The following is a 115,343-nucleotide window of genomic DNA, read 5'->3' as shown; positions in this document are numbered from 1 at the left end:
GGCGCGGCCCCACTAGGCTCATGTCGCCCACGAAGACATTCAGCAGTTGCGGCAGTTCGTCGAGCGAATATTTCCGGAGGTAGCGGCCCAGGGTGGTGATGCGCGGATCGTTTCTGAGCTTCTGCGCCTTGTCCCATTCGATCCGTGCCGCGGCGTTGCCGCTCAGATATTCCTGGAGCCGCTGCTCGGCATTCGGAACCATCGTCCGCAGCTTCCACAGCTTGAATACCTTGCCGTCCTTGCCCAATCGTTCCTGGCGATAAAAGGCGGATCCCCCATCGAGCCGGATCAGAAGCGCCAATATGCCGACGATGGTGAGCACGAAGGGCGCGAGCGCAATCGTGACGGCAACATCCAGGCCGCGTTTCGCTGCCAGATAGGACTGTTTTGGTCGGGCCCTCCGATTGGATGACAGGGCGTCAACCGAAAGGTGGGGGGAATACGATCTGGAGTAATTTTCCAGCATCAATACCTCCAAGGGAGAGGGTGAGAGCGCCGGAAGAAAGTCAATCTCGTCATATCGGCGTGGGTAGGTTGCCAAATTGATCGAGGTGTTATTTGACCCTTCCAAGATTTGACTCATGGAAGAACTCGGTTCGTCTTCCATTTCATGAAAGAATTATGAGAATTGTATTTGGAACGGCAATAAGCCCACCTTAGCTATTTCATCCTAGACTGTACGGGCTAGGTGACGGAAATCGCCTGTCGGGGTCACGCTCGAACCAATCGCGCAGCTGGAAATGCGGCGCTGAGCAGCACCAAACCGGGGAGAGCATCGCCCAGACCCGAAGGAGAACGTGGTCGGACGCCGAAACGGCGATATGCCAACGGCCCGGATGGCGAGACACCTGGGCGAGGTAGGGGCATCCACGCGACCTCGGTCGCCGGCGTCCGAGCCGCTTGGCTTTCGCGCGGACCAGGCAGCGGGGCGCTCCAGGCCGTCGTTCCTATCGACCGCCGATGCCCCTGCCGGATGCATTCCGCTCCCGCAGGGGTCGCCATCAGGGGATTCCGCCGGCGGGCCCTCATGTCGGGTTCCTGTCTCGGAACGGATACGGTGTTCTGTGAAAGGGAAAGCCCCAGCGGCGATGATATCGGCGCGCAAGTGGCCCCCAGCAGGTCAAGCGGTCACTCGGTGCGGCACCTGCCGCGGCATCGGATAACTGTCCGCAAAAGCCTAAAGCGCGTTGCGATCTTTCAGTTTCGCTTTCCGCGCTTCAGGTGTTTGTTCTTGCGCATGTCTCCCGGAACCGGTTCCCACCTTCGGGAAACATGTTTCAGTACTCGCCTGAGCTCGATGGCACGCTGCGTTCTTGGAAATAGCGGAACCGGGCCGCGGCTTCGGTGCGGTTGTGAGCGCCGAGCTTGCTGATGATGTTGTGGAGGTGGATCTTCACGGTATGCTCGGAGAGGCGGAACTCGGCGGCGATGGTCTTGTTCTGAAGACCGCGAGAGACCATTTCCAGAATCTGCATCTCACGTGCGGTCAGTTCCGTGATGTCGTTCTCGCGCCCGTGCGGCAACCGGGTGCGCGGTCCTATCGGCAGGCTGTGTCTTTCGGCGAAAGCGCGAAGCATGCGCGGCGGATAGTACTCCCCCCCGCACAGCATCAAACGGATGACGGCAAGCCATGCGTCGAGACCCAGATTCATCGGCAACACACCACGGATCACGCGCGAGGCGAGAACCTCGTTTATCGAGGAGACGGGCTTGTGATCGTCGACCTCGATCAGCGCTGCGATCGCCTGGGGGTGCTGGCGCGACAGCGCCGCGGAGGCCTCTTCGACGGCCTTCATAAGCTGGGCGTCGACGAGGATCAGCGCCACCGGATGGGCAAAGGCGGTGCAGGCGGCGTCGACGCGGCTCACCCGTTCCACGTCGCACCACGGGAATTCCAGTCGCAGCGCGTGCAGCAGCCGTTCTGAAATCGAGCCGGGAGTGGTGGCCGTGAGGATCACCCGGCGCGGTTCGGCGCGCGCTTCGGGGTCGTGTCCGTTGGCGACGAGGCCGTCCTGTTCGTCCTTGTACGCGGGCGGCGTCATGTTCATCACCTGTCGTTTCCCTCGGTCCGTTCGTTCCTCGCTCGACGGACGCCCGTTTTCGGCATCCACAGCAGGAACATAGCGCCGCGAGGCCGCGACGCGCGACCGGGCCATAGGGTTGAGTTGTGGGCGTAGGTCCGGCGGTCGTGATCATGGCCTCAATGGTCGTTCCTCATCCGAAGGAACTAGACCGAAAGTCCGACCACCTTCGATCGGCTTGCGTGGCCACCGCCGCGCGCTCTCCCGGAGAGGCATGAGGCAAAAATGCCCGCCTGGCGGCATGATGGCGGGGCGACGGTGCTCCCCCGAATGAGCCCGGCCTTCACCCTCCTCAGCAATTTTGATGAAGCCCGTGCGGGGGCCTTCCACTTTCCAAGATTGGTGGAAATCCGCAGATTGCGGCTTCGGAACCGGGACTGACCGGCCTTCCCAGCCGGGCTTTTCACGAGGCAAGCGTTCGACGTCAGGCGCGACAGCAAGATGCGTGGATCATCGATAGAAGTTGCAGTGGCAACCCGCACACGGATGGCGGCCGGCATTCTTGCCCTTGCCGCTTCCGTGTTGGCGTTCCCCACATCGGCAGACACGCTGGTCCCCCAGACAAAACTGCGCGTCGGCGTGATTCAGTGGATGCCGACGAAGGGCATGTATGAGCGCTGGGACGCCCTCGGCGGCGATTTCGTCGTCTCGCAGGACGGAACGGTGGTGATGCCCGTCATCGGCCCGGTCTCCATTGGAGATCTCGACACGGTCGGGCTGGCGGCGGAGATCGCCAAGCGTCTGCAGGAGAAGCTGGCGCTGGTCGACAGGCCCGACACCACCGTGGAGATACTTGACTATCCGCCGGTCTATGTCGTCGGCGACGTGACCAAGCCCGGCGAGTACCGCTACCGCGAGGGTATGACGGTGCTGCAGGCTCTGGCGCTGAGTGGCGGCCGGTCGCGGGTGCGTGTGCGGGCCTTCGAAGATGAAGCCCGGCTGGTCAGCGAACTCCAGTCGATCGAAACGGGCATTTTGCGCAGCACTGCCAGGATCGCTCGGCTGGAAGCCGAAAAGCAGGGTGCCCGCGGGATAAGCTTTCCGGCGGCCGCCGCCGACGATCAGTCGGCCCAGCAGATCTTCGCGCAGGAAAGGGTCATCTTCACCACCCGCGCCAATGAACTCGAGCGGCAGACCGGGTCGCTCGCCGATCTGCGCGAGTTGCTCAGCACCGAAATCGACGTGCTTCAGGAGAAGATCAAGGCTGCCGACGCCAGCATCCGGTCGGCCGAGACCGAACTCGCCAACGTGACAGGGCTCGTGGAGAAGGGGATCGCGGTCGCCTCGCGCAAGTCGGACCTGGAGCGCGCGCTCTCCTCAGACCGCATGGACCGGCTGGATCAGATCACCGCCGTGATGCGGGCCAGGCAGGCGATCTCCGAGGCAACGCGCAACGAGGACGGCTTGCGCGACCGCAAGCAGACGGAGGTTGCCGCCGAACTCCAGGCGGAGCAGGCGTCACTGGCGGAGTTGAAGCGCAGACGCGAGCTGTCGCAGAAGCTGCTGCTCGACAGGCTGGGCTCGCAGCAGGGCGCGGGCGCGCAGGAGGCGCAGCCGACCTTCACGATAATCCGCAGGCAGAACGGCTTGCCGGTCGAAATCGCTGCATCGAGCGCGACGGATGTCGCGCCCGGCGACGTGGTCTCCGTGGCCGGCCGGCAAGCGCCCGAGGCGAGCGGCCCTGCCGCGACGGCCGAGTTCTCGGCGACGGACACGTCTTCCGAGGAGCTCGGCCAGTGACGCTCCCGCGTCCATGGCAGGCTCCTCCCCACAACCACGCGCGAATGCAGATAGGAGAACCATGAAGGGGATCATCCTCGCCGGCGGCAGCGGCACGCGCCTCTATCCGCTCACCATCGCTGTGTCGAAGCAGATCCTGCCGATCTACGACAAGCCGATGATCTATTATCCGCTGAGCGTGCTGATGCTGTCGGGCATCCGCGAGATCCTCGTCATCTCCACGCCCCGCGACCTGCCGTGCTTCCAGAGCCTCTTGGGCGACGGCAGCGACTTCGGGCTCGACTTCTCCTATGCCGAGCAGCCCCAGCCCAACGGCCTGGCCGAGGCCTTCATCATTGGACGCGACTTCATCGGCTCGGGCAGCGTCGCCATGGTGCTCGGCGACAACATCTTTTTCGGGCATGGCCTGCCGCAGCTATGCCAGGCCGCCGCGGCGCGGCGGGAGGGCGCGACGGTCTTCGCCTATCATGTCGAGGATCCGGAACGCTACGGCGTCGTCAGTTTCGACAAGGTCACCGGCAAGGCGACCGGCATCGAGGAAAAGCCGCTCAAGCCCAAATCCAGCTGGGCGGTGACCGGGCTCTATTTCTACGACAACAGCGTGGTCGATATCGCCTCCTCGATCGCGCCGTCGGCGCGCGGCGAACTCGAGATTACCGCCGTCAACAACGCCTATCTCATGCGCAATGCGCTGAATGTGTGCCGGCTCGGGCGCGGCTACGCCTGGCTCGACACGGGAACATGCGACAGCCTCTACGACGCCTCATCCTTCGTCCGCACCGTCGAGCGCCGCCAGGGCGTCCAGATCGCCTGTCCGGAAGAGATCGCGCTCGACATGGGCTGGCTCGATGCCGAGCAGGTGCTGAAACGGGCGAGCCAGCTCGGCAAGACCCCTTATGCCGCCTATCTCAACCGCCTCGTCGGCGAACTGCCCGAGCCCGGCGCCAGGGCGGCGGCTGCGCCGACCGGCCGACGTGGGGAACGCGTCGTTGTCTGAAGGAGCGGCGGGCGATGAACATCCTGGTTACCGGCGGTGCCGGCTTCATCGGATCGGCACTCTGCCGCCATCTCGCAGCTGACCCGCACCATCGCGTCGTCAATGTCGACAAGCTCACCTATGCCGGCAACCTCGCTTCGCTGCGTGCCGTCGCCAACCGGCCCAACTACCGCTTCGTCCGCGCCGACATTGCGGACAAGCCCGTTCTGCACGACCTGATGCGCGAGGAGAAGATCACACGCATCATACATCTCGCGGCGGAGAGCCACGTCGACCGCTCGATCGACGGCCCTTCCGCCTTCATGGAGACCAATGTCCTGGGCACGTTCCAATTGCTCGAGGCGGCTCTCGCCCACTGGCGGGGCCTTTCCGGGCCGGACGCCGCCGGCTTCCGCTTCCACCACGTCTCCACCGACGAGGTGTTCGGCGATCTCCCCTTCGACACGAGCCTCTTCACCGAGGATACGCCCTATGCGCCGTCTTCACCCTATTCGGCCTCCAAGGCCGCATCCGATCACCTGGTCCGGGCATGGCATCACACCTACGGCCTGCCGGTGACCTTGTCGAACTGCTCGAACAACTACGGTCCCTTCCACTTCCCCGAGAAGCTGATCCCGCTCACGATCCTGAACGCGCTCGGTGAAATGCCGCTGCCGGTCTACGGCAAAGGCGATAACGTACGCGACTGGCTCTTCGTCGACGATCATGTCCGCGCCCTGGCGCTGGTCGTTGAGAAGGGCGATACCGGCCGGAGCTACAATATCGGCGGCAATGCGGAGCGTACCAACCTCGCCGTCGTCGAGACGATCTGCGAGATTCTCGACCGCAAGGCGCCCCGGCGCGGCGGCGCGCCGTACCGCGATCTCATCACCTTCGTCGCCGATCGACCGGGTCATGACCGCCGTTATGCGATGGATGCCTCCAGGCTGGAGCGAGAACTAGGCTGGCGTCCGCAGGAAAGCTTCGAGACGGGCCTGGCGCGTACAGTCGACTGGTATCTCGAGAACCAGTGGTGGTGGGAGCCGATCCGCGCCGGAACGTATGCTGGAGAGCGTCTCGGCCAGATGGCGTCGGCACGATGACGGCCGTGCTTGATGGCCGTTCTGCTGAACTGCAGGACAACATGGACGAGAATTCCGAAGCGGCCGGCGCGAAGGCCGCCGATTCCTACATGCAGATCCTGAAGTCCACGATCGTGATGGGAGGCTCTTCGGTCGTCAACGTCGCCTTTTCGGTGATTCGCAACAAGGCTGTGGCAGTGATGCTCGGTCCTGACGGCGTCGGACTGATGGGCCTCTACAACACGATTACCGACACCGTGCAGACCCTCGCCGGCATGGGGGTGCAGGCGAGCGGCGTACGACAGGTCGCCGAGGCTGTGGGATCCGGCGACGCCGACCGGATTGGCCGAATGGTCACGGTGTTGCGGCGCGTTTCGCTCGTCCTGGGCATCGTCGGCATGGGCTTGCTCGCGGCATTCTCACTGCCGATCGCGCAGTTCACCTTCGGCGATCACACCCATGCCGTCGCATTGGCGCTGTTGTCCGTGTCCGTCTTCCTGCGGCTCGTCTCGGGTGGCCAGACAGCTTTGATCCATGGCCTGAGACGCATTTCCGACCTTGCGTGGATAAGCATGCTCGGTGCCTTCGCCAGCACTGTCATCTGCATCCCCTTGATCTACTTCTTCCGGGAAGAAGGGATCGTGCCCTCTTTAATCGGCATCGCCATCGCGACGCTGGCGACATCGTGGTGGTACAGCCGCAAGATCCAGATTCCTGCGGCGGAAGCATCGTTGAAGGAAATGGGGCAGGAGACAGGCGCACTGCTGAAGCTCGGTTTTGCCTTCATGGCCAGCGCCTTCCTCACCGTCGCGGCGGCCTATGCTATCCGCATCATCATCCTGCGGTTGGGCGGCATCGAAGCAGCCGGCCTCTACCAGGCCGCGTGGGCGCTGGGGGGGCTATACGCCGGCTTCATCCTCCAGGCGATGGGTACCGACTTCTACCCGCGACTCACCGCCGTGTCGTCGATTGACAGCGAATGCAATCGGCTCGTCAATGAACAGGCTCAGATCAGCATATTGCTCGCCGGCCCCGGATTGATCGCCACGCTGACCTTGGCGCCGGTCCTGATGACGGTGTTCTATTCGTCCGAGTTCCAGGCCGCGGTCGAACTCCTGCGCTGGATTTGCCTTGGGATGATGCTCCGCATCGTGTCCTGGCCGATGGGCTTCATCATCCTGGCCAAGGGAGCCCAGAAGATTCTCTTCTGGACCGAGGTTGCGGCAACGGTGGTGCACGTCGGCCTCGCCTGGCTGCTGGTCGAGCTGTTCGGCCTAGCCGGCGCCGGTGCCGCCTTTACCGGGCTCTATGTCTGGCACGCTATGCTGACCTATGTCATAGTCCGCCGCCTCAGCGGTTTCCGCTGGAGCGGCGCGAACCTCACCATCGGGCTTGTCTTCCTGGCGGCGGCCATGGCGGTGTTTCTCGCCTGTCTGGTCCTTTCGCTGCCGGAGGCAATCGCGGTCGGCCTGCTGGCTTCCTTGGCGTCCGGACTGTGGTCGCTGCGAAGACTGCTGAAGCTGATCCCGCGCGAGCGGCTTCCCTTCGGTCGCCTCATCCCGCGATGGATTTGAGGCGGCAATCTCCCCCGGTCGATCGCAAGCTTTCGCAGCACCGATTCCAGTGCGCTTCGAACCTTGGTATTGCATTGGCCTGAAATCAAACGAGGGCGTTGGTCGCCGGCGCGAGTACCCAACGGTGTGACGTGATGCAGTCGGGACAGACGCTCGAGCAAAATAAATAGGCGGTGGTATCGATCACACATCGACACCACCGTTCAGGAGAGATGCAACTCAGGCGTTCGCGGCGATTGCCCTGCGTTGGCCGAGTACGTCGTGCAGGGCGTCCACGACGGACATCTGCTCATCCGACGTCATTTGTGCATAGAGGGGCAGGATGATCGAGCCGTTCTGGGCCGCGACGCTCCCATCGAGGCTGGAAGCGCGGCGGAAGCTGCCCGGCGCCGCATAAGCCTGTTCGAGATGGATGTTCATGATGCCGCGCCGTGTGGAGATTCCCCTGTCGAGCAGTGCCTGCATCACGCCGCGCTGGTCGACCGATGCGGGGAGCTTCACGCAATAACTTTGCCAATTGCTTCGTGCCCATTCGGGCTCCACGGGTGTCTTCAGTCCCGGAATGTCACCGAGATGCTGATCGTATTGCTGCGCAAGCCACCGCCGCTTCGCCACGATATCAGGCAACCGGCCGAGTTGTTCGCGTCCGATCGCGGCCTGGAGGTCGGTCATGCGATAGTTATAGCCTAGTTCCGGATAGGTCTCGTAGATGACCTGCTGCGAGCCGTGGCGAACCGTGTCGCTGATGCTCATTCCATGCTGCCGCCACAGCCGGAACTGATGATCGAAGTCCGGATTGGCCGTGGTCAGCATGCCGCCGTCGCCGGTCGTGATCACCTTGCGGGGGTGAAACGAGAAACAGGCGATGTCGGCACGCGGCGCTCCGATCTTTTGCCAGGTGCCGTCGACGCTGATTTCGCTGCCGATGGCACAGGCGGCATCCTCGATGACGGGCAGGCCGTGGACGGCGGCAATCTCCATGATACGCCCGAGATCGCAGGGCATGCCGAGCTGATGCACGCACAGAATCGCCCGCGTCGAATTGGTGACGGCTGAAGCGACCAGACCGGGATCGACGTTGTAGCCGTCGGGCTCGATGTCGACGAACACCGGCACCGCACCGCAATAGCGGATGGCATTGGCCGTCGCGATAAAGGTATGGCTGACGGTCACGACTTCGTCGCCGGGACCGACGCCGAGCGCCTTGAGAGCCAGGTGCAGGGCCGTGGTGCAGTTGGAGACGGCGCAGGCATGGCCTGCGCCGACGAAGCCTGCGAACTCTTTCTCGAAGGCTGCGACCTCGGGACCCTGGGTGACCCAGCCCGACATGACGACGCGCCGCGCCGCTTCGACTTCCCGTTCGTCGAGAAGCGGCTTGGCGACCGGGACGGAACGACCGGCGCTCGTCATTCTGCAGCCACGCGCGTTGCAAGGCTTTCCTGCCGCCACCAGGCGACCAGGTCGCGCAGGCCTTCGTCGAGGCCGACCTTGGCTTCGAAGCCGATCATTTCCCTGGCCTTTGTCGTATCGGCCAGCCTGCGCGTCACGCTGTTGACCTTGCGGGCCGGAGCATGGGTCGGCTCCAGGGAAGATCCCATTATGCGGAGCAAACGGTCGGCCAGCTCGCGCAAGCTGGTCTCGGTGCCGCTTGCAACGTTGAACACCTCGTCGGTGACATGGCTCTTCGCCGCCAGCACGTTGGCCCGTGCTATGTCGTGGACGTGGACGAAATCCATCGTCTGGGAGCCGTCGCCATGGATGATCGGCGGCTCGCCCGAGGCGATACGCTCCATCCATCGGATCAACACTTCCGTGTAGACGCCGTGGACGTCCATGCGCGGCCCGTAGACGTTGAAGTAGCGCAACGCGACGTAGTTCAGGCCGTACATCTCCGCGAAGGATCTGAGCAAGCCCTCGTTGAACGTCTTGGCCGCGCCATAGATCGTCCGGTTGTTGTAGGGGTGATGCGCCTCGGTCGTCGGGAAGCTCTCGGCGAGGCCGAGCACCGAAGCGGACGAGGCCGCGACTACCTTCGAAACGCCGGCCTTCGCGGCCGCCTCGAGCACGTTGAAGGTGCCGCCGGCCAGCACGTCGAAGGCCAGGCGGGGTTCCTCGGCGCATTGGGTGATGCGGATCGCGGCCTGGTGAAAGACGATGTCGACGCCGTCCATGACCTTGGCGAGCAGGGCTTCGTCGCGGATATCGCCTTCGATGATCTTCAACCGAAAGCGGGAAGCGGCCTGCCGCAGGTTCTCAGGCGAGCCCCGGACGAAATTGTCGAGCACAAGCAGTTCGCGCGGCTGTTCGAGCGCGACGAGATCGGCGATATGCGAGCCGATGAGGCCTGCTCCGCCGGTGATGAGGATGCGCTTATTCTTCATGCGTGTCTCCATTGCCGGATGCGGCTGACGGTTCCTCACCGGTTCGCCAGCGTACGAACCTGGCTGGAACTCCGGCGACGATCGCGAAGGGCGGAACATCGGTCGTCACCACCGCACCCGCGCCGACGATGGCCCCTTTGCCGATGTCGACGCCGGGCAGGATCGTGGCGTTCGTGCCGATGTCGGCCCATGCGCCGATGCGCACGGGTCGGATCTCGAGGTCGGTGCGGACGATGGGGATGTCGACCGGAATGCCGTTGTGGACCGATCCGAGCAGCTTGGCTCCCGGCCCCCAGCCGACATATTCCCCGATCTCCAGGGCGCGTGCGTCGAAATAGGACTGCGGCCCGATCCAGACATTGTCGCCGATCACACAAGTGCCGTCATATCTGCCCTGGATGAAGGCTTGCGAGCCGACGAACACGCCGCCACCGATCTCGAAGGTTTCGGGATGCCTGAAGCCGACACCGCTGCCGACCTGCAGGCCGGGCCCGCAGCGCATGGCGAGCCCCCGCCAGATCGCCCGTCGCATCAGGGCGTCGAGCATTCCCTCGCCGTTGACGAAGCGGCCATAAAGCTCGATCAGGCCGCCGGTTCCATAGGAAGCCTTCAGGGTTTCCGATAGCCCTGTCTCGAAATCCGGATCGGGAGGAACCTCCCGCTGGCCATGGACCGCCGGCACAACGCGAACGGCGCGGGGCGTGTCAGCAGACATAGATTTCCTGTTCCACCGCGGCCACGACCTGCTCGACCTGCCTCGCCGTCATTTCGGGATAGATCGGCAGCGACAGGACCTCCCGGGCCGCAGCCTCTGAAATCGGGAAGTCGCCCGGCTTGTGGCCGAGATCGAGATGGGCTTCCTGCAGATGCACCGGGATCGGATAATGAAGGCCGGTATGGATGCCTTCGGCCGCCAGGGCTTTCTGAAGCCCATCGCGGTCGTGGGTCCGGATCGCGTAGACGTGGTAGACGTGGCGCCGCCCGTCGGCCTCGACCGGTGTCCTGATGCGCGTCGCGCCGCTCAGCAGGTCCGAATAGTGGCGCGCATGCCGCCGGCGCGCCTCGGTCCAGTTTTCCAGATGGCGAAGCTTGACCCGCAGCACCGCCCCCTGAATGCCGTCCATACGGTAATTGAAGCCCTTGAGGGCGTGGTGGTAACGCTGCTCCTGGCCCCAGTCGCGCAGCATGCGGATGGTTTTCATCTGCTCGTCGTCATTGGTGACGGCGATGCCGCCTTCGCCGCAGGCACCGAGATTCTTGCCCGGGTAGAAGCTGAAGCAGCCGGAGAGCCCGATTCCGCCGGCGCGCTGACCGAAATACTCGGCGCCATGGGCCTGGCAGGCGTCCTCGATCACCGGCACGCCATGCCGTTCCGCGATTGCCATGATCGCATCCATGTCGGCCATCTGGCCGTAGAGATGCACCGGCAGGATCGCCTTGGTGCGCGGCGTGACCGCCGCCTCGAGCTTCGCCGGATCCATGGTCAGCGTGATGGGATCCACATCCACGAAGACCGGGCGGGCACCGGCATAGCAGATCGCCGAAACCGTCGCGACAAAGGTGAAGGGCACCGTGACGACCTCGTCGCCGGGCCCGATACCGGCGGCAAGCAGCGCCAGATGAAGTGCGCTTGTGCCGGTATTCACCGCGATCGCATGCTTCGCGCCGCAATAGTCGGCGAATTCGCGCTCGAACGCCGCGACCTCCTCGCCGAGCACATATTGCGTAGACGCCAAGACGCCGAGCACTGCCTTGTCGAGCTCTTCCTTGATACCGGCATATTGCGCCTTCAGGTCGAGGAAGGGGATCATGCCACGCGCCTCACGTCTTCGAGCTCGATCATCCGCCCGCGCTGGGCGAGCGATTGGGTGGCGGCTTCGAGAATGCGCACGACCCGCAGTCCGGCGCGGCCGTCGGCGATGGGTGTCTCGGCCTTCTCGATACATTGCACGAATTCGCGGATCTCGGTGCCCAGCGCCTCGGTGACCGCGAGGTGTGGCGCCCACATGTCGCCCGACCGGTAGCCGACGAGAGCCTGATAGGCGTTGCCGCCATTCGCGCCGGGATCGCCTTTGACCGTTATGCCCTTGTCGTAGACCTTGATCTTCTCGCTCGGTTCGAGATCGTCATAGACGATCATCCTGCGGCTGCCGCCGACCAGCGTGCGCCTGACCTTGACCGGCGCCAGCCAGTTCACGTGGACATGGGCGATCAGGTTGTTGTCGAACAGGAGGTTCAGATAGGCGATGTTGGCGGGCTCGCCGGCCACGTGGCTCATGCCCGTCGCGGAGACGGCAACCGGCTTGGCCGGCAGCACATAGTCCATGATCGACAGGTCGTGGACCGCGAGGTCCCAGATGACATTCACGTCGTGCTGGAACAGGCCGAGATTCACGCGGACGGAGTCGTAGTAATAGACGTCGCCGAGGCTGTCCTCGACAATCTCGCGCATCTTGCGGACCGCCTCCGTGTGGATGAACGTATGGTCCACCGCCAGCACCAGCTTGCGGCGGGCGGCTTCCTCGACGAGCCGTTGCGCCTCTTCGGTGGAGGAAGCGATGGGCTTCTCGACGAAGACGTGCTTGCCGGCCATCAGGGCGCTCATTGCGAGGCGGAAATGCGTCGAGACCGGCGTTGCGATGGCGACCGCCGCGACCTCGGGATCACGCAGCACGTCCTCGAAATCGTCCGTGAGCTTGACGGTGGGGTAGCTCCTGGAGACGGGCGTCAGGCGCTCCCTGTTCAGGTCGCATACCGTCACCAGCCGCACGCCGGCCGCGCTGGCAAAATTCCGCACGAGGTTGGGACCCCAGTACCCATAGCCGACGACGGCGACACCGATCATCTTCATTCTCCCGGAAGTGCATGCTCGACGGGCATGTGATTGAGCTTGCCCACCAGCGCGGCCGGAACGCCGGCGACGATGGCATGGGCGGGAACATCCTTGGTGACGACGGCGCCGGCACCGACCAGCGCGCCTTCGCCGATCGTCACGCCGGGGAGGATCGTGGCATTGCTGCCGATCGAGGCGTGCCGGCGCACCCGCGTGGGGACGACGCTCCAGTCGCCGTCCGTCATAAGCCTGCCGTCGGGCATGACGGCGCGCGGGTAGAGATCGTTGGTGAACATCACGCCGTGGCCGATGAAGACGCCGTCCTCGATCGTCACGCCCTCACAGATGAAGGAATGGCTGGAGATCTTGCAGTCGCGCCCGATCACGGCATTCTTCTGCACCTCGACGAAGGTGCCGATGCGCGTGCCGCCGCCGATGGAGCAGCCGTAGAGATTGACGAGGTCGGGATGGTGGATCACAACGCCTTCGTCCAAAACCACGTTGGAAGAGATCATTCGCCCCGCTTTCCTGTCTGCGGCATCGCCCCCGATGCCGCCTGATACGGATTGTCCTCCCGCAGCCGAAGCTGGGGGAAGAAACCTGCTTCATCCGGCCCTGGAACCGCACGACGACGCGCGATTGCATCGATTTCGCGATCCAAGGAGATTGCTTTTCAGGCCCGGAGTAAATTGTGGAAAACGTGGTAGGAGGCTGCCCGAAAGGGGTATTCCGGTCGATCTGCCGCTGAACGATCTCAGGCGCGAATAAGCTCAACGGCAGCAGAAAGACTGCAAGGACTCGTTCGTGGATCAGGAAATGTCTTCCCGCTTGAAGTTGTTTGACGGTGTTGCGGTTCGGAAATTTCGATTGTAGCGCACTGCCCATTCGGGAAAGGTGGTTCTCTCGGCGCCAATACATTGCAGAAAACTGCGGAGCCGCTCCGGGTGAAAGAAGATTGCGAGCCCACGGCATCCGGCCCCGCGGCCGCCTCACCCCCCGTCTATTTCCTTTGCGTGAAACTGGTGGCGAAGTCGCCCACCTCCGTGTTTCCCGGATAGATCGGATCGGTCAGGTCAAACGAGGTGTATCCGTAGTGGCCCTTGCCGGTGAGGTTGTTCGTTGTGCACACCGTCGTGTCATTGATCGGACCATCGCCTTTACGTCCATCGAAATAGATCGTGTGCCCGCCCCCAGAAAGACGGTTGCTGTCGATGGTGATGAGCCACGTCGGTGCTTCAGGCTTCCCAAAGGAACGCCTGCTTATGTCCTGTTCCAGCGCCCGCTGAGACGCGAAGCGTCCGCTCCGAAGGCCAGGCTCAACATGACCCCCGATCTGTACAACCTGACGATCACGACGCCGAAGAGGGCGAGCGCGCGGGAACGCAGACCCTCGAGCCGGTTCGAGAAGCCGATCCGCACGACTTCCGCGACGGGAGAGGCGGCGACGGCGGCGCTGCGCAGCACCCAGCGCGGCCACCAGCCCGGCTTCGACCGGATCTTGGCGAAGTCATGCGCCGTATGCCGATCCCATTTCTGGGCGAGCTCGGCGAGGTTCTGGCGGGCTGGATGATACACGATCATGTCGGGACGATAGTGGGTGCGATAGCCAAGCCGCAGCGCACGCTGGCCCCAGTCGCGGTCTTCGGCGATGTCGATCCCGCCGAAGGGACCGATCGCCGCGAAGATCTTCGCGCGCACCGCCAGATTGCCGGTGCCGGTGAAACCCTGCCTGGCGATGTATTCCTTCATCCGATAAGCGAAGACGCTTTCATAGGCCTCGAGCAGCGTCAGCCGCCGCGGGTCGCGGCAGGCGATGCGCACGTCGCCGCCCAGGATGGCGACGTCCGCATCCTGGGCGAAGCTGCGTTCGATGGCGGCGAGCCAGCCTTCGTGGGCGCTGCAGTCGGCGTCGATGAAGGCCAGTATGTCCCCCGATGCATGCGAGACGCCGAGATTGCGCGCCGGTCCCGGCCCGGGGATCGGCTGCGACAGGAGCGTGGTGCCGGGACAGGCGGCGCAGACCTGGCGTGGAAGCTCCTTCGAGCCGTTGTCCACCACGATGAGCTCGACCGGTCGGTCGAGCTCACGCTGGCTTGAAAGTGACGCAAGGCACCGGCCCAGGGCTTCCGGCTGGTCAAGATGCGGGATAATGACGCTGATCATTGACGTTCAGTCTCGGGCGGAACAGGTTCTGATACGCGTCGAGATAGTGCCGCGCCTCCACCGGCCACTGGAACTCGCGCTCGGCGATCGCGCGTCCCGATTGCCCCATGCGCTTCCGCCGTTCGGGATCGTCGACCAGTGCCACGATCCCGTCCGCCAGTGCCCGCGGCGAGTGCTCCGACACCACCAGCGCCGCGTTTCTCGCCTCTCGCGCCGCCTGGCGCAAGTTGAATTGAACGAAGGGCAGGCCCAGCATCATATATTCGAAGACCTTGTTCATCGACAGCTTGTCGTTGAATTCGTTCGGCGGGTCGGGGATAACGCCGACGTTGAGCGCCGACAAATGCGACAAAAGCGTAGGGCCGCTGAGATAGCCGGTGAAGTGCAGCGACTGGTTGAGGTCCAGCGCCGAAGCGGTCGCCCTCAGCCGGTCGAGTTCGGGACCGTCGCCGATGATGAGGCAATTGATGTCTCGCCGCCGCCGCACATGCACGATCTCGGCCATGGCGCGCACCAGCATATCGACGCCATCCTGGGCGCCCATGATGCCGATATAGCCGATGAGGTGCCTGCCTGGCACGACCAGCGACTGCTCTGCCTCGGTCAGCCTGAATTTGCCGGCCTCGGGATAGCTCTTGACCACCACGACGCGGTCTGGATCCATGCCGCCGCGGCTCACCGCGATGTCGCGGAAGGTCTCGTTGGTGGCGATGCTGGCATCGGCCACCCGGAACGTCAGCCGTTCGAAGAAGCACAGCAGCCGGTAGAAGAGATCCTTGCGGCCGAACTTGGTGACATAGAGCTCAGGCCCGAGGTCGTGATGGTCGAAGACGAAATAGGTGTCGAACATAGCCTTGTGGACCAGCGCGACCAGGAACATCAGGTCGGGCGGGTTGCAGGCCTGGATGACGTCGATGGGCCGGCGCCGCCTGACCCGGAATGACAGCCGCAGCTGATGCATCAGCGCCGCGCCGTATTCGCGCATATAGCCGGCTGCCGATTCTGCTTCCTTCAGCGGATGCCGGTAGATGTGGATGCCGCCGATTACCTCATAAGTCTTGTCGAAGCCCTTGCCTGTCGGACAGATGACCGAAACCTCGTAACCGGCGTCGTTCAGCGCCTGGGCTTCCTGCCAGACCCTTCGATCAAAAGGAACGGGCAGGTTTTCGACCAGGATCAGGATATGGTGCTTTTTGGAAATGGTCGCCTCCCATGTCTGGCAACATCGGGCAGTGGCAAGACCATACGGGTCGCCGTCCGTAACTCTCCAGTCGGCAAAGCGGATAGGCGGTTGCACCTTTTGTTGAGGTACCCATGGCCGCGGGCCGGGGATAAACGATTTAACTGGAATTTTCCGGCGCAGGGGCGCGCCTTGGAGAGCCGTGCGTCCAGTTGGACGCAGAAAGGTCGCTCCAAGGCTTGGAAGCGATGCATCGTGCCTTCCGAAAGTCTAATCCGATTTTCGGACCGATGCGGACGGGCGGCAGCGGGGAACGGGCAGACAGTGTCAAACCCTGGTTCGAAAATGGGCGATCGGCGCATCGAGATACGCCCGATCACCGACGCGGATGTCGCCCGCGTCGCGCAATTCCTTCATGACGAGCTGAACGGCCGGATTGCGGCATCGACATGGGCTGCGGCGATGCTGCCGTCCTGGCCCGCGGCGGCCCCCAACCACGGCTTCATGCTGGTCGACTGCGATCGTGTGCTTGGTGCCTATCTGGCGTTCTATTCGCAGCGTCAGGTCGACGGACAGGTCGAGAAGTTCTGCAATCTCGCCGCATGGTGCGTGGCCGAGGATCATCGGGCCCACGGTCTGCGCCTGCTCAGGGCGATCCTGGCGCAGGACGGCTACACCTTCACCGACCTGTCGCCGAGCGGGAACGTGGTGCCGCTCAATGCCCGGCTGAACTTCCAGCATCTCGACACCGAGACGGCGCTGGTCGCCAACCTGCCTTGGCCCGGCTGGGCGACGGGGACGCGCATCGTGGTCGAGCCGGCGCTGATCGAAGCCAGCCTCAGCGGGCGCGATCTCGAAATCTATCGCGACCATGCCCATGCGCCGGCGGCGCATCATCTGGTCGTCCAGCGTGGGGGTCGGTCCTGCTACGTGATGTTCCGACGGGACCGGCGCAAGAAGCTCCCGCTCTTCGCCTCGATCCTCCATGTCGGCGATCCCGAACTGTTCCGGAAGACGGCCCGCAGCGTCTACGGCCATCTCCTCGCCCGCCATGGAATACTGGCGACGCTTGCCGAAAAGCGTGTCGTCGGGTACCGGCCGCGCTTTTCGATACCGATCGCCTCGCCGCGTCCCAAGATGTTCCGAAGCGGCCGATTGCGGGCCAGCCAGGTGGACTACCTCTACAGCGAACTCACCTGTGTCCCGTGGTAACGACGAATAGGTTTGGCATGAAACCCGCCGTCAAGATCAACCTTTCCCATCTGCCGCGGCTGGCGGCGCAACTGCACGGAGCGGCGCCCGCGCTCACCTTCAAGGACAAGACCTGCAGCTATGACGAACTCTGGCGCCGGATCTGCGGCTATGCGGCCGGCCTCGCCGCGATCGGCCTCGACCGCGGCGACCGGGTGGCCGTATTGCTCGACAAGCGCATCGAGACGGTGGTGGCGATCTTCGGCACCGCGGCGGCCGGCGGCGTGGTGGTGCCGGTGAATCCGCTGCTGAGGCCCCAGCAGGTCGCCTATATCCTCGCCGATTGCAATGTCCGCGTGCTGGTGACCTCCTCCGATCGGCTCGCGCAGCTCGAGGAGCATGCCGACGCCATGGCCGCGCTCGACCATGTGATCATCGTGGACGACAGGTTGAACGGCAACGGTCGGGCCCATGTCGGCTTCGAGCTGCATCGCTGGGCGCTGACCTTTGCCGACGGGGACGCGCCGCCGCCGTCCTTCGTCGGGATCGACTGCGACATGGCGGCTATTCTCTATACGTCGGGCAGTACCGGCAAGCCCAAGGGCGTGGTGCTCAGCCATCGCAATCTCATCGTCGGCGCCGAGAGCGTCAGCCACTATCTCGGCAACAGCCCCGACGACACGATCCTGTCGGTATTGCCCTTGAGCTTCGACGCCGGGCTCAGCCAACTGACCACGGCCTTCAACGCCGGCGCCCATGTCGTGCTGATGAACTACCTGCTGCCGGCCGATGTCGTCAGGCTCTGCGAGCGGCATCGAGTGACCGGCATCACCGGCGTCCCGCCCTTCTGGATCCAGGTGGCTGCTCTCGACTGGCCGCCCGAAGTCGCGGCGCGCCTGCGTTACTTCGCCAACACCGGCGGGCGCATGCCCAGGGCTACGCTCGACAGGTTGCGCGGCATCTTCACGAAGGCTTCGCCCTATCTGATGTATGGCCTGACCGAGGCATTTCGTTCGACCTATCTCGATCCGGCCGAGGTCGATCGTCGTCCGGATTCGATCGGCAAGGCCATCCCCAACGCCGAGATCCTGGTCATGCGGCCGGACGGAACCCTCTGCGACCCGGGCGAACAGGGCGAACTCGTGCACCGCGGCCCGCTGGTGGCGATGGGATATTGGAACGACCCCGCGCGAACGGCGGAGCGTTTCCGGCCGATGCCGGGAACCGGGGCGGGTTGGCGCGCGCCCGAAATCGCCGTCTTCTCCGGCGACACGGTTGTCGCCGACGAGGAAGGGTTTCTGTTCTTCGTCGGGCGCCGCGACGAGATGATCAAGACCTCCGGCTACAGGGTGAGTCCGACGGAAATCGAGGAGGTCGCCTACGCCACCGGCATGGTGCGCGACGCTGTCGCGCTCGGCGTCGAGGATCCGGCGCTCGGTCAGCGGATCGTGCTGATCGCGAGCGCTCTTGGCGAGACCCTCGACACGACGGCTCTGCTGGCGGCGTTCAGGCGCCAGCTGCCGCAATATATGGTGCCGTCCTCGGTGATCGAGATGGCAGCCATTCCGACGACGCCGAACGGTAAGTTCGATCGTGTCCTACTCAGGGAGCGCCTCGTTTCATGACCTCGCACCCGACCAAGGCGCTGTTCGACGTCGCCGGAGATCATCTGGCCGTGGGCGGCATCCCGCTCCATCGCCTGGCCGAGCGTGTCGGAAGCACGCCCTTTTTCGCCTATGACCGGAGCCTGATTGCGGCGCGTGTCGCCTACCTTCGCTCCGTCCTGCCGGCCGGAATCCGGCTCAGCTATGCGGTGAAGGCCAATCCGATGCCGGCCGTGGTGCAGCATCTGACGGGACTGGTGGACGCTTGCGACGTCGCCTCGGCACAGGAGATGAAGACGGCGCTCGACGCCGGAATGCCTGCCGCCCAGGTAAGCTTCGCCGGCCCCGGCAAGACAAGCGCCGAACTCAGCCAGGCCGTCGCGGCCGGCGTGACCATCGAGATGGAATCGCCGAACGAGGCGGCCCGGCTGGTCGAGATCGGCAACCGGCTCGGCATCCGGCCGCGTGTGGCCTTGCGGGTCAATCCGGATTTCCAGGTCAAGGGATCGGGCATGCGCATGGGCGGCGGCCCCCAGCAGTTCGGCATCGATGCCGAGGCAGTGCCGTCGCTGCTGCGCGACCTCGCCGCTGCCGATCTCGATTTCCTAGGCTTCCACGTCTTCGCCGGCTCGCAGAACCTGCATGCCGACATATTGTGCGAGGCGCTCGCCAAAAACGTTCAGTTGCTGCTCGAACTGGCGGCCTCGTGTCCGTGGCCCGTGCGCTACCTCAATCTCGGTGGCGGCTTCGGCATTCCTTACTTCGAGAAGGATTCCCCGCTCGATCTCAGCGCCGTCGGCAAGACACTTGGCGAGTTGATGGAGCGTTCGATCCGGCCCAACCTTCCCGAAGCCCGCGTGGCTATCGAGCTCGGCCGCTATCTGGTCGGCGAGGCCGGGGTCTATGTGACCCGGATCGTCGACCGCAAGGTCTCGCGTGGACGGATCTATCTTGTGGTCGATGGCGGCCTGCACCACCAGCTGGCGGCCTCCGGCAATTTCGGTCAGGTCATCCGTCGCAACTATCCGATCGCCGTCGCGAGCCGGATGCGGGAGACAGAGCTCGAGACGGTCTCGGTCGTCGGCTGCCTGTGCACGCCGCTCGATTTGCTCGGCGACAACGTCGCCCTCCCGCGGGCCGGGATCGGCGATCTCGTCGTCGTATTCCAGGCCGGGGCCTACGGCCTGACGGCAAGTCCGACTGCTTTTCTGGGCCATCCGGCCCCGGTGGAGGTCCTCGTCTAGGCGGCATCGGCCAGTCTTTCAACTTGGTGGAGCGTGTCATGGAAATGGCTGCAACGACACTCAATGACGTGCGGGACGTTCTCGTCCAGACACTCGGCATCGACGATCCCGGCAGGATCGCCGACGCCTCCACGCCGCTGTTCGGGAATATTCCAGAACTAGATTCGCTCGCGGTGGTCACCCTCGCAATGGCTTTGGAGACGCGGTTCGGTTTTCAGATCGACGATACCGACTTTTCGGCAGAGATCTTCGAAACCATGGGTTCGTTGGCGGGATATGTCGACCGCAACCGCCGCCAGTGAGCGGCCAGTCGATTGGCTGGCGCGCGTCGTGGCTGAAAGGCTTAGGACGAGGCCGATCCCTCAACCCTTGGTCTATGGCCTCGGCCCCAAGGTCGGGATCGATTCCGGCGATGCGTGCTGGCTAGACTTCGTGACGCGCGCTCCGACGATGCGACAGTGGCCGACGACGCGCACGACCATCTCGAAGCGGGAGGCTCGATGACCGAGACACTTTGGGAACGCCGCAACCGACAACGGCAAGGCAGCGACCAGGCAGGATGTCGTCTTGCCGTGGTGATCGTCACCTTCAACAGCGCAAGAGTGCTGCCGCCTCTGCTCGATTCCCTGCCGGCCGGGATGAACGGTGTCGATGATTTCGAAGTGGTGGTGGTGGACAACGATTCCCGCGACGGATCCGCGGAATTGGCGGCCGATCATCCCATCAGGCCGAAGGTGGTGCGGATGGGCCGCAACGCGGGATATGCGGCGGCCATCAATGCCGCCGCATCGATCGTCGACGCAGACCGCGATCTGCTCGTCCTCAATCCCGACCTGCGTCTCTATCCGGGGGCCGCCCAGCCGCTCGTCGAATGCGCCCTGATGCCGTCGGTCGGCATCGCCGTGCCGCGGAATTTCAGGGAGGACGGGACCACCGATCCGACGCTTAGGCGCGAGCCTTCGATGCTCACGGCATGGGCCGAAGCCGTTCTGGGCGGTTCGCTCGCCGGCCGGCTCGGCTGGGGCGAAATCATCGATGAGCCGCAGCGTTACGATTGCCGCGGGTCCGTCGAATGGGCGACCGGGTCGGCCTTGCTCGTATCGGCGCGCGCGCGGCGCATGGTCGGGGAATGGGACGAGAGCTTCTTCCTCTACAGCGAAGAGGTGGACTATCAGCGGCGGGTGCGCGAGGCCGGTTTCGACATCGTCTACGAGCCGCGTGCGCAGGTCATGCACGCCGGCGGCGAGAGCGGCACCAATCCGCGACTCTTCGCACTGATGACGGCCAACAGGATACGTTACTTCCGCAGGCATCATGGCCTGATGGAGACCGCGCTGTTCCGCCTGGGCATCGCCTTCGGACAAGCGGCCCGGGCCTGGCGAGGCGCCACGCACCGCGCGGGCCTGCGCTGCGCACTGGCGCCGCTCAGGTCCGCCCAGGAGTTCATGACGAGACAGTCGGGCTGAAGATGACGGCCGGGATCAAGCTGAGGGTTCTGAACTTCCATGGCATCGGTACGCCCGGCCGCCCCCTCGATCCGGGCGAGGGCGATTACTGGATCAGCGCCGACCGCTTCCGCAGCGTGCTCGACCGCATCGCCGACCATCCCCAGCGGGACTGTCTGTCGCTCACCTTCGACGACGGGAACCTTTCGGACCTGTCGATCGCGGCGCCCGAACTCGAGCGACGTGGGCTCGGCGCGCGCTTCTTCGTGCTCACCGGCCGCATCGGCAGATCAGGCTCACTCGGCCGCGGCGACATCGGGTCCTTGATCGACGGCGGCATGTGCATCGGCAGCCATGGCGTCGCTCATCGCGACTGGGCGGGCGTGTCGCATGGCGAACTGCAGGAGGAACTCAACCAGTCAAAAGCCGTGCTGGAGGACATTTGCGGCGAGCCGGTCCGCTCCGCCGCGATACCGTTCGGGCGCTACAATGCCGGCGTGCTCGCGGCATTGCGGGCCGCCGGCTATAAGGAAGCCTATTCGAGCGATGGCGGCGTGATGGACACTACCGCCTTCGTGCGGCCGAGGACCTCCATTCGACGCGACACGACCGACGAGAAGGTCGACCGGATCCTGGCGGGGCATCTGGCACCCGCGCGGTTGCTGCGCCGAACCGTCGCCATGTCGGTGAAGAGGTGGTTCTAGGGGGTGGCCCCGGCGGGCAATCTCGGCGAGCGGCATGAACCGGTCTCGGGAAGAATCCGATGTCCAACCAAAAAGATAGAGTAACGACATGACCGCCAACTGCAGGCAATCGATGGACACGCCGGCAAATGTGGTCGCCGCCGCAGACGCGGCTCTTGCCTCCGGGCAAGAGGTGGTCTCGCCCCGGGACGGGCTCGAGACTGGAGACGCCGAGATGACCCGGATGGAAGCCGAGATCGAGGCGTTCTGGAAGCGCATCCTTTTGGCCGGCCAGTTTGCATCGGACCCGCTGCCACAGGCGGATTTCGCCTTCCCCGACGCGAGCAATACCGGTGTGCCGGCGGGAACGGTTCTTGCTCCCTATGACGGGCCGTTCAGGATCGAGGCAAACGACGTCATGATCGAGAACAAGGAGATCCGACAATCCATCCGTGTCCTCGGATCGAACTTCGTCATGAAGAACTGTAGGCTGATCTACAACGACTACTTCGGTGTGGACCTCGAAGGCGCGACCAGCCCGACCATCCAGGATTGCACCCTGATCGGCCCGGGCAATCGCGGTAGAAGTAGCGCACCGATCCTCGGTTCGGGGACGTTCCTGCGTAACGACATATCCGGCGCGGAGAACGGTATTGTCCTGCAGGCCGGCAAGTCCGTGGTAAAGGGAAACTACATCCATGATCTCGAAAGCGGCGTCGGCGACGAGGGTCATTACGACGGCATTTCCGTCCAGGGCGCCCAGAACGACGTGTTGATCGAGGATAATACGATCGTCGGTCGCGACACTTCCGACATCTTCATCAAGAACGATTTCGGCGACATCAACAATGTCCGCGTGAATCACAACCTTCTGGTCGGTACGCCGGGATTTGCCTTGTATGTCGATGGGCGCGGCCCGAAGGGCGTCATCACCAATGTCTCGGTGACCAATAACCGGGTGAAGCGGGGCGGCTACGGGTTCTTCTCCGTCGACGCCGCCGCTCCGACCTTTTCCGGTAATGTCGATGCCGATACCGGCAAGGCCATTTCCGTCAGGGCGGGGTAATCCGCGATCTTTCGCGCACCCGCGCGGCCGACAGAAAGTGCAGGGAACCTCAATGACGAAACGGAAGCGCGGCGTCATGGGCCACTATCTGCTGTTGGCGCCGGTCGTCGCGACGTTGCTCGTCGTGACGACCTGGACATTGGCCGGGCAGGCGAAGGGCTTTTCCGCCGCGCCCAATGCCGGAGCCGTACGGCGGGTGGCGGACGCAGTGGCTGTGTGGCAGGTCTCGCACCTCGACGACCTGAGCTATGTGACACGCTTGCCCGAGCATGCAGAATTCAGCCGCGGCTGGGTTCAGGCGTCACTCTATATCGGGTTGGAGCGTTGGGCGCGGGTCGCTCGCTCTGATGCTTTGTCCGCCAAGGTCCTGGCTTGGGCCGAGGCCAACGACTTTCGCCTTGGCGACCGCCTGATGCATGCCGACGACCATGCCGTGGCGCAGGTCTATCTGGCGCTCCGGCGGGACGGGCTCGCAGGGGATGAGGCGTTGACGAGCGTGCGCGCCTATTTCGACGCAATCCTGGCGGCGCCGCCCACGGTGGCGCTCGATTTCGTGCCCACCTATCCCGACGCCGCTTGCACGGCGCGCTGGTGCTGGAGCGACGCGCTTTTCATGGGGCCGCCGGCGTGGGCACAACTCAGCGCGGTGACGGGCGATCCGCGTTACCGCGACTATGCCGACCGGGAATTCCGCGCCGCCGCCGATTATCTGTTCGACAAGGACGCCGGGCTGTTCTTCCGCGACAGTCGTTTTTTCGGGCAGCACGGCCAATTCGGCGAGAAATTGTTCTGGAGCCGCGGCAATGGCTGGGCCTATGCCGGCATCCTGCACATGCTCGACGCCCTTCCTCGCGATGACAGCGCGCGAATCTTCTATCAGAGGCTTTTCATGCGCATGTCGGCGGCATTGCTGCGCGCGCAGGCGAAGGATGGCTTCTGGAGGTCGTCGATGTTGGCGCTCCGCAGTCAACCGGAGGCGAGTGGCACTGCCTTCGTCGTCTATGGCATGCAACGCGGCGTGGCTCTTGGCCTGCTCGACGGCCAAACATACAGGCCTGCCATCCTGCGTGCCTGGTCGGCGCTTGTCGGCGCAGTGTCACCGGAAGGGCGCCTTGGCCGTGTGCAGCAGATCGGCGATGCACCCGACGAGGTGCGCCCGGAAAGCACCCAGCTCTACGGCGCCGGCGGCTTCTTGCTGGCTGCTTCGGCAATCTATGAAGACGCGATGACGCGGCGATGAGCGGGGCGGAGACCAACAATTCGTCGCCCTTGTGGTCGTCGAGCAACAGTGCCCGCCGGCGAGACTTGGGCTGGCACGATGCGAGCAAACCTGAAGACAGGCGACTTCGCTGATCACCGCAAAGCCTCCTTTGCGCGTCCGATGCGCGGCGCTCCCACTAAGCTAGCGCGGTAGCACCCGCGCTGGAATTCCTACGGCGGTGGCACCGGTCGGAACGTCGGCCAGGACAACAGCGTTGGCGCCGATGACCGCCCGTGCGCCTATCTCGACGGCGCCGAGCACGCGGCACCCGGCCCCGAAGAACGCGCGATCACCAACCACTGGCCAGCGCAACAACTCGCGCCGTCCGAAGGTGACGCTGCCCATCAGCGACACGTTCGTGCCCATGGATTCCACGACGATCACGCAGCCGACCGGATGTGCGATATACAGCCCGCCACCGATTTTCGTACCGGGCACGAGCTCAAGGCCGTACAGCCTTAGCAGACGCCGTTGCAGGATACCGGGCAACACCTTCACCTTCCGGCGATGCATCAGTGTTGCCAGCCGGAACCAAGCCATCGCCCGCAAGGACGGATGGCGGTAGAGCAGCTTGGCGATCACGAGCGGAGATACTTCGCTGCGATCGGCGACCTCTTCGGGACGGAGCCAGCGACAGGCATCCATCGTCAGCAGATCCATGGCGCCCGCGAGGGTGCCGTCGTCCGGATCGGAAAGCTCGATGTGCCTTCTCAGTTCGTTGCGCACGTTGTGGTCCATTGGGCTCATCGTTTGCTACCGGCCTCCCGAAACGATAACAGCCGGTCTGACAAGAAGCAGGTACGGTGGTGCTATTCAAAACCTCACATGAGGTTTGCGGTTTGCCGTTGACGCCGCCCCGGATCGACACCATGTCGCTTCACCGGATATCACGTTTCCCTCGTTTGACTGGCCACGCGACCATGGCGAGATGGTCGAGTTGCGCCGTGCCGGTTCGACGAGAGTCGACGCCGCATGCTTGAATCCGTTTCATCCAACGGGGCCTTTTCACCGGACTCGACAGTCAGCATCCAGACACCAGCGCCCAGGAGAAACAGGAGCCAAACGTAGGTAGCGCCCCAAAAATGAGCGGTGGTGCCAACAATAAAATATGTGGCCATGCAGATAAGATACGCTAACTTGTCGTTTCCCAGCTTCTTATCGAGACCTTTATTGAACGCAATCGGCAAGACGATTGCAAGGCACGATACGACCAGAAGAACGAGGGCCGGGATGCCGTGCCGCACGGCGGTGACGAGCCAGAAATTGTCGATGCTGTCGGGCGCCATCCATTTCGGCCGCGCCCAATCTCCAAATCCGATCCCGTACAGCGGGTGGTTGAGCACTGAGGCAGAACCGTACTGCCATATCCAGATTCGGAACCAGCCCGTCTGCTGATCGAAGGTGAAGTGAGAGATATAGAATTGAACCGGCGTCTGGTTGGACCCGAACTCGATGACCAGATATGCCGCGAACGCCAGGCCCCACAAGATCTTCCATCTGATGTCGTATTGCCTGAGCAGCCAATTCCAGGCCATCAACGCGCCTTGAACAACCAATCCCGCGATCGGTGCGGACGACAGGGACAGGATTGCTGTAATCGCCACCAAGCCTGCCAGAAATTTTCGCGACAAGGCACTGCGTCCCGGATCGGAAATGAGGTACGTCAACGTGAAAGTGCTTGCACAGAAGAGGCCGAAGGCGATCGAATGCGGGAAAGGGCCCTGCACGCGCCAGAAGCCCAGTCGGGGGGTCATCATCGTGACTTCGACGGTGGGGAATATTGCGCCCAATACCGACAGCAGTGGCTTGTTTCCGGTCAGAAATTCGTAGACCGCAAAGGGAAGCAGCAGGATTACGAGCTTCGTGGACAGAGCGATCACGTTGTGGAAATCTTCGGCATCGCGTATGTAACAGCGTGCCAGAAGATAGGCGCCCATCGTCTCGATGAAGAATATCCCGGCGGACTGGGTTCCGGATGCGGCACCGTGTGCCATGATCAGGGTGAGCGCGACCCAGCCGGAATATAACAGCAGACCGATGTCGGCTGCCCTGATCCGTCCGGCCCTGCCGCTCACCCACATGACCAGGCACGGCAAGAGCGTGGCTAACAGAATAAAGCGGTAGAAGGACAGGTTCAACTGCCCCAGGGGTATTATCCAGGGAATGACCAGTCCGATCAGGAACAAGGAGACGGGCCAAGGTAGACGCTTTTTCGCCGGCTGCTCCTTGGCAATGTCGACACGATCCTGCGAGACGGCGGATCTGGCCCTAACCCCGTCCAGGGGGCGCAGTGATCCGGCGATGGGCCGCACGTCACGAGGCGCCGGCAAGACGCTTTTTCAGACGCCGGACGCTTCGCATCACCAGGGGAGGCGCAAGTTCGGTCGCCGCTTCCGAGAACCTGACCCGCCAATCCACATGATCGGAAGTGCCGGGACGGACCCGGAACTGAGTCGTGGCGTCGCGCTTGGTCTCATCCCAGGTCGCAGTGTAGTAGTAGAGTGCGATCGACCTCCGAGGCACCCGGTCGGGATGGTTGATTGGCTGAGGATTGCCGTGCATGCTTTCCAGGGTGGTATTGAACATGACGCATCTGTTGAAACTGGGCACGACGGACCGGACGCATCTGGTCATACCTTGATCCCACAGCTCAAATGATCCGCCATATTCGGCGCGCCAGTCTTTGTTGAGATAAATCAGAACATTGACACGCCGTTCAAGGTTCATCGGCTTGTGGTGGTTGAAGTCGGCATGTATCGACAGGTGGCCACCTTGGGACACGCGGTGAAGGCCCGCGCCGGCAAAATATGGATCGGGGACAAGCCCTTTGATGCCGGTTACGTTCTCGACGATTCGAATGAATGGACGTGAGTTGAAAGAATAAAAAAGCTGCCTGATGGAAGGATGGAGCCTATCAGGATTGAAACTTTCTTTCAGGCGCTCTTGGTTCCTGTCAAATTTCTCCTCCGCGTTGTCCGACCCGGCGGGGAACTCCCTGAGGCAAACGTCAAGAATATCCGGAGGCAGGAAATCATCGATGATAATGTGCGGATAGGGGGCCCCATTCTGGAAAGTCTCGTGGAGTTCACAACCCTTTTCCCTATCGATGTCATAGGGAATGAAGCCGTTCTTCTCGTCCATTTCGTGCAGATAGACCACTGTGACCTCCGGTTGAGCGGATCTCGATTTTCACCGAGCATGCATTCTACATGGGGGATTTTGGCACGGGCAACCGAGCCGAGATCAGCTTATGTAGCAGCCGGCTTTACCCATTTGGGTGCAAACTGAACTATCCCTTCGGCAAGTTGGGCGCTCGTTCCTACAACTGAGGAGCGATGCCGCCGCAGCGCGGCGTATTGTTGCGGCGTCTTGCTTCGACTGCTGGAAGTGCAGGGTGATGCGGATGGAGCGACCATTGACCGAATTGCCAGCTATGCAGAGATTGCTCGATCGCGTGGAGTGGCGGTCGAGTGGGGGCGAGGATTGCCGGGCAAAGCTCAGCTCGCGTGCCGAGTGGGTGCACCTTGTGAATGGCCTTGACGCGGTGGCAACGGATCAGTTGGCGGGTTTCCGAGCGATGACAGCATCAATTCTCAATGCGGCGCGTCTTCAATTCGGCCGCCGCAGCCGTCAGGTCAGCGGTATTCTGGCGACCGACGGGTATAGAGGAATCGTAGATCGTGTAAGGTCCAAGGCGTCGGACTGGGTGAGACCCCGCAACGGGATCCTGGAGGTCTTCCCCGATGACGTGATGGCGGCCGATCTCAGCCAACCCTTTCGGGCCGAGGTCCCCAAGATTGCCCCGGGCGGGCCGATATCGGTCAACTGGGTGACGCATCCCGCGGGCCCCGGATCAGGTGGACACGCAACATGTTATCGGATCGTGAAGTATCTCGATCGTATGGGATACAAGAACAAAGTCTATTTTTATGACGCCTGTCGCGCGGATTTGAAATATTACGAGGGAATTGCCCGTGAGCACTACGGCCTTACCTGCCCGATTGCCGATGTCCGCCAAGGGATGGCGGATGCGCATGCGGTCGTGGCCACCGGTTGGCCAACTGCCTATGCGGTGTTCAACGCACGCTGCACCGGAAAGCGCTTCTATTTCGTGCAGGACTACGAGCCGTATTTCGATCCCGTAGGCACACAGAGCGTTCTTGCAGAGAACACTTATCGAATGGGCTTTCATGCCATCACGGCTGGTCGGTGGCTGGCGCAGAAGCTGTCAGGGGAGTTTGGGATGGATGCCGACCACTTTCCATTCGGATGCGACACCTCCCGCTATAGTCGGAACCCGGCGTCGAGGCGAGCGGGGATCGCATTCTATTCCCGGACGGGAACTCCGAGGCGCGGGACCGAACTGGGGCTCTTGGCTCTGGAAATATTCGCGAAGCGGAACCCCGAAATCGAGTTGCATCTCTACGGGGAGAAGCTGGGAGACCTACCGTTCAAGTTCGTGAACCACGGATTGGTGAAGCCAGCCGAACTCAACGAAATCTACAACCGGTGCTTTGCCGGACTGAGCCTTTCCTTGACAAACGTGTCGCTCGTTCCTTGCGAGATGCTTGCCGCGGGGTGCATTCCGGTCGTCAACGACGCCGAACACAACCGCATCGTGCTGGAGAGCCCCCATGTCCGCTACGCTGCCACGACGCCCCATGCGCTGGCAGCTGCCCTGGAAGCCGTGGTCAGGATGCCTGACTTCGAGGCACTGTCCGGGCAGGCGGCCGAGAGTGTCCTTTCAAGATCGTGGGATGACGCCGGAGCGGCGGTGGACGCTGCGTTCCGCCGCGCCCTGAAAATATAAGGTCTGATGGGGATCAACCATGGATCTTTTCAGCCGTGCATCCGTAAAGTCTACAAAGGGACGGATCAAGAGGGCCCGGGCGCTTGATCGGGTCCCTCGCCTCAGTGTCGTCATCCCGTGCTACAACTATGGCCACTATCTACGGCAGTGCGTCGAGAGCGTAACACGAAACCAGCTGGGCATCGACATCGAGGTTGTTATCGTCGATGACAAGTCCACTGACGACAGCCTCGACGTCGCCCTGTCGATCCAGAGCCAAGACAAGCGCGTGCGCGTGATACGGCACGAGCAAAACAAAGGGCACATCGCGACCTATAACGACGGTCTCGAGGCGGTGACCGGAGAGTTCGTGCTGCTCTTGTCAGCCGACGATCTGGTAACGCCGGGCGCACTTACCCGCGCCGCCGAACTTCTGGCCGCGGAGCCGTCGGTGGGGCTGGTCTACGGAAACGGCATCCACTTCAGCGGTGACTTGCCTCCAAGTCGCAGCGGCGGAAAGGGATGGATCATCTGGTCGGGCGTCGATTGGCTGCGTGACCGTTGCCGGGAAGGATACAATGTCGTGGCCTCGCCAGAGGTTGTCATGCGGACCTCGGTGCTGCGGGCGATCGGTGGCTATCGCCCCGATCTCCCTCATGCCGGCGACTTCGAAATGTGGTTACGCACTTCTGCCGTCTCGGACATCGGTTTCCTGATTGGCGTGGATCAAGCCTACTACCGCAGCCACGCGGTCAACATGAACCGGCGGGAATTCAGTTCAGGCACCGCCCGGGGCCAATTTGTAGACCTGAAGCAGCGCTGGCAGTCTTTCGAAGTGGTCTTCGCCGGCGTCGGCAGTAACCTGGACGGCGGCCTTCTGCAGACCGCGCGTCGAACCATGGCGCGACAGGCACTGGAGCGCGTCAACTATGCGTATGCGAGGGGATTTCGGGATTTCCCCACCGAGGAGTTCGAGGCTCTTGCACGTGAGATCCAGGTCGATGTGAGGGATACGAAAGCGGGCCGGGCACTCGCAAGGCGAAAACGGCTCGGGATGACGTCGCTGCCGCTGCATCCGCTGTGGGCGCCATCGGCGATTGCATGGCGCATCGAGGATTTGATCCGGCGCTGGCGATGCCGCAGGATCGGCATTTGACCTTCGAAGGGGCAGTGCGCGGACAATTGAATGTTGTGGTTCTCTTTTGTGCGGGCGGGGATTCCCGCGAGTTTGGGAGGTTTCTACAAATCGGCGTGATTGATGCATCGGCCATCCGTCCACCAGCACACCGTTCTCCGGCACTCAGGCGAGGCTCGGCACCCCACGGCGAACCGCCACCTGCGCAGGCCGCCGCATCGGTAGATTGCTGGGGACCGGTACCACTGTCGCTCCCGCCGATTTTCAACCCATTGCCGAGGCCGTGGGGTGTTCCCGACCAGTTGCATGGCGAAGCTGGATCGTTGTTGGGATAGAGCAATCCTATTCTGGTCATGTCGCATGGCTTCCGGCCGAGGGAATGGAGAGCCGAAGCCGCTTGGCTGAGCCTGACGGCCTAGCGTCCGGCACAACTTGCGGCGAGTTGCCGCCAAGCCGCCGGCAAGAGCGGCTTCTCGGTCAGGATCTTCCATGCACATCGACGGGCGATGTCGTAGCGGCCGGCTTCCCGTGCGGTCCTGATACGATGAAGGAGGAAGTTGCCGTCGAGGCCCGATCCTGAGAGGGACGGAAGCCCTCTTTGGTCGCGCAGCATCCAGTTGCTCAGCCTTATGTCCTCCTCCGAGATGACCAACGTTGTCGGGGCTATTCTCCTTGGATGATGCCGGGTCTTTTCCGCCAGGCGATAGATCTCGTCGAGCTGGCGCTTCCATGCCGGCCCCATGTTCTGCTGCCGTATGCGTGCCGCCAGGGCATGTCCTTCTGCGGCGCGTCGATCAGCGTCCGCGATGAGCGCGACGGCCTGCTCGATGTAGCCCTGCTCGTTCACCGGGCTGGACACGACCTCTTTGATGGCATCGTCATCTGTGACGAGGAGCCGGCAGGGGGAATCGTAGGCGCGGACAACCGGCAGACTGAACAATGTGGACTCGAGCAGGGCCGTCGACGAACCGAACGGGAACGACTCGAGATAGATGTCTGCGGCGGCCCGCCAGGCGCTGGGATCGTCCAGCGGGCCCACGAAGTGAATGCGCTCATGTGGGTCGGCTCCGAGGCCGGGGCGTATGTCCTCGCGACGCGCTCCCACGAGGTAGAGATGGGCGCGGGGATCGCGGTCCAGGATCCGGCCGGCCGTGGCGACGAAGTTCTGTCCGCCCGACGGCAGGAATTTCATGGCGCGCGCTATGCTCAGGAGCGCCACCTGATTGTCGGGAATGCCGAGGATCTCTCGGGCCTTCTCCCGCGACAGGTGTCTCTCGGATTCAGCCAGCGGCACCGGCAGCAGGGCTTCGACCGGGACTTGTCGTCTCCGGTCGGCGGCCGACTGCCGCAGGTTTATGGTGAAGTCCGCAACCGAACTGCCCAGCCAGAACAGGAAGTCGGCATGGTTGAGCACGGCAACCGGAGGCAGGTCGTCAAGAGCGAAGGCAACCGTCGGCACGACGTCGCTGCTGTCGTGATGCAGTATCACGAGGTCGGCATGCTCTCTTGCCAGTTGCCGCAGCCGGAGCGACTTCTCGATGAGACCGGCTTCCTCGGGCAGGAACTCCAGATGGCCTCCATTCTCCGAAACGGCATCGATGAAGCTGGCCGGAACGTCCCGCCCGCCCTGGGAACTGACGACCACGGTATGGCAAGAGTCCGGATCGTATTTGATCCAGTTCTGGAGCATGCGCGTATGTCCGCCGATCCGAGCCAGATGGGAGGCGAACTGAAGGACCCTGCGTCGCCCTGACGGCTTGGCGCTCGAGAACGGGGCAGGTCTTCGATCCATGAGCGAGGCGCCGATATGCAGCGCCAGGTTCTCGATCGAGCCGTCCGCGAAGCGGCCGGTATGGAAGCCGGCTGCGAAACGCGCTGCGTCGGCGACCCGGGCCAGTGTCGTCCCGGCGTCCAGCGAGACCGCTGCGACCTGCGCCTCCCTGACCAGCCAACGGTACCCTTCGTCATTGTTGAGCAGGTATCGGGCCTCGCCTGAAATGCGATCCCGATCCGGACCCCGTCGTCCGGTCCGTGCGAGGTCAGCATGTTCGGTCTTCATTCTCCCACCCGGCGTTTCGACGTTAGAAAGTGCTCGGCCATAGGGGTGGAACGTTAAAGGGGTTCGTCCTACGAGTGATTATCGTCAAAGGTTGAAATGGCTACCTATTCCGATGATGTCGAGCCCCGCTTGGGCGCCTGATGATGAGGGCGAAAAGAAGAAGGCCGGCGCGCATGCGCCGGCCTTCCATTGTTTTGCCGAGAGCCCTCCACGCCGTCCGACATGGAGACGCCAACTGCTCGCGTCAGATCACCACGAAGTCGGCAGCCGTCAGGTTGAGACTCGGACTGAGCGTCGCAAAGTGCACCGAGCCGCCCGCTGCGCTGCCGTTCGAATCGTAGAACAGCTTGCCCGTATCGGTTTCGTAGATGATGTGGTCGTTGGCATCTTGCGCCAGACCAGTGGTGTTCTTGACAAAATAGCCGCTCGACAGCGTGCCCGTCGCGGCCAACGCCTTGAACACCGCATTCTCCAGATGGATGACGTCGTCGACCACGGAGAAGTCGGTGATCCTGTCGACATTCGTCGCGGCGTTGAGAGCGGTGTTGAAGACGAAGGTATCCTTGCCGGCGCCGCCGATCAAGACATCGTTGCCGGCTCCGCCTTTCAGAACGTCGTTGCCGCCCAGGCCATATAGTGTGTCGTTTCCGACTGCGCCATCGAGCAGATTGGCGTTGTCGTTGCCAATGAGCCTGTCGTGGTAGCTCGACCCCTTCAGGTTTCCGATGCTCACCAGCGTATCGCCCTGGGCATGGCCGCCAGCGCCCTTGCCGGTCCTGAGGTCGACCGTCACACCGGCGTTGGAGCCGGAGTAGCTCGCCATATCGCTGCCGTCGCCGCCGTGAAGATAGTCGGCACCGGCTCCACCTACGAGGACATTGTTGCTGGCATTACCGTAGAGCTTGTCGGCAAAGCGCGATCCGACCAGGTTCCAGATGTTCAGAAGGGTGTCTCCTTGGGCGTGGCCACCAGAGCCTTTGCCCGTCAGGAGGCTTACCGTCACCCCCGCATTGGAGTCTGCGTAGCTGGCCGCATCCCCACCGCTACCACCATCGAGATAGTCGGCACCGGCCCCGCCACTGAGAAAGTCAGCGCTGGCTCCACCTTTGAGTACATTGTTGCCGGCATTGCCGTAGAGCTTGTCGGCAAAGTGCGATCCGTTGAGGTTCTCGATGTTGACGAGCGTGTCGCCCTGGGCGTGGCCGCCGGTGCCCCTGCCCGTCGCGAGATTTATGGTGACGCCCGCGTTGGATCCGGAATAGCTCGCTGTGTCTATCCCGTTGCCGCCGTCGAGATAGTCGGCGCCGGCGCCGCCATTCAGCACGTTGTTGCCTGAGTTGCCGTACAGTCTGTCCGCAAGGCCAGACCCCATAAGATTTTCAATACTGACAAGCGTTTCGTCTTGGGCATCGCCGCCCGTACCTTTCCCGGTCAACAGGCTGACGGTAACGCCGGCATTCGAGCCGGCATAGCTTGCTGCGTCGTACCCCGCGCCGCCGTCGAGATGGTCCGCACCGGCGCCGCCACGCAGCGTATCGTTGCCGGCCAGGCCGTAATATTTCTCGCTGCCGCTGTTGGAGATGCCGGTGGCAGGCATGATGTCGTGGCCCGCTGTCCCCATGATCGTCTTGACGGTCGTGCTCCCGTCGCCTGTGCCGCCGGTGCTTCCGCCGCCGACGTCGTAGGGAGACTGTCCTTCCTTGAGGTAGACGTTGCCGGAAATCACGGGCGAGCTGTTGTCGATGGAGAAGTAGTCGTAGTAGCCTTTCTCCATGTAGTTGTTGGTGATCGAGACGCCGGTGATCGGGCCGCCGGAGGCACGGCCGTCGACATAGATCATGATCCCGGGATCGCCGGCGAGATAGTTGTTGTTCACCCTGACGTCCGAGATCGGCCCGAAATCGTTCTTGATGAAGATGTTCGAGGTGTCACGCGCGAACACCGTGTTGCCCTCGACCAGCACGTTGCTTTGACCGCCCTGGATGGCGATGCCGTCATAGTGGGGATCGGAGCCGGGGGCTTGCAGGTCGTGGATGAAGTTGCCCTTGACGATGCCGCCGGATCCGCCGCTGAGGCCGATGCCGTTTTCGAAGCCGTAGATGTTGTTGCCGATGAAGGTTCCGTGGCCCATGATGCCGTAGGAGCCGGCCATCTTGCCCTGGCCGTTGATTTCGCAGTTCTGTACCACGAGCCCGCCGGCACTGCCGTTGGTGTTGATGCCCTGCCAGGAACTGGTCGTGATGCGGCAGTTCTCGATGGTAACGTTGGGCGCCATGACATAGATGTCGCCCTTGATATCGAGGTTCTTGAGCACCGTCCCCGCCTTGGTGACGACGATCGAGCCGGACGGGGTCAGCGTTACTCCAGCGGGCACGCCGGTATTCGACGCGTCTGGGAACTTGCTTGCCATTCTTCTATCCTTTTCGTTTCACGCCCCTGACGGCGCGCGCACTACTTCTGGGTATCGTGGCTAGATCAAATTGATTAAGCCTACGCTACTGTAGTGCCTGCTAATGCATAGGCTCGTGACGTCGCAAATCAACAAAAGTGAAGGAGTGTGACGCTCTTGCAGTCGCAATTCCGCCGCAATGATGCGGGTGGCGCCGAGCACGCTGAAATGATGAAGGAAATGAGATCGGTGAGCGCAAAGTCGCGAGCGCGGCCCTGCCCACCGCGCGATCACAGGGGCGGCTCGTTCACGGCGTCTGCGGGATGTATTGACGCAGCTTCACGCTGTTCCGCGGCTGGACCGGTTGGATGACTCGCCGGCGCACCGCGTCAACGTCAGACATGCCTGGACGACACTATTTGGCGATGCCCGGGGACAGCGACGGCGCCTGGACCTCGGCACGGGCCGACACCGCCGCGCCGTCCAGATTGAGGGGCAGGTTGTGCCGGTCCGCGACCACGTCCCGGATCAGATCGGCGTCGATCGCCGCCAGGTCGTCTGCGAAGGCGTAGACGAGCGCATAGTCACAGATCTGGTTGATGACACGCGGCAGGCCGCGGCTCGCCAGATGGACGAGATCGCATGCGGCTGGGGTGAAGATCTCGCGCTCGGTTCCCGCGATCTTGAGGCGATGGGCGATGTAGCCCCGCACCGCCTCGGCGGAAAGGCCGTGGAGGTGGAACTGCGCCGAAACGCGCTGGGCGAATTGCAGCATCCGCGGCTGCCCGATGATGCGGTTGAGCTCTGGCTGGCCGACGAGGACGATCTGCAGGAGTTCGTCCTTTTCGCCGTTGACGTTGGAGAAGCAGCGGAGCTCCTCGAGCATCCGGGCGGACAGGTTCTGGGCCTCGTCGAAAACGAGGACCGTGTGGCGCCCGGCGGCAAGTTCGTCGCGCAGCAAGGTCTCGAAAAGGGCGAATAGCCGTGCATAGGGCAGCTTGGCGGCTACGTCCCGGCCGAGCGCGGAAAGCACCCAGTGGAGCAGGCCGCCGCGATGGCCGAGGGCGTTGGAGACCAGGCCGATGCGCAGGTCCCGAGGCGCGGCCCGTAGCAACTGGCGGATCAGGGTCGTCTTGCCGGCCCCGATCTCGCCCGTGATCACGGTGATCGGAGCCAAAGTCGCGATGCCGTATTCCAGCATGGCGTAGGCCTTGGTATGGTTGGCTGACCAGAACAGGAAATCCGGGTCGGGCAGCAGGCTGAACGGACGCTCGCGAAGCCCGAAATGACGGGAATAGATCTGGAAGTGGCTCGCCGTCATGAACCCATGACCCCGCCTCTCGGCATCTTGTTTCCGGTCAGTAGCCGTATTTGTCCGGTGTATAGCGGCATTTGTTCAGGACCACGCCGAGCACATTGGTCTTGTCCGCAAGCTTGCGTTCGCAGATGTCGGCCTCCCGTATCGTGGTCATCTCCGCCGCCAGCACCAGAAGCGAGCAGTCGACATTGGGGGCGAAGGCCTGCACGTCGTCGCTGCTCAGCATCGGCGGCATGTCGATGATGACGACATCGGGATCGAGCTTCTGCCTCACGCGTTTCAGCGCCTTGGCTGCATCCGAACTGGCCAGCAGCTCGGCCGAGAAACGCACCGGGCGGTTGTTGGATGCGATTGCGACATTGTCGCTGTAGCGGACGAAGACGTCCTCCACGTCCGCGCGTCCGGCGAGGAAGCTCTCCATCGATGCGGATGTCTTGGCGCCGAGCAGCTTACCGATCTGAGGCCGCCGCAGATCGAGGTCGATCAGGACCGTGCGGCATTCCTTCTGGTTGGCGAGACTGAAGGCAAGGTTGAGGCTCACGACCGATTTGCCGCAGGCCGGCGTCGGCGACGTCACTGCGAGAACCGTCCAGTTGTTCTCCCGCAGGCTCTGCAGCGCAGAAGTGCGAAGCATGTCGAAGGCGACATGGGCGGCGTCGGACCGATAGGCGGTCACGATGCGGTTGTGCGCCAGGAGCTTGGGATCGGCGACGGTCCTCGGCAGGTTTTCCCACGCCACTTCGCTGCCCAGACGCAGACATGACGAGAAGGTCTGTTCCGCCGCCTGATCCGACCCGCGCTGTTCGCGGACCTTCTGCAGTGCTGCCTGTATTCGCTCCATGGTACTCCGTTCCCTGTTGGGCGGCTTCTGGACGGCTAGACGAGATTTGCGAGGTCGATGATGCCGGGCATGGCGTCAGGCGTGAACCCGGCCATCGCCGCGCGAACCACGATCAGCGAGATCACAGTGGAGGCCCCCAGCCCGACGAGGCCGGCGAGACGCCGCCGGAGCCGGCCGGTTCGCAACTCGCCAGGACCGACGATGTAGGGGATCGTCGCGAGCGGCTGGATCTGGAGCGTCTGGGTCAGCTCGATCGGACGCCGTATGGTCTTGTTGAGCAGTTCGAGCAGGACGACGATGCCTAGGCCCAGTCCGATCGCGCCGAGGCCGCCAGCGGCCACAATGCGTTTGCGATTGGGGCTGAGCCGGTATTCCGGCGGCGTCGCCGGCTCCAGGATGGAGAACCGGACGCCTTTCGAGCGCATCTCGATCTCCTGACCGGTCGAGGCCTCGGCCAGCCGCGCCACGGCCGTATTGTATTGCGTCTGGATGTTCTGCCGGTTCCGCTCGAGCGCGGACAGAAGCGTCTCCTTGCCCGGAGTGGCCGCTATCGTCTTTGCGAGTTCTGCGAGATCAGTGGTGATGACAGGCTTCTGCTTGGCGATGTAGCGGAGCCTGTCGTCGATGTCGGCGAGTTGGAAGTCGAGCTCCGACATCGCCAGCTTGCTGCCCGAATTCCCGCTCTCGCTGTTCGCCTGCCGTTCCCGGAGGCTCTCCTGTACGGCGGCGATGCGTTTCCTGAGCGCCTGGATGTTGGGGCTCTCTTCCGAAAAGATCGCCAGCTGGTCCGACAGGGCCCGGTTCAGGTCCTGCAGCATCTGCTGCTCCGGCGTCAGGGGGCCCGATTTCGTGATGATCCCCGTCGTTTCATAGGTGCGAACGAGGTTGTTCCGCCGGCTGCGCAACTCGGCCTCCTCGCGCTCGAGCATCATCAGCCTTTCCTGCTGGGCGGCCTGCTGGCTGCGGCGGAATTCCAGGCTGTCCGGCATCGTGTCCCTGTTCTCGGTCTTGAATTTCAGCAGGTCGGCCTCGACCTTCGTCAGTTCCGTCTTGAGCCGCTCGACCTCGGCCTCGAAGAACTGTGCCGTGTCACCAGCGCGGTCGGCGCGTTGCCGGGCATTCTTGTGCAGGATGAAAGACACGATCTCATTGGCGACATCGGCGGCAAGAACCGGATTCGGCGCATCGAAGGAGATTTCCACGACGGTCACTTCCTGGGCGGGGGGCGATACCTGCTCGTAGCTGGTGCGCGCTCGCATGTCCTTGGCGATGTCGGCATCGGAGAGCCCGGCGACGTCGCTGCCATAGACATTCAGCTTTCGAGCGAGCGCGACCAGATTGTCGGTGGTGTTCGCCTGCTCCTGGACGATCTGCAACTGTTCGAGAGCCGTCGTGGGAACGGTCGACCGGGCCAGTGCCGTGGGGATCTGCGGCGCCTCCACCAGGATCTTGGAGCTGGCGCGGTAGACCTCAGGAAGGAACAGGGAGACGACAGCGGAGGCGACCACGACGACAGCAGCCGTCGCCAGGAAGTAGGGCGCGCGGCGCAGCAGTATCGACAGATAGAAGCGGAGATCCAGGTCACCCATTTTTTGAACGCTACCCGAGTCTTGGCATTTGACCGGTCTTGTCGAGCGCTCATTGTCGGGCGGCGGTCGGCCTCAGGATAGATCATCGATCGGGGGAGGCACGGACTGGGGATTTAAGCCGCCCGCTAGTCCCAATGGATTAGTTGTTGCCACCCATGCTGTAGCGCTCGGGCGCCATGGTCCGGCCGCATTCTGCGTCGTCCGGCGACGCCCTGGACCGGAAATGGTCAGGCCGCTTCGAAATCGCTGTCGATGCGGAAACGCAGGCGTCCTTGCGGGATGATGGCGTGGCCGAGAAGGATCGGCTTGCGCGCCGCGTCGCAGTCGACATAGGTCATCACCAGCACGGGCGCCTCGACCGGAATACCGAGTGCTGCCGCCTCGCGCGGGCGCGGCATGCGGCAGTCGATCCAGGTCGAGGCACGGAAGAACTCGCCGACGCCGTGCCGGGAAAGCGCCTGGGTGAAGCTGCCGCTTTCGGCGAAACTCTGCTCGATGCCGTCGAAGCGCTCGGCGTCGAACATGTGGTATCCATAGGTGGCCAGGTCGGCGCCGGCCGTGCGCACGCTTTCCGTCACCAAGAGTTCCGCGCCGGCGCCGAGGCCCAGCATGCGCGACAGTCGCGCCGTCGAAGGTCGCCGGTAGCTGTCGACCAGCCGGCCGCTCGGCCGGGCGTCGAAGCGCTTCTCCACCTCGCTCCATTTGGCATTGCGATCGAGCCTGTATTCGAAGGGCTCCCCGGCGACGAAGACGCCGCGCCCCTTGTGCGCGGTCACGATGCCGCGCCCGGCAAGCTTGGCAAGGGCCATGCGCACCGTGTGCCGGTTGACGCCATAAAGGCCGACGAGCTCATGCTCGCTGGGCAGCCTGTCGCCGGGTCCGTAGAGCCCGGTCTGAATGTCCACCTCGATGTCCGTCTCGATCTGGCGCCAGACCGCGACGCCGGCGCCGCGCCGAAGTGCGGGTCTCTCGTTCGAGGCCTTGTCCATGCCGCTGCGCCCTCTGTGGATCGTCACAAAACGATCATGTGCCCGTTACGCGTCCGATACACAACTTGTCTAGATGATCTCGACAGGTCAAGACGAAAAACGGAGCCGGGATTTGCTCGACTATGCCGCCAGCCGGATGCTCAGGATGGGCATCACCGTCTTCGCGATCGTGACCGCCGTCTTCTTCGCAACGCGGGTCTCCGGCAACGCCGTCGACTTCATCGCCGGCGAGGGACTGGGCGCCGAGGACCGGCAGCGCATGATCGATTATTTCGGCCTGTCGCAGCCGATCTGGGTCCAGTACGGCCGCTTCCTCTATGCCTTCGTCGACGGCAATTTCGGCATCTCGCTCGTCGAACGCCGGCCGGTGGTGACGATCATGGCCGAGCGCATCATGCCCTCCCTCCAGTTGATCGGCAGCGCGTTGCTGGTGACCTTCCTGGTCGGCATACCCGCCGGCGTGCTGGCCGCGGTCTATCGCAAGTCGTGGATCGGCAGCGGCATCATGACCGTCGCCTTTCTCGGCTACGCCGTGCCGAACTTCATCCTCGCCATCTTCCTGCTGCTGATCTTCTCATTCTGGCTGGGCTGGCTCCCGTCGACCGGCAACGCCACCCTGGCCAACTATGTCATGCCCGTCCTGGCGCTGTCGGCCTTCTACATTGCCGGTCTGACGCGCTTCACCCGCAACGCCATGCTCGACGTGCTGAGCCAGGATTATCTGCGCACCGCGCGGTCGAAGGGGCTGCGTGAGCGCAAGGTCATTTTCAAGCATGCGCTGCGCAACGCCTTGATCACCATATTGTCGGTCGTCGGACTTCAGGTCGCGGCCCTCGTGGCCGCGGGCAATGTCGTGGTCGAGACTGTCTTCGCCTGGCGCGGCATGGGCGAACTGCTCGTCTCGGCCGCGCTCAGCCGCGACTATCCCGTTCTGCAGTTCGGCGTGTTGTGCGTGGCGGTGGTCGTGATCGTCGTCAATCTCGTCGTCGACATCGCCTATGGGCTCGCCGATCCGCGCGTGCGCCTGGCAAAGGTCTGAGAGGCAGCCGGCATGACGGACACCACAGCCGATCGTCCTGTTGCCCGCGCCGGACGGACGCCGCGATACCTCGCGGCGCTCCGGGAATTCTGGTCCGAAGCGGACTGGATCATGCGGCTCTCGCTGCTGCTGGCACTCGCGCTTGTTGTCTGCGCCGTTGCGGCGCCGCTGATCGCCCCGTTCGATCCGAACGCCCAGAGCCTGCTATCTCGGCTGCGTCCGCCGGTCGGCTTCGAACGCGCCCGGCCCGACTACCTGCTCGGCACCGACGAGCTCGGCCGGGATATCCTGTCGCGCTGCCTCTACGGGCTGCGGCTCACCCTCTCCGTCGCCTTTCTCGGCGCGATGATCGGCCTCCTCCTCGGCGGTTCGCTCGGGCTTCTGTCCGGACTGGCCGGCGGTCTCGTCGACGACCTGATCATGGGGCTGGTCGATATCCAGATCGCCGTGCCCTTCACCTTGATAGCGCTTCTTGCCGTGGCGCTGTTCGGCGGCGATCTGCAGGTGCTGATCGTCGTGCTCGGCATCGCCTACTGGGAGCAGTATGCGCGCATCGTGCGTGGTGAGGTGGTCAAGCTGCGCGGCATGCCCTTCATCGAGGCCGCCCTTGCCGCCGGCGCCGGCGATGCCCGGATCGCGCTCCGCCACGTCGTGCCGAACATCGTCTCGCCCGTCGTGGTGATGTTCACGCTCAACTTCTCCAACATCGTGCTCCTGGAATCGACGCTCTCCTTTCTTGGGCTCGGCCTGCGCCCGCCGGCCGCCACGCTCGGCTCGATGGTGGGCATGGGGCGAGACTACATGCCCTCGGCACCCTGGGTCGTCGCCGCGCCGGCACTGCTCATCGTCATGATCACCTTCGTCGTCCAGATGCTGGGAGACTTCCTGCGCGACCGCACCGACGTGCGGCTGCGTGATCGCTGAAACCGGAAGAAGAGGCGGGACGAACCGCCCGGCCAATGAAATCGACAACCCTCGAAAGGAAGCACACATGCTCCGCAAGGCACTGCTCGCCGCCGTCGCCGCGCTTCTGCCCGGAACTGCCGGCGCCATCGAACTCAAGGTCGGCTCGGCCAATATGGCGCCCTATCTCGATCCCGGCCGCGACCATTCCAATGTCGGGTCGCAATTCTACTACAACAGCTTCGACGTGCTCATCGAGCGCGACTACGCCTCGTCCGAACCGAAGTTCAAGCCCGGGCTGGCGCTCTCCTGGCAGCTGGTCGAGCCGACCGTCATGGAGTTCAAACTGCGCGAGGGCGTCACCTTCCACAATGGCGAGGCGATGACGGCCGACGACGTGGTCTTTTCCTTCAACCGCATGTTCCAGTCGAGCTTCCCGCCCTACCAGGTGCGCGCCAAGGACCGGCTCGGAAATTTCGACAAGGCGGAAAAGGTCGACGACTTCACGCTGCGCGTCCATGTCAAGCGGCCGGAGCCTCTGTGGGAGACGCTCATCAACATGCAGCAGCTCATGGTCATCCCCGAGGACTACACCAAGGGCCTGACCGGCGATCCGAAACTCGCCGAGGACAGCGACTATGAAGCCTTCTCGCTCGCTCCGGTCGGCACCGGCCCATACAGGATCGCCGAGTTCATCCCGGGCGAGAGGCTCGTCTGGCAGCGCCACGATGCCTTCTGGGGAGAGCCCGCGCCGCTCGACAAGGTGACTGTGCTGAAGGTGCCCGAAATGGCGAGCCGCATCACCGCGCTGAAAAACAGCGAGGTCGACGTCATCACCAACGTGCCCCCGGACCAGCTCTCCACGATCGAGGCCGACCAGAACCTCAAGGTGGAGGGCATGGTGACGCCGCTCTTTCACGTCCTCATCTTCAACACGCAGAACGAGAAGATGAAGGACCCGAAGTTCCGCCGCGCCCTTTCGCTGGCGGTCGACCGCGACACGCTGAACGAGGCCCTCTGGCTCGGCAAGGCCGTGGTGCCTTCGAGCCACACCTACCCGCAGTTCGGCCCCCTCTATATGCCGGAGCTGAAGACCTTCGAATATGATCCCGAAGAGGCGAAGAAGCTGCTTGCCGAGAGCGGCTACAAGGGCGAAGAGATCCGCTTCGACACTTCGGCGGTCTACTACACCAACGGGCTTCTGGCCGCCCAGGCGATCCAGGAGATGTGGGCCGGCATCGGCGTGAAGCTCGCCATCAATGTCGACGACAAATGGACCGGCAACGACCCGACCATGAATGTGCGCAACTGGTCGAACCCGCTCTATTTCGCCGATCCCTTCGGTTCCTTCGGCGTCATGTGGGCGCCGGGCGGTCCGTCGGAAGGCGAGGGGCGTTTCAAGCCGGATGCCGACTATGCCGCAGCCTGGGAGAAATTCCGTTTCTCCGACAGTCTGGAAGATCGCCGCGCCGCCTATGCCGACCTGATGGAGCGCATCAGAAAGGACCCGCCCTTCCTGGTCCTCTACCAGCCCTATGAATCCTGGGGGCTGCGCAAATCAGTCAACTGGGCGCCGAAGCCGGGGCACATTCCCTACGTGCTCGATTTCCGCGCCGGCTCGATCGATTTCGCCGCCAACTGACCCCGATGCGCGGCCGGACAGCCCTCCGCATCGGCCCGAAAATCGTACACGATTCTCGGAAAGCCCGATGCGTCGATTCAAAGCGCTAGAGCGTCCTTTGCGCGTCCAGATGGACGCGCGGCGCTCTAGGGCTGTCCGGCCGTGCCTTTGCTTCCCGTTACGAGGACACCATGACCGCGCTCAGACTTTGCCTGGTTGCCGACATCCATCACGGCCAGGACAGCTTCACCAAGAAGGGATCGGCCGCGCTCGACCTGCTCGCCGGCTTCACCGCCTTCGCCAATGACGTCCGCCCCGACGCCGTCATCGATCTCGGCGACCGCATCTCGGATGTCGACACGGCCACGGACAGGCTCCTGGAGCGGGAGGTCGCCGAGGTCTTCCGCGCGATCGAGGCGCCGGTCCACCACATCTGCGGCAATCACGACCGCGACCATCTCACCGTGGCGGAAAATGCCGAGATCCTGGGCCAGCCGCTCGTCAACCAGACGATCGACCTCGGCGACTGGACCCTCGTGCTGTGGCGCGCCGATTCCAGGATCCATCGCCCCGGCGGCTTTGTGCTCACCGAGGCCGACCTCCTGTGGCTCGCCGGCGTCGTGCGCCAAGCGACGAAGCCGCTCGCCATCTTCAGCCATGTACCCATTTCCGGCCACTCCCAGGCAGGCAACTACTATTTTGAACGCAATCCCGAAGCCTCCACCTATCCCGGCGGCGCCGAACGTGTGCGCGCCATCCTCGCCACGGCACGGGTCCCGGTCTGCTGCTTTGCCGGCCATGTCCACTGGAACACGCTCACCATGGTCGGCGGCCAGCCGCATTTCACGCTGCAGTCGCTCACCGAGACCTTCACCACCCATCCGGAGCCGGCCGGCGCCTGGGCCCTGCTGGAACTTTCCGACAGGATCGGCTGGACGGTCCATGGCAAGGACAGTTTTCGCGCCGAGCTTTCGGCGGCGGAAACCGCGCGCCGCTGGATCACGCCGCTGCCGCCTTTTCACGAGCATCCCGAGATCCGGCAACGGCTCGTTGCCCAGGCGGCGGAATAGCGTCATGGTCGCCGTGCCGTTGCTCGATGTCCGCAACCTGACGGTCGGCTTCCGCTCGCGCCGGCACAGCCGTCTCGCGGTGCGCGACCTGTCTTTCTCGGTCGCGCCGGGCGAGGTGCTCGCCATCGTAGGCGAGTCCGGTTCCGGCAAGTCGGTGACGGCATTGTCGCTGATGCGGCTGATCGAGCGCGAGGGCGGACGCATCGAGAGCGGTTCGATCCGCTTCCGCCGGCATGGCGACGACGTGATCGACCTCGCGGGCCTCGACGAGCGCCACATGCGGGCGATCCGCGGCAATCTCATGTCGATGGTCTTCCAGGAGCCGATGACCTCGCTCAATCCGGTGCTCACCATCGGCGACCAGCTCATGGAGACGCTGATCGAGCACCGCCGCCTTGGTTTCGGCGAAGCGCGCCGGCTCGCCGTCGGGATGCTGGAACGGGTCCGGATCTCCGACCCCGAGCGTCGCATCGGGCAGTATCCGCACGAGCTGTCGGGCGGCATGCGGCAGCGCGTGATGATTGCGATCGCGCTCGCCTGCGCGCCGAAGCTACTGATCGCCGACGAACCGACGACCGCGCTCGACGTGACCATCCAGGCCGGTATCCTCGACCTGATCCGCACCCTGCGCGAGGACACGGGCACGGCCGTCATCTTCATCACCCATGATATGGGCGTCGTGGCCGAACTCGCCGACCGCGTCGTCGTCATGCGCGACGGCGAGCGGGTCGAGACTGCGCCGACGCGCGAGCTCTTCGCGCGGCCGCAGGCGGCCTATACGAGGGCGCTTCTCGATGCCGTGCCGAGGCTCGGCTCAGGCGCGCCGGTGTATGCCGCGCCTGCCTTGCAGATGGAGGCGGTTGCGCCGCCGCCCGTTCTGGAGGTGGAGAATCTCGTCACGCGTTTTCCCGTGCGCAAGGGGCCTTTCCGGCGGCTGGTCGCCGAGGTTCATGCGGTCGACAACGTCAGCCTGCACCTTGATCGGGGCGAGACGCTCGGACTGGTCGGCGAGTCCGGCTCCGGCAAGTCGACCATCGGCCGGTCGATCCTGAAGCTGGTCGAGCCGACATCCGGTCGTATCGTGGTCGGCGGGCGCGACGTGACCAGGCTCGGCCGCGACGCGATGCGGCCGGTCCGGCGCTCGCTCCAGATGGTCTTCCAGGACCCCTATGCCAGCCTCGATCCGCGCATGTCGATCGCCGACCTCGTCACCGAGCCGTTGGCCATCCACAGCGACATGCGGCGGGCTGAGCGCCGCGAACGCGCCGTGGAACTGCTGCGCCGCGTCGGTCTCGACCCCGACAGCCTCGATCGTTTCCCGCACCAATTCTCAGGCGGCCAGCGCCAGCGGATCTGCATCGCCCGAGCGCTGTCGTCGCGTCCCGACATCATCGTCGCCGACGAGCCCGTTTCGGCCCTCGACGTGTCCGTCCAGGCCCGCGTGATCGAACTCCTGCGCGAACTCCAGCAGGAATACGGCATCGCCTATCTCTTCATCTCCCATGATTTCGCCGTGGTCGAGAGGATGAGCCATCGCGTCGCCGTGCTCGACCAGGGGCGCATCGTCGAGACCGGCCCGACCGGCCTCGTGCTCGCGGACCCGAAGCATGCCTATACGAAGGAACTGGTCGCTGCCGTCCCGGTCGCCGACCCGGCCCGCGGCCGCCGGTTGCTTATGCCGGTCCCCCAACGCAAGAGCCCGGTACGCCCGCTCGGCTGGGAACCGCCGGTGCAACGATACGTCAGCCTTGCCGGCGAGCGCCTCGTGGCCGCGGATTGAACTAAGGGGGGCTGACGGAACCAGCGGGCAGCCGGCGCGAAGCACGACGTTGATGTTCCCGTTGTTCAACCTATATGACGCAGTCGCATGAAACCGATCCGTTTCAAATTTGCCCCTGCCAAGGCTCTGGCCGCGCTGCACTGGATCATTTCCGAGCAACCCGGGATCGACCTGCACCCAATACTGAAGGGTTGCTACTTTGCCGACAAGAGCCATCTGAACGCCTTCGGCCGACCGATCTTCGGTGCAACCTACAAGGCCATGAAATTCGGCCCGGTGCCGCTGGAGATTTACGTGATGCTGAAGAGCGAGCCGCTTTGGCTTGCGGAGTTGGGCATCGAGCAGGTCCCATGGCAGCTCGACGGTTATCACTTACGTCTCACCGGGAACCAGGAGCCGGATATCGGCGCGCTCTCGGAAAGCAACATGGAGCATCTGGGGGCAGCGTTGCGCGCGTCGCGAACGATGACGTTTCAATGAGCGTACCGCTGCCACGCATGGTCCGGATTGGCAACGCGCCAATCTTGGCATCATGCGGTACGAGGACATGATCGACGAGACGGAGTACCGTGACGCCCTCGTCGAAGACCTGCGCGAGACAGCGTACCTGATGCGCATGTGATGGCATGGCCGTCGCCGCGTTGGACGTTAACCGCATTTTTGACCAGACGACGAACCCGCCAAAGCCAAAAATGGTCGTGTGTGTGGAGCCGGCCGAGAGCTGGTTTTCCGAATCAACTCAGGGCCGCGTTTCAGGCCGAACTTCCCGTTGCCGCGAGAACCACATCATCGAGGATTCCTGGGCTATGACAGCTTTGTCGAATGCAACATTCTCGAACTCAGCGAGCACGACATCCGCGACGCCCTGAACAAACGCGGCGGTTTATCGGGCGCGTTCGCGAATCCCACAAAGCAGAGATCGTCCATTGGTCGAGCCGGGCGCCCGACATTACCCATGATGAAAAGATCAAGATCGCCGCTGCCATGCGGTGAGCCTCACTCCGCAGCAACCGCCTTGTCCGCCGAGCGGATCGCCCTCCAGACCTTCTCGGGTGTCGCCGGCATGTCGACATGGCTCACGCCATAGTCACGCAGCGCGTCGCAGATCGCGTTGATCACCGCGGCCGGGCCGGAGATCGCCGAGGCTTCGCCGCAGCCCTTCGCGCCGATCGGGTTGGTGGTGCAGATGGTCTCCATCGCCTCCATCTCGATATCGGGAATGTCGCGTGCCCGCGGCATTGCGTAGTCCATGAAGGAGCCCGTCAGAAGCTGACCGCTTCCAGGCTCGTATTCGCAACTTTCCATCAGCGCCTGGCCGATCGCCTGTGCCGCGCCGCCATGGATCTGGCCGGCAACGATCAGCGGGTTGACGATGCGTCCGAAATCATCGACCGCCAGATAGCGGCAGATCGACGTCATGCCGGTGTCGGGATCGACCTCGACCTCCACGATGTGGCAGCCATAGGGGAAGGTGAAGGCTTCGGGGTCGAAATAGGAAGTCTCGTCGAGACCCGGTTCCAGGCCGGCAGGGTAGTCGACCGGTGCATAGGCACGTTGCGCCACCTCGGCGAACGTCTTGGCGAGATTGGTACCGCTGGCGCGGAAGATGCCGTCGCTCACTTCGATGACGGCCACATCGACGCCGAGCATATGGGCGGCGATCCTCTTCATCTTGGCGACGACCTTGTCGGTGCATATCGCCAGCGCGCTGCCGCCGACCGAGAGAGAACGCGACCCGTAGGTCCCGACGCCATAGGCCATGCGGCCGGTGTCGCCATGGATGATCTCGATCCGGGCGGGGTCGATACCGATCTTCTCCGCGACGATCTGGGCGAAGGCCGTTTCGTGCCCCTGTCCATGCGAATGGCTTCCGGTCAGAACCGTGATGCCGCCCGTCGGGCTGATGCGCACCGTCGCCACTTCATAATAGCCCGCGGTGAAGCCCTGCTCGATCAGCAGCTTGGAGGGTCCCATGCCGCAGGATTCCAGATAGAAGGAGACGCCGAGGCCGCGCAGCAGGCCCTTCTTCGCCGATGCCGCCTTGCGTTCGGTGAAGCCGTCGAGATCGGCCGCTTCGCGTGTCCTGTCGAGCAGGGCCGGCAGGTCGCCGGAGTCATAGGTATGCAGGAACGGCGTCTTGTAGGGGATCGCTTCGGGCGGGATGGCGTTACGACGCCGGATCTCGAACGGATCCTGGCCCAGTTGCCGCGCGGCCTGCTCTACGATCCGCTCCATCACATAGGTCATCTCGGGGCGTCCGGCGCCGCGATAGGCATCGACCGGCGTCGTGTTGGTGAACACGCCCTGGACGTGGATGTAGATGTCGCGCACCGAATAGGGTCCGGGGAAGGGATTGCCGTAGAAGAAGGTCGGGATCGACGGGCCGAAGGTCGAGAGATAGGCGCCGAGATTGGCTGTCGTGTGCACCTTGAGCGCCACGAACGTGCCGTCCGCGTCGAGGCCGAGGCTGACCTTCGTCAAATGGTCGCGCGCATAGGTGTCGACCAGGAATGCCTCCGAGCGCGACGCTTCCCACCGCACCGGCCGGCCCAGGCGCTTTGCAGCCAACAGCACGAGCACCTCTTCGGCATAGTGGTATATCTTCATGCCGAAGCCGCCGCCGACATCGGGCGATATCACGCGGATGCGTTCTTCCGGGATCTTGAGGGTGCTCGCCGAGAGGCAGACGCGGATGGAGTGCGGGTTCTGCGTCGAGGTGTAGAGCGTATATTCGTCCCGCCCGGCGTCGTAGAGACCGAGCGTGTTGCGGGTCTCCATCGGGCTGGCGTTCACGCGGTTCTGTACGAGGTCGAGTTCGACCACATGCTCCGCTCTCGCCATCGCCGCATCGACGGCCGTTTCGTCGCCGAGCCCCCAGTCGAAGCACTGGTTGTCGGACTGTTCGGGCCGCACGCGAGCAGCATCCTCCGCCAACACGCCGACAAGGCTCGTCTGCGACGGCAGCACCCCGTAGACGACCTCGATCGCCTCGGCTGCCGACTGAGCCTCGGCCAGCGTCTCGGCCACGATCGCGGCGACCTGGTCGCCGACATGCAGGACCCGGTCCTTGGCAATGACGGGATGGTGCGGGAAGACCATCGGGGTGCCGTCCCGGTTGGTGACGGGATAGGCGCAGGGCAGGCCGCCGATGTCGGCCTTCTCGATGTCCTCGCCCGTGATGATATCGAGCACGCCGGGCATGTCGCGGGCTGCGCGGATGTCGATCGACACGATCCTCGCATTGGCGTGCGGCGAGCGCAGCACGTAGAGGGCCGCTGCGTCGATGTCGACATCGCCGACATATTGACCCTGGCCGGTGATGAAGCGGCCGTCCTCCTTGCGCCGCAGCGGCTTGCCGATCCAGTTCATGGGCTTGGCCCCTCCAGTCCTGAAAGGTTCAAAGGGAGGGAGGCCGGCGGAGAGGCCGCCCGGCTCTCTCCACCGTGGTTCGGTTCGTCAGCGGTTCCGCAGGCCCTGCCATGCCAGCGGCAGCAGCGCCGCTGCCAGCGCCAGCTTGACGAGATCGCCGAGCAGGAAGGGCGTCAGCCCCCAGGCCAGCACCGGCTTGTCCCAGCCGACGACGGCGCCCAGCCTGAGCAGGCCGGGCACGTAGATGAGCGCGTTGCCGGCGATCATGGCGAGCGCGGTCGTCGAGACTTTCCGGTCCCAGCCGCGCTCGGCGAGGAAACCGCAGGCGGCCGCTGCGGCGAGATAGCCGATGAGATAACCTCCGGTCGGCCCGGCCATATAGGCGAGGCCTATGCCCTTCTCCGGGGTTCCGGCGAAGACAGGCAGGCCGAGCGCGCCTTGCAGGAGATAAAGCCCGACGGTCGCCGTGCCGAGGCGCGGGCCGAAGGCCATGCCGATGACGAGCACCATGAAGGTCTGCATGGTAAGCGGCACCGGATAGAACGGAATCTGGATCTTCGCCGAGGCCCAGAGAGCCAGCGAGCCGCCGAAAGCGAGCAGCACCTGGCGCACTCGGCTGGACTGGCCGCGGAACAAGCGGTCGGCGAGCGTCGGATGGAGGACGGCGGCTGACATTTCGTTTCCCCTTTCGATGGTGTTGGCGCGTCAGCGGTTGCCGACAAGCATGCGGTAGCGGAACTGGTCGAGGATGACGGCGAGGATGAGCAGCGAGCCGAGCAGCACCATCTGCATGTAGGAGCCGATCCTGGCGATGTTCATGCCGTTCTGGACGAGCACGATGAAGAAGGCGCCGAGCACGACATTCTCGACGCGGCCTATGCCGCCGCGCAGCGAGACGCCTGCGATGACGCAGGCGGCGATCGATTCCAGCGCGATCGTGCCGCCGAGATTGGTCTCGCCGGATTCGACGCGCGCCGTCAGCAGCAGGCCGGCCAGAGAGGCGAGCAGCGCGCAGACTGCGTAGGCGAGGAACAGCACCCGCTTGGTGTTCACCCCCGACAGGTTGGCCGCCTTGAGATTGCCTCCCACCGCGTAGATATGCGCGCCGAGCCGCGTACGGTTCATCATCAGCCACATCGCGACGATCGCGGCGACGGCGAACAGCACCGGCACGGGCACGCCCAGGACACGGCCGAAACCGAAGAAGTTGCCGAACGCGTAAGGCAGGCTCGCGACCGGCACGCCGCCGGTCAGGAAGAGCGCGATGCCGGCGCCCACCGACTGCACACCGAGCGTCATGATGAAGGGCGAGACGCCGAACTGGGCGATGCCGATGCCGTTGAGGGCGCCGACGATCAATGCGGCGCCGAAGCCGGCCGCCGCCCCGATCAGGATCACGATCCAGACCAGATCGGGCATGGCGGCGGCGAGCGCCACCATCACGGTCGCGGAGACCACCGAAGTCAGGGCGATCGTGGTACCGACCGACAGGTCGAAGCCGCCGGTGATCAGCACCAGCATCTGGCCGAGCGAAACCAGTACGAGATAGACCGACTGGCGCGCCACATTGGTGAGGTTCTGCACCGACAGGAACTGCGCCGAGACAAGCGAGAAGATGATCAGCGCCGCTGCCAGGAAGAAAGGCAGCACGCCGACGCGCAGGAACAGCGTCTTGACCGCGGCCAGGAGCGGATTGGGCTTCGACACGGGGGCGGCTGTCATGGCCGATGCGGCGGGCTGGCGGGTCATGCCGGGATCCTCGTATCTGCGAAGAAATGTTTCAGGACGACGTCTTCGGTAAGGTCGGCGCCTTCCAGTTCGGCCGAGATGCGGCCTCCGGAGAAGACGAGCAGCCGGTGGGAAAGATTGATCACTTCGGGCAGGTCGGACGAGATCACGACCACAGCCTTGCCGGCTTCGGCGATCTCCTGGATCAGCCGGTAGAGCGCGGCGCGGGTCCCGATGTCGACGCCGACCGTCGGTTCGTCGAAGATGTAGATGCCGCGCTCCTCGCCGAAGCCCTTGCCGAACAGCACCTTCTGCTGGTTGCCCCCCGAAAGGTTGGAGACGGGTCGGCTCATATAGGCCGGGGTCATCCCGACGCGCTCGCCGATACCGTCGGCGAGCCGGCGAGCTTGCCGCGCCGACAGGAAGCCGAACGGGCCGGCCACCTCGGCGCGCCGAAGCAGCGCGAGCCGAAGATTCTCCCGTGCCGTCGCCGCGAGTTGCAGGCCTTCGTTCTTGCGGTCGGGCGGCAAGTAGAAGACGCCGGCCGCCAGCACGTCGCGGGTCGGCCGGCCGGTCATCTCCCTGCCGTTGATCGTCACGCTGCCGGCGGCGACAGGCTGCAGGCCGACCACGCTGCGCCAGACGCGCGACTTGCCGCTGCCGACGAGCCCGGCGACGCCGAGCACCTCGCCGGCTCGCACGTCGATGTCGACGCCGCGGACCCCGGCGGCGTGGAGGCCGCGAATGGCAAGCACCGTGCCGCCGCCGCGCCGCTCGATCCTGGGATAGATCTGGTCCATCGAGCGGCCCGTCATCAGTTCGACCAGCCTGGTTTCGGAGATGCCGTCGGCCGGCACGGTGGCAATCAGCCGGCCGTCGCGCAAGATCGTGATGCGGTCCGCGATCTCGGAGAATTCCTGGATGCGGTGCGAGATGTAGACGATGCCGACACCGTCGGCCTTCGCCTTGCGGATGAAGGAGAACAGCTTGCGTGTCTCCTTCTCGGTCAGCGAAGCGGTCGGCTCGTCGAGGATCAGCACCTTCGCCTTGGCGAGGAAGGCTTTGGCGATTTCGACCATCTGCTGTTCGGCCCGCGACAGGCCCGATACCTGGCGGGTGACGTCGATGTCGAAGCCGAGATCGGCGAAGAGGCGCCGCGCTCCCTCCAGCATGGCGGAGCGGTTGATGAACGGGCCGCGTTTCGGCTCGCGCGCCAGATAGACGTTTTCAAAGACGCTGAGCGTGGGGACGAGCGAGAATTCCTGGAAGACCGTGCCGACCCCGTACCGCGCCGCATCGTGGACCGAACGGAGTTCGACCTCCTCGCCGTTGATGCTCAGCGAGCCGGAACTCGGGCGATAGACGCCGGAGAGAATCGAGATCAGGGTCGACTTGCCCGCGCCGTTCTCGCCGAACAGCACGTGCACTTCGCCGGCGAGAAGCGTGAAATCGACATTGCTGAGTGCCTTGGCACCCGAGAACTCTTTCGAGATCCCGGTCATCGCGACCAGTGGCGCATTCATGACTTTGGTCCCGGCGGATCGTCCGGGCCGGCCGCGGCTGCTGGCCGCCGGCCGGCCTTAGGGTCAGTTCACGTTGAAGACCGGCTTGTAGCCGTCCGGCGGCAGGATGTTGGTCTGCGGCACGCTCCCGACATTCGACGGGTCGACAACGAAGATCTTGGGCCCGACATGCTTGATGTAGTCCTTGCCCTCGAGGATGCGTACCGCCTGGTCGATGGCGATACGGCCCTGGATGACCATGGAGTCGGCCGGCGCCGCCAGGATGAAGCCGCGCTTGATGCCTTCATAGACGCCAGGCGTCATGTAGAAGGCGAGCAGGTCCACCTTGCCTTCCAGGCCGCGCTCGCGGATCAGGCCCTGCGCGGCTTCCGCCGTCACTGCCGTGCCGGCGATGTAGCGGATGTTGGGATGCGCCTGCAATTCGTCCTCGACCAGCTTCAGCTGCACCTCCTTGCCGGTGTCGCCGAATTTCGGCTCCAGAACCTTGACTGCCGAGCCCTTGACGGCGTCCATGAAGCCCTTGTGTGCAGCTTCGACCCAGCCTGCGCCCGCCGGTCCCGGGAACCAGCCGACCTCGACCCCTTCCGAGCCGGTCGGATGCTTCTTGGCGAGATAGGCGCCGGTCTCCGCGCCCATTGTGTAGAAGGACACGAGCGACTTGGCGGAGATGTCGGGCGAAGAGATGCCGTTGATCACGTCGATGACGGGAATGCCCTTCTTCGAGACTTCGCTGACGAGATTGTTGAGGCCATCGAAGGAGATCGCGCCGATCACCACGGCGTTGGCGCCGCTCGCCACGCAGTCCTCGATCTGCGAGATCTGCTTGTTGAGCTCGGTATAGCCGCCGGCTTCGACGAGATTCATCTTCACGCCGAGACGGGCCGCCTCCTCCGCTACGCCGTAATCGACGCCGAGCCAGTAGGCATCCTTCATGTGCGGGAAGGACACGCAGACCTGCCATGGCTTCGAGGCCTTCTCCAGCGGCACATAGGAGACATCGGCGGCCTTGCCGTCGGCCGCGAAGGGCGGCTCGACCTTGGCCGCGTCATATGGGAACCAGTCGGCCCCGTGGGCTGAGCCGGCCATGGCGATCGCCGTCGCGGCGAGCATTGCCCTTGTCAGATGTTTCATAGCATTCCCCTTTCTTCGTTCTGATACGTTGTTCTCGATGCTCGACCGGCCCGCGCCCCTTCGCGCCTGTCAGCCCGCTGTGCTACGCGAGCGCGCCGCGGATGCGCTCGATCAGACCGGCGCGTTCGGCCCGCGCCGCCAATGCCTCCTCCATGCCGACCTTGACGAAGCGCGTCGGCGTGTTGGGTTGAAGCTGGCCGATCAGATCCATGTCGGCGGCGATCACGGTACCCACCATGAAGTAGCCGCCGCCCGACACCGCATCGCGATGGAGCACGATCGGTTCGGTGCCGCCCGGCACCTGGATGGAGCCGTAGGGATAACAGCTGTCGACGATGTTCGACGGATCGGAGCCCGCTCCGAAGGGCTGCTCGCGCTCGACGAACGTCAGCGGCTTGCCGCCCCGGAAACGGTAGCCCATGCGGTCGGCCTCGGGCGCGACCTTCCAGGCGTCGTCGAAAAAGGCAGCCTGCGATTCTTCAGTGATCCGATGCCAGTAGAGGCCGGGCAGTACCCGAAGCTCGGCGGGCATGCCCGGACGGCGGCGCAGTGCTTCCGGCACGGTCCGCCCCGAGCGGACATTGCCGGCCTCGCCGATCGGCAACTCGTCGCCCGCCGCGATGGCGCGGCCCTTGAAGCCGCCGAGCGCGCCGATCGGATAGGTCGAGCGGCTGCCGAGTGCCACGGGCACGTCGATGCCGCCGGAAAACGCGATGTAGATGCGAGCGCCCTGCTGCAGGAAACCGAAGCCGAGCACCTGGCCCGCCTTGACCGGCACTGCCGTCCAGGACGGCTGCTCGGCCCCGTCGAGGGTGATCGGCATCTCGGCGCCGGTCACTGCGATCACGCCGTCGGCGGTGAATTCGAGCTCCGGTCCGATGAACACGGCCTCCAGCCCGGCCGCGCCCTCGTCATTGCCGACCAGCAGGTTCGCCGCCTTGAGCGCAAGGCGGTCCATGGCGCCGCCGAGCGGAATGCCGAGATGGAAGTAGCCGGGCCGCCCGAGATCCTGGACCGTGGTCGACAGGCCTGGATTGATGACTTTAACGGCCATTGAGAGTGCCCTCCAGCCTGGCGTTGTAGCCGTCCGTGTCCTTGTGGAATTCGTTGAGGTCGAAGGTCACCTCCCTGATCAGCGGCTCGAAGCGGCCGGCTGCCACGTCGTCGAGCGTCCGGTCGTAGTCGTCGCGCCCGATCGGCTTGAACTTGACGATGTCTCCGGGGCGGAAGAACACCATGAAGTCCCGGAGGTAGCTGGTCTTCTGCTCGGGATCGAAGATGGGCATCGGGGTGATGCCGAACATCTGGTAGCCGCCGGCGCCGCGCACCGAATAGATGCAGGAGAAGCAGCCGCCATGCCCGATCGTATGTTTCGGCGTGTCGGTGCGGGGCCTCAGGTATTTCGGCACCTGGAGCTGCCGCGGCCGATCGACCATCTGGTACATGAAGGGCAGGCCGGCGACGAAGCCGACCATGGAGACGAACCAGGGCGCGCCGCTGTGGGCGGCGACGAATTCGTCGACGCCGGCAAGCCCGTTGACGCGCGCCGCATATTCGAGATCGGTGGCGGCCGGGTCCTGGTGGCGCTCGCGGAAGCGCATCAGCGTTTCATGCGTCCACGGATCGCGGTAGAAAACCGGGATCTCGATGATGCGGGTGTGGATGACGGGATCGGTCCTCGCCGCCGCTTCCTCGATCGCCTGGACCTCGCGCAGCATGTCGTCCGGCTTGATCCGGTCGGGGTCGAACTTGATCTGGAACGAGGCGTTGGCCGGGCAGATCTCGGCGACCCCGGCGATTGCGGCGTCGCGGATCGCATTGGTCATCGACAGGCTGTTGAAGAAGGCTTCGAGCGACATGCTCTCGTCGCATTCGACGAAGAGGTGCTCGTCGCCTCCGAAACTGTAGCGGTTTTTCATCAAGCCACCTCCTTGTCGCCGCTCCTCGTGGCGAATGCGGTTTCGAGCCAACCTTCGAGAAAGCGTGTGTGGAAGCCCCCGCCCGCGACGTCGGCGTCCGCCGCCAGCGCCACGTGCAGCGGAATGGTCGTCGGGATGCCCTGGATATCGAGCTTCCCCAGCGCCGTGCGCAGCCGGGACAGGCAGTCGGCGCGATCGGCGCCGTGCACGATCAGTTTGCCGAGCAGGGAATCGTAGAAGGGCGGTACCGCATAGCCGCCATAAAGCAGCGTATCGAAGCGGATGCCGTGGCCTTCCGGCACGCTCAGCTTCTCGACGGTGCCCGGCCACGGCATGAAGTCGCGGAACGGGTCCTCGGCATTGATCCGGCATTCGATCGCGTGGCCTGAGATCGCGACATCTTCCTGCCGCACCGACAGCGGCGCGCCGCCGGCGATGCGCAGCATCTCCTGGACGAGGTCGATCCCGGTGACCATCTCGGTGACGGGGTGCTCGACCTGGATGCGCGTGTTGACCTCGATGAAATAGAAGGCGCCCGCGGCCTCGTCATAGAGATATTCGACCGTGCCGGCCCCGCTGTAGCCCACCGCCTTGGCGAGCGCGACCGCGCTGGCGCAGAGCTTGTCGCGCAGCGAAGGTGTCAGGCCGAAGGCCGGCGCCTCTTCCCAGACCTTCTGACGGCGGCGCTGCAGCGAGCATTCACGCTCGAAGCAGTGGACGAAGTTCCTGCCGTCGCCGAGGATCTGCACCTCGACATGGCGTGCCCGCTCGATGACCTTCTCTATATAGAGCCCGCCGTCGCCGAAGGCGGCTGCGGCTTCAGCGGAAGCTTGCGGGAACTGGCGCTCGAATTCCTCCATGTCCGCGACGATTCGGATGCCGCGTCCGCCGCCGCCGGCAGCGGCCTTGATCATGACGGGAAAGCCGATGCGCTCCACGATCGCCCTGGCCTCGCCGGCATCGGCCACCCGGCCGTCGCTGCCCGGCACGGTCGGCACGCCGGCTTCCTTGGCGACCTTGCGCGCCGCGACCTTGTCGCCGAGCAGGCGGATCGCCTCGGCCGTCGGGCCGACGAACACCATGCCGGCCGCGGTCACCGCTTCCGCGAAGTCCGCATTCTCGGACAGGAAGCCGTAGCCAGGATGGACGGCGTCCACCGCCTTGGCCTTTGCTGCGGCAAGCACGGCTTCGACATTGAGGTAGGACTTCCTGGCGGCAGGAGCGCCGATCTCGACGGCCTCGTCGGCCAGCCGCACGGCCAGCGAATCCGCATCGGCCTGGCTGTAGACCTGGACCGTATGCAGGCCGAGCGCCTTGGCCGCCCGGATGATGCGAACGGCGATCTCACCCCTGTTGGCGATGAGGACGGAGCGGATGGTCATGACCCGAGCTCCGCCAGCACCTGGCCGGCCATGACCGCATCACCGTCGTCGACCAGGAACTGAACGCCGTTGCCCGAGACGCCGGCCTTGACCTCGTGGAACGACTTCATCACCTCGACCAGGCCGATCACGTCGGCAGCCGCCACCGCGTCGCCGTCGTTCTTGAACGGCGCGCTGTCGGGCGAGGGCCGGCGGTAGAAGACACCTGGCAGCGGCGATTTGATCTGGACCGGGCTCATTCGGCTATCCCCTTGCATTCGTGATCGGAAGTTCTGACACCGGCGCGATGCGGATGCCGTTCGCGGTCAGCGCGGCGCGCATGGCGGTCGCGATCTCCAGGCTGCCGGGCGTGTCGGAGTGGAAACAGATCGACTCGAATGCGATGTCGATATCGTCACCCTCGACGGTCCGCACCTTGCCCTCGACGCAGGCGCGCACCACCTTGTCGGCGACGGCTTTCGGGTCGAGGCGGCCGACGCGCCGCGTGAACACGATCGAGCCGGAACGGTCGTAGTCGCGGTCGGCGTAGAATTCGCGGATGACAGGCTGACCCGCCTCGGCGGCGATGCGATACGTCGCCGACACGCCCATGCAGAACAGATAAGCGTTGGGCGCCACAACGCGCAGCGTGCCGACGAAGCTGCGCGACATCTCCTCATTCGCGGCAAGCTCCATGTACAGTGCGCCATGCGGCTTCACATGCTGCAGGTTGGAGCCGTAGCGCCTCGTGAATTCACGCAGCGCGCCGATCTGGTAGACGATGTCGTTCACGATCTCGTCATTGGTGCCGCCGATCCTGCGCCGGCCGAAGCCCTGCAAGTCGCGATAGCCGGGATGGGCACCGATACCGACGCCGTACTGGGTAGCGAGCCGCACTGTGGCGTCCATCAGGTTCGGATCGCCCGCATGGAAGCCTGCGGCGATGTTGGCCGAACTGATCAGACCCATCAGCTTGGTGTCCTCGGCGTCGGCGAGACGCCACTGGCCGAAGCCTTCGCCCATGTCGCAATTGATGTCGACGACCGTCAACGGCACGCACAACCTCCTCACCCTGTCGGTTCGACCCCTCGCCCGGACCTTTGTTGTGGGAAGGCTAGCTTCCTTTGGGGTCCTTGGAAAATTCTATTCTTTGAAGGGAAGTTTCTAATTTTCAGATGGCGATAGATCTGAGGCTTGAGCCGGAATCGATTGAGAAATCCGTTCCGGTAGGCTTTGCCGGTGGCTGATATTTCGGCACTGCAGCGATCAGGAAATCATCAGCATTGAATTTTACCATGAAAGCTGCATGTTATTATCAAAAATTCAGAAGGGGAATGCGATGTCGATCAGCCTTCGGCAGATCCGCTATTTCGTTGCCACGGCCGAGCAGGGACAGATCTCCCAGGCGGCCGTCGACCTCGGCATCTCGCAATCGGCGGTCACCACGGCAATCAAGGACCTCGAGCAGATCGTCGGTTTCGACCTCTTCAACCGCTCGGCCCAGGGCATGGAACTGACCGTGGCGGGGCGCCAGTTCCTGTTCCATGCCTATGACATACTGAACAAGGTCAACGAGGCGACCAACCTCCTGCTGCCGGCCAATGATTTCGCGGGCAAGCTCACCGTCGCCGCCACCTACACGGTCATCGGCTACTTCCTGCCCAACCATCTCGGCCGGCTGAAGCGAGCCTGGCCCAATCTCGACATCCAGCTCTTCGAGCTCAATCGCGAGGCGATAGAGGAGGGACTGCTTGCCAATCGTTACGACATTGCGGTCCTGCTCACGTCGAATGTCCTCAATCCCGATCTCTCCACCGAGACATTGCTGTCGTCGCGGCGGCGGCTGTGGGCGGCGGCGCGACACCCGCTCCTGTCGCGTCATGCCGTCGGTCTCAAGGAGATCGCCGAGGAGCCCTACATCATGCTGACCGTGGACGAGGCCGCGCACACATCGCTCAAATACTGGAGCCAGACCGCCTACCGCCCGAACGTGATCCTGCGCACCTCGTCGGTCGAGGCCGTGCGCTCGCTGGTCGCCGACGGGCAAGGCGTCGCGATCCTTTCCGACATGGTGCTTCGGCCCTGGTCGCTGGAGGGCAAGCGCATCGAGACGATCGTGCCGACCGACCCGATCCCGGCCATGGATGTCGGCCTCGCCTGGCGGCGCAACACCCAGTTCACGCCTGCCATGGAAGCGTTCCGCTCCTATTTCCACCAGGCCTTCTCGCTGCCGTTCAATCGGTGACCGGCCGGCAGCCATCTCTCTGGTTTTCGCCCAGATCCAAAGAACCTGGGATCACTTGGCCTCGTGATGTTCGGCCAGATAGCGTGCTGCCAGCGCGATATTCGAGGGGATCGGTCTTACCCCCCTGAATTGCGCGATCAGCCGGCGCGACACATCGAGTTGTGCGGCCATGCCGTCCAGCGTGAGATCGAGTTGATCCATGATCCGTCGGAATTCTGCATTGTCCATTCCGATAGGGGGGAGACGCTCGATCCATTCGGCAGAGAGTTCTATGCCTTCATCCCACTCGAGCGCCGTGCCGTCCTCGTTGACCCGGACGGTCTGAAAAAGGTCGTCGTCTTTGCGCAAGGGAATGAACACGCGATGGCTCAGGATCACGGGAGCGAGATCGACTGTGGCGACCTCACCATTGCGCCATGTCACGTGAACGCGGCGCCTGCCGTCGATTGCCGCTGCGGCGATGCGGGGAAGTGGGCGGCCGACACGGATGACCTGGTCAGCCATTGAGGCGTTTCCACTCATGATTGAGCTCCTCTATATGCGCTTTGGCCCATTCGACCGCGGTGTTGAAATCACGACCGCGGAGTTCGCCGCGGATTATGGCAAGGTCGGCGATGGAGACCAGAGCTTGATACTCGGGCGTCACGACATGGAAATGCGGCGGGTTGTGATCATCGGCAAAGATCTGGATTCTTAAGTTTCCGATTTGCGCGATGGTCGGCAAGTCGACATCCCCTTGTCGCTTGCCTGAATTTAGTGCGCAGTGTGCACCAAATCAATGAAATAGTGCGCGAGGCGCACTATTTCTGCGTTGATCGAGTTGGTCGCGCTTCAGAACTTCCTCAACGAAATGCCACACGACGATGTCCGGCGTCGCGGGCAAGCACGGCGAGGCCCGCAAGCGGGGCCTGTTCGCCGATCGCCTTGACGGCCTCGGGACTGAAATGCCCCCGGCCGGCCATGACGTTCAGGATGCCGATGGCCTCGCCAGCGATCACGATCGGCAGGTTGAGCAACGATCCATAGCCCATCTCGACATATTCGACGAAGTCGGGCAGCCATTGCCTGATCTCCTCGCCGTCATTGGCCACCACTGCTTCCTTCGCCGTGAAAAGCTTGCGAAACCACGCGTCGTCGTGGACGATGTCGGCATCGCCCAACGGATACTGATCGTGGTTGGACGAGTAGAGCCGGATGAGCCGATCGCCCGCGTCGTTCGGCGCCAGCACGGTCAGGAGGTCGAAGCCCGGCTTCTCCTTGAGGCGCTGCGCCAGGAGATCGTAGAGCGCTGCGGGTCCGCTGGCGGCGAGGTCGGCGAGATGTTGTGTCACGACGTCAGCCCACCAGTGTCAGCCTGCGTTCATAGCCGGTCAGCGACACAGCACCTTCCGCCGTGATCAGGACATCGTCCTCGATACGCACGCCCACGTCTCCGTCGCGATAGAGACCGGGCTCGATGGTGATCACCATGCCGGGCTCGAGCTGCTGCATGTTGCCGACCATCACGTGGGGCGCCTCGTGAACATCCAGTCCGAGGCCATGGCCGGTCTTATGCACGATCAGGTCGGCGAAGCCCGCAGCGCGCATCCGTGCCGCCACGGCCCTATCCAGCGCATCGAGCGTCACGCTGGGCGCCGCGGTCTGGCGGCCGACCTCGTTCGCCGCGCGGACGGCCTCGTAGATGTCGGCATGCTCCGGCGAAACATGTTCGACGAAGACGGTGCGGGTGATGTCGGCGGCGTAGCCTCCCCAGGCCGCGCCGTAATCGATCAGCAGCGCGTCGCCCGGCCTGAGCTTGCGATCCGCCTGCGGCGTGCCGTGCGGATCGGCGGCCGCCGCGCCGGCGAGAACGATCGGCTCGAAGGCCGGACCGTCGGCGCCATGCTCCAGCATCGCCATCACCAGCGTCTGGCGAACTTCCGCTTCGCTCTGTCCGGCGCGGACCTTGGCGAGCGTATCGGCGAGCGCCTTCTCGCTGATGGCGATCGCCTGGTGCATCGCCTCGATCTCGGCGGTGTCCTTGCGCAGCCGCATGCGGGCCACCGCAGCTTGGGCGTCGATCACCGTGCCGTCGCCGAATGCCTTGCTGATCGCCTCGCTTTCGAAGACGCGCATGCGCTGGCCTTCCACGCCGATCCGCTTCGGCGCGATCTGGCCGGCAAGTTGCCGGAAGGCGTCGTCGTAACCGTCCGAATCCTGCCAGAACACCGTGTCGACGTCGGGCGCCATCGCCTGCCAGCGTGAGCGCTCGAGAACGGGAATGACGGCATGTTTCGCCCCGTCGGCCTTCACGAACAGCACGGTGGGGCGCTCCATCAGATGGAAATGGACGCCGGTCAGGAAATAGAAATTGGCGCCGGGAACGATCGCCGCGGCGTCTAGTCCCTCGGCGTTCATCGCCTCGATAAGCCGGCCGAGCCGGGTTTCGATCACTGTCCTGTCGATCATTGTGCCTGCTTCCAATTGCTGTCCAGGGAGAACTTCAATCCGACCTTGGGTTCCAGCGAACGCTGCACGACCCGTAGCTCGGAAAGCACGTGCTTGCCCATCAGCGCATCGGCCTGCTCGGGCTCACCCCGCTCGATCGCCTCGACGATCGCGGCGTGCTCGGCAAGGCAGGTCTCGCGTTCTGCCGTGCCGAAGATCGGGTAGAAGTGAAGGCGATGCATGCGTCGGCCGTAGTCGAGCGAAAGCCGGTAGAATTTCCCAAGGAACTCGTTGCCGCTGGCTACCGAGATTGCCCGATGAAAGGCCAGATCGGCGGCATCGATGGCGTCGATGTCGGTCCCGGCGACAGCCTCGGCATAACCTTCCTGGCGTTTCCGGATCCCGGCGAGCGCGGCGTCTGTCCGCATCTCGGCCGCCAGGCGGACGATCGCCCGCGACAGGAGCATCAGCGTGTCCATATATTCATGGGCATTACTCATCGTGTGCGGCGTCACGATGGCGCTGCGGCTCGGCAGGAACGTCACCAGGTCTTCGCGCTGCAGCATCAGCAGCGCCTCGCGGATCGGCGTCCGCGACAGGCCGTAGCGCTCGGCGAGTGCTACTTCGTCGAGCGCGCTGCCGGGCCGGATCTTCAGCGAAAGTATGTCCTCGCGCATGTCCTCATAGACGGCGGTCGAGCCGCGCTCGCGCCGTCGTCCCATCGCTTCCTCGCCGTTCCCCGCCTGTGTTCTGGTGCCGGCGCGTCGGCCGCGCCGGCCTGTCGGCTTGTCCAAGGTCGTCTCCCCATTCATGGCGCTCCGAGGGCGCTCTTGTCGCGACAGGCTTAGGCGGGGCCGCAAGAAATCACAATTGCCGCCACTCAAAAAATACCTGTTGCATAAACTTTGTATTATGGATTACGGTCAATCGTCCAGAGGGAAAGGCCGATAAATGTCGGCAGGGATCGAACAGGGAGGTTCTCATGCATCGTAAGGTGAAGCTTTTGCTCGCCTCCGTGGCGCTGGCGCTCGGAGGTTTTTCGGGAGCCTCGGCGCTGGCCGAGGACTTCAAGGTCGCGTTCTTCGCCTCCTCGGCGCAGAACGGCTTCAACCAGGCCGTCTATGAAGGCGTCGTCGCCAAGGCCAAGGAAATGGGCGTCGAGACATCGATCTATGACGGTCAGTTCGATGCCGCGCTTCAGTACAGCCAGATCGAGGACGTGCTCGCCGGCAACCAGTTCGACGGATTCGTGGTGGTGCCCAACGACACCGTCGGCATCGCGGGCGCGGTCGAGCAGGTCGGCGCCGCGGGCAAGCCGCTGGTGACGGCGTTGTTCCCGATCGGTCCGGATCTGGCGAGGCTCGAGCCGCAGGTTCCGGGCGTCACCGCGACCGTCGCGAGCCCGCCTGCCGAGGGCGCCAAGGTGCAGGCCGAGGACGTGGTGAAGTTCTGCGAGGGCAAGGATCCCTGCAACGTCGTGATCATCATCGGGCAGAAGATCTACCCCTTCGACAATCTGCGGCAGGAGGCCTACCTGTCGGTGCTCGGCGCCCATCCCAACATCAAGGTGGTGGCGTCAGGCGAGGGCAACTACGATCCCGACAAGTCGCTGACCGTCATGCAGGACATCCTGCAGGCCAACAAGGATATCGATGTCGTCCTGTCCAATGCGGACCAGCACCTGGTCGGCGTCGAGATCGCGTTGCGCAATGCCGGCTATGATGTTTCTGGTCTCTATCTTTCCGGCGGCGGCGCGTCTTCGATCGCGGTCGAGGCGATCCGCGAAGGCCGCTGGGATGCCACGCTCGCCTACTTTCCGGTCACCATGGGCAAGCTCGCCCTCGAGGCGGTGGTCAAGAAGCTGAAGGGCGAGGACGTATCCGTCGCCGTCGACATGGACAAGGTCGGCCCGCTGCCGGCCCTTGTCACCAAGGCCGTGCTCGACCAGCACCCCGACTTCAAGGGCGAGTGGGCGCAGTAGGGCCCGATGCCCGACGGGAGGCGGCGTTGCTGCCTCCCCAACAAGCTTCAACAACAATCCGGAGTCTTGCCGTGAAGGGTTATCGCGTATCCGCGGACATTGGCGGAACGTTCACCGATCTTGTCTTTCAGGATGCCGAGACCGGGCGCTGCGACGCGTACAAGGTTCTCTCGACGCCCAGGAACCCCGCCCTTGCGGTGATCGATGGGTTGGACAAGGCGTTGCCGCGGGGCGCCGGCGTCGCCTTCTTCGTCCACGGCACGACGGTCGGGCTCAACGCCGTGCTCACCCGGCGCGGCGCCAGGGTCGCGCTGCTCACCACGAAGAACTATCGCGACGTCTACACCATCCAGGGCAACGACCGCGGCGAGATCTTCTCCATCCATTGGCGCAAGCCGAAGCCGTTGGCCACGATCCCCGACACATTCACGGTGAATGAAAGGGTGAGCGCGAAGGGCGCCATCGAGATTCCGCTCGATGTCGCCGAACTCGATCATCTGGTCGCGGCGGTCAAGGAGCGAGGCTACGAGGCGATCGCCATCTGCTTCCTGTTCGCCTTCAAGAACCCTGCCCATGAACTGGCGGCCGAGGACTATCTGCGACAGCGCCTGCCCGGTATCTCGATCACGCTGTCGCACCGCGTCTCGCCGGAATGGCGGGAATATGCGCGCACCTCGACCACCGTCATGGACGCCTACGCCGCGCCCGTCGTGCGGCGCTATCTCGACACGCTGGTCGCCCAGCTCTCGGGCAGGCTGCCGGAAGGCGGTCAGCTTCATGTGATGGAATCGAATGGCGGCGCCATGACCGCTTCCGCCGCCTCCGAGATACCGCTGCAGACGCTCCTGTCCGGGCCGGTGGGCGGCACGATCGGCGGGCGCACGCTCTCCGAGATGACGGGGCGGCCCAACCTGATCTGCGTCGACATGGGCGGCACCTCCTTCGACGCCAGCCTGATCATCGACGGCAAGCCGTCGACCTCCAACGAGGCCGAACTCGAAGGCCTGCCGATCCAGATGTCCGTGGTCGACATCCATGTGATCGGCGCGGGCGGCGGTTCGATCGCCTGGGAGGAGGCCGGCGCCGTTCGCGTCGGCCCGCAGTCGGCGGGCTCGCTGCCCGGGCCGGCCTGCTATGGCCGCGGCGGCACCGAGCCGACAGTTTCGGATGCCAATCTGGTGCTCGGCCGCCTGGATTCGGCGAACTTCGCCGGCGGCACGATGACGCTCGACGTCGCCAGGGCGCGCGAGGCGGTCGCCCGTCTCGGCGATCGCTTCGGCCTTTCGACCGAAGCGATGGCGCAGGGCATCATCGACATCATCAACGCCAAGATGGCCGATGCCATCCGCACCATCACCATCCGCCGGGGCATCGATCCGCGCGATTTCGCGCTGGTCGCCTATGGCGGCGCCGGCCCCGCCCAGGCCGTCGCGCTCGCCGAGCAACTCGACATCGGTGAGGTCATCGTGCCGGTCATGCCCGGCGCCTTCTCCGCTTGGGGCATGCTGCAGACCGACGTCCGCCACGACTTCAAGATGACCTATTACGGCTACTGGGATCAGGTCGATCCGACCGACCTCGAGCTGCGATTTGCCGGACTTGAGGGCGATGGCCGCGACTATCTGCGCAGGGAGGGGCTGAAGGACGAGGACATCTCCTTCGAACGGCTCGCCGATTTCCGCTATCATGGCCAGGAGTATGTGCTGACCATCCCGATCCCTGAAGGTGCGATCGACATGGCTGCAGTGCGTCGCTCCTTCGACGAGGCCTATGACAGGCAATATGGCCACTCGAGCCCCGACTATCGTGTCGAGGTCGCCAATCTTCGTGTCGCCGCCCTCGGCCGCCTGAAGCGGCCTGCAATCGCCGACCCGCTGGTCTCGTCGGAGGGACCAGCGCGCAGCCGCAAGGTCTATTTCGGCGGCAGGGAGCACGACACGGCGATCGTCGAGCGATCGGGAATTCCGACCGGCGGCGTTGTCGCCGGTCCGGCCATCATCGAGGAGGCGACCGCCACGACCTTGGTTCCGGACAACTGGCAGGCCGAGGTGATCGCCGGCGGCCACATGACGCTGAAGCGCAAGGAGGCTTGACCATGGCGACCGCTGCCGCCGATCCGATCACGACCGAAGTCGTCCGCAACTTCGTGATCTCCTGCGCCCAGGACATGAACGCCGCGCTTTGGCGTTCCGCCTTCTCGGCCATCATCTATGAGGGCCGCGACAGCGCCGTCGCCCTGCTCGACGACAAAGGCAACATGCTCGGCCAGTCGACGGGCGTGCCGCTCTTCGTCGGCGCCATCGACGCCTGCGTGAAGCTGGTGCTGGAGCGCTATCGTGAGGACATGCATCCCGGCGACATCTTCGTCCTCAACGATTCCTATCTGCAGGGCACGCATCTTCACGACGTCACGGCAATTGGCCCACTCTTCCACAAGGGCGAGTTGGTCGGCTTCGGCGCCGCGCGCGCCCATTGGCAGGACATCGGCGCCATCGACCCCGGCTCGACCATGGGGTCGACCTCGATCTATCACGAGGGCATCCGGCTCGGACCGACGCGCATCGTCTCCAAATTCAAGCCGATCCCGGAATGGTTCGATCTGCTCACCCGCAATACGCGGCTGAAGGAGATGACTCTTGGCGATCTCAACGCCCAGATCACCGCGATCCGCACCGGCGAGCGCAGGCTCGGCCAGGTTCTCGACCGCATCGGCCCGGATGTCTACCGCGCGGCCTGCGCCAACATCTTCGAGCAGGCCCGGCTTCTCGACCGCCAGGCGATCGCGGCGCTGAAGGACGGCACCTATTCCCGCGAGGGCTGGCTCGACAATGACGGCGTCGGCAGCGAGCCGGTGAAGGTGGCGCTGACCCTCACTATCGACGGCGAGCGCATGATCATCGATCTCGAGGGGTCGTCGGGGCCGGTCGAGGGCTCGATCAACTGCGGCGCGGTGCAGACGGTGTCCATGCTGCGTCTTGCCTACAAGACCATGATCAATCCCGAACGCGCCATCACCGGCGGCTCCTTCTCGACCATGGAGGTGAGGATCCCCGACAACTGCCTGTTCAACGCCAGGGAGCCGGCGGCCTGCGAATGGTATTTCACCGGGCTCGGACTGCTGGCCGACCTCATGATCTCCTGCCTTAGCCAGTCGATGCCCGAGAAGGCGACCGCTGCCCACTACGGCGATTCCATGGTGGCCGCCTTCTTCGACATGGATCCGGACAAGGGCCAGTGGATCTCGGTCGAGCCGACCGCCGGCGGCTGGGGCGGCACGGTCGGCTCCGACGGCGAGAGCGCGCTGATCAATCTTTGCAACGGCGGCTTCCGCAACATCCCGGCCGAGGTTTACGAGACCAAGTTCCCGGTGCGTGTCGAGGAGTTCTCGCTTCGCCGCGATTCCGGCGGCGTCGGCCGCTGGCGCGGCGGCTGCGGCGTGGTGCGCAGCTACCGGCTGCTCGACGATTGTTACGGAGCGCTGTGGTTCGAGCGGTCGAAGACGCCCGGCTGGGGCCTTGCCGGCGGCAGCGACGGCGCGGGTCCGTCGAACGAGATCGTCTATCCCGACGGCAGGACCGAGACGCCGCTCAAGATGCGGGCTCGTCGTTTCCCCAAGGGCACGCTGTTCGTGACCCGCACGGGCGGCGGCGGCGGCTACGGCAATCCCAAGGCGCGTCCGGTCGAGGAAGTGCGCCTCGACGTGGTCAGCGGGCTCGTCTCCGCGGAGGAGGCATTGGCCCGCTATGGTGTAGCCTTCAACGCCGATCTCAGCGTGGATCCGGCCCGCACCGAAGCGCGCCAACCTGGCTGAGCGCCAGGCGGGAAGGTGGCGATGAACGCAGCGAAACGGGAAACAGCGGGAGCGGAGGCGCATCCGGTCTGCATCCGCCTGATCGATGTCGGCAAGTCCTTCGCCGGCGTCCAGGTGCTGCGCAACATCAGCCTCGATTTCCGCCAGGGCGAGATCCACGCCCTGGTCGGCGAGAACGGCGCCGGCAAGTCGACCGTCGGCAAGATCGCGGGCGGCTATTACTCGCGCTCGTCCGGCGATCTCGAAATATTCGGCGAGAGGGTCGGTGCCTGGGACGCCGCGACCGCGCTCGCCCGCGGGATCGCCATGATGCATCAGGAACTCCAGCTCGTGCCGGAACTCACCGTGGCTGAGAACGTGTTCCTCGGCATCGAGCATCGTCGCGCCGGTTTCCTGAAACGCGACGAGGACCAGCGGTTGGCCGGGATCGTCGCCTTGTGCGGGTTCGATCTCGACCCGTCGGCGCGCGCCGGCTCGCTCAGCATCGCCGACCAGCAGAAGATCGAGATCATGCGGGCCATGGCGCGCGATGCCCGCGTCATCGTGATGGACGAACCCACCTCGTCGCTCACCGCCGACGAGGCGGAGCGCCTGCACGCCACGATGCTGCGTCTGAAAAGCATGGGCCGCACCGTCGTCTATGTCTCGCACTTCCTCGACCATGTGCTGGCGATCTGCGACCGTGTCACCATCATGCGCGACGGCAGGATTGTCCGAACGGCCGACGCCAGGGACGAGACCAAGGCGTCGCTGGTCGCGGGCATGCTCGGCCGTGCCGATGCGGAGGTGTCGTATCCGGAAAAGACAGTGCCGCCGGCTCGCGGGGTCGTCCCATTGCTCAAGGTCGAGGGGCTGACCGCTGATACCGGCATCGGCGGCGTCGACTTCGAGATCCACCCCGGCGAAATCGTCGGCCTCATCGGCCTGGTCGGCAGCGGCCGTACCGAGATCGCGCGCGCTGTCTTCGGCGCCGATCCGGCCGAAGGAAAGGTTCTGATCGATGGCGAGCCCTATGCGGAGCGCTCGCCCGAGCGGTCGGTGGCGCTGCGCATCGCCATGGTTCCGGAGGACAGGCGCAAGCAGGGGCTCGTGCTGACCCAGACCGTGCGGCCCAACATGACGTTGCCGCACCTTTCGGCCTTCTCGCTGGCGGGGTTCCTGCGGCTCGGCGCCGAGGGCGACGCGGTGCGACGGCTCGTCGAGCATCTCGGCGTCAGCCCGCGCCATGTCGACGGCGACGTCGTCAACTATTCGGGCGGCAACCAGCAGAAGGTGCTGCTCGGCAAATGGATCATGCGTGATCCCAAGATCGTGATCCTCGACGAACCGAGCCGCGGCGTCGACCTGGGCGCGCGCCGGCGCATCCATGAATTCGTCAGCGAGCTTGCCGGGCGAGGTGTCGGCGTCCTGCTGATCTCTTCCGAGATGGAGGAGGTGCTGGGCCTCGCCCATCGCGCCTATCTCGTCCGGCACGGACGCATCGTGCGCGAGGTCGTGCCGGGAGAGGTCGGCGAGGACGAACTGTTGTGGACCTTGTTTCAGGATGACGACGCGCCAGCGTCCGAACGGAGAGCCTCATGAGCAGCGACACGGCGACGGCCCGTTCGGTGGTCACTTCCCGCCTGACGGCGGGTTCCATCGCGCGGTTCCTGCAGAAATATGCTGTCGCGGTGATGATCGTGCTGCTGATGGCGCTGCTGACGGCGCTGAGCGATTCCTTTCTGACCACCCAGAACCTGATCAACATCCTGAACCAGAACGCCCCGCTTGCGATCATGGCGGCGGCCATGACGCTGGTCATCATCGGCGGCGGCTTCGACCTCTCGGTCGGCGCCACCTTCGCCGTGGCCGGCGTTTCGGCCGCCTGGGTGGCACTCCACGTGCATCCGCTGCTCGGCCTTGCGATCGCGCCCTGCGTCGGACTGGCGCTCGGCCTCGTCAACGGTGTCACCATCACCGTCCTGAATATCCACTCCTTCCTGGCGACGCTGGCGACCAGCCTGGTCTTTCGCGGCATTGCGATCCTGATCACCGGCGGCACGCTGATCCCGGTGCGGCTGCCGGAATTCACCTGGCTCGGACGCGGACGCATCGGCCCGGTCTACATCGCGGTGATCGTGATGATTGTCTTTGCCGTCGCGCTCATGGTGCTGCTCAACCGCACTGCCTTCGGCCGCAAGGTCTTTGCCGTCGGCGGCAACGAGGAGGCTGCCATCCTTTCCGGCATCCGCACGCGCCGGGTCAAGATCGTCACCTTCGCCATCGCCGGCTTCGCCGCCGGGCTGGCCTCGGCCATCGCGGTGTCGCGCATCTCGATGGGGCAGGCGACGGCAGGCGCCGGCATGGAGCTGGAGGCGATCGCCGCCGTCATCATCGGCGGCACCAGCATCTATGGCGGGCAGGGCGCTATATGGCGCTCGCTCGCCGGCGTCATCATGCTGGCGCTGATCAACAACGGCTTCAACATCCTGAATGCAGACCCCTTCTTCAAGGACCTGACGACAGGTCTGATCATCGTTGCCGCGGTGGCGATCAGCGCCAGCGGGCGAAGACGATAGATCGCCGAATGGCGATCGGCGGACGACCATCGAGAATATCCCGCCGGGGTTGTGGATCGCTCGGGTGCCGCCACCGCACTGTGCAATCGGCGACCCCGAAAGGGCTCATTCCTGTTGGCCGTCCGAGATTCGGCCTTGCTGGCCACAGGCCGCGAAAATAAGGTCATCGGCGGAGGAGCATGCTTGGGGCGCATGCCGTTCATCAGAAAACACAAGGCCGTGGACCCGACGGGCCGATGAGAGGCGAATAATGAAGAAACTCCTGACTTTGTCCCTGGCGGGCGCGGCCTGCCTGGCCGCTGCGGCGATGCCGGCGGCGGCGCAGCAGAAGACGCTCACCATTTCCTGGTGGGGCTTCAACGGCGAGAAGCTCGACCAGTATGTGGTCAAGCCGTTCCAGGAGAAATGCGGCTGCGAACTCGTCTTCGAGACCGGCAACAATGCCGACCGGCTCAACAAGATCAAGATCCGCAGCGGCGAGGGCGTCGACGTCGCCTATTTCACCGACGCCTATTCGCAGATCGGCATCAAGGACGGCGTGTTCCAGACGGTGGACCGCGCCAAGCTACCGAACCTCTCCGGCATCTACGAGATCGCCCAGGCTCCGCAGGGCGACTACGGCCCGGCCTATACGATCGGCCGCGTCGGCGTCATCTACGATTCCGCCAAGGTGAAGGCGCCGGTCTCCTCGTGGAGCGACCTCTGGAAGGAAGAGTTCAAGGGCCAGCTCTCGCTGCCCGGCATCACCACCACGGCCGGCCCGATGATGGTCATGATCGCCGGCGCCCATGCCGGCGTCGACGCCTTCGTTGACGGCGACGGCGCCTTCAAGGCGATCGAGGAACTGAAGCCCAATGTCGTGAAGAATTACAATACCGGCTCCGAGCTGGTGAACCTGTTCTCGACGGGAGAGATCTCTGCCGCGGTCGCGCAGGACTTCACGCTGGCCCAGATCCAGGCGGCGGTGCCGACGGCCGTCTGGGCCGATCTCACCGATGGCGCGGTCGCCACGCTCAACACGGTGAACATCCCCAAGGGTTCGACCAATGTCGATCTCGCGCATGAGTTCATCAACTTCATCCTCGATCCGGCGCTGCAGCAGACGCTGGCCGAGAACGGCGTCGACGCGCCGGTCGTGACGTCGGTCAAGTTGACGCCCGAGCAGGCCAGGCAGTGGACCTACGGCGCCGACATGATCGCGTCGCTGAAGCGTGTCGACTACGAGAAGATGAACGAGGCCAAGAGCGGCTGGATCGACCGCTGGAACGAAGTCTTCGGAATGTAGGAGGCGACGGTTACGGACGTCGATTGCCGGCAGCGAACCGGGGCAAGCTTTGAGATGCTGTGCCGCCCTCATCCGCCTGTCGGCACTTCCTCCCCGCTTGTGGCTATGGGATGCACACATCGTGGAACTACCCCTCATCCGACCTCGCCCCTTCGGGCGAGGCCATCTTCTCCCACGAGGGGAGAAGGGAAGGCTGCGGCAACGTCTCCGCCAATCGCAGGTGCTGGCGATTTGCTGGGCCGGCTAAACTGGGCTCCGGCCTTCTCCCCTTGTGGGAGAAGGTGGCCTCGCGAAGCGAGGTCGGATGAGGGGTACCTTGGCGAGCGTGCGGTAGCCGCTTGCGGCATGAAGGTGCCGGCAGGCGGATGAGGGGCAGCGCGACGCTAAAAACCCTCCATCGAGGAACAATACTTCAATGCTGAAACGACATGCCGGATGGACGCTCGCGGCCCCGGCCACACTTGCCGTGTTCGTCTTGCTTGTGCTGCCGGTGGCGGCCACCATCCTCACGACTTTCCGCGAGGCGGCAGGCCCGTTCGCGCCCTATGCCGCCTTCTTCGGCAGCGGCTTCCGCCGCACGGTGCTCTGGCGCACCATCGAGATCTCGCTGGCGACGACGGCGATCTCGCTCGTCATCGGCTTCCTCACCGCCTATGTGGTGGCGAAGGCGCCGGGCCGCCTCAAGAGCCTGCTGATCATCGCTGCGGTCTTCCCGCTGCTCACCGGTGTCGTCGTGCGCTCCTTCGCCTGGCTGATCATCCTCGGCAAGAACGGCATTCTCAACAATTTCCTAGTCGGCATCGGCGCGGTCGCCGAACCGCTCTCAATGCTCTACACCGAGGGCGCGGTGATCGTGGCCATGGTCTATCTCTTCGTGCCGCTGATGATCCTGACCCTCGTCGGCGTTCTGGAGAACATTCCCGAGGACGTTGTCCAGGCCTCCGCCTCGCTCGGCGCGACCCCTGCGGCCACCTTTCGCCAGGTGATCCTGCCGCTGGCCGTGCCGGGACTGATCGTCGGCGCCGTGCTCGTTTTCACCGGCTCCTTCACTGCCTATGCCACGCCCCAGCTCCTCGGCGGCGAGCGCCAGATGGTGATGGGCACGCTGATGTACCAGCGCGCCATGGTGTCCTTCGACTGGGTCGGCGCTTCGACCATCGCCGCCATCATGGTTGTCATCACCATCGCCACCGTCCTTTTCATGAGCCGCATCGCGCGGCGCCTCAACCCGATGGCGACCTGATCCGATGATGACTTCACGCGTCCACCCCCTGCTGATCGTCTTCTCGGTCGCCGTCTATGTGTTCCTCGTCGGCCCGCTGATCATTGTCCTCGGCGCGTCGGTAAGCGACACGACCTATCTCACTTTCCCGCCCCAGGGCCTGTCGCTGCGCTGGTTCGAGAACATCTTCGAGATCGCCGCCTTCCGCCGCACGATCATAACCAGCCTGCAACTCGCATTCCTTGCAACGGGGCTGGCGCTGCTGATCGGCATTCCCGCGGCTTACGCGCTCAACCGCTACCGTGTGCGCCTGCCATCCTGGCTCTCGACGGTCTTCGTGCTGCCGATCCTTGTGCCCGAGATCGTGCTCGGCTTCTCCCTCCTGAAATCGGTCGCGGTCGGAGCCGGAACGCCGATCTTCCTCGCGCTCCTGATCGGCCACACGCTGCTGGTGCTGCCCTATTGCGTGCGTGTCGTCTCGGCCAGCCTGGCGTCCTTCGACTTCTCGATCGAGGAGGCGGCGATCAGCCTGGGCAGCCCGCCGATGAAGACCTTCTTCACGATCGTCCTGCCCAATGTCCGCTCCGGCGTGATCGCGGCCTTCATCCTGGCCTTCATCACCTCGATCAACGATGTGTCGACGTCGCTCTTCCTCACCGGTCCCGGCATCTCGACCTTGCCGATCCAGATCCTCGCCCATGTCGAGCAGTTCTTCGATCCGACGATCGCGTCGGTTTCCGTGCTCCTGATGTTCCTCACCGTCGCCGTCATGGCGATCGTCGAGCGCACGCTGGGCCTCACCTTCCTTGCAAAATAGGGGCCTGGCCAATAGTGCCGCGCCAAAACAGGACCTCGCCAAGTAGAACCGATGACCCAGACCCTCACCGTCAAGAACCTCACCGCGCATTACGGGACGACCAAGGTCCTGGACGACCTGTCGCTTTCCGTCGGCGCCGGCGAGCTCGTCTCGCTGCTCGGCGCTTCCGGCTGCGGCAAGACGACCACCTTGCGCTTGATCGCCGGCTTCCTGGAACCGACATCGGGATCGATAACGCTCGGGACCAAGGACCTGACGAAGCTGCCCGCCTACCGGCGCGACATCGGCCTGGTCTTCCAGAACTACGCGCTTTTCCCGCATCTGTCCGTTCTCGAAAATGTCGGCTTCGGCCTGAAGCAGCGTGGCGTGGCCGGATCGGACCGCGAGAAGCGTGCCCGGGCCATGCTGGAGCGCGTCGGTCTCACCCAGTTGGCCGACCGGCTGCCGGGCGCACTATCGGGCGGGCAGAAGCAGCGCGTCGCGCTCGCCCGCGCCCTCGTCATCGAGCCGCCGCTCCTGATGTTCGACGAGCCGCTCTCCAACCTCGACGCCAAGCTCAGAATCGACATGCGCGTCGAGATCCGCCAGCTGCAGCGTGCCAACGGCACCACCTCGGTCTATGTCACGCACGACCAGGAGGAGGCTTTCTCGATCTCCGACCGCGTCGCGATCATGAATGCCGGGCGCATCATGCAGCTCGACACACCCGAAGCGCTCTATCAGCGTCCGGCCAACGCCTTCGTCGCGCGGTTCGTCGGCTTCGAGAACCTGGTCCCGATGAATGTCGTAGGCCGCGACGGCGACGCCGTGACGGCTGAGGCCCCCGGCGGCACAAGGCTTTCCCTGAACCAGGATCGATTCGGCGCCATACCGGACAGCTTCGTGCTGGCGACCCGCGCCGACGGCCTCGTGGTCAGCGCCGACCCCGCGGCTGAGGGCATCCCGGCGACACCAGGCCTGCGCACCTATCTCGGCCGCGCCTACCAGTATCAGTGCGAGACGGCGGCCGGAAAGCTGATCGCCAACGGACCGCTTTCGGCCCCACTCGAGCCCGGCAGTACGGCGAAGCTCGTGCCCGTTCCGGACCAGTGCTGCGTGCTGAAGGAGGGGTAGGTTTTGGGAAGACAGGAGATCTTGCGCCCTACGTTGCCCCCCACTGTCCTGCCGGACATCTCCCCCACAAGGGGGGAGATCGGCTGTCATCGATGACGGCGCTCGTTCTGCGACGTTGACGGTTGGCGAAGCCCAGGCGGCAGGCTGATCTCCCCCCTTGTGGGGGAGATGTCCGGCAGGACAGAGGGGGGCAACGTAGAGTGCCTTCCGACCAGATTGCGAGACCATATGCCGACCACACTGATCACCAATGCCCTGATCCTCCCCTGCGACGCCGCGATGACCGTGATCGAGAACGGTTATGTCAGTGTCGAGGGCGAAACGATCCGCGCGGTCGGCGCCGGTCCGGCACCGGAGATGCCGGGCGCGGAGATCGTTGATGCCGGCGGCGGTGTCGTCATGCCCGGCATGGTCAATCCGCATTGCCACATGGCCATGACGCTGTTCCGCGGCCTGGGCGAAGACGTCGACGACAGGCTCTATCGCTACATCCTGCCGCTGGAGCGCAAATTCGTCAGCCCCGAAATGGTGCGCGTCGGCACCGCGCTTGCCGCGCTTGAACTCATCGAAGGCGGCGTCACCGCGGTGGCGGACATGTATTATCATGAGACCGAGGTCGGACGCGTCGTCGACAAGGCGGGCATCCGCGCCGTCGTCGGCCAGACCATCGCCGATTTCGATCCGCCGGATCACAAGAGCATAGACGCCGGTTTCGCCCTGGTCGAAGAACTCGTGGCGGAGTTCTCCGGCCATGACAGGGTGATCCCGTCGATCGCCCCGCACGCGCCCTATTCGACCGACGTCGCGGTGATGGAGCGTGTCGTGCGCTGGGCTGATGATCACCCCGAAGTGCCGATCCAGATCCATCTCGCGGAGATGGATTCGGAGATGGAATGGTGCGCGAACAAATACGGGATGCGTCCCGTCGAACTGGTCGAAAAGACAGGCCTGCTGCGGCCGGGCCTGATCTGCGCCCATTGCCTGCATGTCAGCGAGAGCGACATCGAGACCATGGCGCATCGGCAGGTCTGCGTAGCCCACAATGCGCGCTCCAACGCCAAGGCGGGCAGGGGTATCGCGCCCGTCGAAGCCATGCGCAAGGCGGGCATTCCGGTGGGGATCGCGACCGACGGCGCCATGAGCGGCAACACGCTCGACCTCTTCTCCCAGTTCGGGCCGGTCGCGATGTTCCAGAAGCTGCTCGGTCACAGCCGCAAGCCGATGCCGGCCGTGGAGGTGATCCGCATGGCGACCAGCGAGGGCGCGCGGGTGCTCGGCCAGGCGCATGCCATAGGCTCGCTGGAGCCGGGCAAGAAGGCTGACCTCATCCGCATCGACATTTCGGCGCCGCGCATGCAGCCCGTCTACGACATCTATTCCGCGCTCGTCTTCGCGGCCATGCCGACCGATGTGCGCGACGTGATGGTGGCGGGCCAATGGCTGATGCGCGAGCGAGAGGTGCTGACGCTCGAGCGGCGCAAGGTGCTGCGCGACGCGCTGCAGGTCGCTGGCGCCTTCAAGGCCGAGATGACACGGATCGACGCAGCAGGATGACCGGCATGACCACGAATTCAGACAGGCTCGACGCGGTTCTGGCCCATGCCGATGCAACGCTGGACGACAGCCTTTCGCGGCTTGCCGCGCTGATCCGCATCCCATCGGTTTCGACCGATCCCGCCCATGCCGGCGATTGCCGGCGGGCGGCCGAATGGCTGGCCGCGGACCTCGCCGCGCTGGGCTTCGATGCCTCCGTGCGGCCGACCCAAGGTCACCCGATGGTGGTCGCGCATGACAAGGCGGCCGACGGTCCGCATGTCCTGTTCTACGGTCACTACGACGTGCAGCCGGTCGATCCGCTGGCGCTGTGGGACTCCGATCCGTTCGAGCCCGTCTTCAGGGAGCAGCCCGATGGCGATACCCATATCGTGGCGCGGGGCGCCTCCGACGACAAGGGCCAGCTCCTCACCTTTGTCGAAGCCTGCCGCGCCTGGAAGTCGGTCACCGGCCGACTGCCGGTCAAGGTCTCCATGCTTTTCGAGGGCGAGGAGGAGATTTCGAGCCCGAGCCTGCTGCCCTTCATCGAAAGCGCGGCCGCCGAACTTTCGGCCGACGTCATGCTCGTCTGCGACACCGACATGTGGGACAAGAAAACGCCGGCCATCACCACAATGCTGCGCGGACTGGTGGGGGAGGAGATCGAGATCTCCTGCGCCAGCCGCGACCTTCATTCCGGCATGTTCGGCAATGCCGCGCGCAATGCGCTGCAGGTGATGGCCGATGTCGTCGCCAGCCTGAGGACATCGGATGGCGGTGTCGCCATGCCCGGTTTCTACGATGGCGTCGAGGAGTTGCCCGATGCGGTGCGGAAGCGCTGGGAGCGGCTGCCCTTCGACGAGCAGGGTTTCCTGAGGGATGTCGGGCTGGAGAAGCCGGCGGGCGAGAAGGGCCGCTCTGTGTTGGAACAGGTCTGGGCGCGCCCGAGTTGCGAGATCCATGGCATCGTCGGCGGCTACACCGAAGAGGGCTTCAAGACGGTCATCCCGGCCAGGGCGCGGGCCAAGATCTCGTTCCGTCTGGTCGCCGGGCAGGACCCGGAGAAGATCCGTTCCGCCTTCCGCGCGCATGTCAGGGCGCATGTGCCCGACGATTGCGATGTCACTTTCCGCGCCCATGGCGGCAGCCCCGCGACCGTCATGCCGATCGACGGCACGTTCCTGGTGAAGGCGCTCGGCGCGCTCACCGAAGAGTGGGGCAAGGAAGCGGCCGTCGCCGGCACCGGCGGGTCGATCCCGATCGTCGGCGAGTTCAAGCGCCGGCTCGGCATGGATGCGCTGCTGGTCGGCTTCGCGCGTTTCGACAACCGGGTCCACAGCCCGAACGAGAAGTACGACCTCTCGAGCTTCCGGAAAGGCATCAGGTCGTGGATCCGCATCCTCGCGGCCTTTGCCGGGCAAGAGCAATTCCAGCAAAAGTGAGCCGCGGTTTTGCGTCCGGAATTGCGTGAAGACAAGAAGATGGGACGCTGAACCATGCGCCGTTCCGTGGTGATCGACACCGATCCCGGCATCGACGATGCCGTGGCGATCCTGCTCGCCTTGGCATCGCCCGAATTCGACATTGCCGGCATCACCACGGTCGCGGGCAATATCGGCATTGCCACGACCACGCGCAATGCCGGCCGCATCCTGGCGCTTGCCGGCCGCGGCGATATCGCGGTCGTATCAGGCGCGCCTGCGCCCCTGTCGCGCAAGGGCTTCGACACGGCGGACATACACGGCAATGACGGCCTGGGCGGTGTCGGATTTCCCGAGCCGCTGGCGCCGCCTGCGGAAGAGAACGCCGTCGTCTGGCTCGCCGCCCACCTGGACAGGCGACCGCAAAAGTCGCTCGACATCCTGGCGCTCGGCCCGCTGACCAACATCGCCCGGCTCCTGCTCGAACATCCGGCATCGGCCGCGCGAATCGGAAGGGTCGTCGTTATGGGAGGTGCGGTGCGCGAGCCGGGAAACATCGGTCCGCGCTCGGAGTTCAACCTCGCCGCCGATCCGGAAGCCGCCGCCATCGTGCTGCGGGCCGGGCTCGACCTCGTCCTCATCCCGCTCGACGTGACACGCAAGGTGCGCGCCACGCGCGCCGACACCACCATGCTCAAGGCGGCGGGCACGCCCGCGGCCATCGCCTGCGCCGATCTCGTCGATGCCTATTTTCAATCCGGCGACGGCCGCGAGAGCCGGCCCCTGCACGACCCCTGCGTCATGCTCCACTGCATCGCTCCGACCCTTTTCGGCCATGAGACGCTGAAGCTTTCGGTCGACACCGGCGACGGGCCCGATGCCGGCGCCCTGATCCCCGACGAGCCCGGAGGTGCTGAGGTCGACGTGGCGACGTCGATCGACGGGGCGGCGGTGCTCCGGCTGCTGATCGAACGGCTGGCGAGGAGATCGGTTTGAGATCGGATTGGGCAAGCGTCAGCCGATGTGGCGTAGCCGCGGCTGCTCCCGAAACCGCCGCTTGTTTTGGTCTCACGAGGCAATATGTTATCTGGTGATGAATTCCGAGAGAAAAGCGATGTTGCGGCTAACTCATGACACCGAAGAACTCGCGCGCCGGGTCGCGGCACGGGTCGGCCGCAAGCCCGAGGACTTGGTCCGCACTGCGCTCGAACGCGAGGCCAGGGCGCTCGGCCTTTCCGACGAAGAACCGGCCAAGCGTCGAATGACAGCTGCTGAAATGCTCGCTTTCGGCAGGAAGGTCTCTGCCCGCCCGGTGCTCGATCCGCGCTCCCCGCAGGAGATCGCCGATGACCTCAACGCGCCATGATGGTCGTTGACTCGTCGGCTGTCATCGCGATTCTGCAAGCCGAGGATGACGCCCAATCGCTCGCGGAAGCCCTTGCGTCTGCCGACCATCTCGTGATGTCGGCGGTCAACGCGCACGAGTCTGCGATGATCCTGCGCGCACGCGGCGGCTCCGAGAGCGCCCACGACTTCTGGCACTTCCTCGCGGCCAACGGCATTGAGGTTGCGCCGTTCGACGAGAACCAGGCGCGTGCCGCCTCGGAGGCCTTCGGGCGGTTCGGCAAAGGCCTTCACTCGATGGCAAGACTGAATCTTGCCGATTGCGCCGCCTATGCCCTCGCCAAAAGCCTGTCGGCTCCCTTGCTGTTCAAGGGCGACGACTTCACGCACACTGACATCGAACAATGGCGCTGATTGGATACCGCGCCCTCGATCGCGAGGACGATAGGCTCGTGGTCTGGAAGCTCGAACGGCTCGTAGGAAGGAGCAACCCATCGAAACCGTCGGAGACCCGTCCATGTGAAGGCGCCGTAATGAGCAGCGTTCGCACTACCTCGCCAGTTCCTGCTCCACCAGCGTCGTCCAGAACTTCACGCCTGACGGGATCGCCGCATCGTTGAAGTCGTAGCGGCTGTTGTGGTGGAGCGCGCCGTCCTCGGCAGGGCCGTTGCCGAGCCAGACATAGGCGCCCGGCACCTCGGTGCTGAACATGGCGAAGTCGTCGCCGGCGGTCGATGGCTCGAAGGCCGTGCGGACCTTGTCGGCGCCGAGCGCGCTGCGCGCGGCGGCCAGCGCGCGGGCCGCCGCATTGGCGTCGTTGATCACGGGCGGCATCTGGCGGCGGTAGGCATAGCTGTGGCGGATGCCGTAGAGCGCAGCGGTCGTCTGGGCCAGATGGCCGATCTCCTCCTCGATCTGGTCGCGCACCGCAGGCGTGAAGGCGCGCGCCGTGCCGCCGATCCGCACCTCGTCGGGGATCACGTTGAGCGCCTCGAAGCTGCCGCCTTCGATGGCGCAGGCGCTGACGACGGCCGGCTGCAGCGGGTCGATGCGGCGCGCCACGATCGTGTGCAGCGCGGTCAGGAACTGCCCGGCCGCCGTAACGGCGTCACGCCCGAAATGAGGTTTTGCCCCATGCGTGCCGACGCCCTCGAAGGTCACCGACCAGCGGTCCGAGGAGGCGAGCTGCGGGCCGGCGACGACCGCCATCTCGTCCGGTTCCAGACCCGGCATATTATGCAGCCCATAGACGGCGTCGACGGGAAACAGCTTGAAGAAGCCGTCGTCGATCATCGCCCTTGCGCCGCCGCGCCCTTCCTCCGCCGGCTGGAAGATGAAATGCACCGTTCCCGACAGGTCGCGCCGCCCGGCGAGCCGGCGCGCCGCGCCGATGAGCATGGCCGTATGGCCGTCATGGCCGCAGGCATGCATCTTGCCTGGTATCGTCGATTTATAAGGCCGCGCTTCGGCCGTTTCCGGCATGGCGAGCGCATCCATGTCGGCGCGGAGCGCGATGCGCCTGCCGTCTTCGCCGAACCGCAGCGTAGCGACGATGCCGGTCTTGCCGAGCCCGGAATGGACCGCAAGACCGGCTTCGGCAAGCACTTTCTCCACGATGGCGCTGGTGCGCGTCTCCTCGAAGCCGAGTTCGGGATGGGCGTGGAGGTCGCGCCTGAGAGCCGTCAGCATCTCCCATTCCGCCGTATCAGATTTGCGCATGGCCGAACTCCAACGTGACATCGCACGGTCATGCATGCTTTCCTGCACCCCGCGCGATACGAAATCCATCGGGCGCCGACGCGGCCCCATCCCAGTCCTTCTGCTACAGAAAGCCGAGCTTTGCCACTCGTTCCTGATCGAACCTCACCGCATGACTTCAGGCCGCACGACTTCTGGCAGGTCGTCTATCCCGCGGGCACCTTCGCGTCGGGGGCCGGCCAGGCGTGGCGAGACCTCTATCCGGCGGCGCTGCCGGACGGCCGACAGATCGCGCTGCCGATCCGCGTCCTTCCCGGTGATGGCAGCGCGGCCGTCGCCTCGCTCATCGTCAATCAGGCGAGCTTCGCCGTCGAGGACGCGCTCTGCGATGCCATGGCGGAGCGTGCCGCGCGCTTCGAGCCCGAGGTCGTGATCGGCGTTCCGACCCTCGGCCTGCCGCTCGCCAATGGTGTCGCGCGCCGGCTTGGCCACGACCGCATGGTGGCGCTCGGAACCTCGCGCAAGTTCTGGTATGACGACGGTCTCTCCGAGCCGATGTCGTCGATCACCAGCCCGGCCCATGCCAAGCGCCTCTTTCTCGACCCCAGGATGCTGCCGCTGATCGAGCGCCGCCGTGTCGTCGTGGTCGACGACGTGATAAGCTCCGGCGCCTCGATCCGTGCGGTGCTTGCGCTTCTGGCCAAGGCCGGCATCGCGCCCGTCGGCATCGTCGCGGCCATGCTGCAGGGTGAGCGCTGGCGTGCGACGCTCGCAGATTTCGATCCCGGTGTTCCCGCAATCGTGACGGCGGCGCTTGCCTCGCCACGCCTCGCCAGGACCAAGGATGGTCTTTGGAGCCAGGAAAGCGAAGCTTTTTCAGATGGTTAGCAAAGACGTCCCGGAAAAGCCCGCCCAGGCCTTTTCATCGATTTTAGTGGTGCTAAAATTGCTGTTGACTCCCGTCGCGTGATGCGCAAAGATTTTAGCAATACTAAAATCGGAGGAACGGTTGAGTCAGAGAGCCGAGGCATCGACTGAGTTCGCGGACCCGCTGGGAACACGGCTGCGCGATCGTCGCCAGGCACTCGGTTTGACGCTCAAGGATGTCGCGGACGCCGCAGGCCTCTCGGTCGGCTTCATCTCGCAGATCGAGCGCGGCATCACCATACCCTCGCTGACGTCGCTGATCTCCGTCTGCCGGGTGCTGAAGTCGGAAGTGAGCGATTTCCTTTCGCAGCCGCGCGGCGATCAGCCCGTCACGCGGCATGACCAGCGCCCCATCTATGCGGTCGGCGGCAACGCCATCAGCTATGAGCGGCTCTCGGCGTCCTTTCCCGGGAACGTGCTGCGCAGCGTGCTGATCCACGAGCCGCCGGGTTTCCGCAGCGAGCCGATGTCGCACGAGGGAGAGGAGATCTACTACATCCTGGAAGGCGCCCTGACCGTCGAGATCGACGGCGAGCCGAACATATTGGAGACGGGCGATTCCATCCACTTTCCGTCGATCCGGACGCATGTGACGTGGAACCACACCGACCGGAACACCACCATCCTGCATACCTGCACGATGGATGTATTCGGGGACGGCACGCCGACGGGCCGCCCCGAGACAAGCATGGCCGTGTCGCGGGCGCGCGGCCGCAAGAGCGCTCCGAAGCAACCCAGGCTGAAGTCCTCCGGCGGACTTCAGCCTAAGATAACCAAGGGGAAGTCGTCATGAACATTTTTTTGAAACCGATCGCTGCGGCGCTGGTCGCGAGCACCGCGTTGAGCCTTGCCGCCGTCAGCCAGGCAACCGCCGAAACGGTGCTTCGCCTCGACGAGGTGGCGGTCGGCGAACTGGATCCGGCCAAGGCCACCGACTATGCCGACTCGATCCTCATGTTCAACGTCTACGACACGCTGGTGCTGTCCAGGCAGGGCGGGGCGGGTGTCGTGCCGCACCTGGCCGAAAGCTGGGAGACCGACGGTAAGACCTATACCTTCAAGCTGCGCACCGACGTGAAGTTCCAGAGCGGCAATCCGCTGACCGCCGACGACGTGGTGTTCTCGCTCGATCGCATGAAGACGATCGGGCAAGGCCTGTCCTATCTTTTTGCCCAGGTCGAGAAGGCGGAGGCCGTCGATGCCGGCACGGTCAAGTTCACCTTGTCTCAGCCCTATTCGCCCTTCGTCTCCGCCCTGCTGCGCCTGCCCATCGTCGACAAGAAGCTCGTCATGGAGAACCTCGGCGCCGGCGACGGCGACATGAAGGACTGGGGCCAGGCCTATCTCTCCACCCATGGAGCCGGCACGGGCGCCTATACGGTCACCTCGCACAATCCGCAGCAGGAAACCGTGATGGCGAAGAATCCCGCCTATTTCCTCGGCGTGCCCGCCAAGGCGCCGGATACGGTGCGCTTCCGCTACGGTCTCGAGGCCGCCACGGTGCGCACGCTGATCTCGCAGGGCGAGCACGACATCTCCTCGCAGTGGCTGCCGCCGGAGGTGCTGAAGTCGCTGGCCGCCGAGGGCGCGCAGGTCCTGACGGAATCGGGCGGCGCCGGCTTCTACGTGAAGATGAACACGGCGAAGAAGCCGTTCGACGACCAGAATTGCCGCCTGGCCATGTCCAACGCCTTCGACTACGCCACCGCCATCAAGATGGTCGCCATCACCGACACGGTGTCGCAAGGCAGCCCTGCGACCGGCGCCCTGCCGGTCGGCATGCTCGGCGCCCTGCCGGAAACTGATGCCTACAAGCGCGACCTCGATGCCGCCAAGAAGTATCTGGCCGCGTGCCAGTACAAGCCCGACGAGTTCACCGTCGAACTGTCCTGGGTAGGCGAAGTTCCGCTCGAGGAGCGTTTCGCGCTGCTGATGCAGGCGAATTTCGCCGAGATCGGCATCAAGTCCGAAGTGAAGAAGATCCCGTGGGCGCTGTTCACCGAGCAGGTCACCAAGCCCGAGAACACGCCCAACATCTCCCAGGTCTTCGTCAATGCTGTCACGGGCGACCCCGATACGCTGATCTACGGCATGTATCATTCCTCGGCGGTCGGCACCTGGCAGTCGCCGGAATATCTCAAGGACGCCAAGGTCGATGAACTGCTCGACAAGGGGCGTGTCGTCACTTCGGACGAGGAGCGCGCCGCGGTCTACACGGAAGTCGGCAATCGCCTGCGCGAGCTCGCCCCGACCATCTTCGCCTATGACCAGAATTCGGTGTTCGCGGCCAGCAAGCGGGTGTCGGTGCCTGCACTGTCCGACAAGAGCAAGGCCTTCAGCCTCAGCGGAATGGGTTTCACCTTCCGCCTGATGGAAATGAACGAATAGGCCGGGTCCGGCGAGGAGCGGCGGCACGCCGCCGCCCCTCGCCCAACAAGGAAGCGTCTTGCGATGCCTGCTGTCATCCGCCTCCTCGCGAAGCGGCTGGGCACCTCTTTGATCGTGCTGATCGGGGTTTCCATGCTGATCTTCGCCATAGCCCGGGTCATTCCCGGCGATCCGGCGCGCATCGCGCTCGGACCGAACGCGACCGCCGAGCAGGTGACGGCGCTGCGCGACAAGCTGCATCTCGATCACTCGCTCGTCACCCAATACGGCTATTTCGTCGCCGATCTCTTTCGTGGCGATCTCGGCGTCTCGCTCTACACCAATCGTCCGGTGACCTCTGACATAGCCCAGTTCCTGCCCGCGACGCTCGAACTGGTGATCGTCGCCGGCCTGATGATGGTCGTCTTCGGCCTGCCGCTGGGCATCCTGTCGGCGCGCTATCGCGACAGCTGGATCGACAATGCGGTCCGCCTCGTCACACTGCTCGGCGTCTCTGCGCCGGCCTTCGTCTGGGCGGTGATCCTGATGCTGGTCTTCGCCTTTTTCCTACCGCTCTTCCCCATCGCCGGCCGCATATCGGATACGATCGCTGTGGCTCCTGTCACCGGCTTCCTCCTGGTCGACACTTTGCTTGCGGGCAATCTCAAGGCCTTCGCCAACGCGGCCTGGCACATCGTCCTTCCCGCCTTTGCGCTGGCACTTTCGGGCATCGGTCAGGCGGCCCGGCTGACGCGCTCCAACATGGTCGAGACCTATGAGCGTCCTTATATCGAGATGGCGCAGTCCTACGGCTTCCCGGAAAAGCGCATCGCCCGGCGCTACGCCTTCAGGCCGTCGATGATCCCGTCGCTGACCATCATCGGCCTCGATTTCGCGGCGATGCTCGGCAACGCCTTCCTCGTCGAGGCCGTCTTCGCGTGGCCTGGCCTTTCGCGCTACGGCGTCGCCGTGATCCTCAGGAAGGACCTCAACGCCATCGTCGGCACGGTGCTGATCATCTCGGCCATGTTCCTCATCGTCAACGTCGTGGTCGACCTTCTGATCGCCTTCATCAATCCGCGCATCCGCTATTCGCAGAGGGCTTCGTGACATGAAGCGCACCCTCTTCATCCTGTTGCGCAACCCGCTGTCGCTGCTCGGCCTGGTGCTCATCGGACTGGTCGTGTTCTCGGCGATCTTCGCCGATTTCATCACGCCCTTCCCGGAGCATGTCGGCGCCGTGGTCGACTTCGCCAATTTCAACAGGCCGCCCGAATGGCCCTATATCTTCGGGACCGATCTCGTCGGGCGCGACCTCTTCACCCGCGTCGTCTACGCCTACCGCATCTCGCTGATCCTGGGGGTGGTGGTCCTGGCGATCGCCGTGCCGATCGGCGTGACGATCGGGCTTGCCGCGGGCTATCTCGGAGGCTGGGTCGAATATGCCCTGATGCGGCTGACCGACGTCTTCCTGTCGATCCCGCCGCTGGTCCTGGCCATGTCGATGATGGGCCTGCTCGAGCCGACGCTCACCAACGGCATGATCGCGGTCACCGCCATGTGGTGGCCCTGGTATACGCGTCTCGTCTACAATCTCACCCGCGCCGAGCGGGAGGAGGGCTATGTGCTCGCCGCCGAGGTCATCGGTGCGTCGAAGTTGCATGTCATGTTCCGCGAGATCCTGCCGAACTGCGTGCCCTCGATCCTCACCAAGATGACGCTCGACCTGGGCTTCGTCATCCTCATCGCCTCGTCCCTGTCCTTCCTCGGCCTCGGCGTGCAGCCACCGACGCCTGATCTCGGCTCCATGGTGGCCGACGGAGCGAAATATCTGCCGGATTCGTGGTGGCTGACCGTGTTCCCCGGCCTGGCCATTCTGGTCGCCGTTTTCGGTTTCAACCTTGTCGGCGACGCGCTGCGCGAGATCCTGGGAGGCGACCAATGACGCTTCGCATCCGCGATCTCAAGCTCGGCTTCCGCAGCTATTCCGGCACGGTCGACGTGCTGCACGGCATCTCGCTCCATATCGGCAAGGGCGAGCGTGTCGCCTTGGTCGGCGAATCCGGCTCCGGCAAGTCGGTGACGGCGCGCATCGTGCTCGGCCTGCTGCAGGCCATGAAGAGCGCCCGGATCTCCGGTCTTGTCGAATTCGAGGGCCGCGACCTTGCGAGGCTGTCGGAGCGTGAACGGCACGGCCTGCGCGGCACCAGGATGTCGATGATCTTCCAGGATCCGACTTCCTCGCTCAACCCGGTCTACACGATCGGCGCGCAGTTCCACGAGGTGCTGCGGCGTGTCGCGCCAGGCATTTCCGTCGAGGAAGCCCGCCGCAAGGCCGCCGCGGCGCTCGCCGACGTGGCCATCAGCGAGCCCAAGCGGGTGCTCGACTCCTATTCCTTCCAGCTCTCCGGCGGCATGAACCAGCGCGTCATGATCGCCATGGCCCTGGCCAACGAGCCCTCGCTGCTGATCGCAGACGAGCCCGGCACCGCGCTCGACGTGACGGTGCAGGCCCAGACGCTCGGCCTGATGCGCGACCTCGTCGAGAAGCACCACACGGCCGTGCTCTTCATCTCGCACAATCTCGGCGTGGTGCGCGAATTCGCCGACCGCGTCTACGTCATCTACAAGGGTCGCATCGTCGAGCAGGGACCGGCGGCAGGCCTGTTCGAGGATCCGCGCCATCCCTACACGCGCGCCTTGATGCGGGCGGTGCCGCGCATCACCGGCGGCGGCATTCCCGAGATCGAGGACGCCTCGCCCTCCTATTTCGACCCGCTCGTGGTGCATGAAGGCTACGGCGAGCCGGAGGTGGCACGATGAACGCGCGTCGCTTTACCCCCCCCTGGCCTGCCGGCCATCTCCCCCTCAAAGGGGGAGATTGGCTGTCGCGGCTGCTTTCGCCAATCGCCGACGTTGTAGGTATGTCGCCCACATCGAAGCTGCCGATCTCCCCGCTTGAGGGGGAGATGGCCGGCAGGCCAGAGGGGGGTAGAGCGACGCGCAATAGTGGGCCAAGTCGATCCATGCAGAGGCGCCCCGCATGACCCATCCTCTGCTCTCCCTGCGCAACGTCTCCAAGATCTTCAAGACGGCCGGGCGCGAAGTCCGGGCCGTCGACGACGTCTCCTTCGACGTCCACGAGGGCGAGTGCCTGGCGATCGTCGGGGAGTCCGGCTCAGGCAAGTCGACCATCGCCAATATGATCCTCGGCATCTATCCGCAGACGCTGGGCGAGATCACCTTCCGCGGCAGCGCGCTGCCGGCCCGACGCGACCTCGCCCATCGCCGCGCGATCCAGCTCGTCCAGCAGAACCCGCTCTCGTCGCTCAACCCGCGGCGCTCCATCGGCGCATCGCTGCGGCTGGCGCTCGACGTTCACGGCATCGGCGACCGGGCCGGCCGGGCCGAACGCACCGGCCAGTTGCTGGAAGAAGTCGGGCTGCCGGCGGAGTTCCGCAAGCGCAGCCCCGCGGCCTTGTCGGGCGGCCAGCGCCAGCGCGTGGCGATTGCCCGCGCGCTCGCCTGCCAGTCGGAGATCGTGGTGCTCGACGAGCCGACCTCGGCGCTCGACGTGCTGGTGCAGGCGCGCGTTCTGAAGCTGCTCAGCGAACTGCGTGAGAAGCGCGGCCTCACCTACATCTTCATCACCCACGACCTCTCGGTGGTCCGCAACATCGCCGACCGCGTCGCCGTTTTCGAGAAGGGCCGGCTCGTCGAGCTCAACCCGACCGGGACGGTGTTCGCCAGGCCCGAGCACGCCTATACGCGCCGGCTTATCGGCGCCGTACCGGTCGTCACCGCCGACGAGGCGGAACTGCGCGCCCGGCTTATGGAGAAGACCAATGCAGATGCCTGACTATTCCTCCTTCACCAAGGCCATCGCTGCCGAAAGCACGGATCCGCAAGCCGCTTTCGATGCGCTTTGCGCGTTCACCCGCGACGTCGTCGGCGTGAAGCTCTTCACCGTCATGACGCACGACCACAAGACCGGCACGGCCGGCCGCATCTATTCCAACATGCCCGACGCCTATCCTGTCTCCGGCACCAAGCCGGCCAACGAGACGGACTGGACGCGCCAGGTGATCAAGGAGAAGCGCACCTTCGTCGCCAACGACATCGAGGGCATCGCCGCAGTCTTCTACGATCACGAGCTCATCAGGTCGCTCGGCTGCGAGAGCGTCATCAATGTTCCCGTCGTTGTCGGCGGCGAGGTTCTCGGCACGATAAACTGCCTTCACGAGAAGGGTTTCTACACCGAAGAGAAGGTCGAGGCCGCGGAAGCGCTGAAGCTGCCCGGCGCCGTCTGCCTTCTGCTCAACCAGCGCGATGCCAAGGGAGGACAGGCATGAGCAACAAGACGATACGCGTCGCGACCGACGTCGGCGGCACATTCACGGATCTGGTCTGTTTCGAGACCGATCACGCCACCGGCGAAGCGCGCATCATCACCGCCAAGTCCGACACCACGCCGCCGAATTTCGAGCAGGGCGTCCTCAATGTGCTGGAGAAGGGCAATGTCGATCCGGCAACGGTCGATTTCCTCGCCCACGGCACGACCGTGGTCATCAACGCGCTCACCGAGCGCAAGGGCGTCAAGGTCGGATTGATCACCACCGAGGGTTTCCGCGACACGCTGGAGATCGCCCGGGGCAACCGCCCTGATTTCTTCAACCTCCACTACGAGAAGCCGAAGCCTTTCGTGCCGCGTTATCTCAGGCGCGAGCTGCCGGGGCGCATCTCCTACAAGGGCGAGGAGCTGAAGCCGCTGGATCTCTCCGGCCTTCCCGCCATCCTCGACGATTTCAGGGAGGAAGGCGTCGAGGCGATCGCCGTCTGCTTCCTGCATTCCTACGCCAATACGAGACACGAGCAGGCCGCCCTCGCCGGGATCGAGAAGCTCTGGCCCGGCGTGTCGGTGGTGTCCTCGCATCAGATCACCCGCGAATGGCGCGAATATGAGCGCTCCAACACGGCCGTGCTGTCGGCCTATGTGCAGCCCACGGCCGAGCGCTATCTCTCCCGCCTTCACAACGGGCTGAGGGAGAAGGGGCTCAGGAAAAGCCCCTACATCATGCAGTCCAACTGCGGCGTCGACTCGCTGGAATCGGTCTCGAAGATCCCGATCACCATGGTCGAGTCAGGCCCGGCGTCGGGCTTCTGGGGCGCGGCCGAGCTCGGCAAGCTGATCCGCAAGCGCAACGTGCTGGCTCTCGACATCGGCGGGACCACTGCCAAGTGCTCGCTGATCGAGAACGGCGAGGTCAAGATCAAGACCGACTACTGGATCGAACGCGACCGCACCTCTGCCGGCTATCCCATCATGGTGCCGGTGGTCGACCTGGTGGAGATCGGCAATGGCGGCGGCTCGATCGCCTGGGTCGACGATTTCGGCAAGCTGCATGTCGGCCCGCAGTCGGCCGGCGCCGTGCCCGGCCCCGCCGCCTATGGCCGCGGTGGCGACAAGGCGACCACCACCGACGCCAATCTCTGGCTCGGCCGCATCAACAAGGACTATTTCTGCGGCGGCGAAGTGGTCGCCGACATGAAGGCCGCCGAGGCGGCGATCACGGCGGTCGGCGAGAAGCTCGGCGTCGGTCCCGACGAGGCGGCGCGCGGCATCATCCGCATCGCCAACAACAACATGGTCAACGCGCTGAAGCTCGTCTCGCTGAACCGCGGCCATGACCCGCGCGACTTCACCCTCGTCGTCTTCGGCGGCGGCGGCGCCATGCACGGCGTCGCACTTGGCCAGGAGCTGGGCGTCGCGAAGGTCGTCGTGCCGGCCGGCGCCTCGGTGTTCTCGGCCTGGGGCATGATGATGAGCGACCTGCGCCGCGACTATTTCGTCACCCGTCTCGCCGACCTGAAGAAGGGCGCGGCATCGGGCATCGAAGCGGTCTTCGCCGAGAGCGAGGAGCGCGCCAGGGCCCAGTTCGCGGCCGAGGGCGTCGAGCCCGGCAAGGTGCGTTTCCTGCGCTACGGCAAGTTCCGCTACCAGAACCAGGAGCACACCACGGAAGTGCTGATCGAGGGCAAGGTCAGCGACGATCGCCTCTCCGAGATCGAGGCCGCCTTCCACGAGACCTATGAGCGCGAATACACCTACAGGCTCGACGCGCCCGTCGAGATGGTCGGCATCCATCTCGTCGCCTCCGCCGAGGTCGGCAAGCTCACCATGAAGAAGCGCGAGGGCGGCGGTGCCGATACGGCGAGCGCCCTCAAGGGCGAGCGCGACGTCGACTATGCGCTGGAAGGCATCCACAAGGCAAAGATCTATGACGGCACCAGGCTGCGGCCGAACATGCGCTTCGCCGGCCCGGCCATCGTCGAGGATCCCGGCACCACCGTCGTCATCCATCCCGGCAACCAGGTCGAGGTCGACGGTTACGGCAACATCCACATCCATCTGAAGGCGTAGGTAGGAGGAAGCGATGCAGAAGACCGATCCGATCACGCTGGAGATCATCCAGAATTCGCTGCAGGCGACGGCCGACGAGATGTTCGCGGTGATGAAGAAGACCGCGATGAGCTCGATCATCTATGAAGTGCTCGACATGGGCACGGGCATCACCGACGCGAAGGGACAGCTTGCCTCTTCGGGGGCCGGCATTCCGGCCTTCATCGGCGTGCTCGACAAGGCGGTGAAGGTGCTGGTGAAGAAGTTCGACAAGCCTGGCGACATCGAGCCCGGCGACGTTTTCCTCACCAACGATCCCTACTATGGCGGTGTCACCCATCTCAACGACATCATCGTGGCCATGCCTGTCTTCGCCGGCGGCCGCATCATCGCCTGGACGGCCAACATCGCCCACAATTCGGATGTCGGCGGCATGGCGCCCGGCTCGCTCACCGGCGAGGCGACCGAGATCTTCCAGGAGGGCCTGCGGCTGCCGGCGATCAAGGTGATCTCCAGGGGCGACACGATCCGCTCGGTGATGGATATCATCAAGGTCAATTCGCGTATGCCCGACGTGCTCGAGGGCGACGTCTGGGCGGCCATCGCCTCGGTCCGCATCGGCGCGCGGCGGCTGGTCGACATCGCCAACAAATATGGCGTCGAGACCTTCGAGCACGCCATGTCGTCCTTCATGGATTTCGGCGAGCAGGTCTCGCTCACCGAGCTCGCCAAGCTGCCCAAGGGCACTTTCGAGCTGTCCGAGGAGCAGGACGACGGCCGCATCTTCAACGTCAAGATCACCATCTTTGACACGGAGTTCACGGTCGACCTGCGCGACAATCCCGACCAGTCGACCGGGCCGGTCAACACCAGCCGCGACGGCGTCATGGTCGCCGCCCAGATGATCTTCAAGTCGCTGACAGATCCCTATTCGCCGGCCAATGAGGGCTCGTTCCGTCCGATCCGGCTCCTGACCCGCGAGGGCTCCGTGTTCCAGGCCAGGGAGCCGGCGCCGATCGGCTTCTATTACGAGATCGAGCTGCGCGTGTACGACATCATGTGGCGCTGCCTCGCCCAGCACATGCCGGAGCGGCTGGCATCGGGCAACTTCGCTTCCGTCTGCGGCACCTTCATCGGCGGCATCCACCCCGACACGGGCCGCCAGTACACGATCATCGAACCGCAGCTCGGCGGCTGGGGCGCCAGCGAGCGCGGGGACGGCAACAGCGCCATCTTCTCCGGCTTCCACGGCGAGACTTACAATTGCCCGGCCGAGATCAACGAGGCCCGCAACGGCCTGATGGTCGACCGCATGGAGCTCAACATGGAGCCGGGCGGCGAAGGCAAGTTCACCGGCGGGCGCGGTATCGTCATGGACTACCGCATCCGCGGCGACAACGGTTTCCTCACGGCCGGCTACACCCGCTCGAAGTTCCCGGCCTGGGCGCTCGACGGCGGCCGCGAGGGTTCGCCCAACTATGTGAGGGTCATCCGCAAGGACGGCTCCAGCGAGCGCTTCTCCTTCGTCTCCGGCCTCACCACCCATACCGATGACGTCATTCGTGTCGTCACCGGCAATGGCGGCGGCATCGGCGACCCGAAGGAGCGCGATCGCGCGGCCGTCGAGGAGGATATCAAGAACGGCCTCATCACGCGCGAAAGGGCACGGGAGATCTACGGCGTGGCATAGCGGCTGCGTCGGAGGTCGTCGCGAAGCTACCCCTCATCCGACCTCGCTTCGCGAGGCCACCTTCTCCCACAAGGGGAGAAGGGAACGCGCTGCAGCAGCGCTTCTGCCAAGCGTCGACGCCGGAGACTTGCAGAGCCGTTGAAGCCCGGCTCCGACCTTCTCCCCTTGTGGGAGAAGGTGGCCTCGCGAAGCGAGGTCGGATGAGGGGTAGCTTCGCGCCGACCCGGCCCTATCAAGCGACGCCGCACCGAAACGCGTCAAACCCCAGGAGGAGTGCATGCCCATGGAAAGACCGATCAAGATCATGTATCTGAGCCCTGTCGGCGACAGCAGCTACGATCAGGTCTTCGCCGACATGGCTAGGGATCACAAGCTGCCCGGCACCGAGATCCACCTTGCCTCGCTGCCGCCGGCCGAAGGCGGTTTCACCCATATCGAATACCGGTCCTACGAGGCGATCGTGACGCGCGGCATCATCCGCGCCGTGCGAGCCGCCGCGCGCGAGGGCTTCGACGCGCTCGCCATCGGCTGCTTCTACGACACCGCCCTGCACGATGCCCGCGAGATCTCGGGCGACATGATCATCACCGCACCCTGCGTCGCCTCCTGCGAGATCGCGGCCAGCCTCTCCAACCGCTTCGGCATCATCGTCGGCCGGCGCAAATGGGTGCACCAGATGGCGAGCACCGTGCGGGAGCACGGCCATGAACATCGCCTGTCGGGTTTCTATCACGTCGAGCTCGGCGTGAACGACTTCCAGAAGGATCATGCCGAGACCGAACGCCGGCTGATCGAGGCCGGCCGCAAGGCCGTCGAGGAGGATTTCGCGGAAGCACTGATCCTCGGCTGCACGCTCGAGGTCGGATTCTACCGCGATGTCGAGAAGAAGCTCGGCGTGCCCGTCATCGACCCGTCGATCGCGGCGCTGAAACGGGCCGAATATGCCGCCGTGCTGAAGCGCCAGTGCGGCTGGGTGCCGAGCCGGAAATGGTCGAGCGAGCCGCCGCCGGAAGAGGAGATCGCGCGCTTCGGCCAGTTCGACACCAATGAACCCTTCGGCAACAGGATCGTGGTGGAAGCGGAATAGCCGCTATTTTTGATGCCCCCCTCATCCGGCCTCCGCTTCGCTCGGCCACCTTCTCCCCGACGGGGAGAAGAGATCGTTGAACGATACGCTCACCCGTTGACAGAGCCGATTGAGCGCCAGCGTCGAAAGCCTCCTCTCCCCAGCGGGGAGAGGGTGAGAGCGAAGCGGAGGCCGGGTGAGGGGGCAACCGGGACGGACGACAAGAAGGGACCTGCAATGAAAGTCGACACCAGGAAACGCCTCGCCGCCCTGCGCGAGAAGATGAAAGCGTCAGGCACCGGCCTCGTCGCCATCGCGCCGGGTTCTCACATGGATTGGCTGCTTGGCTTCCATCCGCATCCCGACGAACGGCCCTGCCTGCTGCTGGTCGGCTTGGACAAGGAAACCTTCCTGATGCCGGTCCTGAACGCGGAAGGCTCGCGCGAGGAGACCGACATCTCTTTCTTCACCTGGGCTGATGCTGACGGCCCGCATGCCGCGCTTGCCGCAGCGCTCGACGAGATCGGCGCGCGCGGCGTCGACAAGGTGGCGCTCGACGAAACGATGCGGGCCGATTTCGCGCTTCTGCTCCTCGATGCTCTGCCGGGCGCCAGGCACGCCTTCACCGCCGAGACGCTGGGCGCGCTGCGCATGCGCAAGGACGCGGGCGAATTCGCACGCCTGAAGATGAATGCCGGCATCGCGGACAGGGCCATGCAGAAGGCCTTCGCCGCCATCAGGCCGGGCATGACGGAGACCGGGCTCGCCGCCGTGGTGAAGGAGCATTTCGCCTCCGAAGGCGCCACGCCGTCCTTCTGGATCGTCGGCGCCGGCGGCAATGGCGCCTTCCCGCATCACCAGACCGGCGGCCGCACGCTGGAAGAGGGCGATGCCGTCGTCATCGACATCGGCGGCCGCAAGGACGGTTTCCCGAGCGACATCACCCGCATGGCCGTCGTCGGACGCCCGCCGGAAGGCTACGGCCAGATCCACACCATCGTCGAGAAGGCCGTCCAGGCGGCGCTGCAGGCGGCAAAGCCGGGCGTGCTGGCCAGGGAGGTCGATGCCGCGGCGCGCAGGGTCATCGCCGACGCGGGCTATGGCGAATATTTCGTCCACCGCACCGGCCACGGCATGGGCATCGACGGCCACGAGCCGCCCTATATCACCGCCACCTCGGAGACCGTGCTGGAAGAGGGCATGGTGTTCTCGATCGAGCCCGGCATCTACCTGCCCGGGCGCTTCGGCATCCGGCTCGAGGAGATCGTCATCCTGCGCGAGGATGGGCCCGAGATCCTGTCCACGCTGCCGCGCGACCTCCACGTCGCGCAGGTCTGAGCAGGGACGCGCATTGAACTGTAGGAAAAGGAGAACCTCATGCCTCGTGCCTGGCGAATCCACGACTATTCCGGCTATCGCGGCCTGGAGCTTGGTGAAGTGCCACTCGAGGAGCCTGGCCCGGGCGAGGTGCGGCTTCGTGTCGAGGCCTTCGCCCTGAACTGGGGCGACATGGACCTGATGAAGGACAACTACTCCTTCAGCTTTCCCCGGCTTCCCGCCCGTGTCGGCATCGAGGCGGCAGGCGTCGTCGACGCGGTCGGACCGAACACCGAGGGCTTCGCCATCGGCGAACGTGTCTCCACGCTGCCCTATTTCTACTACGATAGGGGCGCGAGCACGGAATCGCTCGTCATCGACGCGCGCTATGTCACGAAGGCGGTGCCGAACCTCTCGGCCGTGGAGAACGCCTCGATCTGGATGCAGTATCTGACGGCCTATTTCCCGCTCGCCGAGGTCACCAAGGTGGGTCCCGGCAGCCATGTGCTCGTGACGGCCGCGACCAGCACCGCGGGCGCGGCGTCGCTCGAGATCGGCCGCATCCTCGGCGCGACCATGATCGGCACGACGCGTTTCGAGGAGAACGCCGACTATCTCAGGAAGATGGGGGCCGACCATGTCATCGTCACCGGCAAGGCCGATCTCGCCGGCCGCATCAGGGAGATCACGGGCGGCAAGGGCGTCGACATGGCCTTCGACCCGGTTGGCGCGGGCCTCATCGCCCAATACAGCCCGGCGCTCGCCCGGAATGCGTGCATCTATTTCTACGGCACGCTCGACACGGTGTGGCCCGAACTGCCCTTCGTGGACATGTTCCAGAAGAACGCGGTGTTCCATCCCTATTCGGTGTTCAACTATGTCGAGGATCCGGCGATGCTCGCCAAGGGCGAGGCCTTCATCTACGGCATGCTAAGTGAGGGCCGCATCCGCCCGCAGATCGATCGTGTCTATCCGATGGAGAAGTATGTCGAGGCCTTCGACTATCTGAGGCAGCCGCGCACCACCCATGGTAAGGTGGTGATCGAAACGGGGCTTTGAGAGCCGCGCGTTCGCATGGCACGGGGGCACCTCGAGACGAATGTCTTATCCCTGACGGGACACCCGTCCCGTCACGGATGGGACGACCGTCCCGTCCCGGATGGGAGAAAGAGATCATGACAGATCATGCCGATGACCCGATCACCGCGACGGTGATCCAGGCCAGCCTCGTCGCTGCCTCGGACGAGATGTTCGCGGTTCTCAGGAAGACCGCGATGAGCCCGATCATCTACGAGGTGCTCGACGTCGGCACCGGCATCACCGACAAGGACGGCGAACTGGTGAGTTCGGGCGCCGGCATCCCGACCTTTGTCGGCGTGCTCGACAAGGCGGTGAAACGCATCGTAGGCCTGCACGGGCTCGATAGCATCCGCGACGGCGACTGCTTCGTCACCAACGATCCCTATTATGGGGGCGTCACCCATCTGAACGACGTCGTCATCGCCATGCCCGTATTCGCGGGCGGCGAATGTGTGGCCTGGGCGGCCTCGATCGCCCATTGGAACGATGTCGGCGGCCGCACGCCCGGTTCCATGGCGGTCGACGTTTCGGAGATTTTCCAGGAGGGGCTGCGCCTGCCGGCCGTGAAACTGTTCGAGGCCGGACGGCCGATCGCTTCCGTCTTCGACATCATATCGGCCAACTCGCGCATGCCCGATTTCGTGCGGGGCGATCTCTGGGCCCAGGTCGCCGCCAGCCGCAAGGCCGAGACGCGCATCAGGCAGCTTGTCGAGACCTATGGCGCAGCGGCCTATCACGCCGCGATCGACGACCTGTTCCGGGAAGGCGAACGTCGCGGCCGCGCCGGGCTGGGGTCCATTCCGCAAGGCGTCTATTCGATAGAGGAGGAGCAGGACGACGGCGCGATCTGGCGCGCCTCGATCACCGTCTCGGCCGAACGCTTCACGGTCGACCTATCAGGCAATCCGCAGCAGCGCGACGCGCCCTACAACACCAGCCGCGACGGGGCCGTCATTTCCTGTCAGATGATCCTCAAGGCGCTGACCGACCCGACCCTCTTCGCCAATGCCGGATCGTTCCGGGCGCTGGAGGTCGTCACTGAGCCCGGCACCATCTTTCACGCCGAGGGCAATGCTCCGCATGGCTATTATTTCGAGACGCGCATCCGCCTCTACGACATGTTGTGGCGCTGCATGGCCGAGGCTTTGCCGGACCGGTTGCCGGCCGGGCATTTCGCCTCGATCTGCGGCACGGTCATTGCCGGCGACCATCCCGACACCGGCCGCCGCTTCACCATGGTCGAGCCGCAGATGGGCGGTTGGGGCGCCACGGCGGCGGGCGACGGGCTCGACGCCATGTATTCGACCAGCCATGGCGAGACCTTCAACTGTCCGGTCGAGATCTGCGAAGCCCGATACGGGATCGATGTCGGCCACAAGAGGCTGAACGAGACCGATGAAGGGCAGGGCTGGCACAAGGGCGGCAAGGGGCTTTCCGTCAACTACCGGCCGCGCGGCTGCGCGGTGCTCTCGGCCGGCTACAGCCGCAACCGCCAGCCGGTCTGGGGGCTTGCCGGCGGCGCCAGCGGCGGCACCAACGGTCTTTCGGTGCGCCGCCGCGACGGCAGCCTCGAACGCCACGCCTTCGTCAGCGGCCTCGTTGTCGAGCCCGGCGACGAGATACTGATAGACACCGCCAATGGCGGCGGCTGGGGGCAGATGCAGGGAAGGGGTTGACTTGCGCCGCTACCGCTCTCGCGAATGCGCGGCCACCTGATCGGCGGGTGGCGGCACGCCCGGCACTCTCGATCAATTCTTGATGACCCCTCGCGTTCCCGATTGACGCCAGCGGCGGCATCGACGATTTTCTGACGCATGCTTTCACCGTCGACGTCTTGCGGCCTGCTCCCCGCCGGGCAGGATTTCTTCACGTCGTGTCCGATCAGATCATGCCGAAACAGGCCGTGCCACGATGCCGAAAGGCGCGAGGCCGAAAACTGGCCTCGCCCTGTTTTTGCCCAGTTTTTTACAGGACCGCTCCTTCCTTCGACCCTTGGGCGGCCGCCACCTTCTCCCTGTAAATGGTTATGGGATGCACATATCGTGGAAGTACCCCTCATCCGACCTCGCCCTGGCGGGCGAGGCCACCTTCTCCCACAAGGGGCCCACAAGGGGAGAAGGGAAGGCTGCGGCGCGTCTCCGCCAATCGCAAACACCGACGATTTGCAGAGCCGGCCAAACTTGGCTCCAGCCTTCTCCCCTTGTGGGAGAAGGTGGCCTCGCGAAGCGAGGTCGGATGAGCAACCATGATTCAGGCGCTGGCATTTTGAGGGTTCCACGGCGTTCCTCTGGCGAGGACAGCGTTGGCCATGTGGACCAGCTTTCTGGCGCAAGCGACGATCGCCTGTTTGTAGGTCTTGCCCGCGTCGACCAGGCGTTTCCTGAAGGCCACGAGGATCGGGTTCCAGTGGTTGGCGGCCGAGAAGGCCGCCATGTAGACGGCCTTGCGCAGCCGCCGGCGTCCACCCGCGATGCGGCGCTGTCCGGCATGGGTTCCACTGTCGTGGTCGAAGGGGGCCACGCCGACGAGCGCCGCCGCCTCGGCTCGGCTCAAGCGGCCGAGTTCAGGCATGCGCACGACGAAGACCAGGGCGGTGATCTCGCCCAGGCCGGGGATGCTCAGCAGCAGGGCGAACCGCTTGGCCAGATCGGCATGGGCCTTCACCTTTGCAATGAGCTTGGCGAGCTCCTTGGACTTGCGCTTGCTCAACCGCCGGATCTCGGCCTCGAGGTAGCGCCGATGCGCCGGATCGCTGAAGCGGTCACGCCGGGTCTCGTGCCGGGCAATGTCGTCGGTGAGGGCGTCGATCAGCGTCATGTGCTCCTGAAAGGCCGCCAGCCGCGGATCGGCCGCCGCGCCGCCGCTGCCCAGCGCCGCCGTGGCGGCGAGGATCAGATGGGCATCGATCGCATCATTCTTGGCACGGCGACCGCGAAAGATGCGATAGCCGTGGACCTGACGCGGATCGAAGACCTTGACCGCGAAGCCCACCACTTCGAGCGCCGCTCTGACGGCGGCTTCGTAGTTGCCGCTCGCCTCCATGCCGACCCGTTCGACCCCGGCCGCCGTCAGCCGCGCCGCCAGCCGGCGGTGGCCGGCGGCGTCGTTGGTCTCCACAAAACGCTGCCCGTCGAAAACGGCAACGTCGAGCTTGGCCTTGGAGACATCCACACCGGCGCATTTCATGCTAGTATCGTTCATCTTCGTCGACCCAACCTTGCGTTAATGCGAACCAGGGTGTTCAAGCAACCATCCGGGTCCGATGAAGAAAGTCGACTGCGATCACGCTCATCCTCAGCCAGCAACGGCTCAGGGGTTTCCGATCCGACAATCGACCGGCTCTGCAGGGGTGGCCACCCCTGCAGAGCCAACTCCTCATCCATAGCAGGATTTCCTCATACAAGGGGTACCTTGGCGACGTGTAGATACCGTAGCTGTGGACGGGGAGACGACCGCCTGCCGCACCGATGGCGCCATCCCGGCTTTACAAAACTTCACATTCCCCGCGAACGACCGAAACGTCGGGGCGCTACGGTCCTCTTATCCCATCAAGACGAAAGGACCGTATCATGGAAACGAACAACGGCAACGACACCAGGCTTCCGGCGGAAGGCGGCGGATGGCGCTCGCGGATAGTGATCGGCGGCGTAGCGCTTGTCGCGCTCGTCGGCGCGGGGCTTGCGGGCGCATGGAGCGGCGAGTTCGGCCGCGGCATGGACGGCGGTCATTTCATGCACAGCGCCTGGGGCGGTAGAGGTTTCGCCGAACGCCGGCTCGACTATGTGCTCGAGGCCGTGAAGGCGACGCCCGACCAGTCGGAGAAGATCAAGGCGATCGTCGGCAAGGCTCGCGACGACATGCGTTCGATGCGGGAAGGCTTCATCGACGCCCGCGACCAGCTCGCCGATATCCTCGGCGCGCCGACAATCGATCGCGCCGCGGCCGAGAAGGTTCGCTCCGAACGCGTCCAGGTGATCGACAACGCCTCCAAGACCATGTCGGCCGCTTTGCTCGACGCGGCCGAAGTGCTCACGCCGGAACAGCGCAAGGAGTTGCTCGACCACTTCAAGGAGCGCCGCGCCTTCGGCCGCTGGTAGGCTGGCCCGGCATCAGCGAGAGGAAGTCCACGCTTCCTCTCCCCTTGCCGGCGGCTTTTTTGGGGCTGACACTCGGTGCGCCCTTCGAGGCTCGCCGCGCACGCACCTCAGGATGAGGGAGGTCGTGCCAGCCCCCCTTGTCCTGAGATGTGTAGTGCTGACGCCCCGGCTCGGGTACGCAGCGCCAACCTCCCTCGGTTCGGGTACGCAGCGCCAACCTCCCTCGGTTCGGGTGCGCAGCGCCAACCTCCCTCGGTCCGGTGCATCGCGCCAACCTCCCTCATCCTGAGGTGCGAGCGCAGCGAGCCTCGAAGGACGCACCAAGAGGGGTCCAAAGCACCCAGTAGCGGTACTGGACGGACAAGGCGTGTTGCCAAGCCGGGCTCCAGGGCCAAGGATGGCGCGTCTCGAGAACGGCGGACGGAATGGCTGAACAGATATTGATCGTCGACGACGACACCAGGCTTTCGGCCATGCTCGCCGACTATCTCTCGGCCAACGGCTTCACCGTCCTCACCGCGCCGAACGGACATCAGGGCCTTGCGGAGCTGTCGCGCCGCGCTCCGGATGCCGTCGTGCTCGACGTCATGCTGCCCGACATAGACGGCTTCGAGACCTGCCGGCGCATGCGCGCCGTCTCCGACGTGCCGATCCTTATGCTCACCGCGAAGGGTGACGAGACCGACCGCATCGTCGGGCTGGAGATCGGCGCGGACGACTATCTGCCCAAACCCTTCAATCCGCGCGAGTTGCTGGCGCGGCTGCGCGCCATCCTGCGCCGCCGCGGCGCAGCGACGGCCGCCCCGTCCAGGATCCTTCGTTTCGGGCGGCTGGAGATCGATCCCGGCTCGCGCTCCGTGCGCATCGACGGCCAGGAACGCCCGCTCACCAGCTACCAGTTCGACCTTCTGGTGGCGCTCGCCGGGAATGCCGGCCGCACCTTGTCGCGCGAGCAGCTTATGGACATGGTGCGCGGCGAGGAACTCGACGCGTTCGACCGCTCGATCGACGTCCATGTCTCGCGCATCCGTGCCGCGATCGAGACCGATCCGAAACATCCGCGCCGCATCGTCACCGTGCGGGGCACCGGCTACGTCTTCGCCCGCTACCAGGACGACGACCGATGATCCGCCGCACCCTTTTCCTGAAGGTCTACCTCACCTTGATCGCCAGCCTCGCTCTGGTCGCAGCATCGAGCGCGCTGTTCGTGCATTTCAATTCGGGCGAGGCCGAGACGAGCTGGCGCGAGCGGCGCGAACGTGTGGTCGCGGCCCTTTTGCCGGCGGATGCCGATCCGGCCGCGTTCCAGGCGACTGTCGGCCGGCTGGCCGAGGCGCTTGACGCGGATCTCTCCGTCTACAGTGCCGATCGCAGGCTGCTCGCTTCCGCCGGGGCGCCGTTCCCGGCAGACGTCCTGTCGCGGCGCGGACGCCGCGACGGTCCCGACGGCCGCATCTTCGTCTTCAGATTGTCCGATGGCCGCACCGTCGCCGCGCGCATGGACAGGCCTTTCGGTCCGGGCGGTGGCGGCCGCAATCCGCTCGCCTGGCTCGCCATGATCGCGGCGGTAATCGGGCTCGCTGCCTATCCGGTCGTCCGCCACCTGACGCGCAGGCTCGAACGATTGAGGCGCGGCGTCGATGCCTGGGGCGGCGGAGCGCTCGCCACGCGCGTTGCCGACGATGGTCACGACGAGGTCGCGGCCGTGGCGCGCAGCTTCAACAAGGCGGCCGACCACATAGAGCGGTTGCTTGCCGCGCACCGCTCGCTGCTTGCCAATGCCAGCCACGAACTGCGCTCGCCGCTGGCGCGGCTGCGCATGGCGATCGACCTCTTCGAACAGTCGGGCAGTGCTGCCAGCCGCGACGAGATCCTCCGGAACCTCGGCGAACTGGACACGCTGGTGGAAGAGATCCTCCTCGCCAGCCGGCTCGATCATGTCGAAAAGCTCGACCTCGTCGAACCCGTCGACCTGCTCGCCGTCGCGGCCGAAGAGGGAGCGCGTGCCGCCGTGGAGGTGACCGGCGCGCCGGCCATGGTCTCGGGCGATCCGCGCCTTATCGCCAGGCTGGTACGCAATCTCGTCCAGAATGCGCAGCGTCACGGCGCGCCGCCTGTGAGCATCGACGTTGCGCAAGAAGGCAACGTCGCCAGGCTTGCCGTACGCGACCATGGCCAGGGCGTGCCGGAGGCCGAGCGCGACAGGGTTTTCGAGCCGTTCTACCGGCCGTCGGGTCGGAGCGAGACGGCAGGCGGATGGGGTCTTGGGCTGTCACTCGTGCGCCAGATCGCCCGTCACCACGGCGCATCGCTGCGTTACGAAACGCCGGCCGACGGCGGCGCGTGTTTCGTCGTGGAGTTCCCTACTGCCCAATAGGAAGGGTCTCGGCTGGCGGCGTTCTTCGAAACACCACACTTGGCTTCCCTCACGCCGGTCAGTACCCTGAAGCAGATACGCTCGAGGGAGGGAGCCGGGCATGCAACCATTTACAGGTTGGTTTCTCCGTCATCGGAATGCATGGACTCTCCTCGCAGCCATGGCGCTGCCGGCGAGCGGCGCGTCGGCCCAGACAGTCACGCCCGATCGGGTCGAAGCCGCGCTGTCGAAGCTCGAACCCCTGGCCGAAAGGCTCGTGGCGGACGGCGGCGTGCCGGGCCTTGCCATCGGTGTCGTGCACAATGACAAGGTCGTCTATCTGAAGGGCTTCGGGCGGCGCGAGGCCGGCAAGCCCGATTTGGTGGACGCCGACACGGTGTTCCAGATCGCTTCGCTTTCCAAGCCGGTCTCAGCGACGGTGGTCGCCGCGCTTGTCGGCGACGGGCGCGTTTCCTGGGATTCGAAGATCGCCGATCTCGATCCGGCCTTTCGGCTCGCCGATCCTTATCCGACGAGCGAACTCACCATCCGTGACCTGTTCGCGCATCGCAGTGGGCTCCCCGGTACCGCGGGCGATGACCTCGAGGGCATCGGTTACGACCGCGCGGAGATCCTGCGCCGTCTGAGATTCGTGTCGCCATCGTCGAGCTTTCGCGCGGGGTACTCCTACAGCAATTTCGGACTGACGGAAGGCGCCGTCGCTGCCGCGAAGCCCACTAGCAAGCCATGGGAGGACGTCGCCGAGGAGAGGCTCTACCGGCCGCTCGGAATGATGTCGACCAGTTCCCGCCATTCCGACTTCGTCGAGCGTGCAAACCGTGCCGCCCTTCACATCCAGGTCGACGGAGCCTGGGCCGCGAAGATCGAGCGCGATCCCGATGCACAGGCCCCGGCGGGCGGCGTCAGTTCCACGGTCCGTGATCTCGCGCAGTGGATGCGCCTCGAACTGGCCGCCGGAGCCGTTGACGGCAAGCCGGTGATAGCGGCCGACGCGCTGGAACAGACCCATGTTCCTCTGATGGCGCGCGGCAGCAACCCGGTCACCGGCGGCACATCCTTCTATGGTCTCGGGTGGAATGTCGAATTTGGTCGCCATGGGCTGAGCTGGGGCCATGCCGGCGCCTTCAGCGTCGGTGCTCGCAGCCTCGTGACGCTCTTCCCGAAGGAGGAACTCGGCATCGTTATACTTGCCAACGCCTTTCCGACCGGTGTTCCCGAGGGGCTGTCCGACAGTTTCGCCGACCTCGTGTTCGACGGCACGATCGGAAAGGACTGGGTAAAGGCTTGGGACGCGATCTATGCGGGCCTCTTCGGTCCTGTGGTCGAAGCGGCCAAAGCCGCCTATGCCTCTCCGCCAACGCCTGCTGCGCCGGCCAGGCCGATGGACGCCTATGAGGGGCGCTACGCCAACGAATTCGTCGGCGATGCCGTCGTTTCGGGTGCAGGGAACGGCCTGGTGCTCAAGGTGGGCCCGGATGGTGCTCGATCCTATTCCCTGCAGCATTTCGACCGGGATATTTTCCTGACTTTTCCGGATGAGGAGATGCCGGACAGGCCCTCCGGCGTGAGCTTCGCGATCGGCCCTGACGGCAAGGCATCGGCCATGACGATCGAGTTCCTCGACGAGAACAGCCTCGGCGTGCTGCGCCGCGCGGGAGACTGACGCCCGGGATCGCCCCTTGCGTGGCGGGATGCCGGTCGGAGGCGGCGCGCGCTTCATCGTGGAGTTCCGGGCGGCACGGTGAAGAATGCCCCCTCTCGCAGGGTCGCTTCTCGCCGGCCTGCGATATCGCGACCCTGCTCGCCGTGGCCGCTGCGCATGGTCGACGTGCTTGACGGCACGCGTCCTGGAAGGCCAATGCGTACTCTCCTTCTACTGGCGCGGGCCGGAGCATTGCACTCGAGCGGAGACGAGGAGCCACAAGACAATGGACGATCTGTCGAACCCTGAACCGATCCTGGAGATTGTGATCGGCACGCTCGGGGTGGTCCTGGTGATCTTCGTGCATGGAGCGGGAATTCGATCCATCAGCCGCCGCTTCAACAGGTCCTGGATCAGGGTAGAACGAAACGGCTTCTGGCGTCCCAATCTTCTGCTTGGTCTTACGATCGGATCGCTGGCCGGCCTGCACTTTCTGGAGACGCTGATCTGGGCTGTTCCCATATCCCACGGGGAACTGATTCACTCGATGCGGGACAGCTACTATTTCGTGCTGGAAAGCTACACGACGCTCGGAGCGGGGAACATTTCCTTGCCCGATCAGTGGCGATTGCTCGGACCCAGTATCGCGATGTCGGGGCTGTTCACATTCGGCTGGACGGGAAGCGTGCTCGTGAGCATCATGACGGAATTCGGCAAGCTCGACCGGAAACGGGCGAGAAGCCTGGATTCCCGGACAACCGACCGGCCGCCTGAGTCCGGCACAAACTGACGGCGCGCCGTCTTGAGCGCGTCGAGTCGAATCGGATTCATGCGACGCGCTTCAAGCCCGTGTTTCGTGCATGTCGTTGTCCCGAAACCGGTTCCCACTTTCGGGCGACATGCTCGAGGGCTTCGGCACCACGTCGGCGCATTCCCTCGCGCCCCGGACGCGAGCGGTTGCGCGGTTCTCGCTTGACGGTTTCCGCTTTTCTCCGAATCGCGGAACCGCGCAAGCTCCTGGTTTTCGCAAATTCCGGATGCAAGACCGCTGTCCGGTTTTGCTGGAATTGCTCTCGATCTTCGGACTATTTCTCCGACACGCCGGCCTCGGCAAAGCTTGCCATCCCGGCGTGGCAGGCGAGCGCCGAGCGCATGAGGTTTACGGCAAGGCAAGCACCGGACGCCTCGCCGAGCCTCATGTTGAAATCGAGTAGCGGCTTCAGGCCGAGCCTTCCGAGCAGGTCGCGATGGCCGGCCTCGGCCGACATATGGGCGGCGAGCGCATGGGCGAGCCCGGTGGGCCGCAGCCTGGCCAGCGGCGCGGCAGCGGCAGTGCAGACGAAGCCGTCGAGCAGGACGGGGATACGGTAGCGCCGGGCTGCGAGCACCGCGCCGAAGATCGCGGCCAGCTCGCGGCCGCCGACTCTTGCCAGCGCCGCCAGCGGATCGAAAAGTGCGGAGCCGTGGAACGCGATTGCCGCATCGACTGCCGCTGCCTTGCGCGAGAGCCCGGCATCGTCGACGCCGGTGCCGCGCCCGACCCAGTCGGCGCCCTTGCCGCCGAACAACGCCGCGGCCAGCGCTGCCGCCGCCGTGGTGTTGCCGATGCCCATTTCGCCCAGGCAAAGCAGATCCGTCGTCGGGGAGACGGCGTCGTAGCCGGTCGAGACGGCGGCGAGGAACTCGTCCTCCGTCATCGCCGGCGCCGTCGTGAAATCCGCCGTCGGCCGCTCGATTTCAAGCGGAACGACGGCGAGCCCGGCTCCGGCCGCATGCGCAAGCTGGTTGATCGCGGCGCCGCCGGCGGCGAAGTTGGCGACCATCTGCGCCGTCACCTCGGCCGGGAAGGCCGAGACCCCGCGCGCGGTCACGCCATGCGAACCGGCAAAGACGATCACGGCCACCTGGTCGAGCTTGGGCACCGCGCGGCCCTGCCAGCCGGCCAGGAAGATCGCCAGTTCCTCGAGCCGGCCGAGGCTGCCCTGGGGCTTCGTCAGCGTGTCCTGCCTTGCGGAGGCAGCCATCGCCGCTTGCTCGTCACGTTCGGGTAGGTCGTTGCAGGTGGCGGACAGCTGCTCGATCGAAGAGAAACGGCTCATGGATGCTCCCTAAAGCAATTCGAGAGTGCGCAGCGGTGTTGCGCGAAAGACAGGATACTCTCAGGTGAAGAAGATGGATGCTGCGACGAGGGTGATGATCTCGCCGCCTTGCTGCAGCGCGCCGAGCACGTCGCCGGTCTGGCCGCCGATCTGCCGTTCGCTGAGACGTTTCAGGAGGAAGAACCAGAGCGCGATCGCGATCGTTGCGACCAGTGCGGGCGCAAAGCCGAAGGCGCCGAACAGGCAGACGGCGCCGATCGCCAGCGCGCCGATCGCCACCGGCCAGTCCGCATTGCCCGCCCTCGCCGAAAGCCCTGTCAGCCGGGCCGGCGGCACCAGCGCCATGAATGCCGGGATAAGCGCGCGCGAGGCCGCATGCGCTGCGACCAGGCCGGCGAGTGCGGCGTCAGGCGTGGCGAGCGCGGCGATCGCCGACCAGCGTATGAGGAAGGTGACGACGATGGTGGCGACGCCGAAGGTTCCAAGCCGGCTGTCGCGCATGATCTCCAGCTTGCGCTCGCGCGTCGTGCCGCCGCCGAAACCGTCGGCGACATCGGCGGCGCCGTCCTCGTGCAGGCAGCCGGTGATGCACAGGATCGCGGTCAATGCGAGCGCAGCGGTTACGAGTGCCGGGGCTCCGGCCGTGAAGCCCAGCCAGAACACGATCCATCCGCCGATCGCGACCACCACGCCGGCCAGCGGCGCGGCCCATTGCGCGTCGGCGAAGCTGCGTTCCTCTTCGGCCAGCCCGCCCAGCGGCAGCCGGGTGTAGAAGGCCAGGCACAAAATGATGTCGGCGAATAGACCCCGGCTCTGATTCAAAACTCAGCCTCTTGCGATCGCATGGAAGAAGGTGCCGGTGACGTGGCCGCGCCGGGCGCCAGAGGGGCCGATCGGCGCGCCGAGCCCGTCGGCGATGTCGACGAGCGGCTCGTCGGTACCGGCGGTGGTGACCTGTGCATAGTGGAATTCATGGCCGCGTATCGTCGTCCCGGCGGCGCCGATCGGGCAGTCCGCGCGGAGCGAGGCCTGCCGATAGCCGAGATTCATCTTGCGCCTGGCGAAGCTGGTCGCATGGCCGAGCAGGCCGAGCATGCGGTGGGTCGCCCCGTCGGCATCCTCGATCGCCTCCCCGAGCACCATGAAGCCGCCGCATTCGCCATGGACCGGATGGCCGGCGGCGAAGCGTTCCATGCCGGCCCGGAAGGTCCCGGCCGCCGCCAGCCGTCCGGCATGCAGTTCGGGATAGCCGCCGGGCAGCCAGCAGACGTCGCAGCTTGCATCGGGCGCCTGGTCGGCGAGCGGAGAAAAGGGGACGATCTCGGCGCCCTGGCGGCGCCAGTGCCCGGCAAGATGCGGATAGAGGAAGGTGAAGGCGGCATCTTCGGCGAGCGCGATGCGCTGGCCCGGCGGCGTCAGCGCGTGGCCGAAATCGCCGCCGGCGGGCGCGAAAGGAGCCGCGAGCGCGAGGATGCGGTCGAGATCCAGCGAGGCCTCCATCACATCGGCCATACGTTCGATGAAATCCTCGATCGCGGCATATTCGCTGGCCTGCACCAGGCCGAGATGCCGTTCCGGCATCGCCATCCTGGGGTCCCGCATGATCGTCCCGACCACGGGCAGCCCGATCTCTTCGATCGCGTCGGCGGCCAGCCGGCGATGGCGTTCGCTGCCGACCCGATTGAGCACCACGCCGGCGATCCGGACATCGGGATCATAGGTGGCGAAACCCTTGGCCACGGCTGCTGCGGTCTGCGACTGGCCGGACACGTCGAGCACCAGCAGCACCGGCAAACGGTAGAGCCGGGCAAGATCGGCGGCCGCACCCGTCCGCCCCGGCTCCGAGCGGATACCGTCGAACAGGCCCATGGCGCTTTCGGCAATCACGATATTGGCCTCCGCCGCACAGCGCTCGGCCAGCGCGCCGAGCAGGGCCGGCGCCATCGCCCAGCTGTCGAGATTGACACCGGGAACGCCGGTCGCGGCGGCATGGAAGCCGGGATCGATATAGTCGGGTCCGGACTTCGCGCCCTGAACGCGCATCCCCCGCCGCTTCAGCGCCCGCAGCAGACCGATCGTCACGCTGGTCTTGCCCGAGCCGGAGCGCGGCGCGCCGATGATGAGGCCGAGACAGCCGGTCATCGTGGCTCTCCCGGCTTGCGGTCAAGGCGAGTGCAGAAAGCAAAGCTTGGCGCGGCTTCGCGGCCGGCTGACCACTGCCATGAAAGCAGGACGGAAAACCTTTTTATTTCAGTCGGATACGTCTTGGCCAGATACCCCTCTCTGTCCTGCCGGACATCTCCCCCACAAGGGGGGAGACTGGCTGTCATCGATGACGGCTCTCGTCCTGCAACGTTGACGATTGGCGAAATCCAAGCGGCCGGCCGGTCTCCCCCTTGTGGGGGAGATGTCCGGCAGGACAGAGAGGGGTGCGAAGACGCGCGGCACTCATCCAGGATGGCGCCCGACGCCGGCCGGTGGGTCTCATCGGATCGCCCCCTCGCAAGCTCGGCCACGTTCTCCAACAGGGGGAGAAGGGAAGGCGCGCACAAAGCTCTCGGCAAGTCGTCGGCGTTGGTGACTTGCAGAGGCGGCAATGCCAAACTCCAGCCTTCTCCCCTTGTGGGAGAAGGTGGCCTCGCCCGAAAGGGCGAGGTCGGATGAGGGGTTGGCCTGCCGCGACGCCTTCTGGCCGAACACGGAGAGAAGGCCATCGCCCGAATAGGCGCGCCCGGTGAACGACGAGTGGCGCACGTCGCGTTCATGCGGACCGCATCAGCCTTTCCAGCGCGATCAGTTCCGCGCGCATCGAAACGATCTCGCCGACCACGATCAGGGCGGGCGAGGCGAAATCTTGCGCCGTGGCTTCGTCGGCGATCGCGTCGAGCGTCGAGACCAGCACACGTTCCTGCGACGTGGTTGCCGCCATGATCACCGCTGCCGGCGTCGAAGGTTTCAACCCGCCGGACACCAGCGCGGCGGTGATCCGCGCGAGATTGCGCAGGCCCATATAGACGACGATCGGTTGCCCGGTGCGGGCGAGCGCTGCCCAGTCGAGATCGTCCTCGGTGCCGGCATGGCCGGTGGCCAGGATGATCGCCTTGTTCAGGCCGCGCATCGTTGCCGGGATGCCGGCGCTGGCCAGCGCGCCGAAGGCCGAGGTCACGCCGGGCAGGATGCGGAATGGGATACCGGCCTGCGCCAGCGCCAGCGCCTCCTCGCCGCCGCGGCCGAAGACATAGGGGTCGCCGCCCTTCAGGCGAAGGACGCGGCGCTTCTTGCGGGCGAGGGCGATGAGCAGCGCGGTGATGTCGTCCTGCGCGGTCGAGGCCTGGCCGCCTCGCTTGCCCGCGAAATGCAGCTCGACCCCATGGCGCGCCGCATCGAGAATGGAGCCTTCCACCAGTGCGTCATAGACGATGGCGTCGGCATCGGCGATCGCGGCCACCACGTCGAGCGTCAGCGAGCCGACATTGCCCGGCCCGGCCCCGGCGAGCCACACATGGCCGGGCTCGAAGGTCGGCATGGCCGGCGCCAGCCGGGCAATAGCGTTTTCGAGACTCATGGCGTCGACTTTCGATCGTGACGGGCCGGATCGGCCGGCCTATAGCATTGCCCATGACCAAGAACGAGCGGCCCCTGCGTCGTGGCTGGACCACGGGAACCTGCGCCGCGGCGGCGAGCAAGGCCGCCTGCGCAGCGCTTCTGTCCGGCGATTTCCCCGATTCGGTCGTGGTGACGCTGCCGGGCGGACAACAGCCGGCCTTCGCATTGGCCCGCTGGGAGAAGGGCGAAGGCGCCGCCATGGCCGGCATCGTCAAGGATGCCGGCGACGACCCTGATGTCACCCACGGCGCGCTCGTCATGAGCACCGTGCGCCGCGGGCGCAAAGGCTCGGGCATCGTCTACCGGGCAGGACCCGGCGTCGGCACCGTCACGCGCGCCGGCCTGCCGCTGCCGCCGGGCGAGGCCTCGATCAATCCCGTGCCGCGCCGCATGATCGCGCAGGCGATCGCGGAGATCGCCGGCACGGATGCCGATTTCGAGGTCGAGATCTCGGTGGAGGATGGCGAGGAGATCGCGAAGAAGACCCTCAACGGCCGCCTCGGCATCCTCGGCGGCATTTCGATACTGGGCACGACCGGCATCGTCATCCCGTTCTCCTGCTCGGCATGGATCCATTCGATCTATCGCGGCATCGATGTCGCCCGCGCCGCCGGCCTCGACCATGTCGCCGGTTCCACCGGCTCCACCTCCGAGGCGGCGGTCCAGAAATTCCACGACCTGCCCGAGATCGCGCTCATCGATATGGGCGATTTTGTCGGCGGTATGCTCAAATATCTGCGCAGCCATCCGGTCCGGCGCGTCACCATCGCCGGCGGCGTCGCCAAGATGACCAAGCTGGCGCAGGGCATGCTCGACGTCCATTCCAAGCGTGGCGCGGCCGACCTCGATGCGCTCGCCGCCGTGGCGCTGGAGGCCGGTGCGGATCACGAACTGGCCGAGCGCATCCGCGGCGCCAATATGGTCGCCGAGGCGTTCCAGATCGCTGTGACCGAAGGAGTGCCGCTCGGCGATACAATCGCCGCCAGGGCATGGGCGACGGCCGCGGCCGTGCTCGACGACCCCGCGATCGAGCTGGAGATGCTGGTCTTCGACCGAAACGGCGTGTTCCTGGGGCAGGCGCCCTTCGCTCCGTCTCATGGCGCTCCGTCTCATGGCCCGTCGCGTCCCCGAAACCGCCTCTGATAATAGGCGTCGTAGAGCGAGCTCTCGCGGAACTCCTGGGCACCGAGGGAACGGCCGACGAAGATGATCGCGGTGCGTTCGACGGGATCGGCGGCGAACAGCGCCTCGATCGTGCCGAGCGTGCCTGAGATCACCTTCTCATCGGGGCGCGATGCATGGGCGACGATCGCCGCGGGACAATCGTCGCCGTAGAGCGGGGCGAGTTCGGCCACGACCCGGTCGAGCGCGTGAATGGCGAGATGAATGGCGAGCGTCGCGCCGGTCGCGCCGAAACCCGCCAGCGTCTCGCCTTCCGGCATCGGCGAGGCGCGACCGGAGACGCGGGTGAGAACGAGACTCTGTCCGATTTCGGGGATGGTGAGTTCGCGGCCGAGCGCAGCCGCTGCCGCCGCAAAAGAGGGCACGCCCGGCGTCATCGTATAAGGGATGCCCAGCCTCTGCAGCCGCTTGATCTGCTCGGCCACCGCGCTCCACACGGAAAGGTCCCCCGAATGCAGGCGCGCGACGTCCCGGCCGGCCGCTTCGGCGGCGGCATATTCCGCCTCGATCTCGTCGAGCGACATTGGCGCGGTGTCGACGATGCGCGCGCCATCAGGGCAATAGTCAAGGAGTTCCCTCGGCACGATCGAGCCGGCGTAGAGGCAAACCGGGCAACGCGCGATCAGGTCGCGCCCGCGCACGGTGATGAGATCGGCCGCACCCGGCCCGGCGCCGATGAAATGGACGGTCATGGCTTGCCTTCTCCGACCGCGATCGCGCAGGTGACGGCGCCGGCGACGATGCGCGGCCCCAAGAGCCGGCCGGCTCTGCCGGCGATGGCCAGCGCGGCGGCTTCCGAGGCCGAGCCGGTTCCCGTCGTTTCGACCGACGCCGGCGAATGGCTGAGGGTCTCGACCTCCAGCAATTCCGCCTCGCCGGCGACGACCAGCGGCAAGCCCAACCGCGCCGCCGCATCGCGGATGCCTTGCTCGCTGCACTTCTGCGGCACGGTGGCCAGCGCGTCGAGCTCGCCTGCCGCCAGTCCATGGCGCGACAAGGCGTCGTCGATCGCGATCAGCACCGCATCCGTGTCCGTGTTTTTCCGGCAGCCGATCCCCGCGACGATCATGGCTTCGTCCACGACCATTGGGTGACGGGCATTGCGGGCTTCCAGCCGTTCATCGTGCCGATGGGGGCGGCGCGCGCAATGGCGACGCGGACCAGTTCGCCGCCAAGCCTGCCATGGAGCGCGATCAGGCCCCCCTCCATCTCCAATGTCACCGAATTGGCGACCAGCCGGCCGCCTGATTTCAGCGCCTCGATCGCCGAGGGCATCACGCCTTCGTCGCTGCCGCCGCCGCCGATGAAGATGGCGTCGGGAGCGGCGAGCCCGGCAAGGGCATCCGGTGCGCGGCCATTGACGACTTCAAGGCCGGGCACGCCGAAGGCGGCGGCATTGCGACCGATCCGGGCCGCACGCTCGCCGTCGGCCTCGATCGCGACCGCGCGCAGCGAGGAATCGGCGAGCATCCATTCGATCGAGATCGATCCCGAGCCCGCGCCGATGTCCCACAGCAGCTCGCCGCGCCGCGGCGCGAGCGACGACAGCGTCACGGCGCGGATCTCGCGCTTGGTGATCTGCCCGTCATGCTCGAACAAATCGTCGGCGAGTCCCGGCGCGCGGGCGAGCACCCTTGCGTCGCGGCTCGCGGCGACCTCGATCGCCAGCACGTTGAGCGGATTGACATCAGCCATGGCGAAGCCATCCGCCGGGCTTCGCGTGATCCTTTCCCCGGGACCCCCCAGCGCCTCCAGGACGGTGAGCATCGAGCCGCCGAAGCCGGAGCCTGCGAGCAGGGCAGCGATTGCGGCCGGGCCTTTGTCATCCGACGTCAGCGCAATGATCTTCCCGCCGGGCTGGAGCAGCGGACGGATGAGCTCGATCGGCTTGCCGTGCAGCGAGACTGTCTCCGTCTCCTGCGAGGCCCAGCCGAGCCGCGACGCGGCGAGGCTGAAGGCGGAAGGGGCGGGGATCACCCACATTTCTTCGACGGGCACATGGCGCGCCAGGGTCGCACCGACGCCATGCAGGAACGGATCGCCCGAGGCCAACACGCAGACGCTCTTCCCGCGCAGCGCGCGCACCGCTCCCATGGCGCTGTCGAATGGCGTTGGCCAGGCGCGTGCCTCGCCGCGGATCAGCGCGGCGGCAAGGGCCAGGTGCCTTTTCCCTCCGAAGACCACGGATGCTTCGGCGATCGCCTGTTTCGCCGCCTCGCCGAGTCCCACGATGCCGTCCTCGCCGATGCCGATCACGGCAAGCCACGCTTTTCCGGTTGATGTGACGGCCGTGGCGTCCTTAAAAGGCATGATGACCCACCGCATACTGATCCTCGGCGGCACGACGGAAGCACGCCAGCTCGCCGGGAAGCTCGCGCCGCGTCGCGATCTCGATGTGACCCTGTCGCTCGCCGGCCGCACCCAGGATCCCGTCGCGCAGCCCGTCCCGGTGCGGACCGGCGGCTTCGGCGGCGCCGAGGGCCTGGCCGCCTATCTGCGCGACCAGGAAATCACGCTTCTCGTCGACGCCACCCATCCCTATGCGGCGCGCATCTCGGCCAATGCCGCGCTGGCGGCGCGGCAATCCGGCGTGCCGGCACTCAGGCTTCACCGGCCGGCCTGGGAGCCGTCGCCCGGCGACCGCTGGCAGATGGTGGACGGCGCGGAAGACGCGGTCCGCGCCTTGGGCGCGGCGGCGCGTCGTATCTTTCTGGCGCTCGGCCGGCAGGAGATCGCTCCCTTCGAGACCGCGCCGGCCCATTTCTTTCTGATCCGCAGCGTCGATCCGGTCGCGCCGCCGCTCGCCGTGCCCGATGCCGCCTACATCCTCGGGCGCGGACCTTTCGGCGAGGCCGAGGAACTCGATCTCCTGGAGCGTTGGCGCATCGATACGATCGTCTGCAAGAACAGCGGCGGCACGGCCACCTACGCCAAGCTTGCCGCGGCGCGCCGGCTCGGCATCGATGTCCTCATGTTCCGTCGCCCCGACACGCCCGATATGCCCTCCGCCGGCAGCGTCGAAGAGGCGTTGGCCATGATCGATCATCGGCTCACCTCCACGAACCGCGGCGAATAGACCAGCGGCGCGCGGCCGTCGCGCTCGATGACGCGCGTCTCCGGTGAGCCGATGATGACGCAGGTCGCCATGTCGGCGTTGCCGGGATCGGCGTCGGACAACGCGTAGAAGGCGATCTGCTCGTCCGGCCGGCTAGCCGCCCGGCCGAAGATGACGGGCGTGTTTGCCGGCAGGATCGCGCGCAGGCTTTCGAAGGCCTTGCCGAGCTGCCAGGGACGCGCCCGGCTGATCGGATTGTAGAGCGCGATCACGAAGCCGGCCGACGCGGCCGCCTCCAGCCGGCGCTGGATCACGTCCCACGGCTTCAGATTGTCGGACAGCGAGATCGCGCAGAAATCGTGGCCGAGCGGCGCGCCGGCGCGTGCGGCGACGGCGAGCATGGCGGTGACGCCCGGAACGATGTCGAGCTCGACGGAACGCCATTCCGGCGGGCCGGCCTCGATCGCCTCGCACACGGCAGCCGCCATGGCGAACACGCCGGGGTCGCCGCCCGATACGACGGCAACAGTCTTGCCCGCGGCCGCCATCGTCAGCGCGGCTTTGGCGCGAGCGAGCTCCTCGCGATTGTCGGAAGCATGTCTGGTCTGGCCTTCGCTCAACGCGATCCGGTCGAGATAGGGGCCATATCCGAAGAAGTCCGTCGCCTGGGCGGCCGCAGCCTGCGCCTGCGGCGTCATCTGGTCGGGATTGCCCGGCCCCGTGCCGATCACCAGCAGCCGCCCGCTCATGGCCGTGCGTCCCAGCCCGGCACGAGCACGATCGAGAAATAGGGCGCCGGGCTGTCTTCCCTGCCGGCGAGCGGCATGGACGCCGTGTTTTCCATGGTGCCGCGCTCGACATAGACGGCGCCTTCCAGCCGACCCGCGGCTTCGACGGCGCGCCGGATCTTCGGCAGGTTGCGGCCGATCTTCATGATCACGGCGGCCTGCGTGTCGGCGAGCCGTCTCGCCAGCTCCTTCTCGTCCATCGTGCCGGGCAGGACGGTGAGCACATCGTCGCCCTGCACGATCGGCAGGCCGGCCTGCGACCAGCAGCCGGACATGGCGGTCACGCCGGGGATCACCTCTGTCGGGAAACGCTGCGCGAGCCTGACGTGAAGATGCATATAGGAGCCGTAGAACAGCGGATCGCCTTCGCTGAGCACCGCGACCGTGCGCCCCGCCGCGAGATGGCTCTCCACCGACGCCGCCGATTCCTCGTAGAAGCGAAGGATTACAGCCTTGTAGTCGTCATTGTCCTTCTCGATTTCGGTCGTCACGGGATAGAGCAGCGGCAGCTCGATCACATCGGGTCGCAGATGAGCGGCGACGGTCCGGCGCGCATTACCGTTGTTGCCGCGCTTGGCGAAATGGGCGACGACGTCGGCCTCGCCGAGCGCCCGCACCGCCTTCAGCGTCAGAAGCTCGGGGTCTCCCGGGCCCGTGCCGATCCCGATAAGGCGTCCGGTTCCGCTCAAAGGCCTGCCCTCGCAATGGCGTTGACGGCGGCGGCCGTCATCGCGCTGCCGCCCATGCGGCCGCGCACGATGGCGAAGGGCACGCCGGGCGAATCCTCGGCAAGCGCGTCCTTCGATTCGGCCGCACCGACGAAACCGACCGGCATGCCGATGATCGCCGCGGGCTTCGGCGCCCCTTCGCGCAGCATGTCGAGCAGATGGAAGAGCGCCGTGGGTGCATTGCCGATGGCCACCAGCGCCCCGCCGAGCCTGTCGCGCCAGAGCTCGAGGGCGGCGGCGGAACGGGTGTTGCCGATCTTCCCGGCGAGGCCGGCCGTGCGCGGGTCGCGCAGCGTGCAGACCACCTCGTTCCCGGCCGGCAGGCGAGCGCGGGTCACGCCATGCGCCACCATCTCGGCATCGCACAGGATGGGCGCGCCGGACTGGAGGGCCGCGCGCGCGGCTGCGAC

General features: G+C 65.0%; 102 protein-coding genes (2 of these 102 running past the window's edge). 56 read left to right on the top strand and 46 right to left on the bottom strand.

The features are described 5' to 3' along the window. A protein-coding gene (locus JN280_RS37145) for a sugar transferase (RefSeq protein WP_274609050.1) crosses the window boundary here: on the bottom strand, nucleotides 1–583 show its 5' portion. The gene continues 218 nt to the left of window position 1, outside the view; 583 of the gene's 801 nt are visible here — the first part of the coding sequence; it begins with the start codon at nucleotides 581–583; its stop codon lies off the left edge, out of view. Nucleotides 584–1,277: 694 nt separating this feature from the next. Next, nucleotides 1,278–2,048: a helix-turn-helix transcriptional regulator gene (locus JN280_RS37140; protein WP_244742654.1), complete on the bottom strand. Its 771-nt coding sequence runs from the start codon at nucleotides 2,046–2,048 to the stop codon at nucleotides 1,278–1,280. Between the two features lie 501 nt (nucleotides 2,049–2,549). Between JN280_RS37140 and JN280_RS37135 the strand changes: the two genes are divergently transcribed. The 4 genes from JN280_RS37135 to JN280_RS37120 all read left to right on the top strand — a co-directional run bounded on the left by JN280_RS37135 (nucleotide 2,550) and on the right by JN280_RS37120 (nucleotide 7,453). Beyond that, nucleotides 2,550–3,821, top strand: coding sequence for a polysaccharide biosynthesis/export family protein (locus JN280_RS37135; RefSeq protein ID WP_202309159.1), 1,272 nt, complete (start codon nucleotides 2,550–2,552; stop codon nucleotides 3,819–3,821). A gap of 61 nt (nucleotides 3,822–3,882) precedes the next feature. Continuing rightward, nucleotides 3,883–4,818, top strand: a complete 936-nt coding sequence (gene rfbA / locus JN280_RS37130; protein WP_202309158.1) for a glucose-1-phosphate thymidylyltransferase RfbA — start codon at nucleotides 3,883–3,885, stop codon at nucleotides 4,816–4,818. Nucleotides 4,819–4,832: 14 nt separating this feature from the next. Beyond that, the gene (gene rfbB, locus JN280_RS37125; protein ID WP_202309157.1) at nucleotides 4,833–5,900 is read left to right on the top strand and encodes a dTDP-glucose 4,6-dehydratase; all 1,068 of its coding nucleotides are present in this window, start codon (nucleotides 4,833–4,835) and stop codon (nucleotides 5,898–5,900) included. A 41-nt stretch (nucleotides 5,901–5,941) separates the two neighbouring features. Further along, a complete protein-coding gene (locus tag JN280_RS37120; RefSeq protein WP_202309156.1) occupies nucleotides 5,942–7,453 on the top strand; it encodes an O-antigen translocase in 1,512 nt (503 codons plus the stop codon). A 219-nt stretch (nucleotides 7,454–7,672) separates the two neighbouring features. On the opposite strand, the gene JN280_RS37115 is transcribed toward JN280_RS37120, so the two are convergent. From JN280_RS37115 to JN280_RS37080, 8 genes are all read right to left on the bottom strand, one after another. Further along, nucleotides 7,673–8,863 (bottom strand): DegT/DnrJ/EryC1/StrS family aminotransferase, encoded by a 1,191-nt coding sequence (locus JN280_RS37115; protein ID WP_202309155.1) that lies wholly within the window; start codon nucleotides 8,861–8,863, stop codon nucleotides 7,673–7,675. Further along, complete coding sequence (locus JN280_RS37110; RefSeq protein ID WP_202309154.1) at nucleotides 8,860–9,834, bottom strand: NAD-dependent epimerase/dehydratase family protein; 975 nt, start codon at nucleotides 9,832–9,834, stop codon at nucleotides 8,860–8,862. Before JN280_RS37110 ends, JN280_RS37115 begins: the two co-directional genes overlap by 4 nt. After that, a complete protein-coding gene (locus JN280_RS37105) occupies nucleotides 9,824–10,549 on the bottom strand; it encodes an acyltransferase (protein ID WP_202309153.1) in 726 nt (241 codons plus the stop codon). Before JN280_RS37105 ends, JN280_RS37110 begins: the two co-directional genes overlap by 11 nt. Then, the gene (locus JN280_RS37100) at nucleotides 10,539–11,645 is read right to left on the bottom strand and encodes a DegT/DnrJ/EryC1/StrS family aminotransferase (protein ID WP_202309152.1); all 1,107 of its coding nucleotides are present in this window, start codon (nucleotides 11,643–11,645) and stop codon (nucleotides 10,539–10,541) included. The genes JN280_RS37105 and JN280_RS37100 overlap by 11 nt, the downstream gene beginning before the upstream one ends. Further along, nucleotides 11,642–12,679: a Gfo/Idh/MocA family protein gene (locus JN280_RS37095; RefSeq protein ID WP_202309151.1), complete on the bottom strand. Its 1,038-nt coding sequence runs from the start codon at nucleotides 12,677–12,679 to the stop codon at nucleotides 11,642–11,644. Before JN280_RS37095 ends, JN280_RS37100 begins: the two co-directional genes overlap by 4 nt. 2 nt (nucleotides 12,680–12,681) lie before the next feature. Continuing rightward, entirely contained in the window at nucleotides 12,682–13,182 is a 501-nt protein-coding gene (locus tag JN280_RS37090) for an acyltransferase (RefSeq protein WP_202309150.1), read from the bottom strand. Between the two features lie 745 nt (nucleotides 13,183–13,927). Continuing rightward, complete coding sequence (locus JN280_RS37085; protein WP_202309149.1) at nucleotides 13,928–14,830, bottom strand: glycosyltransferase; 903 nt, start codon at nucleotides 14,828–14,830, stop codon at nucleotides 13,928–13,930. Beyond that, nucleotides 14,802–16,127 (bottom strand): glycosyltransferase family 4 protein, encoded by a 1,326-nt coding sequence (locus tag JN280_RS37080; protein ID WP_244742651.1) that lies wholly within the window; start codon nucleotides 16,125–16,127, stop codon nucleotides 14,802–14,804. Before JN280_RS37080 ends, JN280_RS37085 begins: the two co-directional genes overlap by 29 nt. Before the next feature lie 228 nt (nucleotides 16,128–16,355). Here JN280_RS37080 and JN280_RS37075 point away from each other — a divergent pair, with 228 nt between their 5' ends. The 8 genes from JN280_RS37075 to JN280_RS37040 all read left to right on the top strand — a co-directional run bounded on the left by JN280_RS37075 (nucleotide 16,356) and on the right by JN280_RS37040 (nucleotide 24,483). Next, a complete protein-coding gene (locus JN280_RS37075; protein ID WP_244742648.1) occupies nucleotides 16,356–17,222 on the top strand; it encodes a hypothetical protein in 867 nt (288 codons plus the stop codon). Nucleotides 17,223–17,239: 17 nt separating this feature from the next. After that, nucleotides 17,240–18,826: an acyl-CoA ligase (AMP-forming), exosortase A system-associated gene (locus tag JN280_RS37070; RefSeq protein ID WP_202309148.1), complete on the top strand. Its 1,587-nt coding sequence runs from the start codon at nucleotides 17,240–17,242 to the stop codon at nucleotides 18,824–18,826. Further along, nucleotides 18,823–20,049, top strand: coding sequence for a pyridoxal-dependent decarboxylase, exosortase A system-associated (locus JN280_RS37065; RefSeq protein WP_202309147.1), 1,227 nt, complete (start codon nucleotides 18,823–18,825; stop codon nucleotides 20,047–20,049). The genes JN280_RS37070 and JN280_RS37065 overlap by 4 nt, the downstream gene beginning before the upstream one ends. Nucleotides 20,050–20,087: 38 nt before the next feature. Continuing rightward, nucleotides 20,088–20,351, top strand: coding sequence for a phosphopantetheine-binding protein (locus tag JN280_RS37060; protein WP_202309146.1), 264 nt, complete (start codon nucleotides 20,088–20,090; stop codon nucleotides 20,349–20,351). 198 nt (nucleotides 20,352–20,549) lie between these two features. Further along, the gene (locus JN280_RS37055) at nucleotides 20,550–21,515 is read left to right on the top strand and encodes a glycosyltransferase family 2 protein (RefSeq protein ID WP_202309145.1); all 966 of its coding nucleotides are present in this window, start codon (nucleotides 20,550–20,552) and stop codon (nucleotides 21,513–21,515) included. 2 nt (nucleotides 21,516–21,517) lie between these two features. After that, nucleotides 21,518–22,198: a polysaccharide deacetylase family protein gene (locus JN280_RS37050; protein WP_202309144.1), complete on the top strand. Its 681-nt coding sequence runs from the start codon at nucleotides 21,518–21,520 to the stop codon at nucleotides 22,196–22,198. An 88-nt stretch (nucleotides 22,199–22,286) separates the two neighbouring features. Further along, on the top strand, nucleotides 22,287–23,243 hold the full coding sequence (locus JN280_RS37045; RefSeq protein WP_244742644.1) for a right-handed parallel beta-helix repeat-containing protein: 957 nt from the start codon (nucleotides 22,287–22,289) through the stop codon (nucleotides 23,241–23,243). 52 nt (nucleotides 23,244–23,295) lie between these two features. Next, nucleotides 23,296–24,483, top strand: a complete 1,188-nt coding sequence (locus JN280_RS37040) for a glycoside hydrolase family 88/105 protein (protein WP_202309143.1) — start codon at nucleotides 23,296–23,298, stop codon at nucleotides 24,481–24,483. A gap of 162 nt (nucleotides 24,484–24,645) precedes the next feature. Here the strand turns inward: JN280_RS37040 and JN280_RS37035 are convergent, their stop codons facing one another. From JN280_RS37035 to JN280_RS37025, 3 genes are all read right to left on the bottom strand, one after another. Further along, a complete protein-coding gene (locus JN280_RS37035) occupies nucleotides 24,646–25,242 on the bottom strand; it encodes a serine O-acetyltransferase (RefSeq protein WP_202309142.1) in 597 nt (198 codons plus the stop codon). 149 nt (nucleotides 25,243–25,391) lie between these two features. Beyond that, nucleotides 25,392–26,834 carry an O-antigen ligase family protein gene (locus JN280_RS37030; RefSeq protein WP_202309141.1) on the bottom strand — a complete coding sequence of 481 codons (1,443 nt, stop codon included), beginning with the start codon at nucleotides 26,832–26,834 and terminating at the stop codon, nucleotides 25,392–25,394. Continuing rightward, nucleotides 26,818–27,663 (bottom strand): 2OG-Fe(II) oxygenase, encoded by an 846-nt coding sequence (locus JN280_RS37025; RefSeq protein WP_202309140.1) that lies wholly within the window; start codon nucleotides 27,661–27,663, stop codon nucleotides 26,818–26,820. Before JN280_RS37025 ends, JN280_RS37030 begins: the two co-directional genes overlap by 17 nt. Before the next feature lie 256 nt (nucleotides 27,664–27,919). Between JN280_RS37025 and JN280_RS37020 the strand changes: the two genes are divergently transcribed. Both JN280_RS37020 and JN280_RS37015 read left to right on the top strand, forming a co-directional pair. Then, on the top strand, nucleotides 27,920–29,314 hold the full coding sequence (locus tag JN280_RS37020) for a rhamnosyltransferase WsaF family glycosyltransferase (RefSeq protein ID WP_244742641.1): 1,395 nt from the start codon (nucleotides 27,920–27,922) through the stop codon (nucleotides 29,312–29,314). 19 nt (nucleotides 29,315–29,333) lie between these two features. Then, the gene (locus tag JN280_RS37015; RefSeq protein WP_202309139.1) at nucleotides 29,334–30,449 is read left to right on the top strand and encodes a glycosyltransferase family 2 protein; all 1,116 of its coding nucleotides are present in this window, start codon (nucleotides 29,334–29,336) and stop codon (nucleotides 30,447–30,449) included. Nucleotides 30,450–30,843: 394 nt separating this feature from the next. On the opposite strand, the gene JN280_RS37010 is transcribed toward JN280_RS37015, so the two are convergent. From JN280_RS37010 to phnF, 6 genes are all read right to left on the bottom strand, one after another. Continuing rightward, a complete protein-coding gene (locus tag JN280_RS37010; protein WP_202309138.1) occupies nucleotides 30,844–32,487 on the bottom strand; it encodes a hypothetical protein in 1,644 nt (547 codons plus the stop codon). 244 nt (nucleotides 32,488–32,731) lie between these two features. Next, complete coding sequence (locus tag JN280_RS37005; protein WP_202309137.1) at nucleotides 32,732–34,897, bottom strand: calcium-binding protein; 2,166 nt, start codon at nucleotides 34,895–34,897, stop codon at nucleotides 32,732–32,734. Between the two features lie 394 nt (nucleotides 34,898–35,291). Further along, complete coding sequence (locus JN280_RS37000) at nucleotides 35,292–36,197, bottom strand: ExeA family protein (RefSeq protein WP_202309136.1); 906 nt, start codon at nucleotides 36,195–36,197, stop codon at nucleotides 35,292–35,294. Nucleotides 36,198–36,234: 37 nt separating this feature from the next. Beyond that, nucleotides 36,235–37,035 carry a CpsD/CapB family tyrosine-protein kinase gene (locus JN280_RS36995; protein WP_202309135.1) on the bottom strand — a complete coding sequence of 267 codons (801 nt, stop codon included), beginning with the start codon at nucleotides 37,033–37,035 and terminating at the stop codon, nucleotides 36,235–36,237. Nucleotides 37,036–37,070: 35 nt separating this feature from the next. Then, complete coding sequence (locus JN280_RS36990; protein ID WP_202309134.1) at nucleotides 37,071–38,624, bottom strand: GumC family protein; 1,554 nt, start codon at nucleotides 38,622–38,624, stop codon at nucleotides 37,071–37,073. 227 nt (nucleotides 38,625–38,851) lie between these two features. Further along, entirely contained in the window at nucleotides 38,852–39,613 is a 762-nt protein-coding gene (gene phnF / locus JN280_RS36985; protein ID WP_202309133.1) for a phosphonate metabolism transcriptional regulator PhnF, read from the bottom strand. Between the two features lie 112 nt (nucleotides 39,614–39,725). Between phnF and JN280_RS36980 the strand changes: the two genes are divergently transcribed. The 6 genes from JN280_RS36980 (at nucleotide 39,726) to JN280_RS36955 (ending at nucleotide 46,506) form a co-directional block, all read left to right on the top strand. Then, nucleotides 39,726–40,652 (top strand): ABC transporter permease, encoded by a 927-nt coding sequence (locus JN280_RS36980; protein ID WP_244742638.1) that lies wholly within the window; start codon nucleotides 39,726–39,728, stop codon nucleotides 40,650–40,652. Between the two features lie 12 nt (nucleotides 40,653–40,664). After that, on the top strand, nucleotides 40,665–41,576 hold the full coding sequence (locus JN280_RS36975; RefSeq protein ID WP_202309131.1) for an ABC transporter permease: 912 nt from the start codon (nucleotides 40,665–40,667) through the stop codon (nucleotides 41,574–41,576). Nucleotides 41,577–41,643: 67 nt separating this feature from the next. After that, nucleotides 41,644–43,197 carry an ABC transporter substrate-binding protein gene (locus JN280_RS36970; protein ID WP_202309130.1) on the top strand — a complete coding sequence of 518 codons (1,554 nt, stop codon included), beginning with the start codon at nucleotides 41,644–41,646 and terminating at the stop codon, nucleotides 43,195–43,197. 170 nt (nucleotides 43,198–43,367) lie between these two features. Further along, on the top strand, nucleotides 43,368–44,246 hold the full coding sequence (locus JN280_RS36965; protein WP_202309129.1) for a metallophosphoesterase family protein: 879 nt from the start codon (nucleotides 43,368–43,370) through the stop codon (nucleotides 44,244–44,246). A gap of 4 nt (nucleotides 44,247–44,250) precedes the next feature. After that, nucleotides 44,251–46,026: an ABC transporter ATP-binding protein gene (locus JN280_RS36960; protein WP_202309128.1), complete on the top strand. Its 1,776-nt coding sequence runs from the start codon at nucleotides 44,251–44,253 to the stop codon at nucleotides 46,024–46,026. A gap of 87 nt (nucleotides 46,027–46,113) precedes the next feature. Then, nucleotides 46,114–46,506: a Panacea domain-containing protein gene (locus JN280_RS36955; RefSeq protein WP_202309127.1), complete on the top strand. Its 393-nt coding sequence runs from the start codon at nucleotides 46,114–46,116 to the stop codon at nucleotides 46,504–46,506. Nucleotides 46,507–47,022: 516 nt separating this feature from the next. On the opposite strand, the gene JN280_RS36950 is transcribed toward JN280_RS36955, so the two are convergent. The 10 genes from JN280_RS36950 to JN280_RS36905 form a co-directional block, all read right to left on the bottom strand. After that, complete coding sequence (locus JN280_RS36950) at nucleotides 47,023–49,395, bottom strand: xanthine dehydrogenase family protein molybdopterin-binding subunit (protein ID WP_202309126.1); 2,373 nt, start codon at nucleotides 49,393–49,395, stop codon at nucleotides 47,023–47,025. A gap of 87 nt (nucleotides 49,396–49,482) precedes the next feature. Then, entirely contained in the window at nucleotides 49,483–50,070 is a 588-nt protein-coding gene (locus JN280_RS36945; protein ID WP_202309125.1) for a biotin transporter BioY, read from the bottom strand. A gap of 30 nt (nucleotides 50,071–50,100) precedes the next feature. Continuing rightward, nucleotides 50,101–51,117, bottom strand: coding sequence for an ABC transporter permease (locus JN280_RS36940; RefSeq protein WP_202315274.1), 1,017 nt, complete (start codon nucleotides 51,115–51,117; stop codon nucleotides 50,101–50,103). Nucleotides 51,118–51,140: 23 nt separating this feature from the next. Further along, nucleotides 51,141–52,646 carry a sugar ABC transporter ATP-binding protein gene (locus JN280_RS36935; protein WP_202309124.1) on the bottom strand — a complete coding sequence of 502 codons (1,506 nt, stop codon included), beginning with the start codon at nucleotides 52,644–52,646 and terminating at the stop codon, nucleotides 51,141–51,143. Nucleotides 52,647–52,709: 63 nt separating this feature from the next. Then, nucleotides 52,710–53,777: a TMAO reductase system periplasmic protein TorT gene (gene torT, locus JN280_RS36930; RefSeq protein WP_202309123.1), complete on the bottom strand. Its 1,068-nt coding sequence runs from the start codon at nucleotides 53,775–53,777 to the stop codon at nucleotides 52,710–52,712. An 82-nt stretch (nucleotides 53,778–53,859) separates the two neighbouring features. Beyond that, nucleotides 53,860–54,831 carry a 5-oxoprolinase subunit C family protein gene (locus JN280_RS36925; protein WP_202309122.1) on the bottom strand — a complete coding sequence of 324 codons (972 nt, stop codon included), beginning with the start codon at nucleotides 54,829–54,831 and terminating at the stop codon, nucleotides 53,860–53,862. Further along, complete coding sequence (locus tag JN280_RS36920) at nucleotides 54,821–55,696, bottom strand: 5-oxoprolinase subunit B family protein (protein ID WP_202309121.1); 876 nt, start codon at nucleotides 55,694–55,696, stop codon at nucleotides 54,821–54,823. The genes JN280_RS36925 and JN280_RS36920 overlap by 11 nt, the downstream gene beginning before the upstream one ends. Then, nucleotides 55,696–57,078: an acetyl-CoA carboxylase biotin carboxylase subunit gene (locus tag JN280_RS36915; protein WP_202309120.1), complete on the bottom strand. Its 1,383-nt coding sequence runs from the start codon at nucleotides 57,076–57,078 to the stop codon at nucleotides 55,696–55,698. The genes JN280_RS36920 and JN280_RS36915 overlap by 1 nt, the downstream gene beginning before the upstream one ends. Then, nucleotides 57,075–57,317, bottom strand: coding sequence for an acetyl-CoA carboxylase (locus JN280_RS36910; protein WP_202309119.1), 243 nt, complete (start codon nucleotides 57,315–57,317; stop codon nucleotides 57,075–57,077). The genes JN280_RS36915 and JN280_RS36910 overlap by 4 nt, the downstream gene beginning before the upstream one ends. A gap of 4 nt (nucleotides 57,318–57,321) precedes the next feature. Beyond that, a complete protein-coding gene (locus JN280_RS36905) occupies nucleotides 57,322–58,113 on the bottom strand; it encodes a 5-oxoprolinase subunit PxpA (RefSeq protein ID WP_202309118.1) in 792 nt (263 codons plus the stop codon). Between the two features lie 283 nt (nucleotides 58,114–58,396). On the opposite strand from JN280_RS36905, the gene JN280_RS36900 reads away from it, so the two are divergent. Then, nucleotides 58,397–59,302, top strand: a complete 906-nt coding sequence (locus tag JN280_RS36900) for a LysR family transcriptional regulator (RefSeq protein WP_202309117.1) — start codon at nucleotides 58,397–58,399, stop codon at nucleotides 59,300–59,302. A gap of 51 nt (nucleotides 59,303–59,353) precedes the next feature. Here the strand turns inward: JN280_RS36900 and JN280_RS36895 are convergent, their stop codons facing one another. The 5 genes from JN280_RS36895 to JN280_RS36875 form a co-directional block, all read right to left on the bottom strand. Beyond that, complete coding sequence (locus tag JN280_RS36895) at nucleotides 59,354–59,806, bottom strand: DUF2442 domain-containing protein (RefSeq protein WP_202309116.1); 453 nt, start codon at nucleotides 59,804–59,806, stop codon at nucleotides 59,354–59,356. Then, a complete protein-coding gene (locus tag JN280_RS36890) occupies nucleotides 59,799–60,026 on the bottom strand; it encodes a DUF4160 domain-containing protein (protein ID WP_202309115.1) in 228 nt (75 codons plus the stop codon). The genes JN280_RS36895 and JN280_RS36890 overlap by 8 nt, the downstream gene beginning before the upstream one ends. A 118-nt stretch (nucleotides 60,027–60,144) precedes the next feature. Then, nucleotides 60,145–60,633, bottom strand: coding sequence for a GAF domain-containing protein (locus JN280_RS36885; protein ID WP_202309114.1), 489 nt, complete (start codon nucleotides 60,631–60,633; stop codon nucleotides 60,145–60,147). Nucleotides 60,634–60,637: 4 nt separating this feature from the next. After that, nucleotides 60,638–61,750 (bottom strand): M24 family metallopeptidase, encoded by a 1,113-nt coding sequence (locus JN280_RS36880; RefSeq protein ID WP_202309113.1) that lies wholly within the window; start codon nucleotides 61,748–61,750, stop codon nucleotides 60,638–60,640. Then, complete coding sequence (locus tag JN280_RS36875; protein WP_202309112.1) at nucleotides 61,747–62,523, bottom strand: GntR family transcriptional regulator; 777 nt, start codon at nucleotides 62,521–62,523, stop codon at nucleotides 61,747–61,749. The genes JN280_RS36880 and JN280_RS36875 overlap by 4 nt, the downstream gene beginning before the upstream one ends. 188 nt (nucleotides 62,524–62,711) lie before the next feature. On the opposite strand from JN280_RS36875, the gene JN280_RS36870 reads away from it, so the two are divergent. From JN280_RS36870 to JN280_RS36805, 14 genes are all read left to right on the top strand, one after another. Next, nucleotides 62,712–63,710, top strand: a complete 999-nt coding sequence (locus tag JN280_RS36870) for a sugar ABC transporter substrate-binding protein (RefSeq protein WP_202309111.1) — start codon at nucleotides 62,712–62,714, stop codon at nucleotides 63,708–63,710. Nucleotides 63,711–63,781: 71 nt separating this feature from the next. Further along, on the top strand, nucleotides 63,782–65,803 hold the full coding sequence (locus JN280_RS36865; protein ID WP_202309110.1) for a hydantoinase/oxoprolinase family protein: 2,022 nt from the start codon (nucleotides 63,782–63,784) through the stop codon (nucleotides 65,801–65,803). Nucleotides 65,804–65,805: 2 nt separating this feature from the next. Then, entirely contained in the window at nucleotides 65,806–67,521 is a 1,716-nt protein-coding gene (locus tag JN280_RS36860; protein ID WP_202309109.1) for a hydantoinase B/oxoprolinase family protein, read from the top strand. Between the two features lie 21 nt (nucleotides 67,522–67,542). After that, nucleotides 67,543–69,102 (top strand): sugar ABC transporter ATP-binding protein, encoded by a 1,560-nt coding sequence (locus JN280_RS36855; RefSeq protein WP_202309108.1) that lies wholly within the window; start codon nucleotides 67,543–67,545, stop codon nucleotides 69,100–69,102. Continuing rightward, nucleotides 69,099–70,079: an ABC transporter permease gene (locus JN280_RS36850; protein ID WP_244742630.1), complete on the top strand. Its 981-nt coding sequence runs from the start codon at nucleotides 69,099–69,101 to the stop codon at nucleotides 70,077–70,079. The genes JN280_RS36855 and JN280_RS36850 overlap by 4 nt, the downstream gene beginning before the upstream one ends. Nucleotides 70,080–70,329: 250 nt before the next feature. Continuing rightward, nucleotides 70,330–71,364, top strand: a complete 1,035-nt coding sequence (locus JN280_RS36845) for an ABC transporter substrate-binding protein (protein WP_202309107.1) — start codon at nucleotides 70,330–70,332, stop codon at nucleotides 71,362–71,364. 418 nt (nucleotides 71,365–71,782) lie between these two features. Next, a complete protein-coding gene (locus tag JN280_RS36840; protein WP_446720860.1) occupies nucleotides 71,783–72,607 on the top strand; it encodes an ABC transporter permease in 825 nt (274 codons plus the stop codon). A gap of 4 nt (nucleotides 72,608–72,611) precedes the next feature. Beyond that, entirely contained in the window at nucleotides 72,612–73,403 is a 792-nt protein-coding gene (locus JN280_RS36835; protein ID WP_202309105.1) for an ABC transporter permease, read from the top strand. Between the two features lie 51 nt (nucleotides 73,404–73,454). Further along, on the top strand, nucleotides 73,455–74,516 hold the full coding sequence (locus JN280_RS36830) for an ABC transporter ATP-binding protein (protein WP_202309104.1): 1,062 nt from the start codon (nucleotides 73,455–73,457) through the stop codon (nucleotides 74,514–74,516). Nucleotides 74,517–74,744: 228 nt separating this feature from the next. Next, the gene (locus tag JN280_RS36825; protein ID WP_202309103.1) at nucleotides 74,745–76,070 is read left to right on the top strand and encodes an amidohydrolase family protein; all 1,326 of its coding nucleotides are present in this window, start codon (nucleotides 74,745–74,747) and stop codon (nucleotides 76,068–76,070) included. A 5-nt stretch (nucleotides 76,071–76,075) separates the two neighbouring features. After that, nucleotides 76,076–77,491 (top strand): dipeptidase, encoded by a 1,416-nt coding sequence (locus tag JN280_RS36820; protein ID WP_202309102.1) that lies wholly within the window; start codon nucleotides 76,076–76,078, stop codon nucleotides 77,489–77,491. A gap of 54 nt (nucleotides 77,492–77,545) precedes the next feature. Continuing rightward, nucleotides 77,546–78,466, top strand: a complete 921-nt coding sequence (locus JN280_RS36815; protein ID WP_202309101.1) for a nucleoside hydrolase — start codon at nucleotides 77,546–77,548, stop codon at nucleotides 78,464–78,466. Between the two features lie 7 nt (nucleotides 78,467–78,473). After that, the gene (locus JN280_RS36810) at nucleotides 78,474–78,836 is read left to right on the top strand and encodes a type II toxin-antitoxin system VapB family antitoxin (RefSeq protein ID WP_244742626.1); all 363 of its coding nucleotides are present in this window, start codon (nucleotides 78,474–78,476) and stop codon (nucleotides 78,834–78,836) included. Further along, nucleotides 78,833–79,228: a type II toxin-antitoxin system VapC family toxin gene (locus JN280_RS36805; RefSeq protein WP_202309100.1), complete on the top strand. Its 396-nt coding sequence runs from the start codon at nucleotides 78,833–78,835 to the stop codon at nucleotides 79,226–79,228. The genes JN280_RS36810 and JN280_RS36805 overlap by 4 nt, the downstream gene beginning before the upstream one ends. A gap of 135 nt (nucleotides 79,229–79,363) precedes the next feature. Here the strand turns inward: JN280_RS36805 and JN280_RS36800 are convergent, their stop codons facing one another. Further along, nucleotides 79,364–80,533: a M20 aminoacylase family protein gene (locus tag JN280_RS36800; RefSeq protein ID WP_202309099.1), complete on the bottom strand. Its 1,170-nt coding sequence runs from the start codon at nucleotides 80,531–80,533 to the stop codon at nucleotides 79,364–79,366. Between the two features lie 120 nt (nucleotides 80,534–80,653). On the opposite strand from JN280_RS36800, the gene JN280_RS36795 reads away from it, so the two are divergent. From JN280_RS36795 to JN280_RS36730, 14 genes are all read left to right on the top strand, one after another. Then, complete coding sequence (locus tag JN280_RS36795) at nucleotides 80,654–81,400, top strand: phosphoribosyltransferase (protein ID WP_244742622.1); 747 nt, start codon at nucleotides 80,654–80,656, stop codon at nucleotides 81,398–81,400. Between the two features lie 121 nt (nucleotides 81,401–81,521). Further along, nucleotides 81,522–82,232, top strand: a complete 711-nt coding sequence (locus tag JN280_RS36790; RefSeq protein WP_202309097.1) for a helix-turn-helix domain-containing protein — start codon at nucleotides 81,522–81,524, stop codon at nucleotides 82,230–82,232. Continuing rightward, nucleotides 82,229–83,827 carry an ABC transporter substrate-binding protein gene (locus JN280_RS36785; protein ID WP_202309096.1) on the top strand — a complete coding sequence of 533 codons (1,599 nt, stop codon included), beginning with the start codon at nucleotides 82,229–82,231 and terminating at the stop codon, nucleotides 83,825–83,827. Before JN280_RS36790 ends, JN280_RS36785 begins: the two co-directional genes overlap by 4 nt. A gap of 63 nt (nucleotides 83,828–83,890) precedes the next feature. Further along, nucleotides 83,891–84,916 carry an ABC transporter permease gene (locus JN280_RS36780; protein WP_202309095.1) on the top strand — a complete coding sequence of 342 codons (1,026 nt, stop codon included), beginning with the start codon at nucleotides 83,891–83,893 and terminating at the stop codon, nucleotides 84,914–84,916. Between the two features lies 1 nt (nucleotide 84,917). Further along, complete coding sequence (locus JN280_RS36775; protein ID WP_202309094.1) at nucleotides 84,918–85,751, top strand: ABC transporter permease; 834 nt, start codon at nucleotides 84,918–84,920, stop codon at nucleotides 85,749–85,751. Continuing rightward, on the top strand, nucleotides 85,748–86,629 hold the full coding sequence (locus JN280_RS36770; protein WP_202309093.1) for an ABC transporter ATP-binding protein: 882 nt from the start codon (nucleotides 85,748–85,750) through the stop codon (nucleotides 86,627–86,629). Before JN280_RS36775 ends, JN280_RS36770 begins: the two co-directional genes overlap by 4 nt. 220 nt (nucleotides 86,630–86,849) lie before the next feature. After that, nucleotides 86,850–87,665 (top strand): ABC transporter ATP-binding protein, encoded by an 816-nt coding sequence (locus JN280_RS36765; RefSeq protein WP_202309092.1) that lies wholly within the window; start codon nucleotides 86,850–86,852, stop codon nucleotides 87,663–87,665. Further along, the gene (locus tag JN280_RS36760; protein WP_244742619.1) at nucleotides 87,652–88,158 is read left to right on the top strand and encodes a GAF domain-containing protein; all 507 of its coding nucleotides are present in this window, start codon (nucleotides 87,652–87,654) and stop codon (nucleotides 88,156–88,158) included. Before JN280_RS36765 ends, JN280_RS36760 begins: the two co-directional genes overlap by 14 nt. Continuing rightward, nucleotides 88,155–90,227, top strand: coding sequence for a hydantoinase/oxoprolinase family protein (locus tag JN280_RS36755; RefSeq protein ID WP_202309091.1), 2,073 nt, complete (start codon nucleotides 88,155–88,157; stop codon nucleotides 90,225–90,227). The genes JN280_RS36760 and JN280_RS36755 overlap by 4 nt, the downstream gene beginning before the upstream one ends. A gap of 13 nt (nucleotides 90,228–90,240) precedes the next feature. Next, the gene (locus tag JN280_RS36750; protein ID WP_202309090.1) at nucleotides 90,241–91,896 is read left to right on the top strand and encodes a hydantoinase B/oxoprolinase family protein; all 1,656 of its coding nucleotides are present in this window, start codon (nucleotides 90,241–90,243) and stop codon (nucleotides 91,894–91,896) included. Nucleotides 91,897–92,173: 277 nt separating this feature from the next. After that, the gene (locus tag JN280_RS36745) at nucleotides 92,174–92,983 is read left to right on the top strand and encodes an aspartate/glutamate racemase family protein (RefSeq protein ID WP_202309089.1); all 810 of its coding nucleotides are present in this window, start codon (nucleotides 92,174–92,176) and stop codon (nucleotides 92,981–92,983) included. Between the two features lie 216 nt (nucleotides 92,984–93,199). After that, the gene (locus JN280_RS36740) at nucleotides 93,200–94,300 is read left to right on the top strand and encodes a M24 family metallopeptidase (protein ID WP_202309088.1); all 1,101 of its coding nucleotides are present in this window, start codon (nucleotides 93,200–93,202) and stop codon (nucleotides 94,298–94,300) included. 39 nt (nucleotides 94,301–94,339) lie between these two features. Next, nucleotides 94,340–95,338: a zinc-dependent alcohol dehydrogenase family protein gene (locus JN280_RS36735; RefSeq protein ID WP_202309087.1), complete on the top strand. Its 999-nt coding sequence runs from the start codon at nucleotides 94,340–94,342 to the stop codon at nucleotides 95,336–95,338. Nucleotides 95,339–95,454: 116 nt separating this feature from the next. Next, nucleotides 95,455–97,035 (top strand): hydantoinase B/oxoprolinase family protein, encoded by a 1,581-nt coding sequence (locus tag JN280_RS36730; protein WP_202309086.1) that lies wholly within the window; start codon nucleotides 95,455–95,457, stop codon nucleotides 97,033–97,035. Nucleotides 97,036–97,609: 574 nt separating this feature from the next. Here JN280_RS36730 and JN280_RS36725 read toward each other — a convergent pair. Next, entirely contained in the window at nucleotides 97,610–98,560 is a 951-nt protein-coding gene (locus JN280_RS36725; protein WP_202304435.1) for an IS110 family transposase, read from the bottom strand. A gap of 368 nt (nucleotides 98,561–98,928) precedes the next feature. On the opposite strand from JN280_RS36725, the gene JN280_RS36720 reads away from it, so the two are divergent. From JN280_RS36720 to JN280_RS36700, 5 genes are all read left to right on the top strand, one after another. Beyond that, nucleotides 98,929–99,456, top strand: a complete 528-nt coding sequence (locus JN280_RS36720; RefSeq protein WP_202309085.1) for a Spy/CpxP family protein refolding chaperone — start codon at nucleotides 98,929–98,931, stop codon at nucleotides 99,454–99,456. A gap of 425 nt (nucleotides 99,457–99,881) precedes the next feature. Continuing rightward, the gene (locus tag JN280_RS36715; RefSeq protein ID WP_202309084.1) at nucleotides 99,882–100,583 is read left to right on the top strand and encodes a response regulator; all 702 of its coding nucleotides are present in this window, start codon (nucleotides 99,882–99,884) and stop codon (nucleotides 100,581–100,583) included. Beyond that, on the top strand, nucleotides 100,583–101,833 hold the full coding sequence (locus JN280_RS36710) for an ATP-binding protein (RefSeq protein ID WP_202315270.1): 1,251 nt from the start codon (nucleotides 100,583–100,585) through the stop codon (nucleotides 101,831–101,833). Before JN280_RS36715 ends, JN280_RS36710 begins: the two co-directional genes overlap by 1 nt. 160 nt (nucleotides 101,834–101,993) lie before the next feature. Continuing rightward, a complete protein-coding gene (locus JN280_RS36705; protein ID WP_244742613.1) occupies nucleotides 101,994–103,496 on the top strand; it encodes a serine hydrolase in 1,503 nt (500 codons plus the stop codon). A gap of 265 nt (nucleotides 103,497–103,761) precedes the next feature. Continuing rightward, entirely contained in the window at nucleotides 103,762–104,265 is a 504-nt protein-coding gene (locus JN280_RS36700) for an ion channel (protein WP_202309082.1), read from the top strand. A 295-nt stretch (nucleotides 104,266–104,560) separates the two neighbouring features. Here the strand turns inward: JN280_RS36700 and cobT are convergent, their stop codons facing one another. The 4 genes from cobT to cobA form a co-directional block, all read right to left on the bottom strand. After that, nucleotides 104,561–105,574 carry a nicotinate-nucleotide--dimethylbenzimidazole phosphoribosyltransferase gene (gene cobT / locus JN280_RS36695; RefSeq protein WP_202309081.1) on the bottom strand — a complete coding sequence of 338 codons (1,014 nt, stop codon included), beginning with the start codon at nucleotides 105,572–105,574 and terminating at the stop codon, nucleotides 104,561–104,563. A gap of 60 nt (nucleotides 105,575–105,634) precedes the next feature. Continuing rightward, nucleotides 105,635–106,396: an adenosylcobinamide-GDP ribazoletransferase gene (gene cobS, locus JN280_RS36690; protein ID WP_202309080.1), complete on the bottom strand. Its 762-nt coding sequence runs from the start codon at nucleotides 106,394–106,396 to the stop codon at nucleotides 105,635–105,637. Nucleotides 106,397–106,399: 3 nt separating this feature from the next. Beyond that, nucleotides 106,400–107,716: a cobyrinate a,c-diamide synthase gene (locus JN280_RS36685; protein ID WP_202309079.1), complete on the bottom strand. Its 1,317-nt coding sequence runs from the start codon at nucleotides 107,714–107,716 to the stop codon at nucleotides 106,400–106,402. 619 nt (nucleotides 107,717–108,335) lie between these two features. Then, entirely contained in the window at nucleotides 108,336–109,139 is an 804-nt protein-coding gene (cobA, locus tag JN280_RS36680) for a uroporphyrinogen-III C-methyltransferase (protein ID WP_202309078.1), read from the bottom strand. Between the two features lie 53 nt (nucleotides 109,140–109,192). Here cobA and JN280_RS36675 point away from each other — a divergent pair, with 53 nt between their 5' ends. Beyond that, entirely contained in the window at nucleotides 109,193–110,323 is a 1,131-nt protein-coding gene (locus JN280_RS36675; protein WP_202309077.1) for a cobalt-precorrin-5B (C(1))-methyltransferase, read from the top strand. Here JN280_RS36675 and cobM read toward each other — a convergent pair. From cobM to cbiE, 3 genes are read right to left on the bottom strand one after another with little or no spacing between them, the layout of a single operon-like run. Continuing rightward, entirely contained in the window at nucleotides 110,290–111,054 is a 765-nt protein-coding gene (gene cobM, locus JN280_RS36670; protein ID WP_202309076.1) for a precorrin-4 C(11)-methyltransferase, read from the bottom strand. The two genes, JN280_RS36675 and cobM, sit on opposite strands and share 34 nt — an antisense overlap. Then, on the bottom strand, nucleotides 111,051–111,431 hold the full coding sequence (locus JN280_RS36665; RefSeq protein ID WP_202309075.1) for a cobalamin biosynthesis protein: 381 nt from the start codon (nucleotides 111,429–111,431) through the stop codon (nucleotides 111,051–111,053). Before JN280_RS36665 ends, cobM begins: the two co-directional genes overlap by 4 nt. Next, nucleotides 111,428–112,672, bottom strand: a complete 1,245-nt coding sequence (gene cbiE / locus JN280_RS36660; RefSeq protein ID WP_244742609.1) for a precorrin-6y C5,15-methyltransferase (decarboxylating) subunit CbiE — start codon at nucleotides 112,670–112,672, stop codon at nucleotides 111,428–111,430. The genes JN280_RS36665 and cbiE overlap by 4 nt, the downstream gene beginning before the upstream one ends. 1 nt (nucleotide 112,673) lies before the next feature. Here cbiE and JN280_RS36655 point away from each other — a divergent pair, with 1 nt between their 5' ends. After that, nucleotides 112,674–113,438 (top strand): cobalt-precorrin-6A reductase, encoded by a 765-nt coding sequence (locus JN280_RS36655; RefSeq protein ID WP_202309073.1) that lies wholly within the window; start codon nucleotides 112,674–112,676, stop codon nucleotides 113,436–113,438. Here JN280_RS36655 and JN280_RS36650 read toward each other — a convergent pair. The 3 genes in view from JN280_RS36650 to JN280_RS36640 are tightly spaced (each overlapping or abutting the next) and all read right to left on the bottom strand, a layout consistent with a single transcriptional unit that may run on beyond the window. Beyond that, on the bottom strand, nucleotides 113,405–114,166 hold the full coding sequence (locus JN280_RS36650; RefSeq protein ID WP_202309072.1) for a precorrin-3B C(17)-methyltransferase: 762 nt from the start codon (nucleotides 114,164–114,166) through the stop codon (nucleotides 113,405–113,407). The two genes, JN280_RS36655 and JN280_RS36650, sit on opposite strands and share 34 nt — an antisense overlap. Further along, nucleotides 114,163–114,894, bottom strand: a complete 732-nt coding sequence (locus tag JN280_RS36645) for a precorrin-2 C(20)-methyltransferase (RefSeq protein WP_202309071.1) — start codon at nucleotides 114,892–114,894, stop codon at nucleotides 114,163–114,165. The genes JN280_RS36650 and JN280_RS36645 overlap by 4 nt, the downstream gene beginning before the upstream one ends. Next, nucleotides 114,891–115,343: the 3' portion of a precorrin-8X methylmutase gene (locus tag JN280_RS36640; RefSeq protein ID WP_202309070.1), read on the bottom strand. Its footprint extends 180 nt past the window's final position; the window shows 453 of its 633 coding nt (coding positions 181–633); the start codon falls outside the window, past its right edge; its stop codon occupies nucleotides 114,891–114,893. Before JN280_RS36640 ends, JN280_RS36645 begins: the two co-directional genes overlap by 4 nt.

Origin of the sequence: Mesorhizobium sp. L-8-10 (assembly GCF_016756635.1) — a bacterium.
Classification (GTDB): Bacteria; Pseudomonadota; Alphaproteobacteria; order Rhizobiales; family Rhizobiaceae.
Note: the sequence above shows the minus strand (reverse complement) of the source record. Positions and strands in the feature narration are given on the sequence as shown.

Excerpts from the sequence above, each read along its gene's own strand:
- JN280_RS37140 (WP_244742654.1), bottom strand. The coding sequence starts at position 2,048 with ATGAACATGACGCCGCCCGCGTACAAGGACGAACAGGACGGCCTCGTC.
- rfbA (WP_202309158.1), top strand. The coding sequence starts at position 3,883 with ATGAAGGGGATCATCCTCGCCGGCGGCAGCGGCACGCGCCTCTATCCG.
- rfbB (WP_202309157.1), top strand. The coding sequence starts at position 4,833 with ATGAACATCCTGGTTACCGGCGGTGCCGGCTTCATCGGATCGGCACTC.
- JN280_RS37120 (WP_202309156.1), top strand. The coding sequence starts at position 5,942 with ATGGACGAGAATTCCGAAGCGGCCGGCGCGAAGGCCGCCGATTCCTAC.
- JN280_RS37115 (WP_202309155.1), bottom strand. The coding sequence starts at position 8,863 with ATGACGAGCGCCGGTCGTTCCGTCCCGGTCGCCAAGCCGCTTCTCGAC.
- JN280_RS37110 (WP_202309154.1), bottom strand. The coding sequence starts at position 9,834 with ATGAAGAATAAGCGCATCCTCATCACCGGCGGAGCAGGCCTCATCGGC.
- JN280_RS37105 (WP_202309153.1), bottom strand. The coding sequence starts at position 10,549 with ATGTCTGCTGACACGCCCCGCGCCGTTCGCGTTGTGCCGGCGGTCCAT.
- JN280_RS37100 (WP_202309152.1), bottom strand. The coding sequence starts at position 11,645 with ATGATCCCCTTCCTCGACCTGAAGGCGCAATATGCCGGTATCAAGGAA.
- JN280_RS37095 (WP_202309151.1), bottom strand. The coding sequence starts at position 12,679 with ATGATCGGTGTCGCCGTCGTCGGCTATGGGTACTGGGGTCCCAACCTC.
- JN280_RS37090 (WP_202309150.1), bottom strand. The coding sequence starts at position 13,182 with ATGATCTCTTCCAACGTGGTTTTGGACGAAGGCGTTGTGATCCACCAT.
- JN280_RS37085 (WP_202309149.1), bottom strand. The coding sequence starts at position 14,830 with ATGATCAGCGTCATTATCCCGCATCTTGACCAGCCGGAAGCCCTGGGC.
- JN280_RS37075 (WP_244742648.1), top strand. The coding sequence starts at position 16,356 with ATGGGCGATCGGCGCATCGAGATACGCCCGATCACCGACGCGGATGTC.
- JN280_RS37070 (WP_202309148.1), top strand. The coding sequence starts at position 17,240 with ATGAAACCCGCCGTCAAGATCAACCTTTCCCATCTGCCGCGGCTGGCG.
- JN280_RS37065 (WP_202309147.1), top strand. The coding sequence starts at position 18,823 with ATGACCTCGCACCCGACCAAGGCGCTGTTCGACGTCGCCGGAGATCAT.
- JN280_RS37060 (WP_202309146.1), top strand. The coding sequence starts at position 20,088 with ATGGAAATGGCTGCAACGACACTCAATGACGTGCGGGACGTTCTCGTC.
- JN280_RS37055 (WP_202309145.1), top strand. The coding sequence starts at position 20,550 with ATGACCGAGACACTTTGGGAACGCCGCAACCGACAACGGCAAGGCAGC.
- JN280_RS37050 (WP_202309144.1), top strand. The coding sequence starts at position 21,518 with ATGACGGCCGGGATCAAGCTGAGGGTTCTGAACTTCCATGGCATCGGT.
- JN280_RS37045 (WP_244742644.1), top strand. The coding sequence starts at position 22,287 with ATGACCGCCAACTGCAGGCAATCGATGGACACGCCGGCAAATGTGGTC.
- JN280_RS37040 (WP_202309143.1), top strand. The coding sequence starts at position 23,296 with ATGACGAAACGGAAGCGCGGCGTCATGGGCCACTATCTGCTGTTGGCG.
- JN280_RS37035 (WP_202309142.1), bottom strand. The coding sequence starts at position 25,242 with ATGGACCACAACGTGCGCAACGAACTGAGAAGGCACATCGAGCTTTCC.
- JN280_RS37015 (WP_202309139.1), top strand. The coding sequence starts at position 29,334 with ATGGATCTTTTCAGCCGTGCATCCGTAAAGTCTACAAAGGGACGGATC.
- JN280_RS37010 (WP_202309138.1), bottom strand. The coding sequence starts at position 32,487 with ATGAAGACCGAACATGCTGACCTCGCACGGACCGGACGACGGGGTCCG.
- JN280_RS37005 (WP_202309137.1), bottom strand. The coding sequence starts at position 34,897 with ATGGCAAGCAAGTTCCCAGACGCGTCGAATACCGGCGTGCCCGCTGGA.
- JN280_RS37000 (WP_202309136.1), bottom strand. The coding sequence starts at position 36,197 with ATGACGGCGAGCCACTTCCAGATCTATTCCCGTCATTTCGGGCTTCGC.
- JN280_RS36995 (WP_202309135.1), bottom strand. The coding sequence starts at position 37,035 with ATGGAGCGAATACAGGCAGCACTGCAGAAGGTCCGCGAACAGCGCGGG.
- JN280_RS36990 (WP_202309134.1), bottom strand. The coding sequence starts at position 38,624 with ATGGGTGACCTGGATCTCCGCTTCTATCTGTCGATACTGCTGCGCCGC.
- phnF (WP_202309133.1), bottom strand. The coding sequence starts at position 39,613 with ATGGACAAGGCCTCGAACGAGAGACCCGCACTTCGGCGCGGCGCCGGC.
- JN280_RS36975 (WP_202309131.1), top strand. The coding sequence starts at position 40,665 with ATGACGGACACCACAGCCGATCGTCCTGTTGCCCGCGCCGGACGGACG.
- JN280_RS36970 (WP_202309130.1), top strand. The coding sequence starts at position 41,644 with ATGCTCCGCAAGGCACTGCTCGCCGCCGTCGCCGCGCTTCTGCCCGGA.
- JN280_RS36965 (WP_202309129.1), top strand. The coding sequence starts at position 43,368 with ATGACCGCGCTCAGACTTTGCCTGGTTGCCGACATCCATCACGGCCAG.
- JN280_RS36960 (WP_202309128.1), top strand. The coding sequence starts at position 44,251 with ATGGTCGCCGTGCCGTTGCTCGATGTCCGCAACCTGACGGTCGGCTTC.
- JN280_RS36955 (WP_202309127.1), top strand. The coding sequence starts at position 46,114 with ATGAAACCGATCCGTTTCAAATTTGCCCCTGCCAAGGCTCTGGCCGCG.
- JN280_RS36950 (WP_202309126.1), bottom strand. The coding sequence starts at position 49,395 with ATGAACTGGATCGGCAAGCCGCTGCGGCGCAAGGAGGACGGCCGCTTC.
- JN280_RS36945 (WP_202309125.1), bottom strand. The coding sequence starts at position 50,070 with ATGTCAGCCGCCGTCCTCCATCCGACGCTCGCCGACCGCTTGTTCCGC.
- JN280_RS36940 (WP_202315274.1), bottom strand. The coding sequence starts at position 51,117 with ATGACAGCCGCCCCCGTGTCGAAGCCCAATCCGCTCCTGGCCGCGGTC.
- JN280_RS36935 (WP_202309124.1), bottom strand. The coding sequence starts at position 52,646 with ATGAATGCGCCACTGGTCGCGATGACCGGGATCTCGAAAGAGTTCTCG.
- torT (WP_202309123.1), bottom strand. The coding sequence starts at position 53,777 with ATGAAACATCTGACAAGGGCAATGCTCGCCGCGACGGCGATCGCCATG.
- JN280_RS36925 (WP_202309122.1), bottom strand. The coding sequence starts at position 54,831 with ATGGCCGTTAAAGTCATCAATCCAGGCCTGTCGACCACGGTCCAGGAT.
- JN280_RS36920 (WP_202309121.1), bottom strand. The coding sequence starts at position 55,696 with ATGAAAAACCGCTACAGTTTCGGAGGCGACGAGCACCTCTTCGTCGAA.
- JN280_RS36915 (WP_202309120.1), bottom strand. The coding sequence starts at position 57,078 with ATGACCATCCGCTCCGTCCTCATCGCCAACAGGGGTGAGATCGCCGTT.
- JN280_RS36910 (WP_202309119.1), bottom strand. The coding sequence starts at position 57,317 with ATGAGCCCGGTCCAGATCAAATCGCCGCTGCCAGGTGTCTTCTACCGC.
- JN280_RS36900 (WP_202309117.1), top strand. The coding sequence starts at position 58,397 with ATGTCGATCAGCCTTCGGCAGATCCGCTATTTCGTTGCCACGGCCGAG.
- JN280_RS36895 (WP_202309116.1), bottom strand. The coding sequence starts at position 59,806 with ATGGCTGACCAGGTCATCCGTGTCGGCCGCCCACTTCCCCGCATCGCC.
- JN280_RS36880 (WP_202309113.1), bottom strand. The coding sequence starts at position 61,750 with ATGATCGACAGGACAGTGATCGAAACCCGGCTCGGCCGGCTTATCGAG.
- JN280_RS36870 (WP_202309111.1), top strand. The coding sequence starts at position 62,712 with ATGCATCGTAAGGTGAAGCTTTTGCTCGCCTCCGTGGCGCTGGCGCTC.
- JN280_RS36860 (WP_202309109.1), top strand. The coding sequence starts at position 65,806 with ATGGCGACCGCTGCCGCCGATCCGATCACGACCGAAGTCGTCCGCAAC.
- JN280_RS36855 (WP_202309108.1), top strand. The coding sequence starts at position 67,543 with ATGAACGCAGCGAAACGGGAAACAGCGGGAGCGGAGGCGCATCCGGTC.
- JN280_RS36850 (WP_244742630.1), top strand. The coding sequence starts at position 69,099 with ATGAGCAGCGACACGGCGACGGCCCGTTCGGTGGTCACTTCCCGCCTG.
- JN280_RS36845 (WP_202309107.1), top strand. The coding sequence starts at position 70,330 with ATGAAGAAACTCCTGACTTTGTCCCTGGCGGGCGCGGCCTGCCTGGCC.
- JN280_RS36835 (WP_202309105.1), top strand. The coding sequence starts at position 72,612 with ATGATGACTTCACGCGTCCACCCCCTGCTGATCGTCTTCTCGGTCGCC.
- JN280_RS36830 (WP_202309104.1), top strand. The coding sequence starts at position 73,455 with ATGACCCAGACCCTCACCGTCAAGAACCTCACCGCGCATTACGGGACG.
- JN280_RS36825 (WP_202309103.1), top strand. The coding sequence starts at position 74,745 with ATGCCGACCACACTGATCACCAATGCCCTGATCCTCCCCTGCGACGCC.
- JN280_RS36820 (WP_202309102.1), top strand. The coding sequence starts at position 76,076 with ATGACCACGAATTCAGACAGGCTCGACGCGGTTCTGGCCCATGCCGAT.
- JN280_RS36815 (WP_202309101.1), top strand. The coding sequence starts at position 77,546 with ATGCGCCGTTCCGTGGTGATCGACACCGATCCCGGCATCGACGATGCC.
- JN280_RS36805 (WP_202309100.1), top strand. The coding sequence starts at position 78,833 with ATGATGGTCGTTGACTCGTCGGCTGTCATCGCGATTCTGCAAGCCGAG.
- JN280_RS36800 (WP_202309099.1), bottom strand. The coding sequence starts at position 80,533 with ATGCGCAAATCTGATACGGCGGAATGGGAGATGCTGACGGCTCTCAGG.
- JN280_RS36785 (WP_202309096.1), top strand. The coding sequence starts at position 82,229 with ATGAACATTTTTTTGAAACCGATCGCTGCGGCGCTGGTCGCGAGCACC.
- JN280_RS36780 (WP_202309095.1), top strand. The coding sequence starts at position 83,891 with ATGCCTGCTGTCATCCGCCTCCTCGCGAAGCGGCTGGGCACCTCTTTG.
- JN280_RS36775 (WP_202309094.1), top strand. The coding sequence starts at position 84,918 with ATGAAGCGCACCCTCTTCATCCTGTTGCGCAACCCGCTGTCGCTGCTC.
- JN280_RS36770 (WP_202309093.1), top strand. The coding sequence starts at position 85,748 with ATGACGCTTCGCATCCGCGATCTCAAGCTCGGCTTCCGCAGCTATTCC.
- JN280_RS36765 (WP_202309092.1), top strand. The coding sequence starts at position 86,850 with ATGACCCATCCTCTGCTCTCCCTGCGCAACGTCTCCAAGATCTTCAAG.
- JN280_RS36760 (WP_244742619.1), top strand. The coding sequence starts at position 87,652 with ATGCAGATGCCTGACTATTCCTCCTTCACCAAGGCCATCGCTGCCGAA.
- JN280_RS36755 (WP_202309091.1), top strand. The coding sequence starts at position 88,155 with ATGAGCAACAAGACGATACGCGTCGCGACCGACGTCGGCGGCACATTC.
- JN280_RS36750 (WP_202309090.1), top strand. The coding sequence starts at position 90,241 with ATGCAGAAGACCGATCCGATCACGCTGGAGATCATCCAGAATTCGCTG.
- JN280_RS36745 (WP_202309089.1), top strand. The coding sequence starts at position 92,174 with ATGCCCATGGAAAGACCGATCAAGATCATGTATCTGAGCCCTGTCGGC.
- JN280_RS36740 (WP_202309088.1), top strand. The coding sequence starts at position 93,200 with ATGAAAGTCGACACCAGGAAACGCCTCGCCGCCCTGCGCGAGAAGATG.
- JN280_RS36735 (WP_202309087.1), top strand. The coding sequence starts at position 94,340 with ATGCCTCGTGCCTGGCGAATCCACGACTATTCCGGCTATCGCGGCCTG.
- JN280_RS36730 (WP_202309086.1), top strand. The coding sequence starts at position 95,455 with ATGACAGATCATGCCGATGACCCGATCACCGCGACGGTGATCCAGGCC.
- JN280_RS36725 (WP_202304435.1), bottom strand. The coding sequence starts at position 98,560 with ATGAACGATACTAGCATGAAATGCGCCGGTGTGGATGTCTCCAAGGCC.
- JN280_RS36720 (WP_202309085.1), top strand. The coding sequence starts at position 98,929 with ATGGAAACGAACAACGGCAACGACACCAGGCTTCCGGCGGAAGGCGGC.
- JN280_RS36715 (WP_202309084.1), top strand. The coding sequence starts at position 99,882 with ATGGCTGAACAGATATTGATCGTCGACGACGACACCAGGCTTTCGGCC.
- JN280_RS36705 (WP_244742613.1), top strand. The coding sequence starts at position 101,994 with ATGGCGCTGCCGGCGAGCGGCGCGTCGGCCCAGACAGTCACGCCCGAT.
- JN280_RS36700 (WP_202309082.1), top strand. The coding sequence starts at position 103,762 with ATGGACGATCTGTCGAACCCTGAACCGATCCTGGAGATTGTGATCGGC.
- cobT (WP_202309081.1), bottom strand. The coding sequence starts at position 105,574 with ATGAGCCGTTTCTCTTCGATCGAGCAGCTGTCCGCCACCTGCAACGAC.
- JN280_RS36685 (WP_202309079.1), bottom strand. The coding sequence starts at position 107,716 with ATGACCGGCTGTCTCGGCCTCATCATCGGCGCGCCGCGCTCCGGCTCG.
- cobA (WP_202309078.1), bottom strand. The coding sequence starts at position 109,139 with ATGAGTCTCGAAAACGCTATTGCCCGGCTGGCGCCGGCCATGCCGACC.
- JN280_RS36675 (WP_202309077.1), top strand. The coding sequence starts at position 109,193 with ATGACCAAGAACGAGCGGCCCCTGCGTCGTGGCTGGACCACGGGAACC.
- cobM (WP_202309076.1), bottom strand. The coding sequence starts at position 111,054 with ATGACCGTCCATTTCATCGGCGCCGGGCCGGGTGCGGCCGATCTCATC.
- JN280_RS36665 (WP_202309075.1), bottom strand. The coding sequence starts at position 111,431 with ATGATCGTCGCGGGGATCGGCTGCCGGAAAAACACGGACACGGATGCG.
- cbiE (WP_244742609.1), bottom strand. The coding sequence starts at position 112,672 with ATGCCTTTTAAGGACGCCACGGCCGTCACATCAACCGGAAAAGCGTGG.
- JN280_RS36655 (WP_202309073.1), top strand. The coding sequence starts at position 112,674 with ATGACCCACCGCATACTGATCCTCGGCGGCACGACGGAAGCACGCCAG.
- JN280_RS36650 (WP_202309072.1), bottom strand. The coding sequence starts at position 114,166 with ATGAGCGGGCGGCTGCTGGTGATCGGCACGGGGCCGGGCAATCCCGAC.